The organism is Roseibium aquae, from assembly GCF_008711285.1.
GTDB lineage: Bacteria > Pseudomonadota > Alphaproteobacteria > Rhizobiales > Stappiaceae > Roseibium > Roseibium aquae.
In genome coordinates, this window is record NZ_VXDC01000001.1 from 747,480 (window position 1) to 831,453 (window position 83,974).

Below are 83,974 nucleotides of genomic sequence, written 5' to 3' on the forward strand. Positions count from 1 at the left end.
AAACGCCCGAGGCTATGATAACGGCGGAGCCGATGGCCACGAAGATATCGGGCTGTTCGGCGAAGAAGACCGCCCCAAAAAGGGTGGCCCAAAGGATCTGGCTGTATTGTGCGGGCGCGATCACCGCGGCGGGAGCGGATCGGTATCCGAAAATCATGCAGTATTGCGCCGCCACGGACAGGAAACCGACGGCTGCCATGACGGCCAGATCGGCCAGCGCGACGGGCTTGTAAACCACGGGAAGGGTAAACGCCATGGCGCCCATGGCAACCAGCAGCGGATAGAGGATCAGCACGGCGGACCGTTCCTGGCCACCGATCTTCCGAACGACGATTGAGGCAAGCGCACTGGCGCAGGCTGCGGTCAGGGCCGCCAGATGGCCCAATGTGATTTCCGTGAGCCCTGGCCTCAGAACGATCAAAACGCCGCAAAGACCGAAGATTACCGCCGCCCATCTTTGCCCCCGCACCACTTCCCCGAGAAAGGGAACGGAAAAGGCCGTGATCAGCAAGGGGGCGGAGAACAGCAGAGCATAGACTTCGGCAAGCGGCAGGGCGGTAAAGGCATAAAACGCGCTGGCCATGGCGATGATGCTCAAACCGGCCCGGGCCAGGACGAGCCGCGGATGGCGCGGCAACAGGTTCGCCTCGGCCCGATCGAACAGCATGATGGTAGCCATGGGAACGAAGGCAAACAGCATTGCGAAGAAGATGATCTGGAAGACCGAATAGCTCTCCCCCAGCGCCTTGATCATCGCGTCATGGGTTGCGTAGAGGGCAAAGCCGACAAGGGCGATTCCCAGGCCGCGCAAGGGGGAAGGGGCGGGATGGATCATGATCTGAAAACGCGAAAAGAGGTTGCGATTGCACTCGACCCACCATCGGCGCTCATCGGTATCCGGTCAAGGCGGCCTGGCAGGGGGCAACGGTGGTGCCGGGTGGTTTTCCCAAGCCGACAGTGACTTTTGAAAAGCACCAAGAAAAAAGGACGCCTTCCGGCGCCCTTCAATCATTGTGTCATGTGCCCCGGATCGTCAGTCCAGACGACCGCTCGCATGGGCCAGCATGGTGTAGACCTTGCCGGTATCCGACGTCAGGTAGGTCTGACCCAGCATGTTGTCCCGGTCGTTGCGGGAAACCTGGGACAAGAGTTGCTCGAAATCTGCAACGTAGCGTTCGACCGCCGACCGGAACTCCGGATCGCGGGCATATTTTTGACGAATGTCGTCAAAGGTCTGCTGCCCCTGTAGCGTGTAGAGGCGGCGGGTGAACACATGACGCTCTCCGCGGCGGTAACGCTCCCAAAGATCCACGAAGGTTTCATGGTCAATGGCGCGGGCGATATCGACGGACATGGAATTCAGGCTGTCCATGGACTGAAGCGGGCTGGCATCCTGGTTTCCGGTCCGGTCGTCGTCGCGGGACGCGCGGCGCAGGAGGTCGGAGACCCACCCCTTGCCGGAACTGCCCGGCTGCTGGTCGGCGGAAGGTGCCTGACGGCGCAGCGGTTCGGCCGGACGCGGCGCGGCTTGCGGACGCGCCCCGGTCGGAGCCGGACGTGGAGCGCTCTGCGGTGCCGTAGGGGCATAGTCCGCCGGGGCAGCCAAGCTTGCGGCGACAGGAGCGGGCGCCGAAGCCACGGCGGCGCGTTCCTGGGGCCGGGAGATATCCAGAGCGTTGGACTGCTTGGCAACGATATCCGAAAGTTCGGTCAGGGCGCGGATCTGTTCGTTGACAACCTTGCGCAGGGCCGAACTGGTTTCTTCGGCTTCCTCCGGCAGGTTCAAGACCCCCTGCTTGAGCTCGTTCCGGGTCGCTTCCAACTCCCTGTGGACGTCTCTGGCAACATCGCGCATGCGGGTGGCCGCATCGTTGAACCGCTCCGAGGCTTCGCTGACCGTGCGGGTCATTTCGGACATGATATCGTCCTGCGCCGATCGGATCGCTTCGCGGGCCTTCTGACCTTCCATGCCGGCGGTCAGACGCATGCTCTCGAACTGCTCGGTCACCTGCTTTGTCGCGGCTTCCGCAGCGGCGCTGAGCATGCTCGCCGCTTCGCGTGCCTTGTCGTCGGCTGTTTCCAGCGTTTCGGACAAGGTCGTCGTGAAGGACCGCATCAGCGTATCGACGGCTTCGGTCTTGGCCAGCAGGGTCTCGGCGACCTGTTCGATGGCCGTCTTGCGCTCGGCGACACGGCCCTCGACGCTTCTGTTGGTCTCTTCCAGATGCCGGGCGGCATTGGACAGTTCGACCGCGTTGTCCTGGAAGCGGTGCGTCAGGTCGCGCACATCGCTCAATGTTGTTTCGGTTACCGTCCGCAGTGCGTCGACCTGTTCGCTGATCGCCGTGGTTGTCTGGGTCGTGTCGGTCACGGCCCGGTCGACGGCGCTCCGGAACTCGCCGGCGCGGCGGCCGAGATTGACCTCCACTTCGGCCAGGTTGGTGCCCGCAGCGGTCACGATCTCCTGCAGATTGGCGTTCGAGGTCTCGAGCTTGTCGAGGATCGCGCTGATGTCTGCCTCCAGCCGCTGCTTTGTGTCGACCAGAAGCGTCGCGGCCCGCTCGCTGCGGTCCTCCAGGCTGGCCACCAGACGGGCGCTGGCGCTGTCCATGACCGACGCGGCCCGCTCGCTGCGTTCGTTGAGCGTCGCGGAGATCCGGTCGCCGGCTTCCACCAGCGAACGGGTTGCCTCCAGGCCGTTCTGCGCGAATTGCTCCGAAACTTCGCGGCCCTTGACGCTGATCGCGTCGAGAATGGCGGCGTGGACATCGCCGACACGGGTGGTCAGGTCGCTGGCGCGCTCCTCGATGGCCTTGATCAGCGCGTTGCCGTCTGTGCCCACGATCCGGGCCAATTCCCCCGAACGGGCCCCAAAGGCTTCGTTCAGGCTGTTCGCCCGCTCCAAAAGCTCATCGGCAACCGCCTTGCCACGGCCTGCCAGCGTCTCGGCGGCTTCCTTCACCGCGTTGTTGACACGTGCCTGAACGATGTCGGCCTCACCGGACATCTGACCGCGAATTTCCTGAAGCGTCTTGCCAAGCGTGGCGCGGGCCTGTTCGCTTTCCGCGGCCAGGCTTCCGGCGATCTCGGCAATGGTGCGGGACAGGTCGTCCCGGACCTTGGCGCTTTCCCCGGTGAGCGACCCCGAAAACTCGGCCAGTGTGCCGACATAAAGGGCCCGGGCCTTTTCGCTTTCGGCTGCCATGGTGCGGGCGGCATCGGTGATCGCGGACAGCACCAGCTCGCGGATCCGCTGGCTTTCGCTGGACATGCTGCCGGTGGCATCCGTCATTGCCGTCGTGACGGCCAGGGCCGCCTTCTGGCTCTCGCTGGTCAGTGCGCCGCGGGCCTCGCCCACCGTTCCCAGCACGATCTGGCGCATACGTTCGCTTTCGCCCGACAGCTTGTCGCTGGCTTCACCCAGGGCGCCAGAGACCATGTCAACGGACCTGACGCTCTCCGCGCTGAGTTTATCGACGGCTTCGGCAACCGCTCCAAGCACCATGTCGCGCATGCGCGTGCTTTCAGTGGACAAGGTGGTTCCGGCCTCGCCGATCACGCTTGTCAGCGTGTCGCGGGCCTTCTCGCTCTCGCTCGTCAGCTTGCCGGAAATGCTTTCCAGACGTTCGTTCAGAACGGTTTCAAGCTGGCTGGCGCGGGTGTCGAGCGTTTCCGCCACCTCAAAGACCTTCGCGCCGAGGGAGACGTTGATCTCGGCGATCCGTTCGGACAAGGACTCGGTCAGTTCCTCGCTTTGCTTGGCCAGCACGCTGCCGGCTTCCGCGAGGCGGTTGTCGAGGGCAGAGGTCATCTCGTCCTGACCGTCGACAAATGCCTTGGCGATTTCACGGGTCCGGGTGATCAGCGTTTCGCTGATCTGGCGGGCGCGCGCATCAAGGGTTTCGTCGATCCGGTCTGTGCCGCTGGTCATGGTCGCGGCCAGATGATCGGCCTTTTCCGCCATTGCCCCGGCGGCAATGTCCACCCGGTCGGACAGGTTCTTGCCGATCTCCTCGGCCCGTTCGGCGAGCGTGTTGCCGGCAGCCTCGACCCGCTGGCCTAGCTGAACGGTGATCGCATCCGAACGGTCTGCAAGGATATCGGTGATGTTGCGGGTCTTTTCCTCGAGCGCGTCGGAAATCCCGATGGTGCGCTGCTCGATCGCGTCGGACAGGATCTGCGTCCGGCTTTCAAGAGCCGCCTCGAAGTTGGCGGTGCGTTGATCGAGCGTGAGGTCCAGGGTGGTGATGTGGCTGCCGAGTGAGGAATCCATCGTGGCGATGCGCTCGCTCATGGTGAGATCCATGGCTTCCGTGCGCGCGGTCAGCGTGGTGTCGATCACATTGAGTTGCTCGCCCAGTTTGGCATCCAGCGACCCGATATGAATACCCAGAGCGCCGTCCAGATCCGAGATCCGATCGCTTAGCGTGGCATTGAGCAGTTCGGTGCGGTGGCCCAAAGAGGCATCCATGGATTCAATGCGCGCGGCAAAGCTCGTGTCCAGTGTGGTCAAGCGGCTGTCCAGCGACTCCGCCAACAGAAGTGTCTTGGTGTCGAAGGCCTGAAGCAGATTGCCGCCCTTGCCGGTGACGATTTCGTCCAGTTCGCTCAACCGGAGCGACAGACCGTCTTCCAGCGCCTTGCCACGAACGTCGAGAGTTTCGCTGATGCGGTCGCCCGCCGTATTGATCTCGCCAGCCAGACGTTCACCGCGGCTGCCGATGAGCGCGGCCAACTGGGTCCCCGTCTCCGCCAGCGTGTTCGTGAACTGGGTGGTGTGCGCATCCAGGTTTTCGGTGAGGGTGGTCGACACACCTTCGAGTGTTTCGCGGAATGTGACGTTCTGCTGTTCGAGCATCGCCGCCATTTCCTGGCCGCGTGTGGCCAGACGATCGTCCAGTTCGGCGCCGTTCACCGTGATGGCGGAATAGATACGTTCCGAAATCGTGTCGAATTTCTCGGCCAGTTCTCCGCCGCGAACCGTAATCGTTTCAGTCAGCGTGCCGGCGGTTTCGTCCAGCTTGGAGGCGATTTCTCCGCCGCGCAGCGAGAGATCGACCACGATCGATTCCCCGGTTCCGCGCAGGATTTCTGCCACTTCGGTCGTGCGATCGGAGAGTGTTTCGACAATTTCCGCGCCCTTGACGGAAATGGTGTTCGTCACCTCCTGGCCGCGTTCGGAAATGCTGTCCACCACCCGGTCTCCGGTGGCCGCCAAGGAGGCGTCCAGATTGGTCACGCGGGTCTCGACGGTGGCCACCAAGTCCTCGGTGCGGGTTGTGATCGTGTCGATCAGGCGTCCCGATGTCAGCGACAGGTTGGCGTTGATCTCTTCGCCGCGCAGCGTGATGGTCTCGCCGACGGAGCTGCCGGTTTGCTCGAGCGCCAGGCGGAATTCCTCGGTCTTCTGGTTGAGGGTGTCCACCACCTGACCGGTGCTGCTGGTGAGCGTCTCGTTGATGCTGTTGCCCCGTGTCGTGAGGGTTTCGACGAACCGGTCCGCCGTTTCGGCGAAGCGCTCGTTGACCTCGGTGCCGCGGCTGGACAGGGTTTCCCACATCTGCGTGCCGGTCTTGGCCAGATTGTCGACCAAATCGTTGCCGGTGCTCGTCAAGCGGCCGACATAGTCGTCGGCCCTGCTTGTCAGGGCGTCGACCAACTCGTTGCCGGAGGCTGTCAGCGAATTCGCGAGGACGTCGATGCGTTCATCAACGGTCGATGTCAGTTCGCTCACGCGGGCACTGACGGCATCGACCATGCGTTCTGTGGCGGAATCGACGGAATTGCCGATCTGAGCTGAAGTTTCTGTCAGTTCGGCAGCAAACCGTTCGTGGGCGCCCGAGATCGTCTCCCGAACCCGGTCCGCATTGTTGATGATCGCTTCCCGCTGGCTGACCAGTTCCTCGATCAGGGCCCGGATCTTGAGTTCGTTGTCGTTGTAGGAGCGTTCCAGAGACGACACCTCGTTGTGGACCAGAACCTCAAGTTCGCTCGCGCGCGCGATGGCCCGTTCGATCCCGTCGCCCATGGCCGCGACCTCCCGGCGGATCGCCTGGCCCACGCTGAGGATGGATTCCTTCGCCATGTCCTCCGGTTCGGCAAGGCGCAACGCCACTTCGGTCATGCCACGGGCGACAATGCGCATTTCCTGCGCGCGCCAGATCATCATGGCCATGACCCAGAAGAAAATGATCGGGACGATAATGCCGATCCCGGCCAGAATCAGTTCGGGCGACTGGGGCAAAGCCCCGGTTTCCATGACCGTCGTGACGCGGTCGCCGAACCAGGTCATGGTCATGCTGGCGCCGAGGCCGGCCCACAGAACGCTCAAGACCAGCGCACCCCAGAAGGGTGCGGCTGAAGGCCGGCGCTGGAGCGCGTAGATCAAGGCCCCGATGTTCCGCCGGTCGTCATTTGCCGCAGGCGGGCGTCCGCCGCGGCCCCGTTTCCGGCTTGGGCGTCCCTCGTCCTGACCCGGTGTGTCGGGGGAGGCGGAAATGTCCGGGCTGGCTACAGCCGCTTGCGTGCCGGCCGCGGCGGCCGTTGGGCTGATGCTGTCGGGGCCGCCGAAGTCAAGCTTCAGCGCTTCCTCGACCGCAGAAAGTGCTGCTTCCGCTGGATCTTTCACCTTCGGGGATTTTGCCATTTTTGGATCGCCTCACATCCATACTCATTACACGCCAGCCCACTCCAATATCGGAGCCTAGACCGGATGCGCCTGAATTCAGTGCCGTTTCGAACCAGGATATTTGCTGCCCTTGTCCTGTTCGCCCGGAATACCGTTCAAGTGTGGCGGGCTGCCGCCGCCGACTGACCCGTAACCCGTTGTCACGCAGTCGCCCCCACCATGCCGCATCGATTAACCTAATGGCACACTCTCTCCTAATGAACAAGAAACGCAAGCCATGCCGGGACCCTAGAGGGGACGGTTCGGGCGGTGATTTAAGACCACGCGGGCACCATCGGCGCGCTCGTGGAAGGCTGCCAAGGGGCTGCAAAAGGCCGGGCAAGCGGTCTGCTTTCGAGTGAAAAGCGGACGGATGGCGGGTGATTTCAACCGTCACCAGCGACCGCATTTTGCCACGAACGGACGGGCGCTTTTGGCCCGGGATGCGCTCGCCCCAATCGTAAGGGCATCGACAGAGCCTTGGTTTTCCAACCCTATTGAGCCTGGTTGGACCGGATGCAAACCTGTCAAACCGCGGGCGGCCGCCCGCCGTTCAAGTGAAAAAAACAAAGATCGTTAACGGCGGCTGGCGTGCCGCCGGGCTCGGGTGTGACTGCAAACCACGGTTCGGAAACAGCTTTCTCGAAAAGCGAGAATTTTAATGGTTATCTTCTGTTAACCATTTTTGAAAGTTTTTGGGGACATCGGCGCATTGCCGCGTCCTGCCGCGGTTTCAATAGCGGCCTTAACCTCGTGTTCGCGACTCCCGCGCAAGGATGGTGTTCTTGAGTGACTTTCCGGGGTGCCGGCAGATGTGCGGCCTCGTTGACAAGGACAATTACCATGGCCCAGGCAAAACGTGCTGTTTCCGTTGCCGCTAAGCAGGCCGCTCCGCCCGTTGATCTCGTGCAATTGGCGACGAGCACCATGGGCAACAGGGACCTCGAACTGCAAATCCTCCAGATGTTCCGCACCCAGTCGAGGGACATGCTCGCCAGGCTGTCCCGCGAAAGCGATCCGGGCGCGCGGAAGGATCTCGCCCATACTCTGAAAGGGTCGGCGCGGGCCCTGGGGGCGGCCGGTGTGGCCAGCGCCTGTCAGTCGATCGAGGATGCCTTGAACCGGGGAGAAGAGCCTCCGCTGGCCGCTTTGGCGCAGGCCGTTGATGAGGCAACAGTCTATATCGACAGTCTTGTTTCCTAGACTGCCTTGGGCCCGACCCCCTTCCCGGGAAAGCCGGTTCCCACTGATCGCGCATACATCTCCCGGGCCCACCCGTTTCCATGCCGGTTTGCGCTCTGGAACTACAGCCAGACCCGGCAGGGTTCTTGACCTTTCCGGCTGAGCCTTTATGTCGGGCGGGAACCTGCCTTTTTGTCTCTAGCTCTGGTCGGACGCGGATCATGCCAAAAATCATTTATCAAACCCACGATGGTGGTCGCACGGAAGTGGAGGCGGCCGAAGGGTCGACCGTCATGGAAAACGCCATCAAGAACATGGTTCCCGGCATCGAGGCCGAATGTGGTGGCGCCTGCGCTTGCGCGACATGCCATGTTTATGTCGACGACGCCTGGGCAGCGAAAACCGGCCAGCCGGAGGCGATGGAAGAGGACATGCTGGATTTCGCCTATGACGTGAAACCGACATCGCGCCTGTCCTGCCAGATCAAGGTCACGGCGGAACTGGATGGCCTCGTGGTCCACGTGCCGGAACGTCAGGCCTAATCCGGCCCGCCGCTAAGGAATGACATCGCGGTCTTGGGACCGGCGTCCGGTTTGGGCGCCGGCCTCTCTCGGGGATCGGCACGCAATTTGCGTATGCGGGCTCCGGTCAAACTCACTCGGCGGCCTGGGCGGCCGGGCGGCGGAACCAGAGATCCACTTCTTTGCCCTCGGCAGGATCGCTAGGGATCAAGGACGACAGAATCAGGCTGACCCCGGCCATGGCCGCACCCGCCAGAAACACGGCCGCCGGAGACACCAGCCAGACCGCTCCGAAAATCACCGGGATGAAGACGGCTGCAATGTGGTTGATGGTGAAGGCCACACCTGCGGTCGGCGCGATATCGGCCGGATCCGAGATCTTCTGGAAATAGGTCTTGATCGCGATGGCGATCGCGAAGAACGCATGGTCGATGACATATAGTGCCGCCGCCAGCGTGGCGTTGTCCACGAACGCGTAGCAGACGAAGACACCGATCAATCCGATATACTCGACGATCAGCGCCTTGCGTTCGCCGAACCGGACGATGAGACTGCCGATCTTCGGCGCAAGAAGCATGTTGAACGCGCCGTTTATGAAGAACAGCGCGGCCACTTCGTGGACGTCATACCCGAATTTTTCGACCATCAGAAATCCGGCGAAAACCGTGAATATCTGGCGCCGGGCACCTGCCATGAACGTGAGCGCATAGTAGAGCCAATAGCGCTTTCTCAAGATCAGCTTCTTGTGCTGAACCACGCCTTCGCTGAAGCGCGGATAGGTCATGATCAGGAAGGCCAGCACAATCAGCGTCATGCCGCCGGCGATGGCGAACACGGTCGTGAACGTCAGGTCGAACATCTTCCAGGCGATGAAGATCAACCCGTAGGCGATGAGCTGGGCAAACGCCCCGACCGCGATGATCTTGCCCATGCTGGCAGCCGCCGTTTGTTTCGGCAGCCACTGAAGGGAAAGGGATTGCGCCATCGTTTCGTAATAGTGGAAGCCGATCGACATGATCAGCGTCGTGACATAGAAGCCGAGGGCCGTGGGGAAATAGCCTGTCACCGCAACACCGATCCCCAAAAGAAGCAGCGAGAGATAGGCCAGGGTCTGCTCGCGCATCAGCAGCAGCAAATAGATCGCCAGAAAACTCAAAAAACCGGGAATTTCCCGAATAGACTGCTGAATGCCGATTTCCTGGCCTGTGAAACTTAGCTCCTGAACGGCGAAATTGTTCATCAGGTTCCACCAGGCCGCGAAGGAAAGCTGCATCGCGCCGGCCATGATCATCAGGAGCACTGCGGGAGACCGCCAGCCGGTCGCCTTGGTCGGGTCAATGCTTTGCGTGAAGTAGGTCATGGCGGTCCGTTCGCGTTCGTGACGGTATGAGCGACCAATACCGCCGTCTGATCCTTGCGTGTTAGCGTTGTTTTGTCATGTTATATCGCCAACTCGCCAAACCGGAGCGCTGCCATGGGTGTTCATCCTGATCTGTTTCATCCTCCGCCCGACATGTTGCCGGGAGATGTGGTTGGCTTCGCCAAGCGCCAGCAGAAAGGCACTTTCAACAAGATCCACGCCCACCTGTGCGGCCAGTTGTTTCATGTGATTGCCGGCACGGCCGCGGTGGAAACGGAATTCGGAACCTTTTTCGTGCCACCGGAAAGGGCCCTTTGGATTCCTGCCGGAGTTCAGCACCATGGGCGGTATCTGTCCGATACCGAAATCCGGTTTTTGTATATTGATCGATTGGCCGCGCCCTTTCTTCCCGACCGTCCCGTGGTCGTTCAGGTGACAGCCCTATTGCGCGAGTTGATCCTCGAGTTCATGACCTATGCGCGCTCACAGACCCAAGATGGTCCCGCGGCCCGGATCGCCGGGGTCATTCTGGATCAGTTGAAGCAGTTGCCCGCCGCCCCTCTTCAACTCCCCATGCCGAGGGAGAAGAAACTCCGGTCCATTTGCGATGCGATCGTGTCCTGTCCTGCTGACATGCCTTCGCTGGCCGAAGCCGCCAGCCGCTGCGCATTGTCGACGCGATCGTTCGAACGGCGGATCAAGGCGGAAACGGGAATGAGCTATCGGACCTGGACAACCCAGGTGAAGCTGTTTCGGGCGCTGGAACTTCTGGCGAGCGGCCGCTCGGTGTCCGAAGTCGCCTTTAAGCTGGGCTATGAAGGGCCGAGCGCCTTTGTGGCCACATTCAAGAAGTCTTTCGGGATCACGCCGGGGCGGTATTTCACCGATCGGCCGTCTGTTTGATCTGGCTCATGGTGAGGCGGGTCCGCAATTGGCAAGCCTTTCACCAGAGACCATTTCTTTGGGGAGTTTCAGATGTTTTCGAAAATCATGGTTCCGATTGACCCCGCCGAGCCCGCGTTTTCGCAGGAGGCCTTGTCCAAGGCGGCCCAGTTGGCCAGGGACTATGCGGGAAAGCTGCATCTGGTTGCGATATGCGCGGAAGTTCAGCGCTTCGTCGCGAGCCAGCTGCCGGAAGGGTTTCAGGACAAGGAAATCACGGAAACCCGGGGAATGCTCAACCGACTGGCCGAGAGTCTTGATCTTCCGGCCGGGGATGTGTCGACCGAAGTGCGGGTTGGGCCGGTGGACAATGAAGTCCTCGATGCCGCCAAGCAAAATGGCGCAGATCTTATCGTGATGGCCTCGCATAAGCCGGGCCTGTCGACCTATTTCGTCGGCTCCCACGGTGCTCATGTCGTCCGGCACGCGCCCTGTTCCGTGATGGTCTTGCGCGAGACCTAAGCGAAGTCTCTTGTCTTCGCCAGCAAGCGCTTGTTCGCTCGTCTCACGAGCGAACAAGCTGCTTCATGGCCGCCGTCAGTCCTTCCACCGTCATCGGGAACATGCGGCCCGACATCAGTTCCCGGATCATCTGGATGGAATGGGTATAGCCCCAGTGTTCCTCGCGCACCGGGTTCAGCCAAACGACATTGTCATATTGCAGGGTGATGCGTTGCAGCCAGGTGCTGCCAGGTTCGTCGTTCCAGTGTTCGACCGAGCCCCCCGCATAGGCGATCTCGTAGGGGCTCATGGAGGCGTCGCCGACGAAAATGATCTTGTAGTCGGCCGGGTATTTGTGGAGCACGTCAAAGGTATCCAGGCGCTGTGAATGCCGCCGCCGGTTCTCTTTCCACACGGTCTCATATAGGCAGTTGTGGAAGTAGAAGTGTTCCATCACCTTGAATTCCGTTCGGGCGGCTGAAAACAGCTCCTCGCAGACACGGATGTGATCATCCATGGATCCGCCGATGTCGAAAAACAACAGCACCTTCACCGCGTTGTGCCGTTCCGGCCGCATCTTGATGTCCAGCAGCCCCTTGTGAGCGGTGGCGCGGATCGTGTTGTCGAGATCAAGCTCGTCCGCGGCTCCCGTTCGGGCGAAATGGCGCAGCCTTTTGAGGGCAACCTGGATGTTGCGCGTTCCCAGCAGCTGCGTGTCATCGAGGTCCTTGAACTCGCGTTTGTCCCAGACCTTGACCGCCCGCCGGTGCCGGCTTTCCTTCTGGCCGATACGTACCCCTTCCGGGTTGTACCCGTAGGCGCCGAAAGGCGATGTGCCAGCGGTTCCGATCCACTTGTTCCCGCCCTGGTGCCGTTTTTCCTGTTCCTTGAGACGCTCTTTCAACGTCTCCATCAGTTTTTCGAACCCCCCGAGAGCCTCGATCTGGGCCTTCTCTTCCTCGGTCAGGTGTTTTTCGGCCAGTTTACGCAACCACTCTTCCGGGATCTCCGCCGCAGGCGCATCGCTGAGAAGATCGAGCCCCTTGAACACATGGCCGAACACCCGGTCGAATTTGTCCAGATTGCTTTCGTCCTTCACCAGCGTGACGCGGGACAGATAGTAGAAGTCTTCGACCCGCCGCCCGGCGAGGTCCTTTTCCAAGGCTTCCATGAGCGCCAGGTACTCCCGCAAGGAGACCGGAAGGCCGGCGTCTTTGAGCGCGGTGAAGAATGTTATGAACATGGCGGAAAGGTAGCGATCTGCCGGGTCCGTGTCGAGAGGCCGCGGCCGGCGGTGCTGGAAAAGCCGGTGTCTTGTCAACCGTCTGGAAAGGGCTTTCGGGCAGCCTCGTTTAGAGGCACACTTTTGTGCCTACCCCTGGAGCCGTGGCAGGGTTTGAAGACCCCGGAGCACGAGGGAGATGCCGGCGTTGATTGAAGACCTTTACCAGGCGCTGGCGGACCGGATCGCCCAGTTGGATCTCGGCGGCCTATGGTCCGGTTTTTTGCCGGATACGGGACCGGGCGCGGAGATGCTGCTGGCCGGGTATCTGATCGGATTGTTCCTGCTTGCGGTCCCGCCGGTCTTCGTCACCTTAAATATGGCCCGGTGGCGGTCGACCGGGCGCGCGGCCTTCCGCATGTTGCCGCTGGCGCTTGTCATGATGGTTGGGCTCGGGCTCGCGGCGGGATCGGAAATGTGGCGGCACGCGGTTACGCCGGAAACCTATCTGCACACCTATGCCGTCCGCGTAAAACTGGGACTGATCTTCGCGGCGGCAGGTGCGGCCGCACTGTCGTTCTGGCTTGGCAGCCTCAGGCTCACCGTCCGGTGGCCCAATCTGTCCCGGCTGGGGCATGCGTTGTCTTTGATTTGCTGGTTGAACGTGCTCTTTGCCGCCCGGTTGACCGGGCCTTTGGTGTAACCGCTAGATTAGCGGGCATTTAATCGGAACCGATTTCACGCCCAAAGCGGATCGCTTCCTGAGAGGCCGCGCATCTTTGGGCGTTTCAAACAAAACGCCCGATGCGCTAGGCTTTGTCGCGGTCCGGGGCTTCAACATCCGCAGATTTCATGACTTCGCTCATGAAGTCCTTCACCCGGGGGCCAGATGTGTCGACAAATGGCACCGGACGGCAGACAGCAATCGCGGCGATCCCGATGCGTGCCGTGAGCAGTCCGTTTATCACGCCTTCGCCGAGCCGGGCCGACAGACGGCTCGCAAGGCTGTGCCCAAGCACATCGTGGGTCAGGCTGTCGCCGGCCGCCATGCCTCCGGTAATGGCAAGATGCGCCACAACGTGTTTGGTCAGCCGCAAGAACCCAAGTGCGCCGGGCCTGCCGCCATAAAGCAGGGACAATTGGCGGATGATCCTGAGGTTTTCGAGCAGAACGACCAGAAGATCGATCAGCGCACGGGGGCTCACCGCTGTCACCAGGGACACCCGTTTCGCGCTGGTCAGAACGATCTTTCGGGCTTGGCGGTCCAGGGAGGCCAGCAAATCACGCTCCGCCAGAACGATCAGATCACGGCCATCAATCACTTCGCGCATGTGTCCGGAAAGGGCCCGGCGGCCTTGCGCGGTTTCAGGACGGTCCTTGTAGAGCGCGATCAGCTCTTCAAGCCCGTCGCGCGCGGTCTTGGTATCGTCGGTCTGGGCGGCTTCGCCGAGCCGGTCGCGCAGACTGTCGATCTTGCCAAGGCGCATCAGAGCCAGCCCTTCCCTGAGGACCAGGCCGACAAGCGCGGCGACGAGAAGGCCGGTCAAGCCGACTCCCAGCCAGCCGAGCCAGTCTGTGCGGGCGAAAAGGTCCCGGATCAGGCTTTCGATCGCCAAACCGAATGACAGGCTGACGAGCCCGCCGGCTGCGATGGCCAGCAATCGGCCCATTGAAATCCGGCGCCGCTTGACCGTGTGACGAGCCGGCGAAGGGATGTCCCGATCCGGCGTATCCTGCTCGGTCACCAGCACTTCGTTGGCCAGAGGCGTTGTCTCCGCCTCGGCGGAAAGCCGAACGTTGCTGTCGTCCAGCCGGAAGGCGGCGGGCTTGCGGGCCTGTTTGTCCGAAGCGGGGGAGGAGGGCTTGCCGGTCACGCCAATCGGTCTCCAATCAGGAATTCAAGAGCCCGGTCGAGCCGGATGTGAGGCAGCGACAAAGTCAGGCCTTCCGCCGTTCTGTCGAGCTTTGGCGGACGGAAGCGCAGGAATCGAAGCGCTGGGTCCGCCGCCGAACCGGAGCCGTGGTCCTGGATGCCCAACTCGCCCGCAGGCGAGAACAGAGTGTCCGGATCGTGCGGCAGGTCTCCGGGAAACACCGCGATCTCGCAGTTGCCGTCATAGTTTTCGCCGTTGATGGCCTCGCCCGGCAGCGGAGTGCCCAAGATGGCGGGCAGTTCCTCCCCCTTATGGCGGACACTGGCCTCCCTTGTGGCACGGACCGCGGCCATCGCGAGCACGCTGACATCGGCGCCCTTGAAGCGCGCATGCTCGATCCCGCGGGCCACGAGGCGCTCCAGGATCGCCTCGAGCCGGTCATGGTCGTCCCGGTGAAGATGATCGGCCTTCGTGGCCGCGAACAGGATCTTGTCGATGCGCCGTGTCAGGATAGAAGACAGCCAGTTTTGACGCCCCGGCCGGAACGCCGTCAGAACTTCACCGAGGGCTTCTTCGAGATCCGACATCGCATCCGGACCGGCATTGAGCGCATGCAGTACGTCCACAAGAACGATCTGGCGATCGAGCCGGGCGAAATGATCCCGGAAGAACGGACGGATCACGTGGGTTTTATAGGCCTCGAAGCGGCGCTCCATCATCGCGCGGAGAGTGCCCGTCCGGGACGGAGGGGCATCCGCCGGGATATCCAGCGGCGCGAAAGTGAGGGCGGGGGACCCGTCGAGATCGCCCGGCATCAAGAAGCGGCCTGGCGGCAGCATGGACAGGGCATGGGCGTCCGACCGGCAGGCAGCGAGATAGGACTTGAAGGCGGCCGACAGGTTTTGGGCGTCCTGCTCGCTTTCCGGACCGGACGGTTCGGTTCCCTCCAGCAACGACAGATAGCGGTCCGCCAACGCCTTTCGATTGGGGGCTCGCGCCCGTCGCAGCGCGCTTGCGCTAAACTCCGCATAAGTCTTCGACAAGAGCGGCAGATCCAGCAGCCATTCGCCGGGATAGTCGATCAGGTCCAGGTGGATTTTTCCACGGCCCAGCCGGCGGGCGAGGAACTGCGCGCTTTCGAATTCCAGTGTCAGGCGAAGTTCGGACACTTGCCGGGTGGAATCCGGCCAGATCCGGTCATTCACAAGCGCTGCGACATGGGCCTCGTAGTCGAAGCGGGGAACGGCATCATCGGGTTGCGGTTGGAGCCGCGCGCCGGTCAGCCGACCGCCGGCAGCGGCCTGGAACACGGGCAAGCGCCCGCCATGAATCAGATTGTGGACCAGCGCCGTGATGAACACAGTCTTCCCGGCCCGGGCCAAGCCCGTCACACCGAGCCTGACGGACGGAACGGCGAGATCCGTGACAGAGCCGGACAGATTGGCGAATGTCAGACGTGCTTCGTCGGCAAGGGATTGAAACGTGGGCAAGGCAACCTCCGGTGCGTGATGTAGGGGCTCCGGCGCCAGGGTGCAATTGCCAACTGATCCGTAAGTCAAGCAGGCAGTATCAGTGTCAGGGCATGAGGTCTCTCGGCTTGGCGAACGAAACGAGCTGGCCGGATTCAACCGTCAGATCCCGCCAGTCCGCGATGGCGAAATCCAGAACGGCGATTGCGCCTGTCGGAAACTTGGCTGACATATCCTGCCAGACCGGCCCTTCGCGGGTTTGAACGAGACTGTAGGCGGTCGCGTCCATCGCCGGGTTATGTCCGATGATCATCACGACGTCGGCGGGGGCCGCGTGGCGGCGCAGAATCGGCAGATAATCCAGACCATGATCGTCATAAAGGGCATCCAGAAGATGGATCTCCACTTCTCGGGTCAGATGGAGCAGAAGGGGAGCGAGCGTCTCGCGTGTGCGCAAGGAAGTGGAACACAGGATGCGGTCCGGATTGAGGTTCTGCTCACGCAGATAGGCCGCCATAACCGGCGCGGCTTGTCTGCCCCGCTCGTTCAAAGGCCGGTCCTTGTCCGCCAGGGCGGGATCGCCCCAGTCGGATTTGGCATGCCGGTAAAGGATCAGTCTTTTCATTGTGGCCTGCGTGCGAAGTGAAAGAGCCGAAGATGATGGTGTGCCTCCCCGGTGAACCGGGTGTTTGGGATTTCAGTTCTGCTGGGCCAGCATTTCCTCAAACGCGGCGACAGCCGGACCGACTTCTGCTTCCTGAGCCGGCAGACTATAGGCGATCCAAAGACTGAAATCCGCTTCGCGTCCGGCAAAGTGCCAAAGGGTTTCAATCTGCGTCCTTCCGCCCCAATCCTGGGTCTTGAAGGAAATCCCGCGCTCGGCAACACCACTCATGGAAACGAGTTCGAATCCGGCGGCGCGATAATTGTCCAGAAAGGCCGAAGCCGCCTGCCGCCCTGTTCCGGCCAGATGTTGCCGGACCACCGCCTGCATGCCATCGCGCCCGGTATAGAGGCAGCCGGCCATGCGGTCGGAGTCGGCCGCAAGGGTTTTCGTGCGGAAGAACGGCCCGACAATGTCTGGACACCGCATGCCCGAAAAATGCCGCATCCCGAAGACATCGCCGACCCAGCCCTCCTGTTCTTCATTCTGAGTGCGCTGCATCGTGCCCTGCGCGCCCGCATCTGATACAGCCGCGCCCAAAGCACAGAGCAATATCAGACCAGAAACGACCATCCCGGAAGGGCGCGGTGGCTGCCAGCGCGGCACGAAGCGTTCTCCCTCGATTGGATTAACTGCGTTCGCGCCGGGCCATGAAGGCGAGGCGCTCGAACAGGTGCACATCCTGCTCGTTTTTCAGCAAGGCTCCATGGAGCGGCGGGATGAGTTTGGACATGCTGCCCTGCCGGAGCGTCTCGGCATCGACATCCTCGTTGACCAGCAGCTTGATCCAGTCGATGAGCTCGGACGTCGACGGCTTCTTCTTCAAACCCGGGACATCGCGGACCTCGAAAAACAGCCGCAAGGCTTCGCTCAACAAGCGCGGTTTCAGGCCAGGGAAATGAACCTCGACGATTTCCGTCATGGTCTGCGCGTCGGGGAATTTGATGAAGTGGAAGAAGCACCGGCGCAGAAAGGCATCCGGCAGGTCTTTCTCGTTGTTCGAGGTGATGATGACGACCGGGCGCTGATTGGCCTTTACCGTCTCCCCGGTTTCGTAGACATGGAACTCCATCCGGTCGAGTTCCAAGAGGAGATCGTTCGGAAACTCGATATCCGCCTTGTCGATCTCGTCGATCAGCAGAACCGGTTTCACCGGCGACGAGAACGCTTCCCACAATTTGCCCTTTCGGATGTAGTTGTTGATGTCCTTGACGCGTTCGTCACCCAATTGACTGTCCCGCAGGCGGGAGACGGCGTCGTATTCATAAAGGCCCTGCTGGGCCTTTGTCGTGGATTTGACGTGCCATTCAATCAAAGGCGCTCCCAGAGCCAGCGCGACCTGTTGCGCCAGAACCGTTTTTCCCGTTCCTGGCTCGCCCTTCACCAATAGCGGGCGCTCCAGCGCGACCGCCGCATTCACAGCGACCCTCAAGTCTTCGGTCGCAATGTAACTGTCCGTGCCTTCAAACCGCATGAGCCATTCCATGTTCTATCTCTTGCCCGGACAGTAAGGTTGCCCGCACTGGAGCGCAAGCTGGCCCAGCGTGCCAGCTGGGTAAGTGGGCCGTGCCAATCCCGAAAAATGTGGCCTGCCTGCCTGGCAGTTTTTGCCGATTGGTCGGTTTCTGCCTGTCTGGCTGCTCCGAGCCTGTTGGATAACGGTGTTCAATCCTCTGAATTTTATAGGAATTTTGACGTTCCTCGATTTGGCACGCGGTTTGCCAGTAGAGGGCAGAACGGGGCTTTTGCCCGGAAAGACCAAGAGGACCGGTATGGGTATTTACGGGGCTATCAATGCGGCGATCTCGGGGCTGAACGCTCAATCGCGCGCGCTCGAAAACATTTCAGGCAATGTGGCCAACTCGCAGACGGTTGGCTTCAAGCGGCTGGACACCACTTTCTCGGATCTCGTGTCGGGAGGCGGTGCTATCCAGGCATCGCAAGTGTCGGGGACGACATTCGCCACCTCGCGTGCGACGAACACGATCCAGGGCGATATTACGCAAAGTGACGTGTCAACCTACCTGGCGATCAATGGGGAGGGGTATTTCGTTGTGACGGCCGCCGACGACATTGTCGATGGAGGGACAACGTTCCAGGATACTAATTACTACACCCGCGGCGGTGACTTCGAGCTCGACGAAGAAGGGTACATGGTCAACCAGTCGGGGTATTACCTCAAAGGCTTTCCTCTGGATCCAACTACTGGAAATGCGACGGGCGATGTTCCTGAGGTGCTTCAGGTGAGTCGCCAGCCTTTGGCAGCGCAGCAGTCGCGGACAATTACCTATCAAGCCAATTTGCCGCCAACGCCACAGACAAACCGTTTCGTTACATCAAGTGGCGCCGCGGGTACGGATACTCTTGAAACATTCGGTGGTCCTCCGGTTCTGGATGCTACCACAAATATTGACGAAACATATCGGGCGGCATTCGAAAACTCGTCTATTTCGGGTGGTGCCACGACCATTTATAATGACAATGGCACTGCGATTAGCGTGACCCTCCGTTGGGCTAAAGTACCGGCGCCAGCAGTGAATACTTGGAATCTTTACTATGCGAGCCCTGGCGATGCAGCCGGTGATGCCTACAAAAGAGTCGGTAGTGTCCAATTCGATGCAAGTGGTGCGGTGCAAACGCTTACTGCAGCCACTGGTGCCACAGCCTCTGGTACAGAGTCGTTCACTATCGCAAATATTACAGTAAATGGTGTTTCTACTGCGGGGCCAGGTGGGGCGGGGACAACAATTGCCTTCGGGACAAACTCTCTTACCCAATTTGCGACAAATGAAGGAACTGCGACGTCCGTAGAAGTGAATAGCGACGGCTATGCCGCCGGCGAGTTCCTGGGTATCGCGGTTGATGAGTCCGGCCGGGTGAATGCCAGCTACTCCAACAGCCAGACCCGCGCTCTCTATGAGATTCCCTTAGCAACGTTTGAGGCCGAGCAGAACCTTCAGCGGGTGGATGGGGCTGCCTTTGCCGCGACCTCCACATCCGGGGAGCCGGATCTGACGGGAGGTGGTTCGATCATCGCCAATGCCATCGAGCTCTCCAACGCGGATATCGCGACGGAGTTCTCGAAGCTGATCATCACCCAGCAGGCCTATTCCGCCAACACGCGGATCGTGACGTCCGCGGACGAAATGCTCGACAGCGCGTTGAACATGGTCCGGTAACAGTGAGTTAGGAGCCGGCGGTTCAGCCGCCGGCGCCGCGTAACCCAAAGAGGAAAGGCGCGGATATGGGACTAACATCGGCTCTCAATACGGCGCTTTTCGGGCTGACATACAACCAGCGTCAGCTCGATCTCACCGCCCAGAACATCGCCAACGCGGATACGGTCGGGTACACCCGCAAGGAAGTGTCGGCGAAGGTCTTCTTCGACGGCAACGGCAATGTCACGGGGCTGTTGTCGAACGAGGTCGTGCGGGCGGTCGATCTCAAGATCCAGTCGTCCTACTTCGAATCCCTTGCCGATGCCGAATACGCCAAACAGGTCCAGACCTACACCGACCGTCTGGACGATATCTTCGGAACGATTAATGACAAGTCGAGCGTTTCCGCCCTGGCCACGGAGCTGACGACCGCGTTGTCCGCGCTGGTCAACGATCCAGGCGGCTATGCGGCCCAACTCCAGGTCATTTCGGCGGCTGAAGCGCTCGCCAACGAAATCAATACCTCCTATGCGCAAATCCAGGAACTGCGCCAGCAGGCCGATTCCGTTCTGGCCCTTCAGACGGAGACCGTGAACGGCCTGCTCCAAAGCATAAAGGATGTCGATGCCGATATTCGCGATGCTAAGCAGGCGAATGTGTCGACGGCCGATATTCTCGATCAGCGCGACAGGTACCTCGAACAGCTCTCCGGCTATCTCGATGTCAACATCTCCAACAACGACAACGGCACCATCAACATCACCACACACAGCGCTGAGCTTTTGTACACGGACGGTCAGGTCTCGACGCTGTCGTTCACGGAAACACCGACCTTGCAGCCGGGACAATCCGGAAACAGCGTGATGGTCACGACTGTGGGCGGCGCGACCTTCGATCTGGTCGCGAGCTCGCGGTCTGGTTCCATCTTCGCGCTCGATGAGATGCGTGACGATGTTCTGGTCAAGGCGCAAGGGCAACTGGACGAAATCGCCGCTGAAATGTCGTTGGCGTTTTCCAATGTCACCATCGAGAGCAATGCTGTGACGGTCGGACTCGAGACGGGCTTCGATCTGGATATTTCCGCGCTTCGGGCCGGCAACACGATCGAGATATCCTATGTGGAGGGGGGGCAGAACCGGACGGTAACGCTGATTGGTGTTGAAGACCCGACCTTGCTGCCGCTTTCCGACACGGCGACCGCGCGCACCGACGACACCGTCTTCGGGATCGATATTTCATCAGGGATTGATGCCGCCACAATCTCACAAATAGCATCGGCGACAGGTCTGCAGGTTTCGAATATCGCACCGGATGATCTGCGGATCCTGGGGAACACGGGCGCTGGGGTTAGTGTCAATAGCGTGTCGGCCGATGTGACGGTGTCCGCGGCGACAAATCAGGGGCTCGGTCTGGCTGTGTTCACCGATACCCGAAATGGCGAGGTGGACTTCACCGACGCGCTGGAAAGCGGCGGGCAGCGCGTGGGATTTGGCATGGGCATATCCGTGAACTCCGCCTTGAAAGCGGATTCCGGACAGCTCGTGACCTATCAAACGACCCCTGCGGCGAACTCTCCAAACGATCCTGCCAGGGCTCAATATCTTCTGGATTCGCTAACGACCGAGGCGGTGTCCTTCCGTCCAGAGGCCGGAATCGGAACGCCAGGAACGCCCTATCGGGGGACCGTTCTGCAATACATCAATCAGTCTGTGGCTTATCAGGGCGACCAGGCGCAGGACGCAAAGACCTTTGCCGAATCCAAGATCGCCTTGACCACAAATCTCGCCATCCGCCATGAAGAAGCCTATTCCGTCAATATCGACGAGGAGATGGGGTTTCTGGTGGCCTTGCAAAACTCCTACAAAGCCAATGCGCGGGTGATGCAAGCCGTGAATGATCTCTTCGAGCGCTTGCTGCAGGTTACCTGAGGTGAATCATGACCATTGATACGATCACCACCTCCCGAAGCTATCTTACCCAGCAGCTGACCAAGTTGAACCGGACATTGTCCGAGAAGACGGCCCAACTCGCCACAGGCATGAAATCGCAAACCTATGGAGGTCTTGGCGACAACAGGCTGCTTTCGCTGGAACTGACCCAGAAGGTCAGCCGGATAGATGCCTATCAGGAAACGATCATCCGGACCAATTTGCACATCAATTCGCTGAACACGACGCTTGAGCGTCTGGAAGCCTTGCGGATCGATTCCAAATCTGCGCTTGATCAAAACGACTTCGAGCTTCAAAGCGACGGCCAGACCCAAACCCAGGCGACCGCAGAAGTGCTTCTCTACGAAGCTGTCAGTCTTTTGAACACGGAAGTCGCGGGTTATTATCTATACGGCGGGACCGACGCCTTCTCTAATCCGGTTGCCGGTGTCGCCGCCATCATGGACGGGGCCGATGGCCGGGCCGGGTTGAAGACCGTTGTCGACGAGTACGTGCAGGCCAATCTGGGCGCGGATGATCTTGGCCGGTTGACGGTCAGCGCCTTGACGACCAACGGGGCGCCGCCGACCGACTCCACGTTCACCATTGCCGAAGATGGAACGCATGACTTCGGCTTCGATATCGCCGGCGTGACCAATGCTCTGTCGAATGTGGCCGTGACCGGACCGGCGGGCACCGGGACCGATCCGGATACGTTCGACATTCAGTTCACCGGGCAACCGATAGCCGGTGAGGAAATCACCTTGCAGTTCACGCTGCCACCCGGCCATACCGAAAACCTGTCGATGACGTTCAAGGCGAGCACCGGCAACAACCCGCTCACTGGCGAATTCGCAATCGGCGCGGATTTGGCGGAAACCGCGGCCAATCTGCGCACGGCGATCCTGACAGAGATCGAGGAACAGGCCAAGACCAGCCTCAAGGCAGCCGCCACAACATGGGCGGCGGATGAGTTCTTCGATACGTTTGGTGGAAATGACACCCTGCGGGTGGACGGTCCTCCTTTCGACACGGCGACGGCCCAGGTCAGCGGAGCGGCGACCACGGTCGCGTGGTACACCGGTGAAAACACAGCCACATCCAATGCCCGTTTGGACAAGAATGCGCGCGTCGACGACAATCTGGAGGTCAGCTATGGCGCGCGCGCGAATGAGCAGGGCTTCGCCGATGTGATGAAGGGCCTCGCCGCGTTTGTGGCGGCCGATTTTTCGGCGCCGGCTCTTCCCACCAACCCGACCCAGGCGCAAATTGACGCAAATGCGGCGGAACAAGCCCAGCTCCAGCGCTTCTACAACGGTCTGACGGAAAGACTGCGCGCGGTTCTGGAGCCGAGCTCGGCCGATCAGTCGGGAATCGTTGATATCAGCACGGAAATTTCGATCGCCTATAGAACGGTGCAGTACACCGATGACCGGCATACGCAGGTCAAATCAAGCTACGAAACGACGATCGGTGAAATCGTGGGCGTAAATGATGAGCTTTTGGCAGCGGAAATCCTGCAGCTCCAGACCAATATCGAAGCGTCCTACCGCGCCTCGTCCATCGTCTTTGATCTCACTCTTGCCGATTACGTGTAAAGAACTTGAAATAAACAACCGTTAATATGGTATAGCCCGCGGAAGCGGGCCTTTTTTTGCCGGCGCATCTGGCGCTTTGTTTGAAACATCGGAAGGTTCACGGCCACTCAAGGGCGATCATCTGAGGGCGTGCAATCGGTCCCGATGAAACGCGCCCGCAGGTCTCGAGCATTTCTCGTGAAAGCTGAATCACTTGAATTGCTCTATGTTCCTGTTTTTACGCAATTTCACGAGCGTAAAAGTCTCCAGCTTTTACTGAAATTGCTCTAGGCGCCTGCAGATGCGGCGGCATCCTGGCGGGCCCGCAATCCTTCCGCGATGGATCGGTTGATACTGATCAGGACGTCGAGTTTGCCCGGCTCGGGGTCACTGGAAATGGCTATGGTCCGTTTGAAAACAAACACGCCCAAAGACCCGATGTTGTTCTTGATCTCTTGCGGAAGGGGGCTCTCGGCGCTGGTGGCCGAAGTGACCAATACCGTCCAGAGTTTCCGGTTGTAGGTCAGGGCTTCGTCCCGGTCCTCGAGGGTGGATTGATCCCACTCATCCTTGATCAGCTGAAGACGAGCTGCGGCTTTCATGAGGAGCGTTGCTTCCAGCTCTCTCGGAGTGACCGCCACCTGGCTCGTTTTCTGATAGGCTTGCGCCGCCTGCTTGTACATGACCGATCAGCGTCCTCTCATACTCGATAAGCTTTTTTGCTTCCTTCAGTGCTTTGTAAAAGGCGCCGGTTAGGATTGAATTACTGATACGCGTAATATACGGGATCGTACTTGGTGCTGCCTTCACAATGTCATTTACGAGTATAAAGTAGTTATCCTGTATTTTTTCTAGACTGTTCGACAAATACATCAGCTGCACAGCAAGATAAACACGCTTGGCCGGTGTATTGGCCGTTTCTGGCGTCAGAATATCTTTCTCTCGGAGGATAGGGGCTGTGCCTTCGATGAATAGACGGGTCCGTTGATTGTCGTTTGTGATTACGCTGTCACCAATGATAATGCGTTCGCCGGGTTTCAACTCAACCTTTAGCGCCATTTCATGACCTCCTCGACAAGTATGGTCACCATTATTAACCAAAAGGTTAATGCCCGGCTGGGATACTTTAACTATTTACACGTAGAGCGCTTAGAACAGGTTCAGAACGCTTTGCTCGGCCTGGTTTGCGAGAGACAGGGCTGTCGAGGAAAGCTGTTGCCTGGTTTGCAAGGCAAGCATATTCGCGCCTTCCTCGTTCATATCGGCGATGATCAGCGCCCCGGCGCCCACTTCCAGCGTGTTGATCAGTTCCTCCGTGAAATCGGTCCGGATCTGAACCGTCGAAAGGCTCGCGCCAAAACTGCTGGCGGCGGACCTCAATTCATCAAGGGCGGAATTGATGGCCTGAAGGGTTCGTTCGATATCGGTATCGGTCTTGAATTCCGAGCCTGTTGCCGTCAGCCCAACGGGCCCGCTCGTCATGGCGAAGCCGCCTATGTTGAAATCGGGGTTCGTGCTGGAGATCGAAAAACTGACTTCACCAACCAGGCTCACGCTGCCACCGGAGAATGTTGCCTGCAGCCCTTTGATGTTGTTGAGAAGGCTGACCAAATCGGAAACGGTGGTTTGATCGTCAATTTCCAGGGATGCCGGTTCGAACCCATTGCCATCGGTGATGGTAATCGTGTCGCCAACCCGGAACCCGCCAGAATTGATCAAGGTCGCGGCGGCCGTGAGCGCAGAGGTCGTCAGGGTTGTGTCAACCGTGGTGGCGGTCGAACCACCATTGGTTTCCGAGCCGCCGCCGGTCGCGTCCTTCGAGATACTCAACGTGGTGCCCGCGCTCAGACCCGACCCGATGACGATCTGATCCGTCGCTTCGTCGAATGTTGCCTGGAGGCCGCCGAGGTTGTTGATGGCGTTGACGTAGTCCTGAACGGTATTGATGGAGCCGCCAACGGTAAAGGAGTTTGTTGTTACGCCGTCGCTGACCGAAATAACATTGTTGTCGGCCCAGTTGGGAAGGCTGCTCAGATCCGATGAGGCCTGCAAACCGGGCAGGCTGATCCGTACGGTTCCGCCCTGAAGATTGAACGAACTTGTGGCTCCGGCCCCGGTCGCAAGATCGGCGAGGTTCAAGCCACCCGACAAGGACGTATCGGTATAGTCGACAGGGTCAACGGTCAGGTTGGAGGTGCTGTCCTCGTTGAAGATCACCTCAAGTTCGTTGCCGGGTCCGGCCAGAAGGTTTTTGCCCTTGTAGCCGGAATCGCGTGCCAGATCCTCAATTTGCTGGAGTACATCATTGTACTGTTGTGAATAGATCTTGCGCTGGTATTCGCTTTGCGTCTGGAGCGCCTGGTTCGCGATCGCCTTGGCCGATTCCACGAGCTTTGTGATGGACTCGATGCCATCGCCTGCAGCGCGGATCGTCTGGACGCTCTGCCCCATGTTGTCGAGCAGGTTCGACAGATCTCCGGCGCGGTCATTCAGGCTCGCGGCGGTGAAAAACGAATTCGGATTGTCGAGGGCCGAATTGACCTTCAGGCCAGTTGCCAGCCGTTCCTGGGTCCGGGACTGAAGATCGGCGGTCCTCTTCAAGGAAAGCAGGTTTTCCCGGACCGCACTTGTCAGGACGATATCGCTCATCAGGATTCACCGCATCAGTTGATCGTACTGTCTTGTCGCGCTGACTGAACACAACACCAGCACACGCTTCTCCGTCTAAATGTAAATGAAAAGTAAAGGCTGGATGCACCTGTTTATGAATTGGTAACGAAGGTTACCAAGAGATTTCTTTTAAATCATTGAAAATATTGACCTGCTTTCGACGTGGATTCGCCAGGCAGCTTTGACTGAACAAAAAAGCGGCGGGCCAGAAGGCCCGCCGCGCTGGTTGTCAGGTTGTGAGTCGTGCGTCTGTTCGATTCGCCCGGACTTAGAACAGGGACAGCACCGTCTGGTCCGCCTGAGAGGCGAAGGACAGGGATGTCGCGGCCAACTGCTGCCGCGTCTGCAGGGCCAGAAGGTTGGCGCCTTCCTCGTTGGTGTCGGCCAATGTCAGCAACCCGGCCCCCTCCTGGAGCGTGTTGATCAAAGATCGCGTGTAATCCTGCCGGATTTCGATGGTCGACAGGTTTGTACCAAACTCGGAGGCCTGTGATCTCAGATTTCCCAATGCCGTATTCAGCCGGTCGATAACCCGGTTGATTTGTCCGTCGGTGGCAAATCCGCTGTCGGTCAAAGCGGCGATGGTAACATCGTTGTTCGTGTTGGTTGCCGCGACCGTATTGTCGTTGAAGTCGTTGTTGTCGCTGGCCAGGGTCAGGTCCGTATCGCTGAGCAGAGAGATCCGGCCCGATGCTTCTTCGAAGCTTGCCGTGACACCATTGAAATCGTCGAGGAAGTTGATCAAATCCTCAATCGTCGTGTCCGCTTCGATTTCAATCGAACCGAGCTCGAAATTGTTGCCGTCGGTCAGCGTCAGGGTGTCTCCGACCTTGAAGGAGGCGGAATTTGTCAGCAAAGCGCCGGAGGAGTTCGCAGCGCTAGCCGTGATGGCCGCAAGGTCCGCGGTGTTGCCGGTGCTGCCCGATGAGCCGTCGTTCCGGATATCGATGGTCTGGTTGGAATTGATCACCAGTTGCCCGGTGGCGTCATCGAAGCTCGCGTTCACGCCAGCAAAGCCGTCGATATAGTTCACCAGATCCTGAACGGTCGTACCCGCACCAACGGTAAATCCGGTGCCGATGCTTGATGCTGTGGCAGGGCCGTCGAACAGGGCGAGGACGTCATCGACGTCGATGGCGTCGGAAGCGCTCAGCAGGGAGCTGGACTGGAGAGGCTGGCCGGTGCCGGCCTGAAGCGCGATGGTTTCCGATCCACCCCGAATGTCGAAGGAGGAAGCGCCGCCCTGGGCTTCCGCAATGTCGGACAGGTTCAAGCCCGTCGACAGGCTTGCATCGGTGTAGTCGACGGCCTGAATGGTGAGTTTCGAAGTCGCGTCTTCGTTGAAGATCGTTGTGAGATCGTTCGTGCCGCCGGCCAGAAGGTTCTTGCCCTTGTAGGACGAGTCCTTCGCCAGGTCTTCGATCTGCTCGAGGAGATCGTTGTATTGTTTGGCGAATTGGGCGCGTTCGAACTGGCTTTGGGTCTGCAAAGCCTGGTTGGCCTTTGCTTTTGCCGAATCCACGAGTTTGGTGATCGACTGAATACCCTTGTCGGCGGCCTTCAGGGTCTGCAGCGACTGGCCCATGTCGTCGAGAAGGTTGTTCAGATCGTTGGCCCGGCTGTTCAATCCGGACGCCGTGAAGAACGAGTTCGGATTGTCGAGGGCCGAATTGACCTTCAGGCCGGTCGCCAGTTTTCCCTGGACGTCGGACAAAAGATCAGCGGTGGTTTGAAGCGTGAGAAGGTTCTGCCGGACGGCAGCCGACAAGGTAATGTCAGACATGCGTGTTTCCCTTTCCTGGGTCCCATGTTCGACTGCTCTTCCTGAGCAGGTTGATCAGGATCATCTTCTGTTAACCCTAATCATCGGTTAATTCGTCGCAATTTGTGGTAAATGAAAGGTTAACGCCGCGCGGTATTCCGGGCTGACATCAAAAAATGTGCCGCCGGCCATCCTTCGAGACGGTCCTTGCGGACCTCCTCAGGATGAGGGGATCGAGTAGCTTTGCGCGAAAGGAATGGCGGATAGGCGTCGCTGGTCCGAGTGCTGCGGTGGGTGTGGCTTTTCCGGACCCTCATCTTGAGGTGCGCAGCGCAGCGGAGCCTCGAAAGATGAGGTGCGCAGCGCAGCGGCGCCTCGAAAGATCGGCGGACAAAGTGGAGTAGGGGCCACGAAGGGGGCCATGATCCTTCGAGACGGTCCTTCGGACCTCCTCAGGATGAGGGGATCAGGGGGTTGCGCGAAGGGAAGGGCGGATCGGTGTCGTTTGTCCTTGTGCTGCGGCGGGTGCGGCTCGTCCGGACCCTCATCTTGAGGTGCGCAGCGCAAGCGGAGCCTCGAAAGATCAGGTGCGCGGCGCAGCGGCGCCTCGAAAGATCGGCAGCAAAATCAGGTAGGGGCGAGGAAGGGGGCCTTGATCCTTCGAGACGGTCCTTGGGGACCTCCTCAGGATGAGGGGATCAGGGGGTTGCGCGGAGGGAACGGCGGATTGGCGTCGCTGGTCCGAGTGCTGCGGCGGGTGCGGCTCGTCCGGACCCTCATCTTGAGGTGCGCAGCGCAGCGGAGCCTCGAAAGATGAGGTGCGCAGCGCAGCGGCGCCTCGAAAGATCGGCGGCAAAATCGGGTAGGGGCCACGAAGGGGGCCATGAACCTTCGACACGGTCCTTGCGGACCTCCTCAGGATGAGGGGATCGGGAAGCTTTGCGCAAAAAAAAACCGGCGGACAGTGTCCGCCGGTCTTGTGGTGTCGTTTGCGCCCGGTAGGGGTTGTTTTAGAACAACCGCAGAACGTTCTGGTCGGCCTGGGCAGCCAGGGACAGCGAGGTGGACGCCAGCGACTGCTGGGTCTGAAGGGCCAGCAAGTTCGCGCCTTCCTCGTTGGTGTCTGCCAGGGTCAGGAGACCAGCCCCTTCCTCGAGCGTGTTGATCAACGCATTGGTGAAGTCCTGCCTGTTCTGCACGATCGACAGGTTCGTACCGAAGGTGGAGGCTTGCGAGCGGAGCGTATTCTGCGCCCGCGTCAAGTCAGACAGAACCGAGTTGATCGCTGTGTCTGAGGCGAACCCGTTCTCGGTCGCCGCATTGAACGACTGGTCCGACAGAGCGCCGGTCGAAGACAGGGTCACATTGATGCTGGAGGAGACGGAAATCCCGCCGCTTACCGAGGCCTCAATGTCACGGCTGGATCCGTTGATGAAGTTTGCAACGTCCTGCACGGTGGTCGTTGCAGAGATCTCCAACGAACCGTAGGTACCGCCAGTGCTGTCTGTCAGGGTCAGCACATCGCCTGCCGCGAAATCGTCATCCAGCGTGATCAACTGACCGCCGGTCAGGGCAGCCGGTGTCGTCAAGCTGTCGTTCGTAGCAGCGAGTGTGGATGCGGTTCCTGCCACCGCACTTGCCAGATCCGACAGGCGCAGGCCTGTTGACAGGCTGGTGTCGGTGTAGTCGACGGCGGAAATGTCCAGATCGGACGTTCCGTCTTCGTTGAAAGTCACTCTCAGATCGTTGCCGGAGCCGCCGAGCAGGTTCTTGCCCTTGTAACCCGAATCCTTGGCAATATCCTCAATCTGAGTCAGCAGTTCGTTGTATTCGGAAACGAATTGCTTGCGCTCGGACTGGCTGGATGTCTGAAGGGCTTGGTTGGCCTTCGCTTTTGCGGCGTCGACGAGGTCGGAGATCGCGCCGATCCCCTTGTCGGCCGCTTTCAGCGTTTGCACGCCTTGCCCCATGTCGTCCAGAAGGTTCGACAGATCGCCTGCGCGGTTCTGAAGTCCCTTTGCCGTGAAGAAGGAGTTCGGATTGTCAAGCGCGGAGTTCACCTTCTTGCCGGTGGCCAGTTTTTCCTGAACACCCGAGATGAGCTTGGAAGCAGATTGAAGCGCTTGGAGGTTCGAGCGCACGGCGCTCGAAATGGTAATGTCAGTCATTGTGTCTTCCTTCCTAGAAGTACGCAGTACAGAGCCTGTTCTTGGCCCGGGAGCGACAATGACACGACCAAAAGTAAACAAGCGTAAAGGAACATGGTTACGAAGTAAGTAACCTTAACAACCCGTGAAACAGGTGTTTCGACGACGCAGATTGGCCCTGGGGGCCATGCCGCGCCGTTGGACTGAAATGAGGCATAGAGGGGAGAGCCGCCTCCGGGGAAGGCGGAAGGTCGCCGAAACAAGGGGCTGTCCAAGGTGTTTGCGCTGATGAGGATGCGGAGCCGTGCCGAAGTCGAACCACAACACGGCTTTGCTCAAGGGGCACAGCCATCGGCGGCCGGAAACGGAACGCGTCACGCCCCAGGGGGCGCGGCCTCAGATTGTGCGGGCCCGTGTCTCTTCGCTGTCCTGCCGGGACGTCTGATTGGCGGACACTTCCTGATTGGCAATGGCATCGGCATAGGCGCGCAAACGTCGCAAGGTTTCGCTTGGCACTTGGCGGATGACTTCGCCGGTCTCGCTATCGGTGGCCATGTAGATCATGGAGTTGCTTTCGGGATCGATCACGTTCTTGCGCTCGATCTCCCGGCCGATCTGGACCGGCTCGCGGGTGGGCTCCCTCAAAGTCCGGTCATCCGCCGGACGCGACGATGCGTCTGTCTCACTTGCCGGTGCGACAGTCTGGTTGCGCGGCAGGTCCGTTTTCGCGGCACGTTCCGTCCGCTCTGGTGCCCGCTCGACAGGCGAAATCGCCGTGTAGGACGGCATCGGCGGACGGGCTAATCCTGTTTCCATCGTTCAGCCCTCCGGGGATACTCAATACACTTTTCCCCTTATAGACGTACCTTATCGGGTGGAAATGAATCAGCCGTTAAGAAAATGATTAGAATTTTCAGGACCGGCAAAAAAAGTGGCGTCATTTGCTGATTCGGTTGAGGCATGCTGCCGCAGCGGGATGTACTGGGATGTTTGGCCGATCCTGCGGAATACTATAGCGAGCGGTTGACGGCGATCCCGTGCGCCGCCGACGGGCCCGCTGGGCTTTGTCCCTTGGGACCATATGTGGTGGTGTGCTGTTTCGCATTCACCGCCTTTGCCACGGTCGACAGAATATCGTTGGTTACCTCGCGGGCCGTCGACAGCACTGCGAGGTTGATCCGCAAAACAGGCTGGAACTCTCCATGACTGCGGCGCAGCGCCTGCACCGCCGCCGGCGCAAGGTTTCCAAGCGCCACCGCGTTGTCCTTGGCGCACATCATCCCGCGGGTATACTCATGGATGAGCTTGGCCTTTTCGGGCTGCAACTCTCCGGATTTGGTAAGTTGCCCGTCCCGGACAAGCGCGGTCTCGCGCTCGATCACGTCAAGCAGCTGTTCCATCGTCCGCACCAGGGCAAAACAGAAAGCCTCTGCCTCAGACTTGCTCACCGGACGTTCAAGGGAGAAAGGCAGATCCAGCCCTTCGCTTTGGATGGTCATTGGGAGGCCTCCTGGAGAGCGATCAGCTCGCGTTCGATGGAATCGGCGAGTCCTATTCCGCCGCCTTTGGCGATGGATGTGGCATATTCGTTTATCAGGAGCCCGCGCCAGGCTTCCGCTCCCGGCCCGTCGCCCCATGTTCCACCCTCGTCGAGACCCGTGAACATGTGCTGCATCATGTTGTTGAGGAACACAGCTTCGAATTCTTCGGCGGTTTCCCGGATACGGGCTTTGTTGGCCCGGTCGACGCCCGCCAGCACATCCTGCGGGTTGCGGGCGGTATTGAGGCTATGGACGGCTTCCAGCATCACAGCACCTCGATTTCGGCTTGAAGGGCACCTGCCGCCTTGATGGCTTGAAGGATGGAAATCATGTCCCGCGGCCCAATTCCAAGTGCGTTCAGCCCGTCGACGAGTTCTTTCAAGGTGACAGCTTGCGGCACGATCGCCAACTTCGCATCCGGATCGTCGTTAATTGCGATCTCGGTCCGTGGAACGATCGCTGTTTGCCCGTTGGCAAAGGGAAGGGGCTGCACGACCTCGGGCGTCTCGGCGACGGTGACGGTAAGATTGCCCTGGGCAACGGCAACCATGGACACCTTTACGTCCTGCCCCATCACGATGATCCCGGAGTTTTCGTCGATCACGACGCGGGCCGCGAGGTCGGGTTGCACGATCAGCTGCTCGATATCGGTCAGCAGGTCGACAATGTTGCCGGTATAGTCCATCGGCAAATTGATCCGGACCGTGCCCGGGTCGACCGGCTCAGCCGTCGGCAGGCCGATCAATTCGTTGATCGAAAGGGCGACGCGGCGGGCAGTCGTCAGATCCGGGTTGCGCAGAGCCAGCCGAAGGCTTGTCATGGACGCGAGACGGAAATCGACCTCCCGCTCCACCAGGCCGCCATTTGCTATGCGTCCTGCGGTTGGAACGCCGCGGGTGATCGACGCGGCCTCGGCTTGAACCGCGAAGCCTCCAATCGCGACAGAGCCTTGAGCGATGGCGTAAACCTCACCATCTGCGCCAACAAGGGGCGTCACCAGAAGCGTGCCGCCTTGAAGAGAGTCCGAATTGCCCAGCGCACTGACATTGACGTCGATCCGGGTGCCCTGGGTGGCGAATGGCGGCAGGTTGGCCGTGACCATCACAGCGGCGACCGTGTTGGTGTTCAGGTCGACCCCGCGTGTGTTCACGCCAAGACGCTCGAGCATTGCCTGGAGCGATTGCTGGGTGAAGGGTGTATTGCGCAAGGTGTCGCCGGTGCCGTTGAGGCCGACCACCAGCCCGTAGCCGATGAGCTGGTTTTCCCGAATGCCTTCGAAATCGGCGATGTCCTTGATGCGCGAGGCCGCGTTCGCGGTCGCGGCCAATTGGATGGACAACACGGTGATCGCGGCGCTCAAGACCGCTACGCTTGTCAGGATCGTCTTGAATTGTCTGAAAAATTCCATGATGAACATCGAATACCGCTGATCTGACTGGCTGCTCCGCCGACGTGGCGGTATCGTTAATGCGAGTTCCATGCCAGTTTGAAGACGGGATCGCCGGGTCGAAAAAGTCCCGGTTTTCCGGGCAAGCAAGCGATGCCCCCCGCACGGCCGTGGCTTGGGTGATTGTCCATAGGGCGGCAGAACTTGCCGCCTGACCGGGAACTCCTTTACCCTTGACACACGGGGGCATAGTGATTCTTCAACCTGGAGCGCCAAAAGGCAGAATTGGGTCGAACCAGCATGCGAATTACAGGCAACAAGCCGCTGAGCGGAGTGCACAGCCGGGGCGGGAAAAAGAAGGTCGATGGCGAGGGTGTGGCGTTCCAGCCTGATCCGGGCGGTGACGGAGCTTCCGCCCCGGCGGTGTCCAGCAGTTCGGCGATCCAGGGGATGGATGCTCTGTTGGCCTTGCAGGAGATGCGTCTTGAAACGGACCAGCGGCAGGTGGCGACACAGCGGGGCCATACATTGCTCGACAACCTCGAGGCCCTGCGCGCGGAACTGTTGGGCGGGATCGTCTCCGAGGATCGCCTCGCGAGCCTGGCGAAGTCCGTGGAGGACCGCGTGGAAAGCGGCGACCCGCAGGTGGATGGTGTCATCCGCGAGATTGAATTGCGAGTGAAGGTTGAGCTGGCCAAGCTCGGTCGATTCTCCGATTGAGCGCCGTCCAGTGGCTGGTCTGCCACTTCGCGATGATCGGCGATTTTCTCATAACTAATTGAATAAAAATATCATTTTTCAGCTACAAATTAGATAATTGAACCGTTGCCGCTTCAGGTGCGCGGCTATATATTGCGCGCGGCTAAACGGTAAACCGGAGCTGTCGATGACGGTAGAGCTTGAGTCTGAATACCGCCCTACGGAAGATGAACCGTTCATGAATGACCGCCAGCGGGAATACTTTAAAAACAAGCTGCTGGCCTGGAAAGACGATATCCTGAAGGAAAGCAAGGAGACCTTGGCCGCGCTTCAGGAGGAAAGCCAAAACCATCCCGATCTGGCTGACCGTGCCTCCTCGGAAACGGACAGGTCGATCGAATTGCGTGCCCGCGACCGGCAGCGGAAACTGATCTCCAAGATCGATGCCGCGCTCGAGCGCATTTCCGAGGGCACCTATGGATATTGCGAGGAAACGGGTGAACCGATCGCGTTGCGCCGCCTCGAAGCCCGCCCGATCGCCACACTGTCGATCGAGGCCCAGGAAGCCCATGAGCGCCGGGAAAAGGTTTACCGGGACGACTGAGCCCGGCGGCCGAAAAACGCAAGCAAACAATCGGACCTCTCGCCTCCCGGTCATCCGGGAGGTTTTTTGTTGGCGCGCTCCAAATGGAAAAAGGCACGGCGCTCGGGGAGCGAGACACCGTGCCTTTCGGTCAGCCATCACGCACCGGCTTCTAGAACACCAGATACGCATGGCCGGGGGAGGGTGGAGCCGCTGGGAAGCGGCCCTCTGTTTCTGATCAGAACGGCAGAAGGATATCCATGACCTGGCTGCCGTAACGTGGTTGCTGGACTTCCGTGATCTGTCCGCGGCCACCATAGCCGATGCGCGCTTCCGCGATCTTGTCGCTGGCAATCGTGTTGTTGGAAGCGATGTCCTCCGGCCGGACGACGCCGGCCACCACCAGTTCGCGGACCTCGAAATTCACTCGAACCTCCTGACGCCCCTCGATCACCATATTGCCGTTTGGCAGGACCTGGGTCACGACAGCGGCCACGTTGGTGCGTATCGTTTCTTCGCGGTCGACTTCCCCTTCGCCTTCAAAGCTGCTTGAGCTGTTGATGCTTGCAAGATTTCCAGCGCTGGAGCTTGCCGGCAGGAGAACCGTATCAATCGCCGTTCCAAGCGCGCCCCCGGCACCAGAGGCGTTGGAATCCGTTCGGCTCTTGGAGGTCGAGTTGTCGATTTCCGCCCGGTCGGAAATGGTGACCGTGACAGTCAGAATGTCGCCCACCTGCTTCGCCCGCTGATCATCGAAAAAGGCCCGGTTCCCGGATCTCCAGAGCGAATTCGGACTGTAGTGGGCCTGTTGCGGCTCCGGCATGGGCATCTGAACCGGGCGATAGCCGGGCGTCGTCGTGGGGTCTTGGATCGCATTGAGAGCGGGCTGTTGTCCGACCTGGGACAATCTGTCCGCGGTGCCGCAGCCGGCGAGCAGGGACGCCAGGGCCAGACCGGTGGCAATGGCCCGGATTGTTGGAAAGGTCGTCATTGGGTTTGCTCCTGGAGCCGGGCGACACGCGCCGAAGCGGGTTGAGCCACGACCTGACCGCGCGAAACCACCATGGCTGGAACGAAACGCCTTGATTCCAGGTTCTTGATATCGATCAGGTCCCCGACGGCGCCGTCATCCATGGCCCTGCCGCGGGTGGTCAATTTCATGCCAGCAATTTCATAGGTGATTGTGACATTCTCTCCGCGCTCGATCAGGATCGGCTTGGCAAAGTCGGTGCGCGAGAGCGGCGTATTGGCGCGCAAGGGATTGCGCGCTGCAAGACCGACGACCTCTGCGGGGTCGGTCAGGGCACGGGAGGGAACCGCGTTGCGGGGCAGCCGGGTAAAGACGATGTCCTCCTCCTTCAAGATGCTGCCGCGCTGGAGGGGTTGGGCGAGGGTCGCCACTTCCATCAATTCCTGCGCCCGCCCGCTGAAGGAGATCGGGCGCCGGCCGCTTTCTGTCGCAACGGTACCGGTAATCGAGAAGCGCCCGGTTGTCCGGGACCACAGGACTTGGTCGAACCGGACAGGCTGCGCATCCGCCGGATTGGCCTCCAGGGTTTCAACCGGGCGATCAAAAGTCATTTCGATCAGGTCCGGCGTCAGGGACGCCTCCCTTTGTGCCAGTTCGCCGGTGATCAGATCGATCAACCGCTGACGGTCGAAGACTTCGGCCCGCCGGTGCACAACAACCTGGCGCAGTCCATCCGTGCCGGCCATGATCAGGCCAGCCTGGCGGGCCCGTTCGGCGACCATGGAAGCGGGAACATTGCCCGATGTGCCAAGGTCCGGAGAGCGGAACAGCGGTACCTCGGCGAATTCGCCGGCCCCGACATAAAAGTCCCCGACCGTGACGATTCCGGAGAGCGTGTGCACCTCCGAGCGAAGATGCGGACGCTGGTCCGCCATGGCGGCAAAAGGCAAAAGGGCCTGCACGATCAGCACATACAACAGGGTCAGAACGCTTTTCATCATTCCACTCCCTCCGTTAGCGGATGTTCGAGGCTGTGGCGTACATCTCGTCCGCGGCCTTGATCACCCGCGAGTTCATCTCGTAGGCCCGTTGTGCGGAAATGAGATCGGCGATTTCCGTCACCGCATCCACATTTGCCATTTCCAGAAAACGTTGCTGGAGATCACCGAAGCCGTTGGCGCCCGGGTTGTCGACTTCCGGCGCTCCACTGGCGGTGGTCTCCAGGAAAAGGTTGTCGCCCACCGCTTCCAGCCCGGCCCGGTTCACGAACCGCGCCAGCTGGATCTGGCCGAGATTGACCAGATTGCCGCCGGCGTCGATTGCCTGAACCGTGCCGTCGGCGGATATGGTGACGTCGCGCGAGCCTTCGGGAATGTCAATGCCCGGTTGAACGGCATATCCATCCACGGTCACAAGCGCGCCGTTTGGGTCTCTCTCGAAGGATCCGTCGCGTGTATAGGCCGTTGTGCCGTTCGGGAGTTCGATCTGGAAAAAGCCGTCGCCGCGAATGGCCAGGTCGAGATCCTTGCCGGTCTGCTCAAGCGAACCTTGGCTCATGATCCGCGAGGTGGCGGCAACCTTGACGCCCGAGCCGATCTGAACGCCCGTGGGAACGATGGTTCCAGCCGCGGAGGTCTCTGAACCCATCCTGCGGTCGTTCTGGTAAAGCAGGTCCTGGAAATCGACACGTTGGCGCTTGTAACCGGTGGTGCGCATGTTGGCGACGTTGTTCGAGATAACCTCGACATTGCGCTCCTGCGCCTTCATGCCGGTTGCCGCAATATGGAGAGATTTCATTTAAAACATCCTTCTTGCGGCATTAGCCTTCGAGGCTTCCAAGGGTCCGGATGCCCTGCTGGCGCAAGTCATCCATGTCTTTCATCAGCCGCGTGGCCGACGTGTAGGCGCGCGTGATCTCGATCAGGCGCGTGATCTCGACAACGCCCTGCACATTCGATTGCTCGAGCGCGCCCTGAACCACCCTTGGATTGAGGATCGGGTTCGGATTCTCACCGGCCAGTATCGTGTCGCGCACCTGGACCAGTTCTTGAGGGTTGTCGAAGTCAACGAGGCGGACTTGGCCGCGAATGCCTTGCTCGGTCGAAATCGTGCCATCCCGGGCGATTTCGATCTTGCCATCCTCAGGAGTGAAGGTGATGGGGCCGGCGGATGTCATGACCGGCCGGTCATCCGCGGTCACCAGCTGGCCGTTTTCGTCAAGGGTAAATGCCCCGTTTCGGGTGTAGGCTTCCGTGCCGTCTGCCATCTGGACAACGAAAAAGCCATCGCCTTCAATCGCAAGGTCAAGCTCGTTCTCGGTCATCCGGATCGCGCCTTGCATGAAATCGGTCCGTGTGCCGTAGTCCGCCACGTATGACAGGTCGTGGTCGGGCCGCTGGAACTCTGTCGCCTCGGCGATCGGCATCACATACTCTTCGAACATCATCCGCTGCGCCTTGAAGCCCGTGGTGTTGATGTTCGCCATGTTGTTGGCCACCACGTTGAGCTGATTCCTCAAAGCCGCCTGGCGTGACAGCGTGATAAGCTGAGCGTTCTCCATCTTAACTTTTCCCTTTGCTCCCCGATGAACCTTAAGCCTCCCCAGGCTGCGGGTCCGCTATCGCCAATGCAGGGTGCGTGCCAATTGGCAAACCGCTGGAAATCTTGGGCAAAAGACACGTTGACCGGGTGCGGTCGGCAAAGAATCCCGGCAGAAGTTAATCAGTTGGAAAGAATTGCCGGGTTAGGCTTGTTAACGATTTGGTAACCAATCGTTAACCATTAAGGCTTTTGATACTAGTCCGCGTGCGCGCGGCTCGGATCGGGGATCGACATGGCTGACGAGAATGCCGCTGCTGAAGACGAAGGAGAGGACGCTGCCGAAGCCAAAGGCGGCAAGAAGAAGCTCCTTCTGTTCGCCGGACTGGGTCTGGTACTGCTCTTGGCCGGCGGGGGTGCCGCCTATTACTTCCTGGTCATGAATCAGCAGGCGCCGGCCAGCGTGGCCGGGCCGGGCGAGCCTCAGCCGGAAGCGCAGCGGCCGGTGGTTTTCTACGATTTGCCCGAGATGACGGTGAACCTGACGACCGATGGGCGCGCGACCTATCTGAAGGTCCGGATTGCGCTTGAGGTGGAGAACCGCGCCACGATCGATCAGATCCAGCCGTATCTCCCGCGTATTCTGGATGCGTTCCAGATCTACCTGCGCGAGTTGCGGCCAGCCGATCTGGAGGGATCCGCCGGTCTGTTCCGGCTCAAGGAGCAACTGCTCAGGCGGATCAATCTTGCGGTTTATCCGGCGCGCGTCGATGGCGTCCTGTTCAAGGAAATCCTGGTTCAATGATGGTGCAACATGGCTGACGACGACGACGATCTGTCCGAAGAAGATATGGCCGATGCCTGGGGTGCCGCGCTCGCAGAACAAGGAGCCGGTGCCAGCGACGACGACGACCTAGCCGCCGCGTGGGGAGCCGCGCTGGAAGAGCAGGGGGCTGGAAGCTCGGACGACATGGCCGCGCAGTGGGCCGCCATGATCGACGACAGCGAGCCGGACCTCGAAAACGCAACGCGGGGTGCGGACCGGGTTCTCAACCAGGAAGAAATCGACAACCTCCTCGGGTTCAACATCGAGGATACGATCGCCGGCGACCAGAGCGGGATCCGGGCCCTGATCAACTCCGCGATGGTGTCCTACGAGCGTCTTCCGATGCTCGAGATCGTGTTCGACCGGCTGGTCCGTCTCACCACGACTTCCTTGCGCAATTTCACCTCGGACAACGTGGAAGTGTCGCTGGATTCCATCAGTTCGGTGCGTTTTGGCGACTATCTGAATTCCATCCCGCTGCCGGCCATTCTCGGGGTCTTCAAGGCAGAAGAATGGGACGGTTTCGGGCTGGTGACGGTTGAGTCCAGCCTGATCTACTCGATCATCGACGTCCTTCTGGGCGGGGGGCGCGGTCAATCGGCCGTTCGCGTTGAGGGGCGTCCCTACACCACGATTGAAACCAACCTCGTTCAGCAGATGATCGCCCTGATCCTGCAGGACGCCGAACATGCTTTCGCGCCCCTGTCGTCGGTTCGGTTCAATCTCGAGCGTCTGGAGACCAATCCGCGTTTCGCGGCGATTTCGCGGCCCGCAAATGCCGCTATTCTTGTCGAGCTTCGTATCGACATGGAAGACCGCGGCGGGTCTGTCGAAATCATGATGCCCTACGCCACGCTGGAGCCGATCCGCGATCTGCTTCTGCAAATGTTCATGGGTGAGAAGTTCGGCCGGGATCCGATCTGGGAAGGGCATTTGGCGACCGAGATCCATGCGGCCCAGATCGAGGTTGATGCCGTTCTTTACGAAACACACCTGCCGCTGGGCCGTGTGCTGGGTCTCGATGTTGGCCAGACACTGGTGTTCGATATAGAACCGAGCGACCCGGTTACCATCAAATGCGGCAATGTCACATTGACCGAAGGCACGCTTGGAAAGGTCGAGGACTCGATCGCGATCCGGGTCGGGCGCAATCTCAGAAAACCAAAAATGACGTTGGCCGCTTTTGAGCGCGCCATGCAGAGCGGAATGGAGCCAACATGAGTAACTTGCCTCTCGGACTGATTATCGAGCTCCTGGTTGCCGTTTTGCTCCTTGTTACGATTGGCTACTGCTGGATCTTGAACCGCCGCCTGCAACGCCTGCGGGCTGACGAACAAGTTCTCAGAGCAACGATTTCCGAGCTCATGACGGCTACGGAAATCGCGGAACGCGCGATTCTCGGTCTGAAGCAAACGGCTTCAAATGCCGACAAGACGCTGGGGAGCCGTCTTCTGGAGGCGGAAAAAATGTCCCAGGCACTGGCCGAACAGGTGACCGAGGGAGAGAAAATCTTTACCCGTATCTCCCAGATTGCAGATGCGACCCGCAATGCGGGGGCGCCAAGGGGCGAGCCGAGGCTGGATCCAGCGCAGCGCCGGATGGAGCCGGCGCAAGCTCCCGCGCAACCCCACGGTTACGGCGTTGCCCCGGCGGAACCGCGCCCGCGCAGCGGCGGGCGGGCCGATGACATCCGAACGGCGGCGGCGGAAGCCACTGCGCGTCTGGAACGGTTCCGCAACAGACCCGGAGGTGCGGCTGCATGAATGTTCGACTGCTTCCCTTATTGGTGATTTCGGCCACGGCGCTGTTGGTTCTGAAATTGCTCGGCCTGACGTTCGGAACGGAAACGGCGGTCTTGCAGATACGGGAGGCGGTCGCCCAGGAAGCGGGACAGGCCGTGCCTGAAGATGGTGCGGGGGGCGATCCGGCGGCCGCAGGCGAAGCTGCGGATGCTCAGGCCGATCCGGCGCCGCCGCCCGTGCCTGAATCTCTCGAAATCGGTGGATCGGCTGCAGAGCGGGCCGTTCTTGAAAGTCTTGGGGAGCGGCGGCGCAATCTGGAGCAACAGGAAGGTCAGCTCGATCTTCGGGAACGGCTGCTGCAAGCGACAGAGGAGCGGATCCAGAAGCGGGTCGACGAACTTAAGGCGCTGGAACAGCGGATCGAAGCGGCGGTTGAGGAAAAACGCGTCCAGGAAGAAAACGAAATCGCGGGGCTTGTGCAGATGTATGAAAACATGAAGCCCAAGGACGCGGCTCGTATTTTCAACAGTCTGGATCTCGATGTCCTTTTGAAGATCGTGCGTCAGATGAAGCCCCGGAAGATGGCCGATATCCTTGGGCGGATGTCGCCGGAAGCGGCCGAGCGTTTGACCGTCGCCATCGCGAGCAGCAACAACCAGCCTGCACGGGCCGATGCACCAGCCGCGCAGGACTTGCCGAAAATTCAGGCTAATTGAGAGATACCCTCGACTTTACACGATTGATGTAAGGGCGCGTTAAGTCACAAGCCCCAAGATGGTGAACGGAGCAATCCGGGGACAAACAAGGTGTCGGACAGGACAAAATTCCGTATGGACTGCGGGCAATCCGCTTGCCGCGGGGTGCAGGTGATGCGCCGCTGCGAGGTCCTGGTATTGTCCGTGGTCCTTGCCATCCTCACGCTCTGGACCTTCTCCAGCATTCCGGCCCGGGCTCAGTCTCTCGAACCTGTCAACCTCGAAGCGATGCCGCAGCAAGGTTATGGCCGGATCATCCTGACCTTCCAGGATCGAACGCTGCTGCCGACCTATGACGCGGTGATCACCGGCGGTGTTCTGAGAATTTCCTTTCAGGATCCGATCGATGTCCAGGTGGAGGACGTGCCGCTTGCCCTTGAGGATTACATCACGATTGCCCGCCGCGACCCGGACGGAAGCGCGATCCGTTTCGCCCTGAAAGGGCAGTTCCAGATCAATACCCTTGAGGCCGGGGAAAAGCTGTTTGTCGATATCCTGCCACTGAACTGGCAGGGCCTCCCGCCGGGGCTTCCCGACGATGTCGTTCAGGAACTTGCCAAGCGCGCGGAAGAGGCCATGCGCCGTGTGCGGGCTCTTGAGCAAGCCAGACTGAAAGCGAAGGAGGGGCCGGAGGTCACCCTGCGGATCGGGGAACATCCGACCTTCACACGTCTCGTTTTCGATTGGTCGATCCGGTTCGACACCGCGTTCGTGCGTGAAAACGACATCATCCGTGTGACCTTCAACCATCCGGCTCAGCTCGATGTGTCGAAGCTTCGCGCCCACCTGCCGAAGGGTGTTGTCGACGCAACGTCTTTTCTCGACAAGGGCAAGCTGAAGTTCCTCATGCGGATCGATCCGGAGGTGGACATCCGCGCCTTCCGGGAAGACCAGACCTATGTGATTGACATCACGCCGCCGCGCGAGACGCCGATCGACCCGGCCAACGCGCTCATCAATTCCGAGCTGTCGGCCGGCTCCGGCGAGAACAGGACCGACATGATCAATGCGCCCGGCGTCCGCCAGGGTGGCGGCGAAGCCGGGGAGGAGGCAAGTCCTCCGCGTGCGAACGATCAATCCTCCGCCGTGGCGCAAGAGGCCGGTCAAGTCGCCTCGATGGCCCCGGTTCCGGGATCAGACCCGGCCGGGACAGCCGGTCAAGTGGCGGCCGGAACAAGCGTCGGGCAGGAAGAAACCCCGGTCTCCCCCTCGGCGCCGGGCGTTGACCCGGGGCAAGATACTCAAGCGGCGGCGCGTCCCGATGTCCCGGCGCAGTCCGGGGGCGTGTCCGCCAATTCGGCCGACATCCGTCCGGTTGCTGCTGGTCCGGGCGACGCAGGATTTGGCCAGGCGCGCGCCGCAGAGATGGACGGAAACGTCGACGGGATGCCGGAAACGGAACCGGTGGACCCGCGGACGACCGCCGCGATCCCGGAACCGGCGCGCCGCGGCGTCGACTTGGCGCAAGCTCCACAAAGGGCCATGCCGCTTGTCGATCAGCCGCCGGCCAACGCGCCGGTCATCACGCCGCCGCCAAGGCCTGCAGCGCCATCCTCGTCTGACGATATCCCCGTACCGGCCGCGATGCCGGTCGAACCGCTTTTACAGGCACCCGCACCGCAACCTGCCGCCGGCCAGGGCAACGAGATTCCGCCGGCCCTCGTTCTGCCGCCGCGAGACGATTCCGGAGAGGCGTGGCGCGCGCGCGGCGGAGCGAATGAGCCGCTGGATGTTCCCTCGCCGGAGCAACCTCCCCAGAATTTCGCGGATGATGTCCGCAATTTCGTGGCCGCCGAGGCGCGGCGCATAGGTCAAACCGTGCGCATCGTCTTTCCCTTTTCCGAGCCGGTCTCGAGCGCGATTTTCCGCCGCAACGATAGCATATGGATGGTGTTCGACACCGATGCGACCATCGATACGCGTGGCATGGTTTCGGCGTTGGCGGATACGGCAGACACGATCGACGCTCAGCAGTTCGCGGACTACCAAATCCTCCGGATTGATCTGAATGATCCGGTTCTGGCAACGGTCGGGCTCGATGGCAACGCCTGGTCGCTGGTGATCGGCGACATGATCATCGAACCGTCGATCCCGCTCCGGCTTGAGCGGAATGTGCGGTCCGATGGCGGCTCGATCCTGCGTGTCCTTTACAAGGATCCGCAGAAGATCCGTGAAATCGAAGATCCTTTCATCGGCGACACGATCTCGCTCGTCACGGGCTTCGGCCCCCCGCGCGGATTGCTCAAGGCCCAGAGTTTCGTTGATCTCGACGCCTTGTCTTCCGCGCAGGGCGTGGCTGTCGCCCCCAAGTCGGACGGCGTCCAGGTGAAAATCCTCGGCGACGACGTCATCGTTGAAAAAGATGGCGGGCTCGCTGTCTCCAACCGGCATCTGCGCGGTGGAACAGGCGTCTTCAACACTTTGTCCAGTGCGAACGACACAAGCTATGTCGAGTTCGTGTCGCTATCGACGGAAGGTCCTGAAACCTATCGCGGACGGTTGACGGAGTTGCAGGACCGGCTCAGCCGCACGCCGGAAGGGCGTCGCAAGGATCCACTCATGGATCTGTCCCGCTTCTATTTGGCGCACCAGTTCGCACCCGAAGCGCTCGGCCTCATGAAACTGGCTCTCGAGGAAGATCCGGCCTTGGCCGAGGACGGCTCGTTCAATCTCATGATGGGAGCCGCGCAGGCGATGGCGGGCCGGCCCCATGAGGCCTATCCCTATCTGAACCGGCCGGACCTGAAAAACAGTCCGGATGCCGCGGTTTGGCAAACCATCGTGGATGTCGCGCTCGGAAACTGGACGCAGGCCCGCATTGCCATGCCCCGCGGCAGGGCCGTCGCCGGCAACTATCCGCCCTCCATCCGTGCCGATTTCAATCTGGCCGCCGCGCAGGCAATGGTCGAATCCAACGACTTTGGGCGCGCCAACAGTATTCTTGCCGAAATCGAACCGGCCGAGGTCTCGGCGGCGCAGGCAGCCCGCTACGACATCCTGCGCGGACGCGTGGCCGATGCCTCCGGCCGGTCGCAGGAGGCGCTCACCGTTTTCGATCTGGTGGCGAAATCGGATGACCGCCCGCGCGCGGCCGAGGCCGAATACCGGGCCTTGCGCATCCGCTATCGGGACGGCGAGCTGACCGCGGATGAAACCATCGATCAATTGGCCGGCCTGTCGATGTCGTGGCGCGGCGATGAAATCGAGCTGCGGACCTTGCGGTTTCTGGCCCAGCTTTATGCGGAACGCGGGCGCTACCGTGAAGCTTTCGAGGCTTTGAAATCCGCTGTCCAGGCTAATCCGGATTCCGACACCACACGGCTTCTGCAAGAGGAAATGAACGCCTTGTTCGTGGCTCTTTTCCTCGACGGGCAAGCTGATGAAATGCCACCGGTTCGCGCCTTGGCCCTTTATTATGATTTCCGTGAGATGACCCCGATTGGCCGGGAAGGGGACGAGATGGTCCGCCTCTTGGCCAAGCGTCTGGTCGAGGTCGACCTGCTGGACCAGGCCACCGAACTCTTGAGACACCAGGTGGACAACCGGCTCAAGGGCGCGGCCCGTGCCCAGATCGCGGCCGATCTCGCGGCGATCTACCTGATTGACCGCAAACCTGACGAGGCCCTGCGTGTTCTCAACCGCACCCGCCAGGCCCAGTTGCCGTCCACGCTCGAACGCCAGCGCAACATTGTCGAGGCCCGCGCGATGACGGCGAGTGGCCGGCCGGATCTTGCGCTTGAACTTGTCCGCAACATGCGCGGCGCGGATGTCGACCGGTTGCGGGCCGACACCTTCTGGGCGGCGCAGAGTTGGCGGGAGGCCGGCGAGCAGTTGGAGGCCATGCATGGCTCTCGCTGGTCGGACAACATTCCCCTGGACGATCTGGAACGGCAGGACATCCTACGCGCGGGCATCGCCTATTCCCTGGCCGGAGATCAGCTCAGCCTTAATCGCCTGCAGACAAAATACATGCCCAAGATGGCAAACAGCTCCGAAGCACTGGCGTTTGAGGTCGTGACCCGCCCGATCGAAGCACAGGGCGTTGAATTCCTCGAGGTTGCAAACCGTCTCGCTGACACCGATTCTCTCGAAACCTTCATGGAAGAGTATCGCCGCCAATACATGAACCCGAGCCAGCCGGCCGCCGATCAGGCCGCGGCTCAACCCGAGCAGGGACGCGGCTAGGATATGGAGCGTTTGACGCGCGCCTGATGGGGCATCGCCCGCTCAACCAGGTCTCGCCCGGTGTCAGAGATAGACGATCTGCCGTTTCGGCAGTTCAGAGCGGTATCTGTGCACAAGGCTTACGATGGATCGGGCGCTTCGGTGGTGGCCTGCCCAGCTTGCTTCCAGAAAAGCGCGATAGGTTCTCGCACTCACGCCGCTGTCCCGCATCAGTTTTATCACCGTCCCGTCCGCATTGGAGCTGAGCGTTCTTTCGACGGTCGCCGCGGGCAGGGCGAGCTGGCGTCCCATGAGCCAGCTTGCGGCCTCCCGCCTGCCCTGTCTGATCAGTGTCTGGAGCAAGCTGTCGAACAACAAATCGCCATTGGCCACTTCGATCGATGCCTCGTGGCGGGACAGGCGAACGCCTTCATGATCAATCGTGTCTTCCGGGCCGGTACCGGCACATTGCTCGGCCAACTGCTCGAGCGATCCTTGTTCGAGCGCATGGCCCAGCCGGGCCGGAAAAAGGGGGCAGCCGACTTCGAGAAGTTTTTTCAAGGCGGCCCGATATGGCGCGTCGAGGAGCGCACGTGCGGCCACGCCTGACAACACATGCCGGTTGGAGCCGGCATGGATCAGCAGGGCAATAACAGCTCCATTTGAAAAACGGGCGAATGGATTGGCCAGCAGGAGCAGGATCGTTTCCTGGCAGCTCCTGGCGATCAGCGCGTCACAAACCTTGGCTGAAAGCGCGGTTCTACGAGCGATGGCATTCCGGTGGGCGTCGCTGGCAAACCGTGCCGCATTGAGCAGCGCAGCATCGGTGACCACGGGAGAGTGTTGCAGGACCGGTTCGCTCTGTTCGAACTCCTCCAGCGTCAGGCGGTCGGCGAGCTCGCTGGTTATGTGGCTGGTCTTTGCGAGGCGAACGACCAGTTCGAACCGTGTCGCCTTGTCCAGGTCATCGAGGACTAACAACACAATCCTGGAAAAAAGCTCGCGCTCCAGCGGACTTGGGCCGGCATTCCGGTCCTTGGCGAACTCGGTCACGAGTTCGCGGACCAAACGTGAAGTGGCCGTCTTGTCGCGCAAGCGCGCCAGGGATTCCAGCCGGTGTCTCAGCGTGCTCACAGGTCCCCATCCCCCAACAGGAAAAGCTATCGAAACAGGACCATATTACTTCTAGCGCTGTTAATTTTTCCTATAGGTTGCGAAAAATCCCATGTGCACGCCGTTGCTTGACCCTTGGTCCGCTCATCCGCCGCCGAAACTCTGGACAAGCGAGCCCGCGACCAGATTCCAGCCATCCACGAGGACAAAGAAAATGAGCTTGAATGGCAAAGAGATGACGACCGGGGGGAGCATCATCATCCCCATGGACATCAGAACCGATGCGATCACCAGGTCGATGATGAGAAAGGGCAGATACAGCAGGAAGCCGATCTCGAACGCCCGCCTCAACTCACTGATCATGAAGGCCGGAACCAATGTGCTGAGGGCAAGATCTTCCGGTGTCTGCGGTGCTTCCTGACCGGAAAGTTCCTGAAACAGCATCAAGTCCTTTTCGCGCACCTGGGACAGCATGAAATCCCGGAACGGATCCACGGCCCGCTCGAAGGCTTGATCGAATTCGATCGTGCCCTCCATCAAAGGCTGAACACCCTCGTCATACGCGATCTGGAAGGTCGGTGCCATGATGAAGGCGGTCAGGAACAACGCGAGGCTGATCATCACCATGTTGGGCGGGGCCGTCTGCAACCCGATGGCGGACCGCAGAAGGGACAGGACGACCACGATCCTTGTGAAGCTTGTCACCATGATCAGGATCGATGGTGCGAGCGACAGAACCGTGATCAGGGCGACGAGCTGAACGGCGCGTTCGGTCAGCGTTGCGTCGTCGGCAAAGCCGAGTGTGATTTCCTGGGCCCAACCAGCTCCGGAAAACAGAAGGCTGAGGCCTGCGGTCAGTCCGGCCAGAAGCAGGAGACGGGCCGGCTTGCGGGAGACATGTTTGATCATGTTTTCCGGTTTCCGCCGATTTCGTCGAGAAGTTTCGCCATTTCTTCCTCGATCGGATTGCGTTCGATGGGGCTGTTTGCCGGATGCGCGGATGGCCGGTCATTTTCCATTTTGATTGCCGGGGCAGCGGCGGTTTCCTTGTTTCCGTGAATGGGTGTGACGGTCCGGTCCGGAACGGGCCTTGCGACGGCTGGCGCGACGTCCGGCGCGGTTTCCTGGGCTTGGGATGGATCGTCCTGCATCACCGTGGATAGCGCCGGAGCCGGCTCTGCTGTGTCATCGGACGGGTGCCGGGTCGCCGGACCGCCGGACGCATTCGGCTTCGCCGCCTCGGTTTCCGCAGTCGCCGGACTGCCGTCTGGCAGAGAGCTTTCAATGGAGCGCATAGCCGGTTCCTGCCCGGTCTTTGGGGGGATCGGCGCAGCATCAGGGCTCTCAAGCCCGCCTGCGGCAGGGTCCGTGGTTCCGGCGGCCGACGGGATCTGCGGCTCGGGGGATCTGCGTGTGCCGCCCATCAAACCCGGCTCGACCCTCGTGAGCGGCCTGGGTGTGTCCGCGTGTGCGGCAGGTGCGCCGTTCTTCGGCGGCTGGTGCGTGTCGCCCGCTTCCGGCGGTGTCGTTTGAGCCTTGGCGAGAGGGCTGAACAATGCCGTTCTTGCCTTTGCGGCCGGTCCCGAGGCTGGCGGCGTGATTGTGTGCCGCGCGGCGCTCTCCAGCGCTGAAGACGCTCTGGCAATGGGACGGGTCAGGGCATCCACGAGACCAGGTCGCGCACGGGCGGGGTCAGGTGTTTTTTGCGGCTCCACGGTTCTGCTGGTTGCTGGAGATGGGGCCGCCGGCCGATCGGACGGCGAAGGGATCTGACCAGGCGCACCTGCCGTTTGAGACGGGGGGGCGTCCGCCCTGTGCCCGCTCTCCTCTTGCCTTTCTTCCCCTTCGGCAAATTGATCCCCGGCAGGCGGGACAGCACGCAGATGCGACCTGGCTCTGCTGTTTTCCAAGGCAGCCTGCGGCTTGGCGGGCGGCTCCTGTGAAGACAGGGACGGCCGGTTCAGTTTGCCGAAGGAGCCGGCGGCCGACTTGATCAGGGAACTTGCAGCCCGTGCCGCTTTGCCGGTGTTCCAGGCCGGTTCGCTTTCGCGGGTGTCTGGTTGCGCTCGTCCGGCGTCTGGGAGTTGCGGCTGCGGTGCGGCGGAAACGTCCGGTTCCGGTCCGGGTCGAGCGGCTTGGGCCGTTTCCGGTGCAGGCACCCGTGGTGCCGGGGGGACGGATACCGGCTCATCCATCGCCGGCACCGCCGGCGGTAGCGCCGCTGCGGGAAAGGTCCGTTGCGGGGCCGCCGGTTGCGCGGTGGCGGCGAGGGGGGCTCCTCGCACGATGCCCTGTTCCACGACAATGTCCGAGGTCCCGCCGATCAGTATCAGGTGTTCGACATTGTCGCGCCGGACCAGCACCAACCTGCGGCGGGTGTCGATGGTGGCGGCGTCCATGATGGCGATGCGCGGTTGCCGGCCGCGCGGGCTTGCGATGGAGCCCCCGGTGAGCCGTTTGAGAATGAAAATGAACAGAGCGAACAGGACAAGGACGACAACCAGCGAAATTCCAAAGGCCAGGGCTCTGGCAATCTCGTCGGTGAAGCCGAAGGTGCTTTCGATCCAGTTGTACATGCCGTCCTCTTCCATACGAGCGCACTTTTGAGGTGAAATGCCTGGCGCGATTTTCTGCTACGCCGCTGCGGGCGAATCTGTTCTGATCCCAAAGTTAACAGAGGGAGGCAATTTCTGCCTGCCGAGCTCGGGGATATCCTCGCAAAATGCAAAGCAACAGGGCGACTTTCCCCGGAAATCTGTGGTCAAAGGTTTCGAGGCGTTAATCATCGTTAACCAATCGTTAACCTTTAGGGCGGCAATGTTTGCCTAACGCGTTAACCAGATGGAGGGTCCCGTGGCGATCTCCGACATCCCGCTGTTTCAGGCCTTGAAGTCGAAAATGCAGTGGCATCAGGTCCGGCAGGGTGTGCTTGCCGAAAATGTCGCCAACGCGGACTCACCGCGGTATCGCGCGAAGGAAGTCGAGCCCTACAGCTTCGAGGACCATATCGGCCGGCAGTCGTTCGGTTTGCAGACCGTCGTCACCAATCAGGGGCATGTGACCGGGATGATGCAGGCCGCCCCAGGGGCCGAGGTCGACAAAAAGGACATGTTCGAGGTGACGCCGAACGGAAACAACGTGGTGCTTGAAGAGCAGATGATGAAAGTCACGCAGAACCAGATGGATTTTCAGGCCGCCACGACCCTTTACTCGCGCGGCCTCGGCCTGATCCGGACCGCTTTGGGGCGGTCTGGCTAAACCGCCTAACTCATTCCGGCACTGGAGCCCTGACATGGACATGATCAAATCGCTTTTTATCTCCGCATCGGGCCTGAAGGCTCAAAACGGGCGGATGCGGGTGATTGCGGAAAACATCGCTAACGCCGATTCCACCGCGAAGGAGCCCGGCGGCGAGCCATACCGGCGCAAGATACCGACCTTCCAGTCCCATTTTGATCGGGAACTGGGCGCCGAGGTCGTCGAGCTTGGCCGCATTTCGGAAGATCGGTCCGCCTTTGAGGAGCGCTACATGCCCGGCCATCCGGCCGCCAATGCGCAAGGCTATGTGCTTGAGCCCAATGTCAACACGCTGATTGAGACCACCGACATGCGCGAGGCGCAGCGGTCCTATGAGGCGAACCTCAACGTCATCGAATCGACCCGCCGGATGCTGCAACGGACCATCGATATCCTGCGGGGCTGAAGCCCCCGGTTTTGAAAGCTAAAGGACCATAGCCATGGCCAGCCCATTGATTGCAAACAACGCCTACCAGTCGGCCGCGCAACTGGCGCGGCAGATCGGTCAAAACGAGCCGGCAAGTCCGGCGACTGAGGTTGATTTCGGCCAGATGGTGGCAGACGCCGTCGGTTCTGTCGTCGAATCCGGCCGCGTGGCGGACCAGAAGGCGATCGGAATGGTGGAAGGCAAGACCGATGTCGTGGATGTCGTGACCGCGATTGCCGAAACCGAGGTTGCGCTTGAAACCATGGTGTCCGTCCGGGACCGGGTGATCTCCGCCTATGAAGAAATCATGCGCATGCCGATCTGATTCGTCGCGAACGCATGGGGCGCGGGCAGTTGGCGCGCGCCAATACAAGGAGGCAGGTGATGACAGGTGGCGAAGTCCTCGATATCGCCCGTGAAGGTGTTTGGGTCATGATTCTGGTGTCAGCGCCGGCCATGCTGATCGGTCTGGCCGTTGGTCTGGTGATCGCCCTGATCCAGGCGCTGACCCAGGTTCAGGAAATGACCTTGGTCTTCGTGCCCAAGATCATTGCCATTTTCGTCACGCTTGTGGTCGCACTGCCCTTCATGAGCCAGCAGCTTGAGATGTTCATGGCGCGGGTCGCCGAGCTCATCCTGGCGACATCCTAGCGGGCTCTTGATGACGATCGAAGCCGATTTCCTTCCGCAAGTCGTGGCCATCTTCATGCTCATGTTCGCCCGTTTGGGCACATTGCTCATGTTGTTGCCCGCGCTTGGCGAGAGTACGATCCCAACCCGGTTTCGATTGACGATTGCCCTGGCATTGACCCTGGTTCTCTATCCCGTCGGCGCGCCGCTCTACCCGGACAATCTCACCGAAAATATGCCTCGTCTTCTGCTGTTCATGGGCAACGAAATCATCATCGGGCTTGCAGTCGGGCTTTGCGCCAGGCTCATCACGACGGCGCTGCAGACCGCGGGTGTCATCATGGCCAGCCAATCGGGTCTTGCCTTCGCGCTGGGCACGGATGTCAGCAATTTCGGACAGCAGGGCGCTCTGTTCGGCAACTACATGTCAATCGTCGGCATCACCTTGGTGTTCGTCACCGACACCCATTACCTGGTGATCGCGGCGCTTCACGACAGTTTTACGCTTTTTCCGCCTGGCCAAATCGTGCCGGTGGGGGACTTTGCGCAAATCGCCACCGAGACGGTGGCCAATGTTTTCTCGGTCGCAACGCGCATGAGCGCGCCCTTCATCGTGGTCGGCATCGTGTTTTATTTCGGTCTCGGGCTTTTGAACAAGCTGATGCCGCAAATGCAGATCTTCTTCATCGCGATGCCGGTGAACATCGTTCTCGGCTTCCTGCTGCTGATGCTCCTCATCGGCACGCTGATGACCTTCTACCTGGACCATTTCCAGCAATCGCTGGGACGGTTCATCGCCGGATAGGAGGGCGAAATGGCGGATGAAACCGACGAGTCGGAAAAAACGGAAGACCCCACTCAGAAGCGCCTCAGGGAGGCGCATGAAAAGGGGGACGTCGCCAAGTCGCAGGACGTCAGCACATGGTTCATACTGGCGGGCAGCACGATCCTGATTGCCCTGTTCGCGCCCGCGATGACCGCCGCTTTGGGGAGCCACCTGAAGGGCTTTATCATGCACGCGCATCAGATCCCGGTGGACGGGTTCGCGCTCAAGGCGCTTTGGCGTGACACCGGCCAATCCCTGGCCCTGATTATCGGACTTCCCCTCTTGACCCTGGTCGTTATGGCCGTGGCCGGCAACATGATGCAGCATCAACTGCTGTTCACGACGGAAACGATCAAGCCGAAACTCTCGAAGATTTCGCCCATTTCCGGCTTCAAGCGCTTGTTTTCCTCCGAAAGCCTGGTGAATTTCGCAAAGGGCGTTGTGAAGATCGGGCTGGTTTCGGCGCTCATGGTGGCGATCTTGCTGCCCCATCGCGATGAAGCGGACATCCTGATCTTTGCCGACCCCAGCATTCTGCTTGAAGAAGCCCGTATTCTGGTCCTGCAACTGATGGCAGCGGTGATGGCGTTCATGACCGTGGTGGCGGCTATCGATTTCGCCTACCAGAAGCACAAGTGGTTCAAGAAGCAGAAAATGTCGCTTCGGGAAGTCAAGGAAGAATTCAAGCAGACCGAAGGGGACCCGCTGATCAAGGGGAAAATCCGCCAGCTGCGCATGGAGCGTGCGCGCAAACGGATGATGTCCGCCGTGCCTTCGGCGACCGTGGTTGTCACCAACCCGACACACTATGCGGTGGCACTGAAATACGAGCAGGGAATGGCCGCTCCCCTTTGCGTGGCGAAGGGCCTGGACGCTGTTGCCCTGAAGATCCGGCAGGTGGCCAGGGAGCATGAGGTGCCGGTGGTGGAAAATCCGCCTCTGGCCCGCGCCCTTTATGCAAGCGTGGAACTCGATCAGGAAATCCCCGAAGACCATTACAAGGCCGTCGCCGAGGTGATCGGCTTCGTGTTCCGCATGCGAAACCGCGCGGCATGGCGCGCTGGGTAAGGTGGGCCAATGATCTTCCCGTGCAAAGAGGCACTGACCGGTGGTGTTGACGTTGTTTTTGTCCGATCGCGGCAGAATGCTGGTGAGGTGGCTGTCGAACGATTCGGGCCAGGGAGTGACATTCGATGAGTGATTATGACGGGACCTCGAGCGCGCCGCTCATCGACCGGCCCGAGCGGACCGGTAATCTGTGGCTTCTCATCGGCCTGGTGTTCGCTCTGCTCGGCGCGGCCGCATCGTTTGCCTTCATGGAAAAAGCGGAAGCCCAGCCCTTCGTGCTGGGTATGCTCGGCATTCTTGCCGTTGTCGGCGTGTTTTGCCTGTTTGCCGGCGCCATCGGCTTCCTGCGAGTGTCCGGGCGGGCAAGCGAAGCTAATCCGGTAGCCGCCTCCTTTCTGGCCGGCCTTGACGATGGGGTTCTGGTCACCGATCCGGAGGGGCGGCTTGTTTACGCCAATCAAGCTTATGCCGATATCACGGGTGCCGAGGACGCCGCCGATATCCGGGTCGTCGAACGCGTCTTTTCAAGCGACCCGGATGCCGCCGACGCCATCTACCGCCTGTCCCAGGCCATGCGGGAGGGCCGTCGGGCCCAGGAAGAAATCCGCATGCCGTTCCCGCTTGGCAAACAGGAGGGGGCCCCGAGATGGTATCGCGTCGCGATCCGTCCGCTGGTGATTGCGCCGGCCGGGCGTGAAAAGCAGCAGCACCGTCTGTCCGTCTGGCAGCTTGCCGATATCACCCGGGATCGCGCGGACCAGGAAAACTCGTTTCAGGAACTCCAGCGGGTCATCAATTTTCTTGACCATGCACCGGCGGGGTTCCTGTCCTGCGACGGCGACGGACAGCTTGTTTATCTGAACGCCACCCTGGCGGATTGGCTGGGCTATGACCTCGCCCAGTTCGAAGTTGGCGATCTTGCCTTGTTCGACATCGTGCGCGGCGACGGCTCGGAATTGATCTTGTCGGTGAAGGGACAGGCGGGAGAGGTCAAGAGCCACACGTTCGATCTGGATTTCGTTACCCGGTCGGGCCGCGGCTTGCCGGTGCGTTTGCTCCACCGGGTCCCGTTCGGTGAGAACGGTACCCCGGGCGACAGCCGCACTCTCGTGTTGAACCGTTCGCGCGGCGAGGAGGCCTCGGAAGCCTTGCGTGCGGCGGAGGTCCGGTTTGCCCGCTTCTTCAACAACACGCCCATCGCGATTGCCTCTCTCGATACTGAGGGCCGGGTGCTGCGCACCAATGCACCTTTCCTGAAGCTGTTCGGTGCCGTCGATACGAGCGACGAGGGATCCAAACTCCAGGATTATGTGGCCGATAGTGGCCGGGAAGACCTTTCGAAGGCTCTGTCGGCCGCATCCAACGGCATTACCGAGATTGCGCCGATCGATATCCCGCTCCACGAGGGCACCGAGCCCCGTTCGGCAACGTTTTACGTCTCGGCCGTCCAGGAAGGGGAAGGCGACGGGGAAGCGGCGATCGTCTATGCTCTGGAGACCACCCAGCAGCGGGCGCTTGAGGCGCAGTTCGCCCAAAGCCAGAAGATGCAGGCCATCGGCCAGCTGGCTGGAGGCGTCGCCCACGATTTCAACAATGTTCTGACCGCTATCATCGGATTTTCGGATCTCCTGCTTGCAAGCCACCGGCCGACCGACCCGTCCTTTCAGGACATCATGAACATCAAGCAGAACGCCAATCGCGCGGCGGGGCTGGTGCGCCAGCTGCTTGCCTTTTCCCGCCGGCAGACCTTGCGCCCCCAGAAAGTCTACCTGAACGACGTTCTGGCCGATCTGTCGATTCTGCTCGACCGGCTGCTGGGCGAAAAGGTGGAGTTGCAGGTCGTTCACGGCCGGGACCTTTGGCCGGTCATGGCCGATCTGAACCAGCTTGAGCAGGTGATCGTGAATCTGGCGGTCAACGCCGGCGACGCGATGAGTGATGGCGGGCGTCTGATCATCCGCACCACCAACGTGTCGGAGGACGCCTCCACCAAGTACGACAACACGCGCGGCATGCCGCCGGGCGAATATACCTTGATCGAGGTTGAAGATACGGGGCACGGGATTCCCGCCAATATCATGGAGAAGATTTTCGACCCGTTTTTCTCTACCAAGGAAGTGGGAAAGGGGACCGGGCTCGGGCTTTCCACGGTCTATGGCATTGTCAAGCAGACCGGCGGTTTCATTTTCTGCACCAGTGAAGTGGGGCAGGGGACGGTTTTCCGCATCTTCCTTCCGCGTCATATCCCCGACGTCGAAGAGGTCAAACCACCGGTTTCCGAGGCCGAGCGGGAAAAGGTCGCGGATCTGACCGGGTCGGCATCGATCCTGCTGGTGGAGGACGAGGAAGCGGTGCGCGCCTTCGCCGCCCGGGCTCTGGCCTCCCGTGGATACCAGGTCCACGAGGCGGGCTCGGGCACGGAAGCGCTGGAGGTGATGGAGGAGACCGGCGGCAATATCGATCTCGTTGTCTCCGATGTGGTCATGCCCGAAATGGATGGCCCCTCGCTGCTCGTGGAATTGCGCAAGACGCGGCCCGATCTCAAGATCATTTTCGTCTCGGGCTATGCGGAAGACGCGTTTGAGGAAAATCTGCCGGAGGACGAAAAATTCTTCTTCCTGCCCAAACCCTTCACCCTCAAGCAACTGGCGACGACGGTGAAGGAAGTGCTTGAAAGCTCATGATGTGCCAGGCCAATGGCGCGCCCGCGTGAAAGCATGGTGTCGGCAGCCTCCTGTCTCATGAGGGGTCAAACAAGCCAGACATGAGGACCGCGGTCGCGTGTTCGTAGGTTTCGCGGTCTTCTCCATTGGCGATCGCAAGGGCTGCCCGGTCAAAGGCTGCGGACAAGAGGTCTGACAAGGGGGCTATCGGGGCATCTGCGAGTAAACCGGCAGCTTGGGCGTGCCGTAGGGCTTCGGTAAGCGTGCCTCCTCCGGTTTTCAGGTCAATATCTCGCATGACCTCAACCCCAAGAACGGCGGGGCCTTCCAACAGGAGAAGCTGTGCCCGTCCGGGGGTCTGCATGGCTTTGAAGTAGGCTTTCGCGCCGGACAGAAATGCCTCCAGGGGGCTTCTTTCTGCGCCTGCGGTCTGCCGGATGTCCTCGGCAACGGTCTGTGCTTCTGCTTCCACCACCGCGCGCAGCAGCGCGGCCTTGTCCTCAAAGTGATGATAAAGAGCTCCACGCGTCACATTTGCGGCTTTGACGATGTCTGGCGTGCTGGTGTCCGCGTAGCCGTTTTCAGAGAAAAGCAATCTTGCCGCGGTCAGTAGGGCCGCGCGGGTATCCGCCCTTCGGTCGGCTTGGGATCGGCGTCGTGTTTCTTCTTGCATACATGCGGCCTGTATGTTTATGTTCTTTAACATACATACGGTATGTATTTTAAATGGATCCGGCAAGTGCAACCCCCCATGACCTTTCAAACCGTCACCCGAGGCTCGTGTGAAAGGTCAATGTTGGCATGGCGCAAAAGGCAGAAAGGTGTCGAAATGAAATGCTCACAGTACTATCCGGTTATCATGACCGACCGTGTCCCGCAGACCGCACGATTTTTCATCGATCACTTCCGATTTCAGAAAGCCTTTGAGGCAGACTGGTATGTCCATCTCCAGTCTGTGGAAGACGACAAGGTGAATTTGGCAATCCTCGACCGGGCGCATGAGACCATCCCTGTGCAAGGACGCGGTCAGGGGGCGGCGGGTCTGATCCTGAATTTCGAAGTGGAAGATGTCGATGTGATCTATGAAAAGCTCAAGGACGCCGGGCTTCCCATGCTTTTGGAACTGCGCGATGAGCCTTTCGGCCAGCGTCATTTCATCACCGAAGACCCGAATGGCGTGCTGATCGACGTGATCAAGCCGATCCCGCCTAGCCCGGAGTTCCTGGCCCAATACGCGCCCGAAGCTCTGCCATCATAGGGCAATTCCCGGTCGGGTCGATCGCGGTGTGTGCCAAACTTGTCAGCAGATGCGCCGGACCAGCGCATAAGCCCCCGACCCCGTGAAGGGGCCCGAGGATCTCAACCGGTCAGCATGGGGCAGCCGCTGGCGATCTCCGCCCTGCTCTTGAGGCCCTGCAGGCTTTCCATGGTGTTTGGATTGCCTGGAAGGACAAAGCTCTGTTCAAGAGCGGTCCTGGCGTTGTTGATAACAGCCAGATCCTGGACCGCCAGCGTGTTGCAGGCCACGCCCGTAAACCGGACCCTGATCCGAATGACCCGGTTGCCGTTGTCGGAAGGGCCGAATTCGGCGTCGAGCGCGGGGTTTGCTTCCGTGAGGGTGCGCTCCATCACAACCATATTCGGCTGATCCTGAACGACCGCCGTGCCTCGTTCCGTCGCGCTTTGAACCAGGGCGGCCCGGACTTGTTCCGGGCCGGCCGCGATCCGGACACTTTGGGCACCGGCGGGCACGGTCAGTTCCGGTTGCTTGGGACCGCTCGCTTGCCGCCCCGTATTCGATTGACAGGCCACAAGGGCGATAGCGGCGGCGATGACTAGAACAGGTCGCATCATGGGAAAGCGGGCGCTCCTTTGGCCTGGCTCATGGGGTGCGGCAGCAATACGGCACATGCAACACCGCTATCCTTAAAAATGTCCTACACCCGGCGCAACGGGGCGAAGAGAAAGCAGATTGGACGATCAAAACTTCCCACCCGTCTTGAAACCACCGCCGCCGAACCCGCCGCCCGTCCGGAAACCGCCGGATCGTCCGCCAAACCCGCCGCCCGTCCGCAAGCCGCCCGTCCTTGGACTGCCTGATGACCGGCCGCCAAGACCCTTGCCGCTAAAGCCGCCGCCCATGGAACTGGGCAGGCCGCTGCCTTGCGGAAATGCAATGCGCCCGCCTTTCGGCTTGCGCCTGCGGTGTGCCTTCTCCGCACGCCGCCAATAGTCGGCGCCCGTTATCGCGCCCTTGACCAGTTCGCCAAGCAGGACAGTGGTGAGGCTGTCGTCGGTGAAGGTGGTTTCCCACTGATCATACCCCTTTCCACGAAACTGAGAGATAACCTGGGTTAATTCCGCCCGGCGCGACGATATATTGCGCTGAAGCTCGCGATCCTGCCGGATCTCGCGGGAGATCTGTTCCATCCGCTCGCCGAGATCCTCGATATGGCGCACGATCCGCTCATCCTCGGGAGACGGAGTTGCCAAGGCTTCCGCCCACAAGTCCCTGAGGTCATCGCCTTCCAGCGATTTCGCCAGATGCGCCTCGGCTTCCCGATAGTCGGGATCGTCGCCCGTCGCGTAGTTCTGTAACGCGCCGGAAACGGTTTCGATCTGGCCGTTCAGCGCGTCCAGCTTCGCGTCGATCTCGGCAATCTGACCGCCTAGGGCCTCGATCTCGCCAACCAGGTCGTTGCCCGCCACCCGCTCGACCGCCTGCCGGCTGAGCTGCGAGAGCCGCGCCTCTTCCGCATCGGCTAAGTCCGCGCACCGCTCCGCATGGGTCGCGAGACGCTCTGGAAGGGATGTGAGCATGGCATAATTCGCGCGGGCATCGTGGAAGCCGATCAACCCGCCGACCCAACGGTCCAGGGACCGGACAAGCCCCCTCTTGTCGTAGGACGGCGTGCCAAATCCCCGTTCCCACAGATACATGAAAAGGGGATCGGCCTCGTAGGCCTTGCCCTTTTCCGCGCGGTCCAGAAGCGCCGTTTCGGCTTTTTCAGCGGCCGCCTCGGCCGTCGCCGCCGCCTTCAGGGCCCTTTCACGCTGGGCCAGAAACCCCGCATCGCCCTCAAGAATGGTATCGACGCTGTCCATCAGCTCGTCCATCCGTTCTTCCGCGGCCGTTTGCTGATTGGCCAGTTCCGTCCGTTGTCTTTGGATGTCTTCGCGTTCGGTTTCTTTGCGCCGCAGGTTTTCCGCCAGCGTTTTCCGGTCGGATGCGCGTTTCTCCAGAAGTTTTCGCGCCTCCAGGGCCGCCGAATCGAGCCGGATGTCGAGTTGTTCGATACTCTGGGTATCGAGGCGGAAACGCGCCAGTTCCTTATAGGCTTCGCCCTGACGGGTTTGAAAATCGGCAAAAGCCCTTGTCCCGCGTTCTATTCGCGTTCCGAGCTCCGCTTCTTCCCGGCGCAGGTCCGCAAGCGCGGCTTCAATCGCACTCAAGGTTTGGCGCCCTGTCAGCATGGTGCCCCCCGTTCAATCGCCAAGCCCCAGCCCCTTACCATTGGGTGATCGCTCCTTCTCCCACGCCCGGCTCCCAGTCGATCTCCAGAGAACCGCGCGCTTTCCTGCCAAGCAGGGAGGATTGCACAATGCCGTCCGCCATCTTGTCGTCGCGTATGCGCTCATAGAGCTCCTTGCTTACCCGTTGACCCCATATTTCGACGGTTCGGGCGGTGCCGTTTTCCTCGGAGGTGACCGACCGGCTGACCGGCGCTCCGTCGGGGCCGATTGCCTCCACAATCAGGTAGTAATTCGCCCCTTCCCGGTTCACATCGGGGATCCGTTCGACCCCGGTCGTGGTATCGGGGCGGGAGACGATCCGGACCTCAAAAACGGAATTGAGCTCCGAGGCAAGGGCTCGGAGATCCGCGACTGCACCGCGTGCGGCCTCGGCCTGTCCGTCCTGCGCCGCGATCCGCCCCGCCGCGGCAAGGCGTTCTGCCTCATCCAGCACGCCGGGTTCCCCTGTGAGGCCGTTAATCCTGTCTGAGAGTGCGGTGATCGCTTGGGGGATTTCAGTGCTCAGCTCGGCCTGAAGGGCAGCGGCGGCCCGTTCCTGAGGCCCGACCACAAGGAACTGCCAGGCGCCCACGGCCACCACCAGGGCGACAATCGCCCCGGCCGCCCATTTCGACCACGCCATCCGGGTGATGTAGATCTGCGCGAGAAAACGCGAAAAGCCGGTTTGAGGCGGTTTATAGACAAACCGGTCCTGCTTGAGGCCCTCGACCCCCTCCATGAGAATACGGTCAGGAACGTCGATCCCTTGTGCGGCGTAGATTTCCTTGAGACGGGCGATCATGTGCGCGTCCCTGTCGCCAGAAGCAATTTCCCGTTCGATGACGGCGTCTTGATGGCGCAACGTGTCGACCACATCCATCGCCATCATGAGATCGTCGAGAGGAGCCTGCGTCTTGTCTGACATTCGCTGTTTCCACGAAGCTTGGCGTTCGTCCTGTTTCCGATGGGCCGCTTGCCGGTACGATAGAACATAGGGCATTTCGAAAACGCCCGGCAGATGGTCCAAACTTCAAAAACCGCGCGGTCTTTGGGCGGCAGTTTTCCCGCCTATCGCCCGCTGATCCAGCCGGTCTGGATTGCGCGGGGCCGGCCGGCCCGCGCATCCAGTCTGTGCTTTGCGGTCAATGGGCCAGGGCATTGCCCTCGGCTGCCAGTTTGGCAAGCCGGCGTTTTCCGTCTTCGACCGCGGTGCGGATCTCTTCGGAGTTCTTGGTCGACATGTCCCGCATCTCGTTGATGATCTCGCGGGACTGGAGCTGGAAGTTGATCACCGAATCGACCAGCTTCTTGACCGATGCGGCCTGCACCGTCGGACCGTAACCCGCCTTCAGCGCTTCCTTCTGGACCGTGTCACCGATCTCCGCCAAGGTCTCAAGGCTTTTGTTCACACCCTCTTTCATGGCGTTGAGCGTTTCGGTCGATTCATGCAGGCCCTGAAGACCGGTGAAGGACGCGTTGAGGGCCGTCAGAACGGATTCATTTGTCGAGAAGAAACTGACCGACTGGGCGTAAACCCGCTCCTTGGCATTCGTGGTTTGCATCAAACGCGCCATGATGACTTCAGAGGTGTTGTAACCGATGGTCAGGTTGTCGGCGAGGTCCTTGGCAATCTGATAGCGCTTCTCCTCGTCCTGCATGGCGCGCAGCTTCTCGTCACGGGCCAATTCGAGCCGGGCTTTTTGCGCCGGATCTTCGCCGGTAAAGGCCGCGACCGCGTTGGAGGCCGCTTCCAGTTCCGTCTTGGCGCCGTCCAGATGCTGGTTCGCCTTGGTCAGCAGTTCAAGCGCGGTCACCTCGGCCTGTTTCAAGGCACCGCGGAAATCGCGATAGGCTTCCAGGATGGTTTGCTCACGCTGGATCTGATCCTTGGTCGCTCTCGCCACCTCTTTGTAGGTGTCGCGAATGTCATCGAAGCGGTCGGAAATCGTGCCGCGCCGGAAGTCGCGCCATTTGTTCGAAAGGTTTTCGGTGAAGGAGATCTTTCCGTCCGCGAGTTGATCCACCAGGGATTTCGCATCGTCGCGAATGGAGTTGAAAGCTTCGGTGATTTGTTCGTAGCGCTCGCCGATATCCATCTGCTGGACCTGGTTCCGGACCACTTCGTTGAAGTGGGATGCTTGTCCGAGCGTGCGCGTGATGATCAGCACCTTGTCCGGTGACAGGTCGGAGATCTGTTCCAGAAGCGCATTGATCGGTGCGTCCGCTTCGGTCTCGGGGTTGATCCCAAGATCGCGCAGCTTTGAAAGCGCCTTGTCCAGGTATTGAAGGGGGGTGAGCGACCCCGCCGGTGTTTCTGCCACGTCTGCCATCCAAACCTCCGTCTGGGCGCCTTCCGCGCCGCCCGTTTCCGGCTCCCCGGATCGCCGGTTAACGCTGGGGAGCGGGGAAACTAAGGACAGGCCTTCGCCGGGCTGTCAACGTTGCAAAGGAGCGTTGTGTACAAACGGGCCGCAGTGTTACCCAGGGGCGACAGACAGGCTTGGCTCAGCGCTTGGCCAGGCTGACTGCGATCCGGGCCGCCAGGCGCGCATTGCTGCGCACAAGGGCAATATTGGTCTCAAGGCTGCGTCCGCCAGTCAGCTCGAACATCCGCCCCAAAACGAACGGGGTCACGCTTTTCCCGCTTACGCCCCGATCCTTGGCTTGCCGAACAGCTGTCTCGATATGCCCGGAAATCTCGGTTTGCGGGATTTCAGCTTCCTCCGGCACCGGATTTGCCACCAGGACCCCGCCATGGTCGGAAAATGCGCCGCGCACCTTCAAGAAATCCGCGATTTCATCCGGACTATCCATCCGGTACGGCGCGGCGAGGCCGCTGTTGCGGGACCAGAAGGCTGGAAACTGGTCGGTTCCGTAACCGATCACCGGAACGCCCTTGGTTTCCAGAAGCTCCAGGGTCTTCGGCAGATCAAGCAGGGCCTTGGCGCCGGCGCAGACCACGGCGACAGGCGTCCGGCCGAGTTCTTCAAGATCGGCCGAGACATCGAATGTTGTCTCCGCGCCCTTGTGCACGCCGCCGATGCCGCCGGTCGCGAAAACCGGAATGCCCGCTGTATGGGCGGCCATCATGGTGGCGGCAACGGTGGTCGCACCCGGCTTGCCGGTGGCAAGGGCCAGGGTCATGTCGGCGCGGGACACCTTCATCACATCTTTGGCTTGGGCCAAGCGATCGAGTTCCGCCGGCTCAAGGCCGATCTTGAGACGACGATCCAGGACGGCGATGGTGGCGGGCACCGCCCCGTTCTCGCGAATGTCGGCTTCCACTTTCCGTGCCGTTTCAACATTTTTCGGAAACGGCATCCCATGGGTGATGATCGTCGATTCTAGCGCGACGACCGGCTTGCCGGCGTCCAGCGCGGACTTTACCTCGGTGCTGAAGGTCAGGAAGTCATCTCGGGTCATCGTGGTGCCTCATCCGGAAACATGTGTTGGCATTGAGCGGCGCTCTTAACCGAACCGCCGCCGCTTCGCCAGCCCGGTGTACCGATTGGATACTGGTGGTCGGAAGCTGGGCCGCGGTTCGGGCGGCCAGGCTGAAACAGCCCGGGTCCTGTCACTCTGCTTGGGAACTGATCACTTCCCAGGACAGGCCGGGGGCCACGGACCCTGTGTGTTCAAGCGTCAAGCGGGCGGCTTGCTGGCCAGCGCGAACGGCCATGTCCAGCGGCAGGGTTCTTGCGATGCCGGCAATCGTCCCCGCGATTAGGGCATCTCCGGCGCCCGTTGTGTCCACGACGTCGGCTTTCAACGCCGAAACCCGGGTGCGGTGTTCGTCCTGCGCCAGAAACAGCCCGCCGCCGCCAAGCGTAATGACGACCGAGCGTGGCCCGAGTTCCATGACGCCATCTGCCAAATCGCGAAGCGGGATGTCCGGCAGGCGGTCGCTGCGGGCATTCAGCGCATCCTCTACGAGCACCGTTGCCTCTGATCGGTTCAAAAACACGAGCTCTGCCTGTTGGAGAACAGGGCGCAACCGCCGGACTTTCGCGCGCGACACACCGTCCAGCACAAGGCTGCCCTGTGGCGCCATCTCGGCCACACGGGCCAGAAGTGCGGCGGGCATGTTTGCATCTGCAAACCAGAGCGCTGAATGCTGCCCGGCGGCTGCGGTCTGAAACAGATCGTCGAACAGATCGGCAGGCGCCGTCTCAAGAACTTCGTCGTCCACGCAGGCTGCTGCCAGCGTCCCGTCCGGGTCATGAAATGCGATATAACGCCCGGTTGCGTGGCCGGGCCGTTTGATCAGATGCGCCTGAACGCCGGACCGCCACAGCGCATCGGCCAGAGAATGGCCAGTGGCATCTTCGCCGCAGGCCCCGAACAGGTGGGATTGAACGCCAAGGGGAACCAGCGCGCGGGCCACATTTGACGCGACGCCCCCGGGCGTCGAGGTAAGGCGCGCCGGGGTCGACGTGTCCGGCCGGACCAATTCGCGCGCATGGGCGATCGTGTCCATGTGCACAGCCCCGAAACAATAGACCACTGGCGCCGCCGCGGCGCTAAAGGAAGGATTTTGTCGGGACACGCATGCACTCCTGACCCCTTGTTTCCCGGCTGCCTACCAGCTTGGGTCCGGCCTGACAACTGGCCCGCTGATTCTTCAGGTCACGCGGTCTGTGAGAAGAAAATGACCTAAGGTAATCTAGGTAGGGCCGGCCTGAGAATAAAGCCGGAACATCTGTCGATGACCCTAGCGTTTCCGTGGCAATGATAGGCATTGCGGGATGAGAACAAAAGAGGTACAAAAGAACGGGTTTGAATCGGCGGCCCGTCGTGGAATAAGGATGACAACGCATGTCGCAAAGCTCACTTCGTCTCGTGGAAAGTAGCCAAATGGACAAGACCAAGGCGCTCGATGCAGCGCTCAGCCATATCGAACGCGCCTTTGGCAAGGGATCCATCATGCGGATGGGGCAGGGACAGGCCGTTGAGGTTCAAGCGATCTCCACCGGGTCCCTCGGTCTCGATATCGCTCTTGGTATCGGCGGCCTTCCCCGCGGGCGGATCGTGGAGATCTACGGTCCAGAATCGTCCGGCAAGACAACGCTGGCCCTGCACGCTGTGGCCGAGGCCCAAAAGGGCGGCGGGATTTGCGCGTTCATCGATGCCGAGCATGCGCTCGACCCCCTTTATGCCCGCAAGCTGGGCGTTGATATCGATAACCTTCTGATTTCCCAGCCCGATGCAGGTGAACAGGCGCTTGAGATCGCCGACACGCTGGTGCGCTCCGGCGCGATCGATGTTCTGGTGATCGACTCGGTCGCGGCCCTGACGCCGAAGGCCGAACTGGAAGGCGAAATGGGCGACAGTCTGCCCGGCATGCAGGCCCGCCTGATGAGCCAGGCTCTGCGGAAGTTGACGGCATCGATCTCCAAATCGAACTGCATGTTGATTTTCATCAACCAGATCCGGATGAAAATCGGCGTCATGTTCGGCTCTCCCGAAACGACCACCGGCGGCAACGCCTTGAAGTTCTACGCCTCCGTGCGCCTTGATATCCGCCGCATCGGGTCGATCAAGGACCGGGACGAAGTGGTTGGCAATCAGACCCGGGTCAAGGTGGTCAAGAACAAGCTCGCCCCGCCATTCCGGCAGGTGGAGTTCGATATCGTCTACGGCGAAGGCGTGTCGAAAATGGGCGAGTTGATCGATCTTGGCGTGAAGGGCGGCATTGTTGAAAAGTCGGGTGCCTGGTTCTCCTACAACAGTCAGCGGCTGGGGCAAGGCCGGGAAAATGCCAAGCAATTCTTGCGTGAGAACCCCGAGATTGCCGAGGAGATCGAATTGGCCATCCGCCAGAACGCCGGGTTGATTGCCGAGGCGATCATCGATCCGGACGGTGGGACGGAAGAAGCGGAGGACTGATCCGCTCCGCGTGTCACCGCTCTTCACGTGCCGGGCCCTTCGCGTTCCGGAATCTTGCAAATATCCCCCGGCACCGCGTCCGGGGGATTTTTTGTTGGGTCCTGCCAGGGCGCCCGGATCATTTCCCCGCTGGGCGCAGTTGGTTCGGTCTTAGCCGAAGAACGCGGTGCCAAAGCGCCCGATTGCCCGCCGGATGCGATTTCCTGGCCTTCTGGCCGATGCGCTGTTCTGGACACTGTCCGTGGTGAAAGCTAAAAGGCTGTTCCTGCCATCCTGGCCCTCTGCCTGAATGGCCCGACATCGATTGACGCTGTGCCCCCGCAGCGAAACTGGACCGAGGCAATACCCGCTCATGACCGGCGTAAACGATATCAGATCGACGTTTCTCGACTACTTCGCCAAGAACGACCACGAGATTGTCTCCTCCGGTCCGCTTGTGCCCCGCAACGATCCGACGCTGATGTTCGCCAATGCGGGGATGAACCAGTTCAAGAACGTGTTCACCGGGCTGGAAAAGCGCGATTACAGCCGGGCTGTCACCGCTCAGAAGGTCGTGCGGGCAGGCGGCAAGCACAATGACCTGGACAATGTGGGCTATACCGCGCGCCACCACACCTTTTTCGAAATGCTCGGGAATTTCTCCTTTGGTGACTATTTCAAGGACCGGGCCATCGAACTGGCCTGGACCCTGATCACGAAGGAATACGGCCTGCCCAAGGACCGGCTTCTGGTCACCGTCTATTCCGAGGATACGGAAGCATTCGATCTTTGGAAAAAGATCGCCGGTCTTCCGGACGACAAGATCATCAAGATCCCGACTTCCGACAACTTCTGGACCATGGGTGAAACAGGTCCCTGCGGCCCCTGTTCCGAGATCTTCTACGATCATGGCGACCACATTTGGGGCGGGCCTCCCGGAACCCCGGAGGAAGACGGCGACCGGTTCGTGGAGATCTGGAACCTGGTCTTCATGCAGTACGAACAGACGCCCGAAGCCCGGCTCGATTTGCCGCGCCCCTCGATCGACACGGGCATGGGGATCGAGCGGATCGCCGCCGTCCTCCAGGGTGTGCATGACAATTACGATATCGATCTGTTCCGCGCGTTGATCGCCGCTTCCGAACACGAGACCGGGGTCGAGGCAAAGGGGCCGGCCCGAAACAGTCACCGGGTCATCGCCGATCACTTGCGCTCGACCAGCTTCCTGATCGCCGATGGTGTCCTGCCGTCAAACGAGGGGCGGGGATACGTCCTGCGCCGGATCATGCGGCGCGGCATGCGCCATGCCCACTTGCTGGGTGCGCGCGAACCGCTGATGCACCGGCTGGTTCCGGCCCTCGTCCGCGAGATGGCCCGCGCCTATCCCGAATTGAGCCGCGCGGAGGAACTGATCACCGAAACGCTGAAACTCGAGGAAACCCGGTTCCGCAAAACGCTCGAGCGTGGGCTTGGGCTTCTCGATGCGGCAACGCAGGATTTCTCTGAAGGGGCCCGGCTCGATGGGGAAACAGCCTTCAAACTCTACGATACGTTCGGTTTCCCGCTCGACCTGACCCAGGACGCCTTGCGCAGCCGGGGCATTGCCGTCGACACGGAAGGGTTCAATGCCGCCATGGAGCGGCAAAAGGCGGAAGCCCGTGCGGCCTGGTCAGGGTCCGGCGGGGCGGCGACGGAAGCGGTCTGGTTTGGGATCAAGGACCGGGCCGGCGCGACCGATTTTCTGGGCTATGAGACGGAGCAGGCGGAAGGGGTGGTTGCGGCCCTCGTCGCCGAGGGCGCAGAAGTTCAAACGCTCGCGGCCGGTCAGAGCGGTTCTGTCGTGTTGAACCAGACCCCCTTTTACGGCGAGTCCGGCGGCCAGGTCGGTGACACGGGGTCCATGCGCGCCGACGGCATCCGCGTCGCGGTGACGGATGTCCACAAAAAGGCCGACGGCCTGTTCGTTCACGCGGTGACGGTCGAGGAAGGCCAACTGACGGCCGGTACCGCGCTCGAACTGATCGTGGACCATAAGAGGCGCTCCGCCGTGCGGGCGAACCATTCGGCGACTCACCTGGTGCACGAAGCCCTGCGGGAAGTGCTCGGAACCCATGTCGCGCAGAAAGGGTCGCTGGTGGGGCCCGAGCGTTTGCGCTTCGACTTTTCCCATCCCAAGCCGATGAGCGCCGAAGAACTGGGCATCGTGGAAGCGTTCGCGAACGAGATCATCTTGCAGAATGCGCCGGTGGAAACCCGGTTGATGGCGGTCGACGATGCGATCGAGGCCGGGGCGATGGCCTTGTTCGGTGAAAAATACGGTGACGAGGTTCGGGTGGTGTCCATGGGAACCGCCCTGCATGGCCCTAAGCAAGGTAAGCCGTATTCCCTGGAACTGTGCGGCGGGACACATGTCCGGCGGACAGGCGATATCGGTTTGGTGACCCTGGTGTCGGAAGGGGCCGTTGCAGCCGGCGTGCGCCGGGTGGAAGCTCTGACCGGTGCGGAGGCGCGCGCCTATCTCGACGCCCAGGACAAGCGGGTGAAGGAGATCGCGGCCACGTTGAAGGTCAGCATGAGCGATGCACCGGCCCGGGTGGCCCAGCTGGTGGAGGAGCGGCGGAAACTGGAAAAGGAACTTGCCGATGTCCGCAAGAAGCTCGCCATGGGCGGGGCGGGCGGAGAAGCCGGTGCGCCGGTTCAGGACGCCGGATCCTTCAAGCTTATCGCCAGGATCGTCGAGGGGATCGCGCCGAAGGACCTGAAGGGCATGGCGGACGAGGCCAAGAAACAGCTCGGCTCCGGCATTGTTGTTCTCATTTCCAGGGCCGAGGATGACAAGGCCGCCATCGTGACCGCGGTGACCGCGGATTTGACCGAAAAGGTGAGCGCGGTCGATCTGGTGCGGCTCGGCTCGGAAGCCTTGGGCGGGCGCGGTGGCGGAGGCCGGCCCGATATGGCGCAGGCCGGAGGGCCGGACGGATCGAAGGCCGAAGAAGCCGTTGCCGCCATCAAGGATTACCTGGCCACCCTGTAAGGGCCCGCGTGAGCTGCCGCCCCTGTCCCGGACGGGCGGACCGCCGGTTCGCCTTTCGGTATTTTCGTTCCGGCTCGGTGATGCCGGTGCCCGGCTTCGGCGTGAGCGGTCGCGGGCCGGCCTCCCCGTGCGGGCGTGGGGCAGGCGATCGTGCCCGCAGCGCCGCTTTGGCGCGTGTGTTTGAGCCAAAGCCTTGCTAAGCTCCGGTCAAAACATGGGGCAATCCCATTCACTCATCGATCGTTTTCATGACCGACGGTTCCGTTCCCTTCAAGCGCAAGCTCTACGACCTGTTGGAAGATACGGGCCGGAACCGGATAGCAGCCCGGACGCTTCGCCAGTTCCTGCTGGGCCTTATTGTTGCAAACGTGGCGTTCGCGATTTTCGAAACGGTGCCGGCCATTCAGGCGGCCGATGGCGGCCTTCTGTCAAAGCTGCAGCTGGTGTCCGGGGTCATCTTTTTGCTGGAATATGTCTGCCGGCTCTACGTGGCGGACCTTCATCCGCCGCTGCGCCGGTACAGTCCGCTCAAGGCGCGGATCCGCTACGCCCTCCAGCCGGACGCCATCGTCGACTTGATCGCCGCCCTTCCGTTGATCCTGATCTTCATCCTGCCGAACAACGCGGTCACGGTGGTGGTTATCTTCCGGCTGCTCCGCTTCCTGAAACTGGCGCGCTATTCGCCGGCGCTTAGATCCTTGCTGTCGGCCATTGCATCGGAGCGGCACGCGCTGATGGGCTGCGCGGTGATCGTCTCTGGCGTGATCCTGATGTCGGCGACTTTGATGTATCTGGTGGAGGCCGACGATCAGCCGGACAAACTCGGTTCGATCCCGCATGCGATCTATTGGGCGGTGACAACGATCACGACCGTCGGATATGGAGACGTCGTTCCGGTCACCGAGACAGGCCGTGTCATCGCCGCCTTTGTCATGCTGCTGGGGTATGCGTTGATTGCGCTTCCCGTTGGCATCATCGCCTCCGCCTTCGCCCGCGAAATCCATAGCCGGGACTTTGTCGTGACCTGGTCCATGGTGGCACGGGTGCCTCTGTTCGAAGCATTGTCGGCAGCGGAAATCGCCGAGGTCTCCAAGCTTCTCGAAGCGCAGAAGGTGCGTGCCGGAACCGTTATCGCGGCGGCCGGGGATGTCGCCGACCGGATGTACTTCATCAGCGAAGGTCAAGCGGAGATCCGGCTGCAAGACCAGACAATCTACCTGGATGAGGGCGACTATTTTGGCGAGTTCGCGCTGATCCATCAGCAGCAGCGTTCGGTGTCCGTCCGTGCGCACAGCGATTGCGAGCTGCTCGTGCTGGCGGCGCACAGTTTGCAAGAGTTGATGGATCGCAATCCAAAGCTGACCCACAAGATCCTCAAGGAGGCGGAGGAGCGCACCGAGGCCAAATTGCGGGGCTTCGGCGATCTTGCGGTGGAAGAACTGGAGCAAGCCGACATTGTCTACGAGGAAAACACCGCACCGGAACCAGACCTTTTCCGGCCCGGCCAGAAAGACAGTTGACCTGATGAACCGGGCCTCTGCTTCGGGGCCTTGCGGAGAACTCAATGACCACAACCGCACTTGTTACCGGGGCTTCTTCGGGAATCGGGGCCGCCTTGGCCCGCTTGCACGCGGCCAAAGGGGGAAATCTCCTGCTGGTCGCCCGCAGGCAGGACCGGCTGGACCGCCTCAGGCGCGACCTTGAAACCGACCACGGGGTGTCGGTCCACACCATTGCGATGGACATCGGTGGTGTGGGGGCGGCCGCGCAGCTCCATCGCCAGGTCAAGGAGATGGGGCACTCGATCGGTATTTTGATAAACAATGCAGGGTTTGGCGGTCGGGGGCACCACATCGACCGGGACCTTACGGCCGAACAGGCGATGATCGAGTTGAACATCCTGTCCCTGATGACGCTGACCCGCCTCTTCGCCGCCGACATGGTGGCGGCCGGCGGCGGGCGGGTTTTGAACGTTGGGTCGACCGCCGGGTTCATGCCTGGACCGAAACAGGCCGTCTATTTCGCGACCAAGGCGTTTGTGAACTCGTACTCCCGGGCTCTGAACGAGGAACTGAGGCCGCGGGGCGTGTCGGTCACCGTTCTGGCACCGGGTTATGTCGAGACCGAATTCGCGCAGGTGGCCGATCTGCACGGCACGCATCTCACCCGGTCCGGGGCGACAGCCGAAAGCGTCGCGCGAATTGGCTATCAGGCGATGATGGAAGGAAAGCTTATCGCGATCAATGCGAGAGGCCTGAATGTTGCGCTCAACTGGGTGGTGCCGCTCGTGCCCCGCCGGTTGATGCTCAAACTCGTCGCGGCGCTCCAGTCGAAATCAAGCTAAAGCCTCTTTTCCAGATTCGATTGATCGCGAGGCGATATAATCTGGTTAGGGGAAGTTCCAGGATGGTGCAGGGCCGAGGCGGGCCCTGTTCAGGGCCTTGGCTCGATCTTCAACAGAGTTGCATATTGGTTTTACGGGTCTAAACCTAGAGATGCGGCGTTTGCCGGAAAAAAAGCAGTACCGGCTCTTGGCAAAGGATTGATACCTGCCGGACATGGTGCTCACATGTATCTCGACCGCAACTTGGCCCTTGGTCAAAAGGAGAAGACCCATGTTACTCGCGAAGAGACTTTCCAAAACAGTCATTTTCATGATGTGCCTTGCTTCACCCGCGAGCGCCGCAGAATTTCTGGTGTTTCATCCGAATTCAGGCACTTTGGATTCTCCAAACCCAAGCATGGTTGTTACACAGCACCAGACGGATGAACCGTCCGTGCTGGAGCGCGCGCTTGTTCTTTATTTCGATGGGCCGTCGGAAAATGAGGTTCAACTCGGTGCGATAAGGTCTTTCAAATGTGTCAAGGAAGACGCGTTTGAAAAATATACCTACACGGAGCTGGCGAGCGGAAGCGGCTTTTTCGATTGCGGTTCCAGGGATGTTTTTCAGTCGGTTTCCATTCACGATGGAACGGCCAGGATCAACCTGAAGGGGATGCCCGCCGCCGCGACGAGTGGGCAGTGGCAACAATTCTGGATTCCGCTAAAGCGCACAAGCGAACAGTTCGACACGGTATCGGCCGTTCAGTTACAGGTTGGCGGCGCGGATGTTCTGGGCGGCGAAGGCTGTCCAACCATGTGCTTCATCCTGCCGAAGACAGGCAGCGTGGATCAGGCCTTTGTTGACCGCTGGACACAATAACGCGCCTGAAATGCGCGCCTATTTGCGCCGGGCCGAACCGAACGAGATCGGCTTGGCGCCCGGCCGGGCCTGAACGGGGACAGTTCAACCGGCCTGCGGGCCGACGTGTGCGCCGGTCAGTATTTCGGAACAACGCCAGGTGGCTGGCGGTCATAAAGCGGGTCGCCGTACCAGAACACGTCCGTCGGGCCGATGGCGTAGTCAATGATGTTCCAACGGTCATACTGGAAGCGCAAGAGCGCGTAGGTCTCCGCGCCGTCCATGTAGTCGGCGCTGCCCGCGTATGTTGTGCCGCGCAGGTCGATGATGCCGCCACCCGGCCGCTGCGGGGAAACGTGCACGAACGCCCATCCTTCCGCGGTCTGCATGTAGTTCACGACAAACTCCACCGGCGGATTGAGACGGGCTTCGACCAGAGGCCGGATCGCATTCAAGATGTCCTGCCGCTCCTTTGAGCCGCGGGCCGGTTCGTATGCGGAGGCCGCAATGCCCGGGCTGCAAAGGCTCATCCATGTGAACGCGAAAACCAGGGCCAAAAGGGCCGGAAACCGGTGGGTCGAACGCATTGAAGCCTCCTGAATGGAAAATCACTCAACCATACCGTATTTCCCGCGAGGTGTTGTCGCGTGGCTGCAAGAAAAAAGGGCCCCCGGTGTGCGGACGCCCCCAAAACCGCCGACACCCCCTGTTTCCGTCATCCCGGATGCAGCGCAGCGGAAATCCGGGATCGGGTTTCAAAGAGATCATGCTTTTAACACTCCGCGTTGCAGTTCTCCGATCCCGGCTCGCACTTCGTTTGGCCGGGATGACACTGTATTCTGTGCGGGTTTGTCATTAAACTGAGGGCGCCCGGTGCGCGGACGCCCTCTTTCGGAAGGATGACGTGTCCGGAAACGGCGGGCCGCTATCCCATCGCCTTTTGCAGGTTCTCGTCGATCTTGTCGAGGAAGCCGGTTGTGGTCAGCCAGCTTTGATCCGGGCCGACAAGAAGCGCCAGATCCTTGGTCATGAAGCCGCTTTCGACGGTGTCGATGCAGACCTTTTCCAGCGTTGCCGCAAAGCGGGCGAGCTGGTCGTTGCCGTCAAGCTTTGCCCGGTGGGCCAGGCCGCGCGTCCAGGCAAAGATCGACGCGATCGGGTTGGTCGATGTGCTTTCGCCTTTCTGGTGCTGGCGGTAATGACGGGTGACGGTGCCATGCGCCGCCTCGGCCTCGACGGTCTTGCCGTCCGGGGTCATGAGGACCGACGTCATCAGGCCGAGAGAGCCGAAGCCTTGAGCCACCGTGTCGGACTGCACATCACCATCATAGTTCTTGCAAGCCCAGACATAGCCGCCCGACCATTTCAGCGCGGACGCCACCATGTCGTCGATCAGCCGGTGCTCGTACCAGATGCCCGCGTCCGCGAACCTGTCCTTGAACTCGGCCTCGTAGATCTCCTGGAACAGGTCCTTGAAGCGGCCGTCATAGGCTTTCAGGATGGTGTTCTTGGTGGACAGGTAGCAAGGCACTTTCCGTCCAAGGGCATAGTTCATCGAGGCGCGGGCGAAATCTCGAATGGAATCATCGAGATTGTACATGGCCATTGCCACGCCGGCGCCCGGCGCGTCGTAGACTTCGTGCTCGATGACCTCGCCGTCCTCACCGGTGAAGGTGATCGTGAGCTTGCCCTTGCCCGGAAAGCGGAAGTCCGTGGCCTTGTACTGGTCGCCGAAGGCGTGGCGTCCGACAATGATGGGCTGGGTCCAGCCGGGGACCAGACGCGGCACGTTGCGCATGATGATCGGTTCGCGGAAGATCACGCCGCCCAGGATGTTGCGGATCGTGCCATTCGGCGAGCGCCACATCTTTTTCAGTCCGAATTCCTCCACCCGGGCCTCGTCCGGGGTGATCGTGGCGCATTTGACGCCAACGCCGTGTTTCTTGATCGCATTCGCGGCATCAACGGTCACCTGATCGTCGGTGCGGTCGCGCTCTTCCATGCCTAGGTCGTAATAGTCGAGCGGAAGATCCAGATAGGGATGGATCAGCTTGTTCTTGATGAACGCCCAGATGATCCGGGTCATTTCGTCGCCGTCGAGTTCAACAACCGGGTTGTCTACCTTGATTTTTGTCATATGCCATGAACCTCGTCTTGGGCCGCGCGTCCCGGCTTACCGCGTTCGGTTTAAGGAACGATGTCAGGGCGATAAATCCGGCATAGTTTTGTTCTTCTCAACAAGACGGGCCGAATTTGTGCCTGATCCCGTGCATTTCGCCGTGAAACGTGCCGGCTGCAATTATTGTGCGCAATTGTATACAATACTTCTGTGCGAGGCAAGGAGCCATTTTTCCTGCGGGTACGAACTGGATGCGCTTGCGCAATAGGCATCACCGTTTACGATCTTGTCAGGCAAGCGATATTTGGCAGAGCCACCTCTGCCAGTGAGCACGGTGAGGGAGAGGGGAATGGACAAGAAGGTGATCGACAAGAGCAAACTGCCCAGCAGACACGTGGTCGTGGGGCCACAAAGGGCGCCACACCGTTCATTCTACTATGCAATGGGCCTGACACGCGATCAGATCAACCAGCCCTTTGTGGGTGTTGCCAGCTGCTGGAACGAAGCCGCGCCTTGCAACATCTCGCTCATGCGTCAGGCGCAAGCCGTGAAGAAGGGTGTCGCGGCTGCCAACGGCACGCCGCGTGAATTCTGCACTATCACGGTGACCGACGGCATCGCCATGGGCCACGAGGGCATGAAGGCATCGCTTGTCTCACGCGACGTGATCACCGATTCGGTCGAGTTGACCATGCGCGGCCACGGATATGATGCGTTGGTGGGCCTGGCGGGTTGCGACAAATCCCTGCCTGGAATGATGATGGCTATGTGCCGGCTCAATGTGCCCTCGGTGTTCATCTATGGCGGGTCCATCCTGCCGGGCCAGTTCCGGGGCCGTCCCGTGACGGTGCAGGACGTTTTCGAGGCGGTTGGCATGCACTCGGTCGGCAACATGTCGGACGAGGACCTGGAAGAGCTGGAGCAGGTTGCGTGCCCGTCTGCAGGCTCGTGCGGTGCGCAGTTCACCGCCAACACAATGGCGACCGTAGCCGAGGCCATCGGTTTGGCGCTGCCCTATTCTTGCGGCGCTCCGGCGGCCTATGAGTTCCGCGATCAGTTCTGCGCCATGTCGGGTGAAAAGGTGATGGAGCTCCTGGCCCGCAACATCCGGCCGCGGGATATCGTCACGCGGGAAGCCCTGGAAAACGCAGCGACTGTCGTTGCGGCGTCCGGCGGGTCGACCAATGCCGGGCTGCACTTGCCGGCCATCGCGCACGAATGCGGCATCAAGTTCGATCTGTTCGATGTGGCCGAGATCTTCAAAAAGACGCCATATATCGCCGACCTGAAGCCGGGCGGGAAATACGTTGCGAAAGATCTGTTCGAGGCCGGAGGCATCCCGCTTCTGATGAAAACGCTGCTGGATGAAGGCTTCCTGCATGGCGACTGCATGACCGTCACCGGCCGCACGATCGCCGAGAACATGGCCGGCGTGAAGTGGAACGAGCATCAGGACGTTGTGTACAAGGCAAGCACGCCGATCACGCCGACCGGCGGTGTCGTCGGTCTGAAGGGCAATCTTGCGCCGGACGGGGCGATCGTGAAGGTGGCAGGTCTCGCCAACCAGAAATTCAGCGGACCAGCGCGCTGTTTCGACAAGGAAGAGGCCTGTTTCGAGGCCGTGAGGAACAAGAACTACAAGGAAGGCGAGGTGCTGGTGATCCGCTACGAGGGGCCGAAAGGCGGGCCCGGAATGCGCGAGATGCTGGCAACGACCGCCGCACTTTACGGCCAGGGAATGGGCGACAAGGTGGCGCTGATCACCGATGGCCGGTTTTCCGGCGCGACGCGCGGGTTCTGCATCGGCCATGTCGGCCCGGAAGCGGCCGTCGGTGGGCCGATCGGACTTCTTCAAGATGGCGATATCATCGAAATCGATGCCGTCGAGGGGACCTTGAACGTCCAGCTTTCCGATGAGGAACTCGAAGCCCGCCGCGCGAAGTGGCAGCCGCGCGAGACCGACTATGGGTCCGGTGCGATCTGGAAATTCGCGCAAACCGCGGGGCCGGCTCGGAATGGCGCCGTGACCCATCCGGGAGCCTTCGGCGAAAAGGTTGCTTACGTCGATCTGTGACCGGAACGGGGCTTGGGCTTGATGCTCCGGGTCTTTACCTTGGTTGCCGCGTGTCGTCAGCACAAAACAATGAAGACACGTGGTGGCCGGAGAATTCGGCTCTTGGGCAGACAGCCGGGCGGGATTTTTGGCAGCCGGCCCTACAGGATCACGTATCCTCCCGCCCGTGCCGAAACCTGTGCCGCCGCCTATGATCTGGTCTGGGGCCGTGCCCGTTTCAATCCCGGCGTACGTGCCTGCTCAGGGACTGACCTGGAAACCCTCGTGCTCGGCACCGTGGAGCCGTCAGCTCACCGGCCTGGATGTTTGAAATTACGGAGATGATGTCATGGCGATTGCCGTTTGCACCACGACCGGAACGCGGGAAGAGGCCAGGGCGATTGCCCGGGCCTGTGTCGAGGCCCGGCTGGTTGCCTGCGCGCATCTTGATGAAATCGAAAGCTGCTTCTTCTGGGATGGGGCCATGCAGGAGGAGCGGGAGGTGCGGGTCATGCTCAAGACAATCGAAGAGTCCTATGACGCGGTTGTCGACATGATCCAAAAGCACCACTCCTATGAAGAACCGGCCATCTACGCCTTCAAGATCGACGTCGGCAGCGCGTCGTATCTGCAGTGGATCTTGGACAATTCTTGTGGTGCTTGAATGACCGGATGGCGTCAGTGTACCGGGCAATGAAGCGTCTCTTGGGCCGGATCGTTCAAAGCGATGCGGGCGGCGCCGGTTTGGCCTTTGGAGCCGCGGTCTGCCCGTTCCCGGCGTCCGGTGTCGAGACCGGTCCCCGATCGGCAAGAGCTGGTTTCGGGGCCGGGCGAGGCGGGGCCGGCCGGATATCGGTCTGCCAGGTTGTGATGACATGGCGGACGGGGGCGGACGGTTCGGTGAGATAACTTGCTTGCCCCGGCAATCCCCACGGATAGCGGGCTTCCTGCCGGGCCTCGTAGGGCGGCGTCTGGTTGCTGCAAAGCCGCAGGCGCATGTCTTCCGGCGCGATTTCGGGGCGGTTTGCTATCGTCTCGAGAGGCGGTCCCGCCGCTTGCAATTCACCGGCAAAAGCCTCGGTCATCAGTTTCGCGGCGCGTTCCTCGCGCTCCCGGCCGGTGGTCGCGCCAAGCACGACGGCCAGCATCTGCCGGCCGTCACGTTCGGCAATGGCCACGATGTTTCGTCCCGAGGAACACACGAAACCGGTTTTCAATCCAACCGTGCCGGGAAACCGGGTCAGCAGCGTGTTGAAAGACTGTGCGGTCTTGCCGCCCATGACGACTTCCGAGGTCCGGAACATGGCGTGATACGCTGGATAGCGCTGATAAAGATCGAGGCTTAGCAGGGCCAGATCCCGCGCAGTCGTTTGCTGGCTAGGGTGATGCAGGCCATTCACATTGGCAAACCGCGTGGCCGTCAGTCCAAGGCGCTGGGCTTCGCCGTTCATGCGCTCGACAAACGCCGCTTCGCTGCCCGCAACGGTCTCCGCCAGCGCAACCGCCACATCATTGGCGGACGCGACAAGAAGCGCATAAAGCGCGTCCTCCAAGGTCATTGTCGTCCCTGGTTCCAGCACAGAATTGGACGCCCCGAAACGCGCGGCCTGTTTCGAGATCACGACAGGCGTCTTGAGGGTGATATCCCCCTGTTCAACTGCCTGGAAGGTCACCAGAGCCGTCATGAGTTTCGCCGTTGAGGCAGGATACCAGGGGTGGCCGGCGTCTTCGGCGTGCAGAACCGTCCGGGTATCCATATCGACAACGAGGGATGGCGTTGCCGAAACGGGCGCCACGAAAAGAATCAGAACCGCTGCGGTTACCGCAATAGAACACCGCAAACTGGGCATATGGATGCGTCGAAACATAAGATGCCTGATGTTTGGCCAAACATGCACCCCTCCGGCTACAGCAAGATTATGGCAGCATGCTGGAGGCAGGCTGACACCCGCTCCGGCTCAGGTAGCCGGGCAGATCGGCGACGCTCTCCAATATGACATCCGCGAGCTGGGTCAGGTCAACCCGCGTGCCCGTCCCTGACAACACGCCCACCGCAAGGCCGGCGCCGGCCGCGCGCGCCATTTCCAGATCATGGGTGTTGTCGCCGACCATGGCGATTGACGGGACCGGCACCCGTAGGGCAGCCGCGAAAGCATGGATCATCCCGGGCTCTGGCTTTGGCCCGAAGCCGCTGTCGTAACCGGCGATAAAGCGCATATACCCGGTGAGCCCTGCACGCTCCAGAAACAGACGGATCGACGCTTCGCTATCGCTGCTGGCAACGCCCATGCGAAAACCGGCCTCGTCAAGCTGCCGCACCGCATCCTTCAAGCCCGGCAGGAGGACGGACGTCTTCATGCCGTTGGCAAAAATCTCGTCGAGTTTCGCTGTCAGGTTTGCCGCATCCTTGGCGGCGCCGCGCGCGATGAAGGCCCTGGCAATTTCCGCGGCATTGCCCGCAGCGAACAGGCTGCCGGACGCTGTTTTGCGCGTGGCCGGGTCCATACCACCGGTCACGAGCAGGTCTGCCGCCAGCCGATGATCACCATCCGCGGCCCAGGTTGCGGCCGCCTCTTGAGGGGTGGCCCAGGTGGCGTCGAAATCCAGCAAGGTGCCATCCTTGTCGAACAAAATGGCCTTGATTGTGTGTGGCATCTTGAGTTCCGCCCGTACGGGAACAAAAAAGGCGGCCTCGTGGACCGCCTTTTTGTGTCGTTTATCAGTCTTATCCGATGATGCCGTTCAAGGTCGCGCTCGGGCGCATGACGGCATCGACCTTGTCCTGCGGGGCGTGGTAGTAGCCTCCGGTGTCGGCCGGTGAGCCTTGCACGCCGTTCAGTTCGCCGACGATCTTCTCCTCGTTGGCGGCGAGCGCCTTGGCGACCGGTGTGAACTGCGCCTTCAGGTCCGCATCCTCATCCTGCGCTGCCAGAGCCTGTGCCCAGTAAAGCGCGATGTAGAAATGGCTGCCGCGATTGTCGAGGCCACCAACCTTTCGGGCAGGCGACTTGTCGTTGTCGAGCAGGCCTTCGATTGCCTTGTCGAGTGCGTCGGCCAGAACCTGGGCCTTGGCATTCCCTTTGACGTTGGCAAGGTGCTCCAACGACGCTCCGAGCGCGCAGAACTCGCCAAGGGAGTCCCAGCGCAGGTAGTTTTCTTCATGAAGCTGCTGGACGTGTTTCGGAGCGGAACCGCCGGCCCCTGTTTCGAACAGACCGCCGCCATTCATCAGCGGAACGATGGAGAGCATCTTCGCGGACGTGCCGACTTCGAGGATCGGATAAAGATCGGTCAGGTAGTCGCGCAGCACGTTGCCGGTGATGGAGATCGTGTCTTCGCCGCGGGCGATGCGCTCGGTTGAGTATCTCGCGGCCGCGGTCGGGGCCAGGATGCGGTAGTCCAGACCCGATGTGTCGTGATCCGGCAGGTAGGCCTCAACCTTCTTGATCAGTTCCGCATCGTGGGCGCGGGTTTTGTCGAGCCAGAAGACGCCCGGCATGCCGGACAGACGCATGCGGTTCACGCCAAGCTTGACCCAGTCGCGAATGGGCGCGTCCTTGGTCCGGCATGCGCGCCAGATGTCACCGCCCTCGACGGTATGTTCGATGAGCGTTTCGCCGTTCGCGCCGATCACCTTGATGGTGCCATCGGCGGGCGCCTTGAAGGTCTGCGGATGTGAACCGTATTCCTCGGCCTTTTGCGCCATCAGCCCGACATTCGGCACCGTGCCCATCTTGGCCGGGTCGAGCGCGCCGTTTTCCTTGCAGAAATCGATCACGGCGGAATAGACGCCCGCATAGGAACTGTCCGGGATCACGCATTTCGCATCGTGCTCCTTGCCATCCGGACCCCAGCCCTTGCCGCCGGCGCGGATGAGCGCGGGCATGGACGCGTCGATGATGACATCGGACGACACATGCAGATTGGTGATCCCCTTGTCGGAATTCACCATGTACATGGCCGGTCCGGCGTCGAGCGCGGCCTTGATGTCGGCCTGGATCTCGGCCGCCTTGCCGGCGGGCAGCGTGGCCACCTTGGCCTCAAGGTCGCCGATGCCGTAATCGGGATTGACCCCGAGATCCTTCAGCGTCGTCTCGTGTTTCTCAAAGACGTCCTTCAGGAAGGTTTGCACGCACACGCCGAAGATGATCGGGTCGGAGACCTTCATCATCGTGGCTTTCATGTGCAGCGAGAAGAGGACGCCCTGATCCTTGGCGTCCCGGATCTCCCTTTGCAGGAATTCGGCCAGCGCCCGGACGCTCATATAGGTGGCGTCGATGACGTCGCCCTCTTCCAGCGTCCAGTCCGCTTTCAGCACTGTTTCGCCGCCATCCCCTGCGGCGAAGACGATCTTCGCGGTTCCGGCCTGGGCGGCGGTGACGGTCAGGGATTTTTCGTTGGAGCGGAAATCATTCTCGCCCATGGTCGCCACATGGGTCTTGGAGGAGGAGACCCATTCGCCCATCCGGTGGGGGTTCTTCTTGGCGTATTCCTTGACCGCCTTCGGTGCGCGGCGGTCCGAATTGCCTTCGCGCAGCACCGGGTTCACCGCCGAGCCCTTGATGGCGTCATAGCGCGCCTTGATGTCCTTTTCCGCGTCGGTCGCCGGCTCATAAGGGTAGTCCGGCAGCGCGTAGCCCTGGCCTTGCAGTTCCTTGATCGCCGCGTTCAACTGCGGCTGGGAGGCGGAGATGTTCGGCAGCTTGATGACATTGGCATCCGGTTGCTTGACCATCTCGCCAAGCAGCGCGAGATCGTCGGCCTGTCTTTGGTCCTCGCTCAGAAAATCCGGAAATGCCGCGAGAATGCGGCCGGCCAAAGAGATATCCTTGGTGCCGATGGAAAGGCCTGCCGCCTTGGTGAAAGAGCGGATGATCGGAAGGAATGAAGCGGATGCCAGTTCCGGCGCTTCGTCGACCTTGGTGTAGATGATATCGGCCATGTTGCTCACATTTCCTCATGGTCTGGCAGGTGAAGGCGGGGCGACAAACCAGCCCCGGCTGAGATTTTCAGTGACGTATGCATTTGTACGCAATCTTTCGCCAGCCCTAGCGGAAGGCAATGCGGCAGACGGATGGGGAGTTCTAGCAAAGGCAGGGGAAAACGCAATCGAACCCGCCGGGATATCGATGGGGATCAGGCCCGGAATGCCGCGCCATGGCGTGACCTGCGCGCTCAGCCAAACCCGCACCGAGAGGGCGCCCAGGCCCGCGGACGGGCTTGTGGCGTGCGACCCTCCGGCGGGGATCAATGCTCAAGCGTGCCTTGAGGCCCGGGCCGCCAGCGCGATGGCGATGTAGCTCCAGCCGTTCATCAGCACCGAGATGCCTGCGATCAGTCCGAGGGCCCAGGCGGCAGAGCCCGGCAAGTCGAACCAGATCAGGCCACCGGCAACGAGCGAAATCGCGCCCGCGATCGCGACCCAGTGCCAGCCTTCATGCGGCTTGATCTTGAGGGCAAGCAGGATCTGGGTCACGCCCTGTGCCAGAAAGATGGCCGCAATGACAAGAGTAAGGGCTAGTGTGCCGACCAGCGGGTTCACATAAATCACGATGCCCCCGATGACCGCGACAATTCCCGTGACGAGGTTCCACAAGAACCCGGACCAGCCCTGGACCTTGAAGGCGTTATAAATCTGGAACAATCCGCCGACAAAAAACACGGCGGCGATCAAAAGGGTCACGGCGACAGACGTTGCCAGCGGCGCGGCAATCAGTATCAGGCCGCCAATCACAAGGGCGATCCCGAGAACCAGGAACCAGATCCAGTTCTCCTGGATTTTCCTCCGCATATCTTCGACGGTTTGTTCAGCGTGGGACATCGATCCGGCTCCAAGGCTGTGAAATTGACAAGGTCATCATAGGCATAGCGCCTCGTCTGCAAAAGCCTTGTGACGATCGGGGCGCAGTACTTGTGCGATTGAATTTTCTCATTTATGAGAATTTGACCTGCATATTGAGAAAGTCATGGTTGAAGATACGTTTCTGGCGCGCCATCTGGCGCGGCTCCGCCAAAGCCGCAGCCTGACACTGGAGGATCTTGCGGAGCGAAGCGGTGTGAGCCGCGCCACCCTGTCCCGCATCGAACGGGGACAAACCAGCCCCACTGCCGCGGTTTTGGGGCAACTGGCAGCCGTTTACAGGCTGCCGGTGGCGGCCCTGTTCGCCGATCAGGATCTGCCCGGGCCGGCATTGGTGCGCTGCCAGGATCAATCGGTCTGGACAGATCCGGACACCGGGTTTGTCCGGCGCGGTGTCTCGCCGTCCGTGTCCGGTTTCCGGGGCACCGTGATCGAGGGGGAGGTGCCTGGCGGGAAAACCGTCGCCTACCGGACCAGTCCGCTGCCGGATCTGGAACATCATCTCGTGGTTTTGTCCGGACGGCTCACTGTGACGCTGGCCGAGGGCTGCTTTGAGATGGAGCCGGGCGACTGCCTGCGGTTCCGGCTCAACGCTGCGAACAGTTATCACGCGCCCGGCCCGGAGTCGGCCCGCTATCTTTTGTGTGTCATCGGATGAGTGAAATGACAGATCGGAAAGCTGCCTTTGAGATCAGTGAGGTTTCCGCCCGCGAATTGGACGGGCTGGTTCCCCCGCTCGGCCGTCTTCTGCAAGCCTGTGTCGAGGACGGGGCGGGGATTGGTTTCGTTCTGCCGCTCAACTTGGAGACCGCTTCCCGGTTCTGGTCCGGCCAAAAGGCGGCCGTCGAGGCAGGCGGTGCCCATCTGATCGTTGCGCGTGACGGCGGCGATGTCATTGGAACCGTCATGCTTTTGCTGGCGCAGCAAAACAATGGCGGGCACCGGGCGGAAGTCGCCAAGTTGATGGTTCATCCGCAGGCGCGGCGGCGCGGCGTTGCGCGCCGTTTGCTGGCGGCGGTGGAACAAAAAGCGCAGGCGCTGGGCCGGACACTGCTCGTGCTCGACACCGTTACGGGCGATGCCGCGGAAGGCATGTATGCGCGTCTTGGATATCACCATGTCGGTGTCATCCCCGGCTACGCCGTTGCCGCGCGCGGCGGCCTCCAGGCGACAACGGTTTTCTACAAGCAGTTATAAACGCTGCGCCTTGCCAACGGTGCGGTACACCTCTGGTAGGATTTAAAGCGGCATGCTTCTTATTCGCGCATGTAAAACTTGCAACTGTGTATAGATTTTCGTTAGTTATTTAGGTCTGAGTAATTATTGAAACTTCTTTTCGTCAGTTTCTTGCGGGGGCGTTATGGCATTTCGGTTTCCAATTTTCGTGTCGATGGTGGCCGTTGGTTGTGCCTTCGGAGGATGGGCTTCACCCGCCGCGGCTACCCAGTGCCCGGGAAGCGGGTTCAGAGAACTCAATGGTCTGATGTTTCCCTGTGAGCCGGTCCTGTCCCCGATGTCTCCCGCTGACACACCGTCCCGCTCGCGGGCAAATCGCGAAGTTGCCGCAACGCTATCAACTTACCAACCGTTGGTCGTGGAAAAGCGAGACGCGGACGATACACCCGAATACTTTTATGTCGAAACCGAGTGTGTACGCGAAGAGGTCATAAACGAACTGACCCAGGTCCAGTATCGCAATCGCATGCAGCGCTTGTTTGGCGGAACAACTCATCGTTTCGCGTTTGCAGTAAAGCTGTCCGCTGATCTCAACGACCGAAATTATAAACCGGATGACAACGAGATCTTCGATCCGGTGTCGGGTGCTCTGCGCGGCTACCATCTGATAGCCAGCCGCGACAGTGTGGAATCGTCCGGCGACGGATTTGCCCAGATCACTCAGATTTTGAATGCCCAACCCATCCGCTGCGATGTGAAAAACACAACCCTGATTTTTCACCGGTCAGACGATGTGACATACACCTTCGCCGGGGCGACCCTGGAAACGGCGGTCGATGCGGAATTCGTAAAGATCCTGTTAGAAACAATGAGCGCGGGTGTGTCAGCTTTTCAGGACACAACACCGCAGATCTACAGCCAGTTGCCAGGGCTGTCTGTTGGTTTGTTCAGAGCCCTGAACAAAGCCGTTCTTGCATATGAAGGACGTACCCGGCCCGAGCCGGTTGGCCGGGCTTTTAGCGTTTCAACAAAAGCTAAGTCCTACACGATCGCACATGTCAGCGAATTCGGCCTTCAGGCCAATGTACATGGGTTGAACTCGCTTTACGGGCTGAATGCTGGTCGTTTCCAAGACGCCGGACTTCTCAATAATATAAAAAACTACATGTATATTGACGTCGCTGCAGCGCTCGATACTCATATCTTGAATGCGCAGGGAAATCTGAGTGATTTCAACGAGCCTGATACTTTTACCATTGTTGAGCGCGAGTGCAAAGAGGCTCGTAATTTCGTCGAATCCAGTTTCACAAAACTCTCCATATCGGACCGCTGGATTGCGCTGATGGAGTACACTAGAGAGAAGGGTCTTTCTGATCCCGGATTGCGCCGCCAGTGTGTTGGTGCGCAAAACTATGCACGCATCGACAACGAGCAGTTCCGCAGCGGGTTCCAGGCAGCGCTTGAGGATAGTGGGTTCGCTGATTCTGGAGATGTGAGTTCAGACGAGGAAAGCACAGAAACAGAAGAGGAGGTTGAAGTTGGTGCGGAGGATGAGCGTTGGCTGACGAACTCGCGAGCAATGTTGAATTATTTCGAGGATCGACTGCTTGGATCCTTTATTCGCTTGTCCAGCGGTATTGATGATTCCGCTTTGTCAGAAACTCGTCTGAAGTCTTTCGCTAGCGACTATGCGGAACAGCTTAAGGTTCGGGATCTCAGCGGAAGATTTCTGGACAATACGAGATCCTGGCAAAAAAAATCCGCAATCGAGTTTCTTGACCTCTTCGCAACGTCTGAATTTGAGATCGTAAGGATGGCATGTATTTCCAGCCGAAGGTCCGCTGACATCGGGCTCCAGTGGGAGTTGCTGGCCTTTGGCAGGGATGGAACGCCGGTCAACATGCAGATGTCTTTTGCAACCGGTCCAAGTGATCAACCGGTCATATCAGCCATAGCTTTTTTCAAGGCTACCGAGAATGTTCTCGCCCGCCTGGCAGCTGTCCATGGCGATGGCCGGTGCAGCGGCTCCCGGTTGAATCTTGAGGGTGTTCGGGATGGTGTAGCAGCTGTTGGCAGTGACTCTGCACGACGGGGATAACCTGTTGCGTGCCCGGGAAAGGCCCCGGCTTATCGGATAGACACCGAGACAGACGAGCGAAGCGTGTTGTCATGGGGCGGTGCCCATCTGATCGTTGCGCGTGACGGCGGCGATGTCATTGGAACCGTCATGCTGGTAGTGTCAAATATCTTTCGCACTTTCGTTTTCAGGCGACGGCTCCGTGTGCTTGGTTCTGCTCTTGGTAGAGCGGCGCCATGTTGATGTATTTTTGCGCTGACCATTTACCGGCCGCGATGTGCC

General features: G+C 60.5%; 71 protein-coding genes (1 of these 71 running past the window's edge). 33 read left to right on the forward strand and 38 right to left on the reverse strand.

Annotation, left to right across the window (positions count from 1 at the left end):
* On the reverse strand, positions 1-835 hold the 5' portion of the coding sequence (locus F0184_RS03295; protein WP_150494403.1) for a DMT family transporter. 167 nt of this gene lie to the left of the window's left edge; 835 of the gene's 1,002 nt are visible here — the first part of the coding sequence; the start codon lies at positions 833-835; its stop codon lies beyond the left edge, outside the window.
* A 198-nt stretch (positions 836-1,033) separates the two neighbouring features.
* A complete protein-coding gene (locus tag F0184_RS03300) occupies positions 1,034-6,646 on the reverse strand; it encodes an apolipoprotein A-IV repeat region-like domain-containing protein (protein WP_150494405.1) in 5,613 nt (1,870 codons plus the stop codon).
* Positions 6,647-7,510: 864 nt separating this feature from the next.
* Here F0184_RS03300 and F0184_RS03305 point away from each other — a divergent pair.
* Entirely contained in the window at positions 7,511-7,870 is a 360-nt protein-coding gene (locus F0184_RS03305; protein WP_150494408.1) for an Hpt domain-containing protein, read from the forward strand.
* Between the two features lie 200 nt (positions 7,871-8,070).
* A complete protein-coding gene (locus tag F0184_RS03310; protein ID WP_150494410.1) occupies positions 8,071-8,391 on the forward strand; it encodes a 2Fe-2S iron-sulfur cluster-binding protein in 321 nt (106 codons plus the stop codon).
* A gap of 112 nt (positions 8,392-8,503) precedes the next feature.
* Here F0184_RS03310 and F0184_RS03315 read toward each other — a convergent pair whose 3' ends face one another.
* Positions 8,504-9,730, reverse strand: a complete 1,227-nt coding sequence (locus tag F0184_RS03315; RefSeq protein WP_150494412.1) for an MFS transporter — start codon at positions 9,728-9,730, stop codon at positions 8,504-8,506.
* 114 nt (positions 9,731-9,844) lie between these two features.
* Here F0184_RS03315 and F0184_RS03320 point away from each other — a divergent pair, with 114 nt between their 5' ends.
* Together F0184_RS03320 and F0184_RS03325 are read left to right on the forward strand one after the other, a co-directional pair.
* Positions 9,845-10,633, forward strand: a complete 789-nt coding sequence (locus tag F0184_RS03320; RefSeq protein WP_150494414.1) for an AraC family transcriptional regulator — start codon at positions 9,845-9,847, stop codon at positions 10,631-10,633.
* 72 nt (positions 10,634-10,705) lie between these two features.
* Positions 10,706-11,134, forward strand: a complete 429-nt coding sequence (locus tag F0184_RS03325) for a universal stress protein (RefSeq protein ID WP_150494416.1) — start codon at positions 10,706-10,708, stop codon at positions 11,132-11,134.
* A 43-nt stretch (positions 11,135-11,177) separates the two neighbouring features.
* Here F0184_RS03325 and F0184_RS03330 read toward each other — a convergent pair whose 3' ends face one another.
* Positions 11,178-12,356: a vWA domain-containing protein gene (locus F0184_RS03330; protein ID WP_150494418.1), complete on the reverse strand. Its 1,179-nt coding sequence runs from the start codon at positions 12,354-12,356 to the stop codon at positions 11,178-11,180.
* Positions 12,357-12,534: 178 nt separating this feature from the next.
* On the opposite strand from F0184_RS03330, the gene F0184_RS03335 reads away from it, so the two are divergent.
* Positions 12,535-13,038 (forward strand): hypothetical protein, encoded by a 504-nt coding sequence (locus F0184_RS03335; protein ID WP_150494421.1) that lies wholly within the window; start codon positions 12,535-12,537, stop codon positions 13,036-13,038.
* A 106-nt stretch (positions 13,039-13,144) separates the two neighbouring features.
* Here the strand turns inward: F0184_RS03335 and F0184_RS03340 are convergent, their stop codons facing one another.
* The 5 genes from F0184_RS03340 to F0184_RS03360 all read right to left on the reverse strand — a co-directional run bounded on the left by F0184_RS03340 (position 13,145) and on the right by F0184_RS03360 (position 17,816).
* Positions 13,145-14,209: a YcjF family protein gene (locus F0184_RS03340; RefSeq protein ID WP_150494423.1), complete on the reverse strand. Its 1,065-nt coding sequence runs from the start codon at positions 14,207-14,209 to the stop codon at positions 13,145-13,147.
* Entirely contained in the window at positions 14,206-15,699 is a 1,494-nt protein-coding gene (locus tag F0184_RS03345; RefSeq protein ID WP_150494425.1) for a YcjX family GTP-binding protein, read from the reverse strand. Before F0184_RS03345 ends, F0184_RS03340 begins: the two co-directional genes overlap by 4 nt.
* An 85-nt stretch (positions 15,700-15,784) precedes the next feature.
* Positions 15,785-16,303 carry a SixA phosphatase family protein gene (locus F0184_RS03350; RefSeq protein WP_150494427.1) on the reverse strand — a complete coding sequence of 173 codons (519 nt, stop codon included), beginning with the start codon at positions 16,301-16,303 and terminating at the stop codon, positions 15,785-15,787.
* A 72-nt stretch (positions 16,304-16,375) separates the two neighbouring features.
* Complete coding sequence (locus F0184_RS03355) at positions 16,376-16,843, reverse strand: hypothetical protein (protein ID WP_150494429.1); 468 nt, start codon at positions 16,841-16,843, stop codon at positions 16,376-16,378.
* Between the two features lie 127 nt (positions 16,844-16,970).
* On the reverse strand, positions 16,971-17,816 hold the full coding sequence (locus tag F0184_RS03360; RefSeq protein ID WP_150494655.1) for an AAA family ATPase: 846 nt from the start codon (positions 17,814-17,816) through the stop codon (positions 16,971-16,973).
* Between the two features lie 187 nt (positions 17,817-18,003).
* Here F0184_RS03360 and F0184_RS03365 point away from each other — a divergent pair, with 187 nt between their 5' ends.
* The 3 genes from F0184_RS03365 (at position 18,004) to F0184_RS03375 (ending at position 23,026) form a co-directional block, all read left to right on the forward strand.
* Positions 18,004-19,521, forward strand: coding sequence for a flagellar hook protein FlgE (locus tag F0184_RS03365; RefSeq protein ID WP_208998286.1), 1,518 nt, complete (start codon positions 18,004-18,006; stop codon positions 19,519-19,521).
* 65 nt (positions 19,522-19,586) lie between these two features.
* Complete coding sequence (gene flgK / locus F0184_RS03370; RefSeq protein ID WP_150494431.1) at positions 19,587-21,428, forward strand: flagellar hook-associated protein FlgK; 1,842 nt, start codon at positions 19,587-19,589, stop codon at positions 21,426-21,428.
* Positions 21,429-21,436: 8 nt separating this feature from the next.
* Positions 21,437-23,026 (forward strand): flagellar protein, encoded by a 1,590-nt coding sequence (locus tag F0184_RS03375; protein WP_150494434.1) that lies wholly within the window; start codon positions 21,437-21,439, stop codon positions 23,024-23,026.
* Positions 23,027-23,292: 266 nt separating this feature from the next.
* Here F0184_RS03375 and flaF read toward each other — a convergent pair whose 3' ends face one another.
* From flaF to F0184_RS03420, 9 genes are all read right to left on the reverse strand, one after another.
* Positions 23,293-23,688 (reverse strand): flagellar biosynthesis regulator FlaF, encoded by a 396-nt coding sequence (gene flaF, locus F0184_RS03380; RefSeq protein WP_150494436.1) that lies wholly within the window; start codon positions 23,686-23,688, stop codon positions 23,293-23,295.
* Complete coding sequence (flbT, locus tag F0184_RS03385) at positions 23,570-24,064, reverse strand: flagellar biosynthesis repressor FlbT (RefSeq protein ID WP_150494438.1); 495 nt, start codon at positions 24,062-24,064, stop codon at positions 23,570-23,572. Before flbT ends, flaF begins: the two co-directional genes overlap by 119 nt.
* Positions 24,065-24,154: 90 nt before the next feature.
* Positions 24,155-25,654, reverse strand: coding sequence for a flagellin N-terminal helical domain-containing protein (locus F0184_RS03390; protein WP_150494440.1), 1,500 nt, complete (start codon positions 25,652-25,654; stop codon positions 24,155-24,157).
* 289 nt (positions 25,655-25,943) lie between these two features.
* Positions 25,944-27,458 (reverse strand): flagellin N-terminal helical domain-containing protein, encoded by a 1,515-nt coding sequence (locus F0184_RS03395; protein ID WP_150494442.1) that lies wholly within the window; start codon positions 27,456-27,458, stop codon positions 25,944-25,946.
* Between the two features lie 989 nt (positions 27,459-28,447).
* Positions 28,448-29,605, reverse strand: a complete 1,158-nt coding sequence (locus tag F0184_RS03400; protein WP_150494444.1) for a flagellin N-terminal helical domain-containing protein — start codon at positions 29,603-29,605, stop codon at positions 28,448-28,450.
* A gap of 375 nt (positions 29,606-29,980) precedes the next feature.
* Positions 29,981-30,400 (reverse strand): hypothetical protein, encoded by a 420-nt coding sequence (locus tag F0184_RS03405; protein ID WP_150494446.1) that lies wholly within the window; start codon positions 30,398-30,400, stop codon positions 29,981-29,983.
* A 194-nt stretch (positions 30,401-30,594) separates the two neighbouring features.
* A complete protein-coding gene (locus F0184_RS03410) occupies positions 30,595-31,083 on the reverse strand; it encodes a hypothetical protein (protein WP_208998287.1) in 489 nt (162 codons plus the stop codon).
* Entirely contained in the window at positions 31,080-31,391 is a 312-nt protein-coding gene (locus F0184_RS03415; protein ID WP_150494448.1) for a rod-binding protein, read from the reverse strand. Before F0184_RS03415 ends, F0184_RS03410 begins: the two co-directional genes overlap by 4 nt.
* Entirely contained in the window at positions 31,391-32,533 is a 1,143-nt protein-coding gene (locus F0184_RS03420; protein ID WP_150494450.1) for a flagellar basal body P-ring protein FlgI, read from the reverse strand. The genes F0184_RS03415 and F0184_RS03420 overlap by 1 nt, the downstream gene beginning before the upstream one ends.
* A 279-nt stretch (positions 32,534-32,812) precedes the next feature.
* On the opposite strand from F0184_RS03420, the gene F0184_RS03425 reads away from it, so the two are divergent.
* Both F0184_RS03425 and dksA read left to right on the forward strand, forming a co-directional pair.
* Positions 32,813-33,232 (forward strand): flagellar assembly protein FliX, encoded by a 420-nt coding sequence (locus tag F0184_RS03425; protein WP_150494453.1) that lies wholly within the window; start codon positions 32,813-32,815, stop codon positions 33,230-33,232.
* Between the two features lie 166 nt (positions 33,233-33,398).
* Positions 33,399-33,815 carry an RNA polymerase-binding protein DksA gene (gene dksA, locus F0184_RS03430; RefSeq protein ID WP_150494455.1) on the forward strand — a complete coding sequence of 139 codons (417 nt, stop codon included), beginning with the start codon at positions 33,399-33,401 and terminating at the stop codon, positions 33,813-33,815.
* Positions 33,816-34,032: 217 nt separating this feature from the next.
* On the opposite strand, the gene flgH is transcribed toward dksA, so the two are convergent.
* The 4 genes from flgH to flgF are packed head-to-tail and all read right to left on the reverse strand — an operon-like array spanning position 34,033 to position 37,324.
* Positions 34,033-34,785 (reverse strand): flagellar basal body L-ring protein FlgH, encoded by a 753-nt coding sequence (gene flgH, locus F0184_RS03435; RefSeq protein ID WP_150494457.1) that lies wholly within the window; start codon positions 34,783-34,785, stop codon positions 34,033-34,035.
* The gene (gene flgA / locus F0184_RS03440) at positions 34,782-35,765 is read right to left on the reverse strand and encodes a flagellar basal body P-ring formation chaperone FlgA (RefSeq protein ID WP_208998288.1); all 984 of its coding nucleotides are present in this window, start codon (positions 35,763-35,765) and stop codon (positions 34,782-34,784) included. The genes flgH and flgA overlap by 4 nt, the downstream gene beginning before the upstream one ends.
* A gap of 13 nt (positions 35,766-35,778) precedes the next feature.
* The gene (gene flgG, locus F0184_RS03445; RefSeq protein ID WP_150494459.1) at positions 35,779-36,561 is read right to left on the reverse strand and encodes a flagellar basal-body rod protein FlgG; all 783 of its coding nucleotides are present in this window, start codon (positions 36,559-36,561) and stop codon (positions 35,779-35,781) included.
* 22 nt (positions 36,562-36,583) lie between these two features.
* Positions 36,584-37,324, reverse strand: a complete 741-nt coding sequence (flgF, locus tag F0184_RS03450; RefSeq protein WP_150494461.1) for a flagellar basal-body rod protein FlgF — start codon at positions 37,322-37,324, stop codon at positions 36,584-36,586.
* Positions 37,325-37,597: 273 nt separating this feature from the next.
* Between flgF and F0184_RS03455 the strand changes: the two genes are divergently transcribed.
* The 5 genes from F0184_RS03455 to F0184_RS03475 all read left to right on the forward strand — a co-directional run bounded on the left by F0184_RS03455 (position 37,598) and on the right by F0184_RS03475 (position 44,810).
* The gene (locus F0184_RS03455; protein ID WP_150494463.1) at positions 37,598-38,107 is read left to right on the forward strand and encodes a flagellar basal body-associated FliL family protein; all 510 of its coding nucleotides are present in this window, start codon (positions 37,598-37,600) and stop codon (positions 38,105-38,107) included.
* 9 nt (positions 38,108-38,116) lie between these two features.
* Positions 38,117-39,349 carry a flagellar motor switch protein FliM gene (gene fliM, locus F0184_RS03460; protein ID WP_150494465.1) on the forward strand — a complete coding sequence of 411 codons (1,233 nt, stop codon included), beginning with the start codon at positions 38,117-38,119 and terminating at the stop codon, positions 39,347-39,349.
* Complete coding sequence (locus F0184_RS03465; protein WP_172971967.1) at positions 39,346-39,891, forward strand: DUF6468 domain-containing protein; 546 nt, start codon at positions 39,346-39,348, stop codon at positions 39,889-39,891. The genes fliM and F0184_RS03465 overlap by 4 nt, the downstream gene beginning before the upstream one ends.
* A complete protein-coding gene (locus F0184_RS03470) occupies positions 39,888-40,586 on the forward strand; it encodes a MotE family protein (protein WP_150494467.1) in 699 nt (232 codons plus the stop codon). Before F0184_RS03465 ends, F0184_RS03470 begins: the two co-directional genes overlap by 4 nt.
* Positions 40,587-40,739: 153 nt before the next feature.
* Positions 40,740-44,810, forward strand: coding sequence for a hypothetical protein (locus F0184_RS03475; RefSeq protein WP_150494469.1), 4,071 nt, complete (start codon positions 40,740-40,742; stop codon positions 44,808-44,810).
* A 63-nt stretch (positions 44,811-44,873) separates the two neighbouring features.
* Here F0184_RS03475 and F0184_RS03480 read toward each other — a convergent pair whose 3' ends face one another.
* The 3 genes from F0184_RS03480 to F0184_RS03490 form a co-directional block, all read right to left on the reverse strand.
* Positions 44,874-45,923: a DUF2336 domain-containing protein gene (locus tag F0184_RS03480; protein ID WP_172971969.1), complete on the reverse strand. Its 1,050-nt coding sequence runs from the start codon at positions 45,921-45,923 to the stop codon at positions 44,874-44,876.
* Positions 45,924-46,046: 123 nt separating this feature from the next.
* Complete coding sequence (fliP, locus tag F0184_RS03485; protein ID WP_150494474.1) at positions 46,047-46,811, reverse strand: flagellar type III secretion system pore protein FliP; 765 nt, start codon at positions 46,809-46,811, stop codon at positions 46,047-46,049.
* Entirely contained in the window at positions 46,808-48,478 is a 1,671-nt protein-coding gene (locus tag F0184_RS03490; RefSeq protein WP_172971971.1) for a flagellar biosynthetic protein FliO, read from the reverse strand. Before F0184_RS03490 ends, fliP begins: the two co-directional genes overlap by 4 nt.
* A 265-nt stretch (positions 48,479-48,743) precedes the next feature.
* On the opposite strand from F0184_RS03490, the gene flgB reads away from it, so the two are divergent.
* The 7 genes from flgB (at position 48,744) to cckA (ending at position 54,834) form a co-directional block, all read left to right on the forward strand.
* Positions 48,744-49,160 (forward strand): flagellar basal body rod protein FlgB, encoded by a 417-nt coding sequence (gene flgB / locus F0184_RS03495; protein WP_150494478.1) that lies wholly within the window; start codon positions 48,744-48,746, stop codon positions 49,158-49,160.
* Positions 49,161-49,194: 34 nt separating this feature from the next.
* On the forward strand, positions 49,195-49,605 hold the full coding sequence (flgC, locus tag F0184_RS03500; protein WP_150494480.1) for a flagellar basal body rod protein FlgC: 411 nt from the start codon (positions 49,195-49,197) through the stop codon (positions 49,603-49,605).
* A gap of 34 nt (positions 49,606-49,639) precedes the next feature.
* On the forward strand, positions 49,640-49,951 hold the full coding sequence (gene fliE / locus F0184_RS03505; protein WP_150494483.1) for a flagellar hook-basal body complex protein FliE: 312 nt from the start codon (positions 49,640-49,642) through the stop codon (positions 49,949-49,951).
* 59 nt (positions 49,952-50,010) lie between these two features.
* A complete protein-coding gene (fliQ, locus tag F0184_RS03510; protein WP_150494485.1) occupies positions 50,011-50,277 on the forward strand; it encodes a flagellar biosynthesis protein FliQ in 267 nt (88 codons plus the stop codon).
* A 10-nt stretch (positions 50,278-50,287) separates the two neighbouring features.
* Entirely contained in the window at positions 50,288-51,061 is a 774-nt protein-coding gene (fliR, locus tag F0184_RS03515; RefSeq protein ID WP_150494487.1) for a flagellar biosynthetic protein FliR, read from the forward strand.
* A gap of 9 nt (positions 51,062-51,070) precedes the next feature.
* Positions 51,071-52,150: a flagellar biosynthesis protein FlhB gene (gene flhB / locus F0184_RS03520; protein ID WP_150494489.1), complete on the forward strand. Its 1,080-nt coding sequence runs from the start codon at positions 51,071-51,073 to the stop codon at positions 52,148-52,150.
* Between the two features lie 125 nt (positions 52,151-52,275).
* Positions 52,276-54,834 (forward strand): cell cycle histidine kinase CckA, encoded by a 2,559-nt coding sequence (gene cckA, locus F0184_RS03525; RefSeq protein ID WP_150494492.1) that lies wholly within the window; start codon positions 52,276-52,278, stop codon positions 54,832-54,834.
* A 55-nt stretch (positions 54,835-54,889) separates the two neighbouring features.
* Here cckA and F0184_RS03530 read toward each other — a convergent pair whose 3' ends face one another.
* On the reverse strand, positions 54,890-55,486 hold the full coding sequence (locus tag F0184_RS03530; RefSeq protein WP_150494665.1) for a TetR/AcrR family transcriptional regulator: 597 nt from the start codon (positions 55,484-55,486) through the stop codon (positions 54,890-54,892).
* A gap of 156 nt (positions 55,487-55,642) precedes the next feature.
* On the opposite strand from F0184_RS03530, the gene F0184_RS03535 reads away from it, so the two are divergent.
* The gene (locus tag F0184_RS03535) at positions 55,643-56,071 is read left to right on the forward strand and encodes a VOC family protein (protein WP_150494493.1); all 429 of its coding nucleotides are present in this window, start codon (positions 55,643-55,645) and stop codon (positions 56,069-56,071) included.
* A gap of 101 nt (positions 56,072-56,172) precedes the next feature.
* On the opposite strand, the gene F0184_RS03540 is transcribed toward F0184_RS03535, so the two are convergent.
* The 6 genes from F0184_RS03540 to F0184_RS03565 form a co-directional block, all read right to left on the reverse strand.
* Positions 56,173-56,667: a hypothetical protein gene (locus F0184_RS03540; protein WP_172971973.1), complete on the reverse strand. Its 495-nt coding sequence runs from the start codon at positions 56,665-56,667 to the stop codon at positions 56,173-56,175.
* Positions 56,668-56,793: 126 nt separating this feature from the next.
* Complete coding sequence (locus tag F0184_RS03545) at positions 56,794-58,287, reverse strand: hypothetical protein (protein WP_150494496.1); 1,494 nt, start codon at positions 58,285-58,287, stop codon at positions 56,794-56,796.
* A 34-nt stretch (positions 58,288-58,321) separates the two neighbouring features.
* A complete protein-coding gene (locus F0184_RS03550; RefSeq protein WP_150494498.1) occupies positions 58,322-59,251 on the reverse strand; it encodes a DUF6384 family protein in 930 nt (309 codons plus the stop codon).
* Between the two features lie 217 nt (positions 59,252-59,468).
* Positions 59,469-60,656 (reverse strand): cell surface protein, encoded by a 1,188-nt coding sequence (locus F0184_RS03555; RefSeq protein WP_150494500.1) that lies wholly within the window; start codon positions 60,654-60,656, stop codon positions 59,469-59,471.
* A gap of 175 nt (positions 60,657-60,831) precedes the next feature.
* On the reverse strand, positions 60,832-61,749 hold the full coding sequence (locus tag F0184_RS03560) for a pseudouridine-5'-phosphate glycosidase (protein ID WP_150494502.1): 918 nt from the start codon (positions 61,747-61,749) through the stop codon (positions 60,832-60,834).
* Positions 61,750-61,900: 151 nt separating this feature from the next.
* Positions 61,901-62,872 (reverse strand): PfkB family carbohydrate kinase, encoded by a 972-nt coding sequence (locus F0184_RS03565; protein ID WP_150494504.1) that lies wholly within the window; start codon positions 62,870-62,872, stop codon positions 61,901-61,903.
* Positions 62,873-63,141: 269 nt separating this feature from the next.
* On the opposite strand from F0184_RS03565, the gene recA reads away from it, so the two are divergent.
* The 5 genes from recA (at position 63,142) to F0184_RS03590 (ending at position 70,428) form a co-directional block, all read left to right on the forward strand.
* Positions 63,142-64,212, forward strand: coding sequence for a recombinase RecA (gene recA / locus F0184_RS03570; RefSeq protein WP_150494506.1), 1,071 nt, complete (start codon positions 63,142-63,144; stop codon positions 64,210-64,212).
* 352 nt (positions 64,213-64,564) lie between these two features.
* The gene (gene alaS / locus F0184_RS03575; protein WP_150494508.1) at positions 64,565-67,225 is read left to right on the forward strand and encodes an alanine--tRNA ligase; all 2,661 of its coding nucleotides are present in this window, start codon (positions 64,565-64,567) and stop codon (positions 67,223-67,225) included.
* Between the two features lie 248 nt (positions 67,226-67,473).
* Entirely contained in the window at positions 67,474-68,745 is a 1,272-nt protein-coding gene (locus F0184_RS03580) for a cyclic nucleotide-gated ion channel (protein ID WP_150494511.1), read from the forward strand.
* A gap of 44 nt (positions 68,746-68,789) precedes the next feature.
* Entirely contained in the window at positions 68,790-69,569 is a 780-nt protein-coding gene (locus tag F0184_RS03585; protein WP_150494513.1) for an SDR family NAD(P)-dependent oxidoreductase, read from the forward strand.
* A gap of 214 nt (positions 69,570-69,783) precedes the next feature.
* On the forward strand, positions 69,784-70,428 hold the full coding sequence (locus F0184_RS03590) for a hypothetical protein (RefSeq protein ID WP_150494516.1): 645 nt from the start codon (positions 69,784-69,786) through the stop codon (positions 70,426-70,428).
* A gap of 116 nt (positions 70,429-70,544) precedes the next feature.
* Here F0184_RS03590 and F0184_RS03595 read toward each other — a convergent pair whose 3' ends face one another.
* Both F0184_RS03595 and F0184_RS03600 read right to left on the reverse strand, forming a co-directional pair.
* Positions 70,545-70,994 (reverse strand): hypothetical protein, encoded by a 450-nt coding sequence (locus F0184_RS03595; protein ID WP_206668291.1) that lies wholly within the window; start codon positions 70,992-70,994, stop codon positions 70,545-70,547.
* Positions 70,995-71,332: 338 nt separating this feature from the next.
* Positions 71,333-72,544, reverse strand: coding sequence for an NADP-dependent isocitrate dehydrogenase (locus F0184_RS03600; RefSeq protein WP_150494518.1), 1,212 nt, complete (start codon positions 72,542-72,544; stop codon positions 71,333-71,335).
* Positions 72,545-72,875: 331 nt separating this feature from the next.
* On the opposite strand from F0184_RS03600, the gene ilvD reads away from it, so the two are divergent.
* Both ilvD and cutA read left to right on the forward strand, forming a co-directional pair.
* The gene (gene ilvD, locus F0184_RS03605) at positions 72,876-74,600 is read left to right on the forward strand and encodes a dihydroxy-acid dehydratase (protein WP_150494521.1); all 1,725 of its coding nucleotides are present in this window, start codon (positions 72,876-72,878) and stop codon (positions 74,598-74,600) included.
* Between the two features lie 328 nt (positions 74,601-74,928).
* Positions 74,929-75,243, forward strand: coding sequence for a divalent-cation tolerance protein CutA (gene cutA / locus F0184_RS03610; protein WP_150494523.1), 315 nt, complete (start codon positions 74,929-74,931; stop codon positions 75,241-75,243).
* A gap of 55 nt (positions 75,244-75,298) precedes the next feature.
* Here the strand turns inward: cutA and F0184_RS03615 are convergent, their stop codons facing one another.
* From F0184_RS03615 to F0184_RS03630, 4 genes are all read right to left on the reverse strand, one after another.
* A complete protein-coding gene (locus F0184_RS03615) occupies positions 75,299-76,375 on the reverse strand; it encodes a D-alanyl-D-alanine carboxypeptidase family protein (RefSeq protein WP_244298960.1) in 1,077 nt (358 codons plus the stop codon).
* A gap of 121 nt (positions 76,376-76,496) precedes the next feature.
* Positions 76,497-77,234, reverse strand: coding sequence for an HAD family hydrolase (locus F0184_RS03620; protein ID WP_150494527.1), 738 nt, complete (start codon positions 77,232-77,234; stop codon positions 76,497-76,499).
* Between the two features lie 70 nt (positions 77,235-77,304).
* A complete protein-coding gene (locus tag F0184_RS03625) occupies positions 77,305-79,521 on the reverse strand; it encodes an NADP-dependent isocitrate dehydrogenase (RefSeq protein ID WP_206668292.1) in 2,217 nt (738 codons plus the stop codon).
* A gap of 312 nt (positions 79,522-79,833) precedes the next feature.
* A complete protein-coding gene (locus F0184_RS03630) occupies positions 79,834-80,400 on the reverse strand; it encodes an HdeD family acid-resistance protein (RefSeq protein WP_150494532.1) in 567 nt (188 codons plus the stop codon).
* A 145-nt stretch (positions 80,401-80,545) separates the two neighbouring features.
* Here F0184_RS03630 and F0184_RS03635 point away from each other — a divergent pair, with 145 nt between their 5' ends.
* The 3 genes from F0184_RS03635 (at position 80,546) to F0184_RS03645 (ending at position 83,713) form a co-directional block, all read left to right on the forward strand.
* The gene (locus F0184_RS03635) at positions 80,546-81,097 is read left to right on the forward strand and encodes a helix-turn-helix domain-containing protein (protein WP_150494534.1); all 552 of its coding nucleotides are present in this window, start codon (positions 80,546-80,548) and stop codon (positions 81,095-81,097) included.
* 5 nt (positions 81,098-81,102) lie between these two features.
* A complete protein-coding gene (locus F0184_RS03640; RefSeq protein WP_150494536.1) occupies positions 81,103-81,636 on the forward strand; it encodes a GNAT family N-acetyltransferase in 534 nt (177 codons plus the stop codon).
* Positions 81,637-81,952: 316 nt separating this feature from the next.
* Positions 81,953-83,713 (forward strand): hypothetical protein, encoded by a 1,761-nt coding sequence (locus F0184_RS03645; protein ID WP_150494538.1) that lies wholly within the window; start codon positions 81,953-81,955, stop codon positions 83,711-83,713.
* Positions 83,714-83,974: the final 261 nt, after the last annotated feature.

Bases quoted from the DNA above. Each gene is read 5' to 3' on its own strand.
- flgK (WP_150494431.1), top strand. From the start codon at position 19,587: ATGGGACTAACATCGGCTCTCAATACGGCGCTTTTCGGGCTGACATAC.
- F0184_RS03635 (WP_150494534.1), top strand. From the start codon at position 80,546: ATGGTTGAAGATACGTTTCTGGCGCGCCATCTGGCGCGGCTCCGCCAA.
- F0184_RS03360 (WP_150494655.1), bottom strand. From the start codon at position 17,816: ATGCGGTTTGAAGGCACGGACAGTTACATTGCGACCGAAGACTTGAGG.
- F0184_RS03425 (WP_150494453.1), top strand. From the start codon at position 32,813: ATGCGAATTACAGGCAACAAGCCGCTGAGCGGAGTGCACAGCCGGGGC.
- F0184_RS03585 (WP_150494513.1), top strand. From the start codon at position 68,790: ATGACCACAACCGCACTTGTTACCGGGGCTTCTTCGGGAATCGGGGCC.
- F0184_RS03300 (WP_150494405.1), bottom strand. From the start codon at position 6,646: ATGGCAAAATCCCCGAAGGTGAAAGATCCAGCGGAAGCAGCACTTTCT.
- fliR (WP_150494487.1), top strand. From the start codon at position 50,288: ATGACGATCGAAGCCGATTTCCTTCCGCAAGTCGTGGCCATCTTCATG.
- F0184_RS03620 (WP_150494527.1), bottom strand. From the start codon at position 77,234: ATGCCACACACAATCAAGGCCATTTTGTTCGACAAGGATGGCACCTTG.
- flhB (WP_150494489.1), top strand. From the start codon at position 51,071: ATGGCGGATGAAACCGACGAGTCGGAAAAAACGGAAGACCCCACTCAG.
- F0184_RS03310 (WP_150494410.1), top strand. From the start codon at position 8,071: ATGCCAAAAATCATTTATCAAACCCACGATGGTGGTCGCACGGAAGTG.
- ilvD (WP_150494521.1), top strand. From the start codon at position 72,876: ATGGACAAGAAGGTGATCGACAAGAGCAAACTGCCCAGCAGACACGTG.
- flgF (WP_150494461.1), bottom strand. From the start codon at position 37,324: ATGGAGAACGCTCAGCTTATCACGCTGTCACGCCAGGCGGCTTTGAGG.
- F0184_RS03315 (WP_150494412.1), bottom strand. From the start codon at position 9,730: ATGACCTACTTCACGCAAAGCATTGACCCGACCAAGGCGACCGGCTGG.
- flgH (WP_150494457.1), bottom strand. From the start codon at position 34,785: ATGACGACCTTTCCAACAATCCGGGCCATTGCCACCGGTCTGGCCCTG.
- F0184_RS03550 (WP_150494498.1), bottom strand. From the start codon at position 59,251: ATGTCAGACAAGACGCAGGCTCCTCTCGACGATCTCATGATGGCGATG.
- fliM (WP_150494465.1), top strand. From the start codon at position 38,117: ATGGCTGACGACGACGACGATCTGTCCGAAGAAGATATGGCCGATGCC.
- F0184_RS03415 (WP_150494448.1), bottom strand. From the start codon at position 31,391: ATGCTGGAAGCCGTCCATAGCCTCAATACCGCCCGCAACCCGCAGGAT.
- F0184_RS03625 (WP_206668292.1), bottom strand. From the start codon at position 79,521: ATGGCCGATATCATCTACACCAAGGTCGACGAAGCGCCGGAACTGGCA.
- F0184_RS03560 (WP_150494502.1), bottom strand. From the start codon at position 61,749: ATGACCCGAGATGACTTCCTGACCTTCAGCACCGAGGTAAAGTCCGCG.
- flgC (WP_150494480.1), top strand. From the start codon at position 49,195: ATGGACATGATCAAATCGCTTTTTATCTCCGCATCGGGCCTGAAGGCT.
- flgA (WP_208998288.1), bottom strand. From the start codon at position 35,765: ATGATGAAAAGCGTTCTGACCCTGTTGTATGTGCTGATCGTGCAGGCC.
- F0184_RS03535 (WP_150494493.1), top strand. From the start codon at position 55,643: ATGAAATGCTCACAGTACTATCCGGTTATCATGACCGACCGTGTCCCG.
- cckA (WP_150494492.1), top strand. From the start codon at position 52,276: ATGAGTGATTATGACGGGACCTCGAGCGCGCCGCTCATCGACCGGCCC.
- F0184_RS03410 (WP_208998287.1), bottom strand. From the start codon at position 31,083: ATGACCATCCAAAGCGAAGGGCTGGATCTGCCTTTCTCCCTTGAACGT.
- F0184_RS03555 (WP_150494500.1), bottom strand. From the start codon at position 60,656: ATGGCAGACGTGGCAGAAACACCGGCGGGGTCGCTCACCCCCCTTCAA.
- F0184_RS03320 (WP_150494414.1), top strand. From the start codon at position 9,845: ATGGGTGTTCATCCTGATCTGTTTCATCCTCCGCCCGACATGTTGCCG.
- F0184_RS03325 (WP_150494416.1), top strand. From the start codon at position 10,706: ATGTTTTCGAAAATCATGGTTCCGATTGACCCCGCCGAGCCCGCGTTT.
- F0184_RS03335 (WP_150494421.1), top strand. From the start codon at position 12,535: ATGCCGGCGTTGATTGAAGACCTTTACCAGGCGCTGGCGGACCGGATC.
- F0184_RS03420 (WP_150494450.1), bottom strand. From the start codon at position 32,533: ATGGAATTTTTCAGACAATTCAAGACGATCCTGACAAGCGTAGCGGTC.
- recA (WP_150494506.1), top strand. From the start codon at position 63,142: ATGTCGCAAAGCTCACTTCGTCTCGTGGAAAGTAGCCAAATGGACAAG.
- F0184_RS03455 (WP_150494463.1), top strand. From the start codon at position 37,598: ATGGCTGACGAGAATGCCGCTGCTGAAGACGAAGGAGAGGACGCTGCC.
- F0184_RS03645 (WP_150494538.1), top strand. From the start codon at position 81,953: ATGTCTCCCGCTGACACACCGTCCCGCTCGCGGGCAAATCGCGAAGTT.
- cutA (WP_150494523.1), top strand. From the start codon at position 74,929: ATGGCGATTGCCGTTTGCACCACGACCGGAACGCGGGAAGAGGCCAGG.
- F0184_RS03305 (WP_150494408.1), top strand. From the start codon at position 7,511: ATGGCCCAGGCAAAACGTGCTGTTTCCGTTGCCGCTAAGCAGGCCGCT.
- F0184_RS03630 (WP_150494532.1), bottom strand. From the start codon at position 80,400: ATGTCCCACGCTGAACAAACCGTCGAAGATATGCGGAGGAAAATCCAG.
- F0184_RS03400 (WP_150494444.1), bottom strand. From the start codon at position 29,605: ATGACTGACATTACCATTTCGAGCGCCGTGCGCTCGAACCTCCAAGCG.
- F0184_RS03590 (WP_150494516.1), top strand. From the start codon at position 69,784: ATGGTGCTCACATGTATCTCGACCGCAACTTGGCCCTTGGTCAAAAGG.
- F0184_RS03600 (WP_150494518.1), bottom strand. From the start codon at position 72,544: ATGACAAAAATCAAGGTAGACAACCCGGTTGTTGAACTCGACGGCGAC.
- F0184_RS03465 (WP_172971967.1), top strand. From the start codon at position 39,346: ATGAGTAACTTGCCTCTCGGACTGATTATCGAGCTCCTGGTTGCCGTT.
- alaS (WP_150494508.1), top strand. From the start codon at position 64,565: ATGACCGGCGTAAACGATATCAGATCGACGTTTCTCGACTACTTCGCC.
- flgG (WP_150494459.1), bottom strand. From the start codon at position 36,561: ATGAAATCTCTCCATATTGCGGCAACCGGCATGAAGGCGCAGGAGCGC.
- F0184_RS03490 (WP_172971971.1), bottom strand. From the start codon at position 48,478: ATGTACAACTGGATCGAAAGCACCTTCGGCTTCACCGACGAGATTGCC.
- F0184_RS03375 (WP_150494434.1), top strand. From the start codon at position 21,437: ATGACCATTGATACGATCACCACCTCCCGAAGCTATCTTACCCAGCAG.
- F0184_RS03350 (WP_150494427.1), bottom strand. From the start codon at position 16,303: ATGAAAAGACTGATCCTTTACCGGCATGCCAAATCCGACTGGGGCGAT.
- F0184_RS03595 (WP_206668291.1), bottom strand. From the start codon at position 70,994: ATGCGTTCGACCCACCGGTTTCCGGCCCTTTTGGCCCTGGTTTTCGCG.
- F0184_RS03540 (WP_172971973.1), bottom strand. From the start codon at position 56,667: ATGATGCGACCTGTTCTAGTCATCGCCGCCGCTATCGCCCTTGTGGCC.
- F0184_RS03405 (WP_150494446.1), bottom strand. From the start codon at position 30,400: ATGGAAACAGGATTAGCCCGTCCGCCGATGCCGTCCTACACGGCGATT.
- fliP (WP_150494474.1), bottom strand. From the start codon at position 46,811: ATGATCAAACATGTCTCCCGCAAGCCGGCCCGTCTCCTGCTTCTGGCC.
- F0184_RS03470 (WP_150494467.1), top strand. From the start codon at position 39,888: ATGAATGTTCGACTGCTTCCCTTATTGGTGATTTCGGCCACGGCGCTG.
- F0184_RS03545 (WP_150494496.1), bottom strand. From the start codon at position 58,287: ATGCTGACAGGGCGCCAAACCTTGAGTGCGATTGAAGCCGCGCTTGCG.
- flgB (WP_150494478.1), top strand. From the start codon at position 48,744: ATGGAGGGTCCCGTGGCGATCTCCGACATCCCGCTGTTTCAGGCCTTG.
- F0184_RS03475 (WP_150494469.1), top strand. From the start codon at position 40,740: ATGCGCCGCTGCGAGGTCCTGGTATTGTCCGTGGTCCTTGCCATCCTC.
- F0184_RS03530 (WP_150494665.1), bottom strand. From the start codon at position 55,486: ATGCAAGAAGAAACACGACGCCGATCCCAAGCCGACCGAAGGGCGGAT.
- F0184_RS03580 (WP_150494511.1), top strand. From the start codon at position 67,474: ATGACCGACGGTTCCGTTCCCTTCAAGCGCAAGCTCTACGACCTGTTG.
- F0184_RS03330 (WP_150494418.1), bottom strand. From the start codon at position 12,356: ATGTTCATAACATTCTTCACCGCGCTCAAAGACGCCGGCCTTCCGGTC.
- fliE (WP_150494483.1), top strand. From the start codon at position 49,640: ATGGCCAGCCCATTGATTGCAAACAACGCCTACCAGTCGGCCGCGCAA.
- flaF (WP_150494436.1), bottom strand. From the start codon at position 23,688: ATGTACAAGCAGGCGGCGCAAGCCTATCAGAAAACGAGCCAGGTGGCG.
- dksA (WP_150494455.1), top strand. From the start codon at position 33,399: ATGACGGTAGAGCTTGAGTCTGAATACCGCCCTACGGAAGATGAACCG.
- F0184_RS03355 (WP_150494429.1), bottom strand. From the start codon at position 16,843: ATGCAGCGCACTCAGAATGAAGAACAGGAGGGCTGGGTCGGCGATGTC.
- flbT (WP_150494438.1), bottom strand. From the start codon at position 24,064: ATGGCGCTAAAGGTTGAGTTGAAACCCGGCGAACGCATTATCATTGGT.
- fliQ (WP_150494485.1), top strand. From the start codon at position 50,011: ATGACAGGTGGCGAAGTCCTCGATATCGCCCGTGAAGGTGTTTGGGTC.
- F0184_RS03395 (WP_150494442.1), bottom strand. From the start codon at position 27,458: ATGTCTGACATTACCTTGTCGGCTGCCGTCCGGCAGAACCTTCTCACG.
- F0184_RS03390 (WP_150494440.1), bottom strand. From the start codon at position 25,654: ATGAGCGATATCGTCCTGACAAGTGCGGTCCGGGAAAACCTGCTTTCC.
- F0184_RS03640 (WP_150494536.1), top strand. From the start codon at position 81,103: ATGACAGATCGGAAAGCTGCCTTTGAGATCAGTGAGGTTTCCGCCCGC.